This window comes from Mycobacterium sp. 050134, from assembly GCF_036409085.1.
Lineage (GTDB): Bacteria > Actinomycetota > Actinomycetes > Mycobacteriales > Mycobacteriaceae > Mycobacterium.
In genome coordinates this window covers 114,764-230,106 of the sequence record NZ_JAZGLV010000003.1, presented here as the reverse complement: position 1 = coordinate 230,106, position 115,343 = coordinate 114,764, and the positions used below count along the sequence as shown (strand labels likewise).

85 protein-coding genes and 2 pseudogenes (2 of these 87 running past the window's edge) are annotated in these 115,343 nt (G+C 69.6%); 46 read left to right on the top strand and 41 right to left on the bottom strand.

The annotated features are described in order from the left end of the window. On the top strand, positions 1 to 632 hold the 3' portion of the coding sequence (mshB, locus tag SKC42_RS04815) for an N-acetyl-1-D-myo-inositol-2-amino-2-deoxy-alpha-D-glucopyranoside deacetylase (protein WP_330963156.1). 271 nt of this gene lie to the left of the window's left edge; 632 of the gene's 903 nt are visible here — the last part of the coding sequence; the start codon falls outside the window, past its left edge; it ends in the stop codon at positions 630 to 632. Positions 633 to 732: 100 nt separating this feature from the next. Further along, positions 733 to 1,191, top strand: a complete 459-nt coding sequence (locus SKC42_RS04810) for a hypothetical protein (RefSeq protein WP_330963155.1) — start codon at positions 733 to 735, stop codon at positions 1,189 to 1,191. Between the two features lie 43 nt (positions 1,192 to 1,234). Here SKC42_RS04810 and SKC42_RS04805 read toward each other — a convergent pair whose 3' ends face one another. Further along, complete coding sequence (locus tag SKC42_RS04805; RefSeq protein ID WP_330963154.1) at positions 1,235 to 2,170, bottom strand: PE family protein; 936 nt, start codon at positions 2,168 to 2,170, stop codon at positions 1,235 to 1,237. A gap of 330 nt (positions 2,171 to 2,500) precedes the next feature. Here SKC42_RS04805 and SKC42_RS04800 point away from each other — a divergent pair, with 330 nt between their 5' ends. Next, positions 2,501 to 5,029 (top strand): bifunctional FO biosynthesis protein CofGH, encoded by a 2,529-nt coding sequence (locus SKC42_RS04800; RefSeq protein ID WP_330963153.1) that lies wholly within the window; start codon positions 2,501 to 2,503, stop codon positions 5,027 to 5,029. A 48-nt stretch (positions 5,030 to 5,077) separates the two neighbouring features. Continuing rightward, entirely contained in the window at positions 5,078 to 5,842 is a 765-nt protein-coding gene (locus SKC42_RS04795; RefSeq protein ID WP_330963152.1) for a maleylpyruvate isomerase N-terminal domain-containing protein, read from the top strand. Positions 5,843 to 5,849: 7 nt separating this feature from the next. Here SKC42_RS04795 and SKC42_RS04790 read toward each other — a convergent pair whose 3' ends face one another. Continuing rightward, positions 5,850 to 6,182: a hemophore-related protein gene (locus SKC42_RS04790; protein ID WP_085258214.1), complete on the bottom strand. Its 333-nt coding sequence runs from the start codon at positions 6,180 to 6,182 to the stop codon at positions 5,850 to 5,852. A gap of 514 nt (positions 6,183 to 6,696) precedes the next feature. On the opposite strand from SKC42_RS04790, the gene fdxA reads away from it, so the two are divergent. From fdxA to SKC42_RS04760, 6 genes are all read left to right on the top strand, one after another. After that, positions 6,697 to 7,023 carry a ferredoxin gene (gene fdxA, locus SKC42_RS04785; RefSeq protein WP_068132416.1) on the top strand — a complete coding sequence of 109 codons (327 nt, stop codon included), beginning with the start codon at positions 6,697 to 6,699 and terminating at the stop codon, positions 7,021 to 7,023. A 47-nt stretch (positions 7,024 to 7,070) separates the two neighbouring features. Then, positions 7,071 to 8,156: a succinyldiaminopimelate transaminase gene (gene dapC, locus SKC42_RS04780; RefSeq protein ID WP_330963151.1), complete on the top strand. Its 1,086-nt coding sequence runs from the start codon at positions 7,071 to 7,073 to the stop codon at positions 8,154 to 8,156. Positions 8,157 to 8,257: 101 nt separating this feature from the next. Then, positions 8,258 to 10,621, top strand: coding sequence for an APC family permease (locus tag SKC42_RS04775; RefSeq protein WP_330963150.1), 2,364 nt, complete (start codon positions 8,258 to 8,260; stop codon positions 10,619 to 10,621). Between the two features lie 763 nt (positions 10,622 to 11,384). Continuing rightward, positions 11,385 to 17,714 (top strand): sulfolipid-1 biosynthesis phthioceranic/hydroxyphthioceranic acid synthase, encoded by a 6,330-nt coding sequence (gene pks2, locus SKC42_RS04770; protein WP_330963149.1) that lies wholly within the window; start codon positions 11,385 to 11,387, stop codon positions 17,712 to 17,714. Between the two features lie 52 nt (positions 17,715 to 17,766). Next, positions 17,767 to 19,182: a condensation domain-containing protein gene (locus tag SKC42_RS04765; protein ID WP_330963148.1), complete on the top strand. Its 1,416-nt coding sequence runs from the start codon at positions 17,767 to 17,769 to the stop codon at positions 19,180 to 19,182. Between the two features lie 75 nt (positions 19,183 to 19,257). Further along, the gene (locus tag SKC42_RS04760) at positions 19,258 to 22,245 is read left to right on the top strand and encodes an MMPL/RND family transporter (RefSeq protein ID WP_330963147.1); all 2,988 of its coding nucleotides are present in this window, start codon (positions 19,258 to 19,260) and stop codon (positions 22,243 to 22,245) included. A 220-nt stretch (positions 22,246 to 22,465) separates the two neighbouring features. Here SKC42_RS04760 and SKC42_RS04755 read toward each other — a convergent pair whose 3' ends face one another. The 10 genes from SKC42_RS04755 to SKC42_RS04710 form a co-directional block, all read right to left on the bottom strand. Further along, a complete protein-coding gene (locus tag SKC42_RS04755; RefSeq protein ID WP_330963146.1) occupies positions 22,466 to 23,542 on the bottom strand; it encodes a PE-PPE domain-containing protein in 1,077 nt (358 codons plus the stop codon). 155 nt (positions 23,543 to 23,697) lie between these two features. Then, positions 23,698 to 24,348 (bottom strand): GAP family protein, encoded by a 651-nt coding sequence (locus tag SKC42_RS04750; protein ID WP_330963145.1) that lies wholly within the window; start codon positions 24,346 to 24,348, stop codon positions 23,698 to 23,700. 25 nt (positions 24,349 to 24,373) lie between these two features. Further along, positions 24,374 to 26,113: a fatty-acid--AMP ligase FAAL21/FadD21 gene (gene fadD21, locus SKC42_RS04745; protein WP_330963144.1), complete on the bottom strand. Its 1,740-nt coding sequence runs from the start codon at positions 26,111 to 26,113 to the stop codon at positions 24,374 to 24,376. Between the two features lie 72 nt (positions 26,114 to 26,185). Beyond that, entirely contained in the window at positions 26,186 to 27,304 is a 1,119-nt protein-coding gene (locus SKC42_RS04740; protein ID WP_330963143.1) for a YeiH family protein, read from the bottom strand. A 4-nt stretch (positions 27,305 to 27,308) separates the two neighbouring features. Further along, complete coding sequence (locus SKC42_RS04735; protein WP_330963142.1) at positions 27,309 to 27,443, bottom strand: hypothetical protein; 135 nt, start codon at positions 27,441 to 27,443, stop codon at positions 27,309 to 27,311. Between the two features lie 55 nt (positions 27,444 to 27,498). Continuing rightward, positions 27,499 to 29,424 (bottom strand): adenylyl-sulfate kinase, encoded by a 1,926-nt coding sequence (gene cysC / locus SKC42_RS04730; RefSeq protein ID WP_330963141.1) that lies wholly within the window; start codon positions 29,422 to 29,424, stop codon positions 27,499 to 27,501. Further along, positions 29,424 to 30,347: a sulfate adenylyltransferase subunit CysD gene (gene cysD, locus SKC42_RS04725; RefSeq protein ID WP_330963140.1), complete on the bottom strand. Its 924-nt coding sequence runs from the start codon at positions 30,345 to 30,347 to the stop codon at positions 29,424 to 29,426. Before cysD ends, cysC begins: the two co-directional genes overlap by 1 nt. Then, entirely contained in the window at positions 30,344 to 31,147 is an 804-nt protein-coding gene (stf0, locus tag SKC42_RS04720; RefSeq protein WP_330963139.1) for a trehalose 2-sulfotransferase, read from the bottom strand. Before stf0 ends, cysD begins: the two co-directional genes overlap by 4 nt. 100 nt (positions 31,148 to 31,247) lie before the next feature. Beyond that, complete coding sequence (locus tag SKC42_RS04715) at positions 31,248 to 31,592, bottom strand: hypothetical protein (RefSeq protein WP_330963138.1); 345 nt, start codon at positions 31,590 to 31,592, stop codon at positions 31,248 to 31,250. Between the two features lie 236 nt (positions 31,593 to 31,828). After that, positions 31,829 to 33,427 carry a PucR family transcriptional regulator gene (locus SKC42_RS04710; protein ID WP_330963137.1) on the bottom strand — a complete coding sequence of 533 codons (1,599 nt, stop codon included), beginning with the start codon at positions 33,425 to 33,427 and terminating at the stop codon, positions 31,829 to 31,831. Between the two features lie 83 nt (positions 33,428 to 33,510). Between SKC42_RS04710 and pruA the strand changes: the two genes are divergently transcribed. Together pruA and SKC42_RS04700 are read left to right on the top strand one after the other, a co-directional pair. Then, positions 33,511 to 35,142 (top strand): L-glutamate gamma-semialdehyde dehydrogenase, encoded by a 1,632-nt coding sequence (gene pruA, locus SKC42_RS04705; protein WP_330963136.1) that lies wholly within the window; start codon positions 33,511 to 33,513, stop codon positions 35,140 to 35,142. Continuing rightward, on the top strand, positions 35,142 to 36,095 hold the full coding sequence (locus SKC42_RS04700) for a proline dehydrogenase family protein (protein WP_330963135.1): 954 nt from the start codon (positions 35,142 to 35,144) through the stop codon (positions 36,093 to 36,095). Before pruA ends, SKC42_RS04700 begins: the two co-directional genes overlap by 1 nt. A 94-nt stretch (positions 36,096 to 36,189) precedes the next feature. On the opposite strand, the gene SKC42_RS04695 is transcribed toward SKC42_RS04700, so the two are convergent. Beyond that, positions 36,190 to 37,227 carry a PGAP1-like alpha/beta domain-containing protein gene (locus SKC42_RS04695; RefSeq protein WP_330963134.1) on the bottom strand — a complete coding sequence of 346 codons (1,038 nt, stop codon included), beginning with the start codon at positions 37,225 to 37,227 and terminating at the stop codon, positions 36,190 to 36,192. An 11-nt stretch (positions 37,228 to 37,238) separates the two neighbouring features. Then, positions 37,239 to 37,688: pseudogene (locus SKC42_RS04690) on the bottom strand (TetR/AcrR family transcriptional regulator); the annotation flags it as partial. A 94-nt stretch (positions 37,689 to 37,782) separates the two neighbouring features. Here SKC42_RS04690 and SKC42_RS04685 point away from each other — a divergent pair. Together SKC42_RS04685 and SKC42_RS04680 are read left to right on the top strand one after the other, a co-directional pair. Further along, a complete protein-coding gene (locus tag SKC42_RS04685) occupies positions 37,783 to 39,219 on the top strand; it encodes an acyl-CoA synthetase (protein WP_330963133.1) in 1,437 nt (478 codons plus the stop codon). 150 nt (positions 39,220 to 39,369) lie between these two features. Continuing rightward, the gene (locus SKC42_RS04680; RefSeq protein WP_330963279.1) at positions 39,370 to 40,662 is read left to right on the top strand and encodes an MFS transporter; all 1,293 of its coding nucleotides are present in this window, start codon (positions 39,370 to 39,372) and stop codon (positions 40,660 to 40,662) included. 13 nt (positions 40,663 to 40,675) lie between these two features. Here the strand turns inward: SKC42_RS04680 and dapD are convergent, their stop codons facing one another. Beyond that, positions 40,676 to 41,629, bottom strand: a complete 954-nt coding sequence (gene dapD / locus SKC42_RS04675) for a 2,3,4,5-tetrahydropyridine-2,6-dicarboxylate N-succinyltransferase (protein ID WP_442931977.1) — start codon at positions 41,627 to 41,629, stop codon at positions 40,676 to 40,678. 113 nt (positions 41,630 to 41,742) lie between these two features. Here dapD and dapE point away from each other — a divergent pair, with 113 nt between their 5' ends. Beyond that, complete coding sequence (gene dapE, locus SKC42_RS04670) at positions 41,743 to 42,807, top strand: succinyl-diaminopimelate desuccinylase (RefSeq protein WP_330963132.1); 1,065 nt, start codon at positions 41,743 to 41,745, stop codon at positions 42,805 to 42,807. Here dapE and SKC42_RS04665 read toward each other — a convergent pair. Continuing rightward, on the bottom strand, positions 42,804 to 44,933 hold the full coding sequence (locus SKC42_RS04665) for an AAA family ATPase (RefSeq protein WP_330963131.1): 2,130 nt from the start codon (positions 44,931 to 44,933) through the stop codon (positions 42,804 to 42,806). The two genes, dapE and SKC42_RS04665, sit on opposite strands and share 4 nt — an antisense overlap. 60 nt (positions 44,934 to 44,993) lie before the next feature. Here SKC42_RS04665 and SKC42_RS04660 point away from each other — a divergent pair, with 60 nt between their 5' ends. The 7 genes from SKC42_RS04660 (at position 44,994) to SKC42_RS04630 (ending at position 50,842) form a co-directional block, all read left to right on the top strand. Beyond that, positions 44,994 to 45,557: a TIGR00730 family Rossman fold protein gene (locus SKC42_RS04660; RefSeq protein WP_330963130.1), complete on the top strand. Its 564-nt coding sequence runs from the start codon at positions 44,994 to 44,996 to the stop codon at positions 45,555 to 45,557. A gap of 79 nt (positions 45,558 to 45,636) precedes the next feature. Continuing rightward, on the top strand, positions 45,637 to 47,421 hold the full coding sequence (fadD6, locus tag SKC42_RS04655) for a long-chain-acyl-CoA synthetase FadD6 (RefSeq protein ID WP_330963129.1): 1,785 nt from the start codon (positions 45,637 to 45,639) through the stop codon (positions 47,419 to 47,421). Between the two features lie 181 nt (positions 47,422 to 47,602). Next, complete coding sequence (gene folP / locus SKC42_RS04650; protein ID WP_330963128.1) at positions 47,603 to 48,499, top strand: dihydropteroate synthase; 897 nt, start codon at positions 47,603 to 47,605, stop codon at positions 48,497 to 48,499. Beyond that, complete coding sequence (locus SKC42_RS04645) at positions 48,496 to 49,476, top strand: glucosyl-3-phosphoglycerate synthase (protein WP_330963127.1); 981 nt, start codon at positions 48,496 to 48,498, stop codon at positions 49,474 to 49,476. Before folP ends, SKC42_RS04645 begins: the two co-directional genes overlap by 4 nt. 38 nt (positions 49,477 to 49,514) lie before the next feature. Beyond that, on the top strand, positions 49,515 to 49,889 hold the full coding sequence (locus SKC42_RS04640) for a DivIVA domain-containing protein (protein WP_330963126.1): 375 nt from the start codon (positions 49,515 to 49,517) through the stop codon (positions 49,887 to 49,889). Next, a complete protein-coding gene (locus tag SKC42_RS04635; protein ID WP_330963125.1) occupies positions 49,886 to 50,464 on the top strand; it encodes a DNA-3-methyladenine glycosylase I in 579 nt (192 codons plus the stop codon). Before SKC42_RS04640 ends, SKC42_RS04635 begins: the two co-directional genes overlap by 4 nt. 204 nt (positions 50,465 to 50,668) lie before the next feature. Further along, a complete protein-coding gene (locus SKC42_RS04630; protein ID WP_066995255.1) occupies positions 50,669 to 50,842 on the top strand; it encodes a DUF3117 domain-containing protein in 174 nt (57 codons plus the stop codon). Positions 50,843 to 50,861: 19 nt separating this feature from the next. Here the strand turns inward: SKC42_RS04630 and glgA are convergent, their stop codons facing one another. After that, positions 50,862 to 52,025 carry a glycogen synthase gene (gene glgA / locus SKC42_RS04625; protein WP_330963124.1) on the bottom strand — a complete coding sequence of 388 codons (1,164 nt, stop codon included), beginning with the start codon at positions 52,023 to 52,025 and terminating at the stop codon, positions 50,862 to 50,864. Between the two features lie 157 nt (positions 52,026 to 52,182). On the opposite strand from glgA, the gene glgC reads away from it, so the two are divergent. Beyond that, positions 52,183 to 53,397, top strand: a complete 1,215-nt coding sequence (gene glgC / locus SKC42_RS04620) for a glucose-1-phosphate adenylyltransferase (RefSeq protein ID WP_330963123.1) — start codon at positions 52,183 to 52,185, stop codon at positions 53,395 to 53,397. A gap of 29 nt (positions 53,398 to 53,426) precedes the next feature. Here glgC and SKC42_RS04615 read toward each other — a convergent pair whose 3' ends face one another. The 5 genes from SKC42_RS04615 to SKC42_RS04595 form a co-directional block, all read right to left on the bottom strand. Further along, positions 53,427 to 54,101, bottom strand: a complete 675-nt coding sequence (locus tag SKC42_RS04615) for a methyltransferase family protein (protein WP_330963122.1) — start codon at positions 54,099 to 54,101, stop codon at positions 53,427 to 53,429. A gap of 8 nt (positions 54,102 to 54,109) precedes the next feature. Next, positions 54,110 to 55,753, bottom strand: a complete 1,644-nt coding sequence (locus SKC42_RS04610) for an ABC transporter permease (protein WP_330963121.1) — start codon at positions 55,751 to 55,753, stop codon at positions 54,110 to 54,112. Then, positions 55,750 to 56,673 carry an ABC transporter ATP-binding protein gene (locus SKC42_RS04605; RefSeq protein ID WP_330963120.1) on the bottom strand — a complete coding sequence of 308 codons (924 nt, stop codon included), beginning with the start codon at positions 56,671 to 56,673 and terminating at the stop codon, positions 55,750 to 55,752. Before SKC42_RS04605 ends, SKC42_RS04610 begins: the two co-directional genes overlap by 4 nt. Next, positions 56,663 to 57,301 carry a TetR/AcrR family transcriptional regulator gene (locus SKC42_RS04600; protein WP_330963119.1) on the bottom strand — a complete coding sequence of 213 codons (639 nt, stop codon included), beginning with the start codon at positions 57,299 to 57,301 and terminating at the stop codon, positions 56,663 to 56,665. Before SKC42_RS04600 ends, SKC42_RS04605 begins: the two co-directional genes overlap by 11 nt. A 230-nt stretch (positions 57,302 to 57,531) precedes the next feature. Further along, the gene (locus SKC42_RS04595; RefSeq protein WP_330963118.1) at positions 57,532 to 58,200 is read right to left on the bottom strand and encodes an O-methyltransferase; all 669 of its coding nucleotides are present in this window, start codon (positions 58,198 to 58,200) and stop codon (positions 57,532 to 57,534) included. Between the two features lie 198 nt (positions 58,201 to 58,398). On the opposite strand from SKC42_RS04595, the gene sigE reads away from it, so the two are divergent. The 4 genes from sigE to tatB all read left to right on the top strand — a co-directional run bounded on the left by sigE (position 58,399) and on the right by tatB (position 61,805). After that, positions 58,399 to 59,178 carry an RNA polymerase sigma factor SigE gene (gene sigE / locus SKC42_RS04590; protein ID WP_330963117.1) on the top strand — a complete coding sequence of 260 codons (780 nt, stop codon included), beginning with the start codon at positions 58,399 to 58,401 and terminating at the stop codon, positions 59,176 to 59,178. Positions 59,179 to 59,306: 128 nt separating this feature from the next. Then, positions 59,307 to 59,714 (top strand): anti-sigma E factor RseA, encoded by a 408-nt coding sequence (gene rseA, locus SKC42_RS04585; RefSeq protein WP_330963116.1) that lies wholly within the window; start codon positions 59,307 to 59,309, stop codon positions 59,712 to 59,714. Positions 59,715 to 59,874: 160 nt separating this feature from the next. Next, entirely contained in the window at positions 59,875 to 61,410 is a 1,536-nt protein-coding gene (htrA, locus tag SKC42_RS04580) for a serine protease HtrA (RefSeq protein ID WP_442931974.1), read from the top strand. Next, positions 61,410 to 61,805, top strand: coding sequence for a Sec-independent protein translocase protein TatB (tatB, locus tag SKC42_RS04575; RefSeq protein WP_330963115.1), 396 nt, complete (start codon positions 61,410 to 61,412; stop codon positions 61,803 to 61,805). Before htrA ends, tatB begins: the two co-directional genes overlap by 1 nt. Positions 61,806 to 61,883: 78 nt before the next feature. On the opposite strand, the gene SKC42_RS04570 is transcribed toward tatB, so the two are convergent. The 5 genes from SKC42_RS04570 to SKC42_RS04550 form a co-directional block, all read right to left on the bottom strand. Beyond that, positions 61,884 to 63,041: an Mrp/NBP35 family ATP-binding protein gene (locus tag SKC42_RS04570; protein WP_330963114.1), complete on the bottom strand. Its 1,158-nt coding sequence runs from the start codon at positions 63,039 to 63,041 to the stop codon at positions 61,884 to 61,886. Between the two features lie 68 nt (positions 63,042 to 63,109). After that, positions 63,110 to 64,324 (bottom strand): lytic transglycosylase domain-containing protein, encoded by a 1,215-nt coding sequence (locus tag SKC42_RS04565; RefSeq protein ID WP_330963113.1) that lies wholly within the window; start codon positions 64,322 to 64,324, stop codon positions 63,110 to 63,112. A gap of 112 nt (positions 64,325 to 64,436) precedes the next feature. Next, the gene (locus tag SKC42_RS04560; RefSeq protein WP_330963112.1) at positions 64,437 to 64,979 is read right to left on the bottom strand and encodes a DUF1003 domain-containing protein; all 543 of its coding nucleotides are present in this window, start codon (positions 64,977 to 64,979) and stop codon (positions 64,437 to 64,439) included. Next, a complete protein-coding gene (locus tag SKC42_RS04555; protein WP_330963111.1) occupies positions 64,976 to 66,283 on the bottom strand; it encodes a magnesium transporter MgtE N-terminal domain-containing protein in 1,308 nt (435 codons plus the stop codon). The genes SKC42_RS04560 and SKC42_RS04555 overlap by 4 nt, the downstream gene beginning before the upstream one ends. 89 nt (positions 66,284 to 66,372) lie before the next feature. After that, positions 66,373 to 66,912, bottom strand: coding sequence for a DUF4190 domain-containing protein (locus SKC42_RS04550; RefSeq protein WP_330963110.1), 540 nt, complete (start codon positions 66,910 to 66,912; stop codon positions 66,373 to 66,375). 158 nt (positions 66,913 to 67,070) lie between these two features. Between SKC42_RS04550 and SKC42_RS04545 the strand changes: the two genes are divergently transcribed. From SKC42_RS04545 to SKC42_RS04520, 6 genes are all read left to right on the top strand, one after another. Beyond that, on the top strand, positions 67,071 to 67,592 hold the full coding sequence (locus SKC42_RS04545) for a general stress protein (protein WP_330963109.1): 522 nt from the start codon (positions 67,071 to 67,073) through the stop codon (positions 67,590 to 67,592). A 78-nt stretch (positions 67,593 to 67,670) separates the two neighbouring features. Then, entirely contained in the window at positions 67,671 to 69,026 is a 1,356-nt protein-coding gene (locus SKC42_RS04540) for an extracellular solute-binding protein (RefSeq protein ID WP_330963276.1), read from the top strand. A gap of 11 nt (positions 69,027 to 69,037) precedes the next feature. Next, the gene (locus SKC42_RS04535) at positions 69,038 to 69,979 is read left to right on the top strand and encodes a carbohydrate ABC transporter permease (RefSeq protein WP_442931990.1); all 942 of its coding nucleotides are present in this window, start codon (positions 69,038 to 69,040) and stop codon (positions 69,977 to 69,979) included. Between the two features lie 4 nt (positions 69,980 to 69,983). Next, complete coding sequence (locus SKC42_RS04530) at positions 69,984 to 70,808, top strand: carbohydrate ABC transporter permease (RefSeq protein WP_330963274.1); 825 nt, start codon at positions 69,984 to 69,986, stop codon at positions 70,806 to 70,808. A 3-nt stretch (positions 70,809 to 70,811) separates the two neighbouring features. Further along, positions 70,812 to 71,978 carry an ABC transporter ATP-binding protein gene (locus SKC42_RS04525; protein WP_330963108.1) on the top strand — a complete coding sequence of 389 codons (1,167 nt, stop codon included), beginning with the start codon at positions 70,812 to 70,814 and terminating at the stop codon, positions 71,976 to 71,978. Continuing rightward, on the top strand, positions 71,978 to 72,571 hold the full coding sequence (locus SKC42_RS04520) for a suppressor of fused domain protein (RefSeq protein ID WP_330963107.1): 594 nt from the start codon (positions 71,978 to 71,980) through the stop codon (positions 72,569 to 72,571). The genes SKC42_RS04525 and SKC42_RS04520 overlap by 1 nt, the downstream gene beginning before the upstream one ends. Before the next feature lie 110 nt (positions 72,572 to 72,681). On the opposite strand, the gene SKC42_RS04515 is transcribed toward SKC42_RS04520, so the two are convergent. Together SKC42_RS04515 and corA are read right to left on the bottom strand one after the other, a co-directional pair. Beyond that, positions 72,682 to 73,563 carry a hypothetical protein gene (locus tag SKC42_RS04515; RefSeq protein ID WP_330963106.1) on the bottom strand — a complete coding sequence of 294 codons (882 nt, stop codon included), beginning with the start codon at positions 73,561 to 73,563 and terminating at the stop codon, positions 72,682 to 72,684. 149 nt (positions 73,564 to 73,712) lie between these two features. Then, complete coding sequence (gene corA / locus SKC42_RS04510; protein ID WP_330963105.1) at positions 73,713 to 74,825, bottom strand: magnesium/cobalt transporter CorA; 1,113 nt, start codon at positions 74,823 to 74,825, stop codon at positions 73,713 to 73,715. A gap of 206 nt (positions 74,826 to 75,031) precedes the next feature. Here corA and SKC42_RS04505 point away from each other — a divergent pair, with 206 nt between their 5' ends. The 3 genes from SKC42_RS04505 to SKC42_RS04495 are packed head-to-tail and all read left to right on the top strand — an operon-like array spanning position 75,032 to position 78,073. Continuing rightward, positions 75,032 to 76,021, top strand: coding sequence for a malate dehydrogenase (locus SKC42_RS04505; protein WP_330963104.1), 990 nt, complete (start codon positions 75,032 to 75,034; stop codon positions 76,019 to 76,021). Between the two features lie 40 nt (positions 76,022 to 76,061). Further along, positions 76,062 to 77,228, top strand: coding sequence for an NAD(P)-dependent malic enzyme (locus SKC42_RS04500; protein ID WP_330963103.1), 1,167 nt, complete (start codon positions 76,062 to 76,064; stop codon positions 77,226 to 77,228). Next, the gene (locus tag SKC42_RS04495; protein WP_330963102.1) at positions 77,225 to 78,073 is read left to right on the top strand and encodes a glycine betaine ABC transporter substrate-binding protein; all 849 of its coding nucleotides are present in this window, start codon (positions 77,225 to 77,227) and stop codon (positions 78,071 to 78,073) included. The genes SKC42_RS04500 and SKC42_RS04495 overlap by 4 nt, the downstream gene beginning before the upstream one ends. A 98-nt stretch (positions 78,074 to 78,171) precedes the next feature. Here SKC42_RS04495 and SKC42_RS04490 read toward each other — a convergent pair whose 3' ends face one another. From SKC42_RS04490 to SKC42_RS04480, 3 genes are all read right to left on the bottom strand, one after another. After that, a complete protein-coding gene (locus tag SKC42_RS04490; protein WP_330963101.1) occupies positions 78,172 to 79,002 on the bottom strand; it encodes an SDR family NAD(P)-dependent oxidoreductase in 831 nt (276 codons plus the stop codon). A 79-nt stretch (positions 79,003 to 79,081) separates the two neighbouring features. Further along, positions 79,082 to 82,810 carry a multifunctional oxoglutarate decarboxylase/oxoglutarate dehydrogenase thiamine pyrophosphate-binding subunit/dihydrolipoyllysine-residue succinyltransferase subunit gene (locus tag SKC42_RS04485; protein WP_330963100.1) on the bottom strand — a complete coding sequence of 1,243 codons (3,729 nt, stop codon included), beginning with the start codon at positions 82,808 to 82,810 and terminating at the stop codon, positions 79,082 to 79,084. Between the two features lie 180 nt (positions 82,811 to 82,990). Continuing rightward, the gene (locus SKC42_RS04480) at positions 82,991 to 83,755 is read right to left on the bottom strand and encodes a hypothetical protein (RefSeq protein ID WP_330963099.1); all 765 of its coding nucleotides are present in this window, start codon (positions 83,753 to 83,755) and stop codon (positions 82,991 to 82,993) included. Between the two features lie 165 nt (positions 83,756 to 83,920). Here SKC42_RS04480 and SKC42_RS04475 point away from each other — a divergent pair, with 165 nt between their 5' ends. Continuing rightward, on the top strand, positions 83,921 to 85,873 hold the full coding sequence (locus SKC42_RS04475) for an MFS transporter (protein ID WP_330963098.1): 1,953 nt from the start codon (positions 83,921 to 83,923) through the stop codon (positions 85,871 to 85,873). Here SKC42_RS04475 and SKC42_RS04470 read toward each other — a convergent pair. Continuing rightward, entirely contained in the window at positions 85,846 to 89,271 is a 3,426-nt protein-coding gene (locus tag SKC42_RS04470; protein WP_330963097.1) for a TM0106 family RecB-like putative nuclease, read from the bottom strand. The two genes, SKC42_RS04475 and SKC42_RS04470, sit on opposite strands and share 28 nt — an antisense overlap. Positions 89,272 to 90,065: 794 nt before the next feature. Between SKC42_RS04470 and SKC42_RS04465 the strand changes: the two genes are divergently transcribed. Continuing rightward, on the top strand, positions 90,066 to 95,453 hold the full coding sequence (locus SKC42_RS04465) for a PE family protein (protein ID WP_330963096.1): 5,388 nt from the start codon (positions 90,066 to 90,068) through the stop codon (positions 95,451 to 95,453). A gap of 96 nt (positions 95,454 to 95,549) precedes the next feature. On the opposite strand, the gene SKC42_RS04460 is transcribed toward SKC42_RS04465, so the two are convergent. After that, complete coding sequence (locus SKC42_RS04460) at positions 95,550 to 96,359, bottom strand: sulfotransferase family protein (protein ID WP_330963095.1); 810 nt, start codon at positions 96,357 to 96,359, stop codon at positions 95,550 to 95,552. 194 nt (positions 96,360 to 96,553) lie between these two features. On the opposite strand from SKC42_RS04460, the gene SKC42_RS04455 reads away from it, so the two are divergent. Next, positions 96,554 to 96,916, top strand: a complete 363-nt coding sequence (locus SKC42_RS04455; protein WP_330963094.1) for a hypothetical protein — start codon at positions 96,554 to 96,556, stop codon at positions 96,914 to 96,916. Positions 96,917 to 96,927: 11 nt separating this feature from the next. On the opposite strand, the gene SKC42_RS04450 is transcribed toward SKC42_RS04455, so the two are convergent. Next, positions 96,928 to 97,512, bottom strand: coding sequence for an LppP/LprE family lipoprotein (locus SKC42_RS04450; RefSeq protein WP_442931973.1), 585 nt, complete (start codon positions 97,510 to 97,512; stop codon positions 96,928 to 96,930). Positions 97,513 to 97,628: 116 nt separating this feature from the next. Between SKC42_RS04450 and SKC42_RS04445 the strand changes: the two genes are divergently transcribed. Both SKC42_RS04445 and SKC42_RS04440 read left to right on the top strand, forming a co-directional pair. Beyond that, entirely contained in the window at positions 97,629 to 99,341 is a 1,713-nt protein-coding gene (locus SKC42_RS04445) for a DEAD/DEAH box helicase (RefSeq protein ID WP_330963093.1), read from the top strand. Further along, positions 99,338 to 100,477: an acyltransferase family protein gene (locus SKC42_RS04440; protein WP_330963092.1), complete on the top strand. Its 1,140-nt coding sequence runs from the start codon at positions 99,338 to 99,340 to the stop codon at positions 100,475 to 100,477. Before SKC42_RS04445 ends, SKC42_RS04440 begins: the two co-directional genes overlap by 4 nt. A gap of 114 nt (positions 100,478 to 100,591) precedes the next feature. On the opposite strand, the gene SKC42_RS04435 is transcribed toward SKC42_RS04440, so the two are convergent. The 4 genes from SKC42_RS04435 to SKC42_RS04420 form a co-directional block, all read right to left on the bottom strand. Then, complete coding sequence (locus SKC42_RS04435; RefSeq protein ID WP_330963272.1) at positions 100,592 to 101,173, bottom strand: TetR/AcrR family transcriptional regulator; 582 nt, start codon at positions 101,171 to 101,173, stop codon at positions 100,592 to 100,594. Further along, positions 101,170 to 102,411 (bottom strand): cytochrome P450, encoded by a 1,242-nt coding sequence (locus tag SKC42_RS04430; RefSeq protein WP_330963091.1) that lies wholly within the window; start codon positions 102,409 to 102,411, stop codon positions 101,170 to 101,172. Before SKC42_RS04430 ends, SKC42_RS04435 begins: the two co-directional genes overlap by 4 nt. Positions 102,412 to 102,612: 201 nt before the next feature. Further along, positions 102,613 to 103,980: an FAD-binding oxidoreductase gene (locus tag SKC42_RS04425; RefSeq protein ID WP_330963090.1), complete on the bottom strand. Its 1,368-nt coding sequence runs from the start codon at positions 103,978 to 103,980 to the stop codon at positions 102,613 to 102,615. Between the two features lie 9 nt (positions 103,981 to 103,989). Beyond that, positions 103,990 to 105,225 carry an MFS transporter gene (locus tag SKC42_RS04420; RefSeq protein ID WP_330963089.1) on the bottom strand — a complete coding sequence of 412 codons (1,236 nt, stop codon included), beginning with the start codon at positions 105,223 to 105,225 and terminating at the stop codon, positions 103,990 to 103,992. Between the two features lie 87 nt (positions 105,226 to 105,312). Between SKC42_RS04420 and SKC42_RS04415 the strand changes: the two genes are divergently transcribed. The 3 genes from SKC42_RS04415 to SKC42_RS04405 all read left to right on the top strand — a co-directional run bounded on the left by SKC42_RS04415 (position 105,313) and on the right by SKC42_RS04405 (position 108,439). Beyond that, complete coding sequence (locus tag SKC42_RS04415) at positions 105,313 to 106,125, top strand: uracil-DNA glycosylase (protein WP_330963088.1); 813 nt, start codon at positions 105,313 to 105,315, stop codon at positions 106,123 to 106,125. Continuing rightward, entirely contained in the window at positions 106,122 to 107,240 is a 1,119-nt protein-coding gene (locus tag SKC42_RS04410) for an FAD-binding protein (protein ID WP_330963087.1), read from the top strand. The genes SKC42_RS04415 and SKC42_RS04410 overlap by 4 nt, the downstream gene beginning before the upstream one ends. A gap of 167 nt (positions 107,241 to 107,407) precedes the next feature. Further along, complete coding sequence (locus SKC42_RS04405) at positions 107,408 to 108,439, top strand: LLM class flavin-dependent oxidoreductase (protein WP_330963086.1); 1,032 nt, start codon at positions 107,408 to 107,410, stop codon at positions 108,437 to 108,439. A gap of 25 nt (positions 108,440 to 108,464) precedes the next feature. Here the strand turns inward: SKC42_RS04405 and SKC42_RS04400 are convergent. Then, positions 108,465 to 112,372: pseudogene (locus SKC42_RS04400) on the bottom strand (diguanylate cyclase domain-containing protein). A 353-nt stretch (positions 112,373 to 112,725) separates the two neighbouring features. After that, positions 112,726 to 113,160, bottom strand: coding sequence for an HIT family protein (locus tag SKC42_RS04395; RefSeq protein ID WP_330963084.1), 435 nt, complete (start codon positions 113,158 to 113,160; stop codon positions 112,726 to 112,728). Between the two features lie 73 nt (positions 113,161 to 113,233). On the opposite strand from SKC42_RS04395, the gene SKC42_RS04390 reads away from it, so the two are divergent. Both SKC42_RS04390 and SKC42_RS04385 read left to right on the top strand, forming a co-directional pair. Beyond that, positions 113,234 to 114,625 carry an amidase gene (locus SKC42_RS04390; protein ID WP_330963083.1) on the top strand — a complete coding sequence of 464 codons (1,392 nt, stop codon included), beginning with the start codon at positions 113,234 to 113,236 and terminating at the stop codon, positions 114,623 to 114,625. 38 nt (positions 114,626 to 114,663) lie between these two features. Continuing rightward, a protein-coding gene (locus SKC42_RS04385) for an adenylate/guanylate cyclase domain-containing protein (protein ID WP_330963082.1) crosses the window boundary here: on the top strand, positions 114,664 to 115,343 show its 5' portion. It continues 457 nt past the right edge of the window; the window shows 680 of its 1,137 coding nt (coding positions 1-680); its start codon is at positions 114,664 to 114,666; the stop codon falls past the right edge of the window.

The window sequence follows — 115,343 nt, the reverse complement described above, 5'->3', positions numbered from 1 at the left end:
GAGGCGCGGGCCGCTGGCGCGATTCGGGCATGCGCGGCACCCCCGCGCGCGGTCGCGGAAGGTTCATCGACGCCGACGAACGGGAGGCCGTCGCGGCGCTGGTGGACATCATTCGCGCCCGGCGCCCGCATGTCGTCGTCACCTACGACCCCAATGGGGGTTATGGCCATCCCGACCACGTGCACGCCCACACCGTCACGTCCGCGGCGGTGGCCGCCGCCGGCGGCACGGACTTTCCGGGGGAGCCGTGGGCCGTGCCCAAGTTCTACTGGACGGTCTTCGCGCTGAGCGCGTTCGGCGCCGGCATGCGCGAGCTCGGCCCGCAGGACCTGCGCCCGGAGTGGGCGGTGGCTCCGGAGGGCGAGTTCGACTTCGGCTATGCCGACGAAGACATCGATGCCGTCATCGAGCCCGGCCCGCGGGCGCGGGCCGCAAAAACCGCGGCGCTGGCCGCGCACGCCACCCAGGTTGTCGTCGGGCCGACCGGCCGGGCGGCCGCGCTGTCGAACAACATGGCGCTGCCGATCCTCGCGGAGGAACACTACGTCTTGGCCGCGGGCACCGCGGGCGCGCGAGACGAGCGCGGCTGGGAAACAGATTTGCTTGCGGGACTTGGCTTCAACGCGCCCTGAGGCGGTAGGCTTAGCGAACAGGCAGCCACGGAAGGAACCTGATGGACCCTGACATGGACCCTAATATGCAGCACTGGCAGGACCGGCTGGACAGCCTGCAGTGGGTCATCGGCTCGATACTCTCCAACGTCGACAGCGTTCCGACCTGACCGCAACCGAGGCGCGCGCCTCGTCCGTCGAGGACGTGGGCGCGACCGACCCCGCGATCCGGTTTGTCGTCCTGGCGCTGCTGGCCGTCGACGGGGTGCTCTCGGCGTTGGCCGGCGCGCTGCTCCTGCCCTCCTATATCGGTTCCGTCCCGTTTCCCGTCAGCGGTGTGTTCAGCGGGCTGCTCAACGCGGCTCTCGTGTGGGCTGCGGCGCGATGGACTCGGTCCTCGCGCGTGGCGGCCCTGCCGCTGTGGACGTGGCTGTTGACGGTGGCGGTGATCAGCGTGGGCGGCCCCGGCGACGACGTCATCCTGGGCGGCCACGGCCTGATGGCCTACGGAGCGCTGCTGCTGCTGGTCTTCGGGGTCGCGCCGCCGGTCTGGGTGTTGTGGCGCGGCCACACCCACTGAGGCGGGTGCTCATCCGGCGCCGATTGCACGTCGGCTGACGTGGTCAGGCGAGGATCGGCGGCAGCGGAGGCAGCGGCGGCAGGAACCCGAGCACCCAGTAGATCTCGCTGTTGATGAAGTAGTTGATCGACGCCGTGGTGGCTGTATAGAAATTGCTCAGCCCCTGCGCGAACGAGATCTCCCCGGCGAGCCAGTCCAGCGTATTGAACAAGCCGCTCTGCACCATGGGCTCGATCAGGTTGTAGAAGAACATGATCTGCGGAGCCAGGATGCCGACGTAGGGGACCCAGCCGGCGGCATACGTGAGCAGCTCGAACCCGTATTGCACCCACGGCTCGATCTGCAGGTAGGCGTTCTCGATCGAGGCGGCTATCGGTGCGAAGGCGTTCGCCGCGGGGACCACGGCCGCGGCCGTCGCGGCGGCCGGCGACAACAGCGCGCTGGCCGCGCTGAGGGCGCCGACGCCGCCCGTCGGACCCAGTAACAGCGCGCCGGCCTGAGTCGCCGCCGCGGCGCCGCGGGCCAGGAGGCCGCCGCCACCGCCGAAGATGGCGCCCTCGAGTTGTCCCAGGGCGTTCGACAGCATGCCGCCGCCCGCTCCCAGCGAAGCCATGGCGGTGCCGGCGCCGCCGCCGATCAGGGGATGGCCCAGCAACGCTGTCGCGGGCGCGTCAACCGCGCTCGCCAGCGTCTGCGCGGCGTCCGACTCGGCCGCCGCGTACGCGTTCGCGCCCGCCGTCAGGGCCGCGGTGAACTGCCGATGAAACGCCGACACCTGTGCGGTGAGCTGCTGGAAGCCCAGCCCGTGCTCGGAGAACAACGCGGCGATCTGGGTGGAGATCTCGTCTCCGGCCGCGGCCAGGATGCCCGTCGTCGGGGCCGCGGCCGCGACGCGTGCGGTGTCGAGCCCAGATCCGATGCCCACCAGTTCGGAAGCCGCGGTAACCAGCGCTTCCGGGGCCGCCAGCAAGAAAGACATCTCGTACCTCCCGTTGCCTCAGACCAGCACGATTTCGATGTCGGGATCCGCCGATCGCACGGATCGTAACTCGATCCCAGCAAATTAGCGGGAATGTGGGAAAAATGGTCCGTGGGCCGTCGCGCCGGCACCCCGCGCGGTCGACCGCCTGCCGACGCGGCCCTGACGCTACTGTTGCGCTTATGCGACCCGCGAAGGTTGCCGATACGCCGGATATCGGAACCCGCGGATGAAATCCGAGCGTGGGGGAGTTACACCAACGTGCCGCTGACGCCAGACCGGGAGCCCACCGCCCCGCCTAGCCCGCCGCCCAGCCCCTTGCCCAGTCCTATGGTCCCGCCTCCTGGAGCAAGCGCGTCGGCGATGCGGCGGGTGTTGCGGCGGGCGCGCGACGGGGTAGCCCTGAATGTGGACGAGGCGGCCGTCGCTATGACGGCCCGCGGCGCCGACCTTGCGGACCTGTGCATGAGTGCAGCGCGGGTGCGCGATGCGGGCCTGCAGTCGGCGGGACGCCGCGGCGCGGGCGGCAGATTGCCGATCACCTATTCGCCGAAGGTCTTCCTCCCGGTCACCCGTCTGTGTCGCGACAACTGCCACTACTGCACGTTCGTCAGCGTCCCGGGCCGGCTACGCGCCGAGGACACCGGCATGTACATGGAGCCCGACGAGATTCTCGACGTGGCCCGGCGCGGCGCCGAACTGGGTTGCAAGGAGGCGCTATTCACGCTCGGCGACCGGCCCGAGGACCGCTGGGCGGAAGCCCGCGAGTGGCTCGGGCAGCGAGGATACGACTCCACGCTGTCCTACGTGCGGGCGATGGCGATCCGGGTGCTCGAGGAGACGGGCCTGCTGCCGCACCTGAACCCCGGCGTGATGAGCTGGTCGGAGATGTCGCGGCTGAAGCCGGTGGCGCCGTCGATGGGTATGATGCTCGAGACGACGTCGCGGCGACTGTTCGAAACCAAAGGGCTTGCCCACTATGGCAGTCCCGACAAGGACCCGGCGGTCCGATTGCGCGCCCTCACCGACGCCGGCCGGCTGTCGATCCCCTTCACCACCGGACTGCTGGTCGGCATCGGCGAGACCCTGCCCGAACGCGCCGACACCCTGCATGCGATCCGCAAGCTGCACAAGGAGTTCGGTCATGTGCAGGAAGTGATCGTGCAGAACTTCCGAGCTAAGGAACACACCGCGATGGCGGCCGTTCCCGATGCGCACATCGAGGACTACCTGGCGACGGTGGCGGTGGCGCGACTGGTGCTGGGCCCCGGAATGCGCATCCAGGCGCCGCCCAACCTGGTGTCTCGCGAGGAGTGCTTGGCGCTGCTGGGTGCGGGCGTCGACGATTGGGGCGGCGTTTCGCCGCTGACTCCCGACCATGTCAACCCGGAGCGTCCGTGGCCGGCGCTGGACGAGCTGGCCGCCGTGACCGCCGAGGCCGGCTACGAACTGGTACAGCGGTTGACCGCCCAGCCGAAGTACGTGCAGGCCGGGGCGGCGTGGATCGACCCGCGGGTGCGTGGCCACGTCGACGCGCTGGCGGATCCCGCCACCGGCCTCGCCCGGGACGTCAAACCGGTGGGCATGCCGTGGCAGGAGCCCGACGACGTCGAGTCGTCGGGGCGGGTGGACCTCAACGCGGCCATCGACACCGAGGGCCGCAATTCCGAGGCCCGCAGCGACCTCGACAGCGCGTTCGGGAACTGGGAATCGATCCGGGCGCGCGTGCACGAGTTGTCCGCCTACGCCCCGGAGCGCATCGACACCGATGTGTTGGCGGCCCTCCGTTCGGCGGAGCGCAACCCCTCCGGGTGCACCGACGACGAATATCTGGCGCTGGCGACCGCTGACGGGCCCGCGCTGGAAGCGGTTGCGGCCCTGGCGGATTCGCTACGGCGTGACGTCGTCGGCGACGACGTCACGTTCGTCGTGAACCGCAACATCAACTTCACCAACATCTGCTACACGGGCTGCCGGTTCTGCGCTTTCGCGCAGCGAAAGGGCGACGCCGACGCGTACTCGCTGTCCGTCGACGAGGTCGCCGACCGCGCCTGGGAGGCGCACGTGCAGGGCGCCACCGAGGTGTGCATGCAGGGCGGGATCGATCCCGAGCTCCCGGTCACCGGCTACGCCGAGCTGGTCCGCGCGGTAAAGGCCCGGGTGCCGTCGATGCACGTGCATGCGTTCTCGCCGATGGAGATCGCCAACGGAGTCACCAAGAGCGGATTGAGCATTCGCGAGTGGCTGACCGGGCTGCGCGAGGCCGGGCTGGACACCATTCCGGGCACCGCCGCCGAGATCCTCGACGACGAAGTGCGCTGGGTGCTGACCAAGGGCAAGCTGCCCACCTCGATGTGGATCGAGATCGTCACCACCGCGCACGAGGTCGGCCTGCGGTCGTCGTCGACGATGATGTACGGACACGTCGACACCCCGCGACACTGGGTCGGTCACCTCAACGTGCTCCGCGAAATCCAGGACCGCACGGGCGGTTTCACCGAGTTCGTGCCGCTGCCGTTCGTGCACCAGAATTCGCCGCTGTACCTGGCCGGCGCGGCCCGTCCCGGGCCGACCCATCGCGACAACCGCGCGGTGCACGCGCTAGCCCGAATCATGTTGCACGATCGCATTTCCCACATCCAAACCAGCTGGGTCAAGCTCGGCGTCGAACGTACACAGGTGATGCTCAACGGTGGCGCCAACGACCTGGGCGGCACGCTGATGGAGGAGACCATCTCGCGTATGGCCGGTTCGGAGCACGGCTCGTCCAAGACCGTGGGCGAGCTGAGCGCGATCGCGGAGGGCATCGGTCGCCCGGCGCGCCAGCGCACCACCACCTACGCGCCGCTCGCGGCCTGAGCCCGTGCGGGGCGCATCCCCCGCCGCGCGGATGGGTATGGCTACTCCATGACCCGACGCATCGATGACGAGCGATTTCCCGAGTGGCGGCCGTTCCTGGATGCGGCTCGGCGGCGACGACCCGGCGACGGCACGTGGTGTGAGGCATGGACGGTCCGTGACATCGTCGCTCACCAGGCCGGGAACGCCGAGGAGCTCGCGCGAGTGCTGGGAGCGCACCTGGCGGGTGACTCGCTCGACACGCGTGGCTTCGAGGAACGCGAGGGCCCGCTCCGCGATCTCGACGATGCCGGGCTGTGGGACGCACTGCTCGATCGGATGGCCACGCTCAATGAGGTAGCGGAGGCCGCGGAGGCGGCGCCGCCGGACACCGACGTGGGCTGGACCGGCCGGACCATGAAGGTGCCGTGGTTCGCCGAGCACATGCGCGAGGAACTCGTGCTGCACTGCTGGGACATCACCGGCGACAATGCCCAGGTGGGGGAACTGCTGGCTCAGCCGTGGATGACGGCCCACAGCGTCTTCGCGGTGGGCCGACCGTTGCTGGCCACGGGCGCCGGGCTGCTGCGGCCGGGGGAACGAGTCGACGGCCGATTGCGTGTCCCGGACGCCGACGACGTCGTGGTGCGGGCGGATGGCCACGACACCAGCATCGAATTGGCACCCGCCGAGGGCCCGGCGACGATCGAAACCGACGCCGCGGCCCGGGTGCTGTTGCTTTGGGGCCGACGGCCATCGGACCCGTCACGGCTCTACAGCCATGCCGGGTCCGATGCGTTAGGCCTGGTACGCCGCCTGCTCAGCGGCTACTGAGCGTCGCTCAGTAGTTGTTGCAGCTACCCGCCACCGACAGGACGTCGTTGAAGTACGGCGCGGCCTGCGGCATAGCCTGGATCTGCTGCGCCATCTGCGCGCGCTTCGGCGGCGGCGAAGCGAGGAACTGACGCAGGTAGCCCTGAGCCAGCGGCGACGAATTCAGCTGGGCGGCAGCGCCCGGGTCCGTCGCGTTAAGGGCGGCGATCACCTGCCCGTAGTTACAGGTCGTGTTGATCACCGGATCCAGCGGATCGGCCGATGCGATTCCGGCAGCGGCGGTCAATGCGATCGCGGCACCGCCGAACGCGGTAGCCAGTTTGGTCAACGACAGCCTCATGTTGTGGACACCCTTCCCGAACTAATGCACCGTCAAATGAACGGCGACGACATTGCCCAGCGGTTGCCGTCTCTCGTTGAGATTACCAGCCCCCGTGAGGTTTCTCCCTCGAAATCGTTATCGGCAACCCGGCTCCGCGCGTAACAATTCCCAGGTCAAGCGGCTGTTCGCCGTGGGCGAACGGGTCGGGGAATGGGGCCTTCCGGTGGGTTATCGGCCCGAATCGGCCGGCAGTGAAAAGATCGGCGGGCGCCCGCGGCACCGTTCGGCGCCCCGGCCGTCCTCCGGCGGTGCTCCCGGGTCCGCCCGTGCGCCACCGATCGGCTGCGCGAACCGCGCCGCGGGCACCCATATCAGCCGTCGATCCGACCCGCGAGGCAGGTGGTTGACGTGTATGTGCAACGTCTAGTATCAGTAACCAAAGCTTTCTCTGCAGCGGCCGAAACGTCGTGGCCGGCTGAAACGGTGGCCGGCTGAAACAGCCCACAAAGAGCAGTACCTGGAGGAGACGTCTGTGACCTACACAATCGCCGAACCCTGCGTGGACATCAAGGACAAGGCGTGTATTGAGGAGTGCCCGGTCGACTGCATCTACGAAGGCGCCCGGATGCTGTACATCCACCCGGATGAGTGCGTCGACTGCGGCGCCTGCGAGCCGGTCTGCCCCGTCGAGGCGATCTACTACGAAGACGACGTGCCGGAGCAGTGGAGCCAGTACACCCAGATCAATGCCGACTTCTTCGCCGAGCTGGGTTCGCCGGGCGGCGCGGCGAAGGTCGGCCTGACCGAAAACGACCCACAAGTGGTCAAGGACCTGCCGCCGCAGGGCGAAGGCGACTGAGCGGGCCGGTGCCGCACAAGCCCGGGACGCGCGTCCCGCGCGGGCGGGTGTCTGAAACCCTGCCGGAGTTTCCCTGGGACACCCTCGCCGAGGCGAAAGCGTTGGCCCAGGCTCACCCCGGCGGGATCGTCGACCTGTCCGTCGGCACCCCGGTCGACCCGGTGGCGCCGCTGATCCGGGTGGCTTTGTCGGCCGCGAGCTCCGCGCCGGGGTATCCGACGACCGCCGGAACCCCGCGCCTGCGGCAATCGGCGGTCGCGGCGCTGGAGCGCCGCTTCGGGATCACCGGCCTCACCGCGGACGACGTGCTGCCGGTGATCGGCAGCAAGGAGCTGATCGCCTGGCTGCCGACCTTGCTGGGACTGGGCCCGGCCGATGTGGTCGTGGTGCCGGAGCTGGCATACCCCACGTACGACGTCGGCGCGCGGCTGGCGCGGGCCGACGTGCTGCGGGCGGATTCGCTGACACAGCTTGGGCCGCAGGCCCCGGCGCTGGTCTATCTCAACTCGCCGGGCAATCCCACCGGCCGCGTGCTGGGGGTTGACCACCTGCGCAAGGTTGTCGACTGGGCGCGCGACCGCGGCTGCGTCGTCGCATCGGACGAGTGTTACCTGGGCCTGGGCTGGGAGGCCGAGCCGCGGTCGGTGCTGCATCCGTCCGTCTGCGGCGGCGACCATACCGGGTTGCTGGCGATCCACTCGCTGTCGAAGAGCTCCTCGCTGGCGGGGTACCGCGCCGGTTTGGTCGCGGGGGACGCGGATCTGATCGCCGAGCTGCTGGAGGTGCGCAAGCACGCCGGGATGATGGTTCCGGCGCCCATCCAGGCCGCCATGGTGGCCGCGCTCGACGACGACGCCCACGAGCTGGCGCAGCGGGAGCGGTACGAGCGGCGGCGCGCCGCGCTGTTGCCGGCGGTGCGCACCGCCGGCTTCACCGTCGACCATTCGGAGGCCGGCCTCTACCTCTGGGCCACCCGCGACGAGCCCTGCCGTGACACCGTCGCGTGGCTGGCCGCCCGCGGCATCCTGGTGGCGCCCGGCGACTTCTATGGCCCCCGCGGCGGACGGCACGTGCGGGTGGCGCTGACCGCCGACGACGAGCGCATCGCCGCCGCCGTGCAGAGACTCGCCTAAGCCACGCCCGCCTCGCCCGGTGCCCGGGCACCGCGGGCGGCAGAATGCTTCGCAGCGTTAACCCTATTATCCGTGCTCAACCTCGGGTAAGGAATGTGGTCGTGACAACTTCGGCGGGCAAGCCACGCATCCCCCTGGCGTTCGGAGACATCGCCAAGCGCATCCTGCTGGGCAAGCCGCTGATCACCGAGGAGCTCGGCGAGGAGAAGCTGTCCAACCCGGTTGCGCTCGGCGCGCTTTCCCCCGATGCGATCTCCTCCACCGCGTACGGCCCCGAGCAGATCCTCATCGAATTGCTTCCGCACGCCGGACTGGCGGCGTTCCTGTTGTTGCTGCCCGTCACCGGCGTCATCCTCTTGATCCTGGTGCTGGTGACGGCGTCGTATCGGCAGGTCGTCATGGCCTACACCCGGGCGGGCGGTTCCTACATCGTCGCGCGGGACAATTTCGGGCCCCGCGTCGCGCAGGTCGCCGCGGCCGCCCTGTTGATCGACTACGTCGTCACGGTGGCGGTGCAGTCCGCCGCGGGGACCGTCGCGGTCGTGTCCGCCATCCCGGCGCTGGGCCCGCACAGCCTGCAGATCACGGTCGGCGTGGTGCTGTTCATCTGCTATGCGAACCTGCGCGGCCTGCGGGAGGCGGGCTGGCCTTTCGCGTTCGCGACGTACTTCTTCGTCGTCATGGTGGGCCTGACGATCGTCGTCGGTGTCGCGCGGGCGGTGATGGGGGACCTGCCGGTGTACGACGCCGCGCATATGCCCGGGACCGTGCCGGTGCACCGCGCCGACGGGCTGGTGATGGGTGCGACGGTCCTGGTGTTGCTGCGCGCGTTCGCGAACGGTGGTTCGTCGCTGACCGGTGTCGAGGCGATCTCCAACACCGTCGACTATTTCCAGAAACCGCAGGGCCGCAACGCGCGGCTGGTGCTGACCATCATGGCCAGCATCCTCGGCTTCCTGCTGGCAGGGGTCGCATATCTGGCGTACGCCACCCACGCCACCCCGTACCTCAGTGAATATCCGTCCGTCCTGTCGCAGATCTCCCGGGGAGTCTTCGGCGGCGGGGTCATTGGCAACGTCTTCTACATCCTGGTTCAGGCCGCCACCGCCGCGATTCTGTTCACGGGCGCCAACACCAGCTTCAATGGGTTCCCGGCGCTGGCCAGTTTCGTCGCCGAAGACCGCTTCCTGCCGCGGCAACTGACCAAACGCGGCCATCGGCTGGTCTTCTCGAACGGCATCATCACGCTGACCGCGCTGTCCGTGGCCCTCTTGCTAGCCACCGGGGGCTCGGTCAACGCCCTGGTTCCGTTCTATGCGATCGGCGTGTTTACCGGGTTCTCGATGGCCGGCTACGGGATGACCAAGCATCACCTGACGCATCGGGAGGCGGGATGGCGCCGCCGCCTGGCGATCAACCTCTCCGCGGCGATCCTGTCGACGATCGTGGTGGGCATCTTCGCGGTGGCCAAGTTCACCGAGGGCGCGTGGCTCGTCGTCGTCATCTTCCCGCTCCTGGTGTTCGTGCTCACCCGGCTCAACCGCGAATACCGGGCAGAGGCCGCCATTCTCGAGATGTTCCGCACCGACCGTCCGGAGATGGTGAAGTACGCGCGCCACCGCGTGTTTGTCTTCGTCAACTCCCTGGACCTGTCGGTGATTGAAGCGCTGCGGTATGGCCGGGGCCTTCGGGCCGACGAGCTGGTGGCGGTCCATTTCATGGTCGACGCGGCATACGCGGCGCAGCTGCGGAAGCGGTGGGATCACTTCGACCTGGAAACGCCGCTGCGCATCGTCGACTGCCCCGACCGCCGGATCACCCGGGCCGCACAGCTGTTCGTCGCCAAGGCCCGCGACGAGCATCGGGACACCAACGTGACGGTGCTGCTGCCGCGGCGCACGTTCGCGCCGCTGCTGGGCCGGCTGCTGCACGACCGCACCGCGGACAAGATCGCCCGGGCCGTCAGCCTCATCCCCGACGCCGCGGCCACGATCGTCCCCTACGACGTGGAGTCCCGCATCAAGGAGGCCTACCCGAACAGCTTCGAGCAGCGCATCGTCGACGAGATCGACAAGATCAAGGCGTGGGTCTCGAAGGGTGAAGACGACAAAGTGGACGCCTACGAGCACCCGGAACGGCCGCCGTCGGTGATCATGGTGGCGGGCCTGATCTCCGGCCAGCGTGCCACGGTCGAAGGGCGGGTCACCGAGGTCGAGGACGTCGCCGAGGGGAAACGCACCCTTCGACAGGTCACCATCGGCGACAGCAGCGGCGAACTGACGGTCACTTTCCGGCCCAGCCATGGCGGCGCCGACATCCAGCCCGGCCAGCTGCTGCGGATCACCGGCAAGGCGCGCCAAACGGGCAACCGCCCGATGTTCATGGTTGACCCGGCCTATCACGTGATCGAGGACCCCGCGAAGGCGGCCGAGTCCGGGCCGGCGGAGCAGGCCGAGAAGGCCTGACCGTAGCGGAGCTACTCCGCAGCTGACCGTGCATCTCCTCGCAAAGGATCGTTTTCAGCTGCGGTGCAGCGAATCTGCTCGTGCTGCTCATCCCGGCGTGTCGCCGGCGCGACACGGCCACGCAGCGAGCGGCGCCAATTTTTTCGTTGCCGGCCGCTGAATCGGGGCGTATTTTGTGCGGCGTGAGATCGTGCAGGGCACCCGCCGGTGCGGTCATTATCCTCAACGTCGTTGCCCGACATGCATTTTCGGCGTGACGAGGTGGGCGAATGCGACGCGCGGCACCGTGACCGCCGATCCACCCCGGCGGGCGCCGCACGCCAGTTCGGCGTGTCGCTTTCAGTTGTGTTGACAGCAAAGGACTTATCGCCGTTAAGAGATTCCGCCGCCGCGCACGCTTAGGGAACATCCAGCGAACTCGTGGACGGCCCTATCGGCTGGCGTGGATGGCGGCCGCCGGCGGCGTGGCCGACGAGCCGGGCGCCCAGTCGGGTGAAGCGTTTGCCGACGCCGGCGCAGCGGTGTGGAATTCCTCACTCGCAACGCAGTTTTCACGTCACCCTAATCCGCCGGCTCTATGAGTTGCGGTACGTTCGTACCGTCGAGCCGGCGTCTTTGGTCGGTAGGCTGACACCTGCACATCAAACTTCCGAGCCCGGATGCATGCGAGATGGTGCGCGCCGAAGCGCACGGGGCTGCGCTGAGCATTCCCACGGCGGTCGAATGCCCAATACCGTTGGGCGAGAACAGGGGGTCTCCCACATTGCGCGCCGCAAACGCCACACCCGTTGCCGTCATCGGTATGGCCTGCCGACTTCCCGGCGGGATCGATTCCCCGCAACGATTGTGGGAGGCGCTGCTGCGCGGTGACGACTTCGTGGGTGAGATCCCGATCGAGCGGTGGGACGCGGACAAGTTCTACGACCCCGAGCCCGGCGTGCCCGGTCGGTCGGTCACCCGGTGGGGTGCCTTCCTCGACGACGTCGGGGGCTTCGACTGCGACTTCTTCGGCATGACCGAACGTGAGGCGATCGCCATCGACCCGCAGCACCGCCTGTTGCTGGAATCGTCCTGGGACGCCATCGAGCACGCCGGCCTGGATCCGGCCTCGCTGGCCCGGTCGCAGACCGGCGTCTTCGTGGGCCTGACCCATGGCGACTACGAGTTGCTGACCGTCGAGATCGGCGCCGCCGAGGGGCCGTACGGATTCGCCGGAACCAGCCCCAGCCTGGCGTCCGGGCGGGTGGCGTACGCGCTGGGCCTGCACGGTCCGGCCTTCACGGTGGACACGGCCTGCTCGTCGGGGTTGATGGCCGTGCACCAGGCGTGCGGCAGCCTGGACAGCGGCGAGAGCGAGCTGGCCCTGGCCGGCGGCGTCGTCGTGACCCTGGAGCCCCGCAAGTCGATCACCGGCTCGCTGCAGGGCATGCTGTCTCCCACCGGCAAGTGTCACGCCTTCGACGCGGCGGCCGATGGGTTCGTGTCGGGCGAGGGCTGCGTGGTGCTGCTGCTCAAGCGGTTGGCGGACGCGCAACGCGACGGCGATCGCGTCCTTGCGGTCCTGCGCGGCACCGCGGCCAACCAGGACGGGCGCACCGTCAACATCGCGACGCCCTCGGAGACTGCCCAGGTCGCCGTCTACCGGGAGGCGCTCGCGGCCGCGGGTGTGGAGCCCGCGACGGTCGGTCTGGTCGAGGCGCACGGCACCGGCACCCCGGTCGGCGATCCGATCGAGTATGCGAGCCTGGCCGCCGTGTACGGGGCGCAGGGCCCGTGCGCGCTCGGATCGGTGAAGACCAACTTCGGTCACATGCAGTCCACGTCGGGGGCGTTGGGGTTGATGAAGGCCATCCTCGCGCTTCAGCACGGCGTGGTTCCGCAGAACCTGCACTTCACCCGCCTTCCCGACCAGCTGGCCGAGATCAAGACGGAATTGTTTGTGCCACAGGACAACACGCCGTGGCCCACCAACGGCCACCACCCGCGGCGCGCCGCCGTGTCGTCCTACGGGTTGTCCGGCACCAACGTGCACGCCATCCTGGAGCAGGCCCCCGCGGCCGACGAGCCGGCGGCACCGGCCCCCGACGGTCCGTTGCTGTTTCCCGTCTCCGCCACCTCGGCCGAGCAGTTGCGGGTCACCGCCGCTCGGCTCGCGGATTGGGTCGACGGCTTCGACGGCGCCGGTCGCGCGGGCCTAGCCGACCTGGGTTACACGCTGGCGCGGCGCCGCGCGCACCGACCGGTGCGGACGGTCGTGGCGGCGAGTGACGTAGGCGAGCTGAGCAAGGCCCTGCGGGAGGTGGCCGACAGCGACATCCCGTTCGAGCCGGCCGTCGGCCAGGACGACCGTGGACCGGTGTGGGTGTTCTCCGGCCAGGGTTCACAGTGGTCGAAGATGGGCGCCGAGCTGCTGGCCACCGAGCCGGTGTTCGCCGCCACCATCGCCGCGATCGAGCCGGTGGTCGCCAGGGAATCCGGTTTCTCGGTGACCGAGGCGATGTCGGCGCCCGAGACGGTCACCGGGATCGACCGCGTGCAGCCGACCATCTTCGCGATGCAGGTCGCCCTCGCCGAGACGATGAAGTCCTACGGGGTGCGCCCCGGCGCGGTCATCGGGCACTCGCTCGGTGAGTCCGCGGCCGCCGTGGTCGCCGGAGCGCTCTCGCTCGAAGACGGGCTGCGCGTCATCTGCCGGCGGTCCCGGCTGATGAAGCGGATCTCCGGTAGCGGCGCCATGGCGTCGGTGGAACTGCCTGGCCAGCAGGTGCTTTCGGAATTATCCATCCGCGGCGTGTCGGATGTGGTGCTGTCCGTGGTCGCCTCGCCGACATCGACCGTCGTCGGCGGTGACACCCAGATGATCCGGGATCTGGTCGCCGCCTGGCAGGAGCAGGACGTGATGGCCCGCGAGGTGGCCGTGGACGTCGCCTCGCACTCGCCGCAGGTGGACCCCATCCTCGACGAGCTCGTCGAGGCGCTCGCCGACCTCGAGCCCCGGACCCCGGAAGTGCCGTACTACTCGGCGACGCTGTGGAACCCCAAGGAACGGCCCGCGTTCGACGGCGACTACTGGGCGGAAAACCTCCGCTACACCGTGCGATTCGCGGCGGCCGTCCAGGCGGCCCTCAAGGACGGGTTCCGGGTCTTCGGTGAGCTCGCGCCGCGTCCGCTGCTCACCCACGCCGTCGAGCAGAACGCGGCGAGCCTGGACATGCCGATCGCCGCGCTGGCGGCTATGCGGCGCGAACAAGAGCTGCCGGCCGGCCTGCGCGGCTTCGTCGCCGACGTGCACAGCTCCGGGGCCACGGTCGACTTCTCCGTCCAGTACCCCTCCGGTCGCCTGGTGGAGGCGCCGCTGCCCACCTGGACGCACCGCGACCTGTTGCTCAGCCGCGAATCGCTCGACCAGACGCGCGGCGCGGCGGTGCAGACCGTGCACCCCCTGCTCGGTGCCCACGTGCACCTGCACGAGGAACCGGAGCGCCACGTGTGGCAGGGCGAGATCGGCACCGAGGCGCACCCGTGGCTGGCCGATCACCAAATCCACAGCGTTGCCGCCCTTCCCGGCGCCGCGTACTGCGAGATGGCGCTGGCCGCGGCCACCGCGGCCCTCGGCGAACTCTCGGAGGTGCGCGACATCAAGTTCGAGCAGACGCTGCTGCTCGACGACCAGACGCGGGCGTCGTCGGCGGCCACCGTCGCCGCGCCGGGCGTCCTCGACTTCAGCGTCCAGACACACGAGGAGGGCGAACGCATCCGGCGGGCGAGCGCGGTCCTGCACTCCACCGGCCAGGACGACGCGCAGGAGTCGCCGCCGGCGCCGCACGATTTGCAGACGCTGATCGCGGCGCACCCGTCCCGGGTGGACGGCGCGGAACTGCGGAAAGCCTTCGATGCCGTGGGCATTCAGTACGGTCCGGCCTTCTCGGGCCTGGCGGCGACGCGGACGGCCGAGGGCGAGGTCACGACGGTGCTCGCGGAGGTGGCGCTGCCGCCGACGATCCGCTCGCAGCAGATCGCCTACGCCACCCACCCGGCCCTGCTGGACGCGTGCTTCCAGTCGGTCATCGTCCACCCCGAGGTGCAGCGCGCGGGCGCCGGCGGCCTGCTGCTGCCGGTGGGCGTGCGCCGGCTGCGCAACTACCAGTCGACGCGAAACGCGCACTACTGCCTGACCCGGATCACGTCCTCGCGCCCCGGCGAGTGCGTGGCCGACCTGGAGGTGCTGGATCAGGCCGGGACGGTGCTGTTGACCGTCGAGGGTCTGCGCATGGCCGGCGGCGCCTCCGGACACGAGCAGGCGCAGCGGGTGCTCAACGAGCGGCTGCTGACCATCGAATGGGAACCGGGCGACCTGCCGGAAACGCCGGCGAGCGAGCCGGGATCCTGGCTGCTGCTCGACGCGTCCGACGGCGCCGACCCGTTCGCGGCGCGGCTTGTCGAGGCGCTGAAAGCCGTTGGCGCCCAATGCGCGGCGACATCGTTGCCGCCGGGTTCGGTCGACACCGAGCGGCTGCGTTCGCTGCTGTCCGGCGGCGCCGCCGCCGTGAACGGTCACGGCGCGGCCCACGCCGTCTTGAAGGGCCTGACCGGCGTCGCCGTGCTGACGGCGCCACCGGGCGAGGAGGCCGACCGGCTGCGCCGCGGGCGGGACCACGTCTCCCACGTCGTGAGCGTCGCCCGCGAACTCTCCGAGCTGTCCGGCCAGGCGCCTCGGCTCTTCGTCGTGACCAGGGACGCCGCCACGGTCGCCGGCGGCGACATGGCGAACCTGGAGCAGGCCGGCCTGCGCGGCGTGCTCCGGGTGATCGATGCCGAGCATCCGCATTTGGGCGCCACCCAGGTCGACCTCGATACCGCAACCGAAGCCGGTTGTGTCGCCGCGCAATTGGTGAGTGGCTCGGATGAGGACGAGACCGCCTGGCGTGGCGGCGAGTGGTACACGGCTCGGCTGCGGCCCGGCCCGCTGCGGCCGGCCGAACGCCGAACCGCCGTGGTCGCGCACGACCGCGACGGCAGTCGGCTGCGCATCCGGACGCCCGGGGACCTCGAATCCCTCGAATTCACCGCCTTCGACCGGGTGCCGCCCGGGCCGGGGGAGATCGAGGTCGCGGTCACCGCCTCGACCATCAACTTCGCCGACGTCCTCGTCGCCTTCGGCCGGTACCCCACCTTCGAGGGCTTCCAGCAGCAGCTGGGCGGCGACTTCGCCGGCGTGGTGACCGCCGTCGGACCCGACGTCACCGAACACCAGGTCGGCGACCACGTGGGCGGCATGTCCCGGAACGGGTGCTGGGGCACCTTCGTCATCGCCGACGCCCAGCACGCAGCGCCCCTGCCGCCCGGGGTGCCGCTGCGGGACGCGGCCGCGGTGCCGACGGCGTCGGCGACCGCGTGGTACAGCCTGCACGATCTGGCCCGCGTCTCGCCGGACGACAAGGTGCTCGTGCACTCCGGCACCGGCGGCGTCGGGCAGGCCGCGATCGCGATCGCGCGGTCCGCGGGCTGCGAGATCTTCGCCACCGCGGGCAGCCCCGAGCGGCGGCAATTGCTGCGCGACATGGGAATCGAGCGCGTCTACGACTCGCGCAGCACGGACTTCGCCGACGAGATCCGCCGGGACACCGACGGATACGGCGTCGACGTGGTACTCAACTCGCTGCCCGGTGCGGCGCAGCGCGCGGGCATCGACCTCCTGGCCTTCGGTGGGCGCTTCATCGAGCTGGGCAAGCGCGACATCTATCGTGACACCCACCTCGGGCTGTTCCCGTTCCGGCGCAACCTGTCGCTGTTCGCGGTCGACCTGGCTCTACTGACCTACACCCACCCGCGGACCCTGCGGCGCCTGCTGGAAACCGTGTACGAACGCACGGCATCCGGCGAGCTGCCGCTGCCGCAGACGACGCACTACCCGATCCAGGACGCTGCCGCGGCGGTGCGCCTGGTGGCCGGCGCCGGGCACACCGGCAAGGTGGTGCTCGACGTGCCGCAAGCGGGAAGCAGCGTGGCCGTGGTGCCGCCCGAGCAGGTGCGGCCGTTCCGGTCCGACGGCGCCTACATCGTCACCGGCGGCATCGGGGGACTGGGGTTGTTCCTCGCCGGCGAGATGGCCTCGCGCAGCGGCGCGGCCGGCTGTGGGCGGATCGTCCTCAACTCCCGTTCGGCGCCCGATGAGCGCGCGCAGGAGGCCATCGAGCGGTTGCGCGCCGCGGGGGCCGACATCCAGGTGGAGTGCGGTGACATCGCCGACCCGGACACCGCTCGGCGCCTGGTGGAGTGCGCGACCGCTTCGGGGTTGCCGGTGCGCGGAGTGCTGCACGGGGCGGCCGTCGTCGAGGATGCCACGCTCACCAACGTCAGCGACGAGCTGATCGACCGCTGTTGGGCACCAAAGGTTTACGGTGCGTGGAACCTGCACGAGGCCACCGCGGGCCAGCCGCTGGACTGGTTCTGCTCCTTCTCGTCGGCGGCCGCGCTGGTCGGCTCGCCGGGGCAGGGGGCCTACGCCGCGGCGAACAGCTGGCTGGACGGGTTCGCCCACTGGCGGCGGGCGCAGGGGCTGCCGTGCACCGCCATCGCCTGGGGGGCGTGGTCGGAAGTCGGTCGCGCCACCGCCCTGGCCGAAGGCGCCGGCGTGGCGATCAAGCCGGCCGAGGGCTACCGCGCCTTCGAGACGCTGCTGCGCTACGACCGCCCGTATGCCGGCTATGCGCCGATCATGGGGACGCCGTGGCTGACGGCGTTCGCCCAGCGCAGCCGCTTCGCCGAGGGGTTCCGGTCGATGGGTCAGGGCAAACGGGACACGGGCAAGTTCCTCGCCGAACTGAAGGCGCTGCCCCGTGAGGAATGGCCGAGCGCGATCCGCCGGCTGGTGTCCGGTCAGATCAGTCTGCTGTTGCGCCGCTCGATCGATCCGGACCGGCCGCTGTCGGACTACGGGCTGGACTCGCTGGGCAACCTGGAGCTGCGAACGCGCATCGAGACCGAGACGGGTGTGCGCATCAGTCCCACGAAGATCACCACCGTGCGCGGTCTCGCGGACCATTTGTGCGAAGAGTTGGCCGACTTGGAGGCCGCAACGGCGGCGTCCTGATCGCGGCACGCCGTGCTGGCGTGGGGGAATTGGAATTGAGGGAGAGGGACCGTTGCGGGTAGGGCCGTTAGGTGTGGGAACGCTGTTCGATTGGCAACCGGCGGCCGGCAGGACCGTATCGTGGCAACCGACGGCTGCCACGCGCGAGGAGGCGCGTCACGCGCCGGTGAGTTCGGTGCCGGTCAGTTACATGCAGGCACAGCACATTCGGGGGTATGCCGAGCAGAAGGCGAAGGGGCTCGACTACTCCCGCCTGATGATCGTCAGCAGCGACGTGCCCGGACGGTGCGACATTCGCGCGGCGAATTACGTTGTCAACGCTCATGTTCGCCGCCACGACACCTACCGCAGCCGGTTCGAATACACCGGTGACGGGCGGATCATCAGGCGAACGCTGCGAGACGCCGCCGACATCGAGTTCGAACCCGTCGACCACGGCGAGCTGACGCTGGACGAGATCCGGCGGCTCGCGGTGAGCACCCCGGATCCACTGCAGTGGGGGTGCTTTCAATTCGGGATCATCCAGGGCGAGGATCACTTCACGTTTTACGCCAGCGTCGACCACGTCCACGTGGACGCGATGCTGGTCGGCGTGACGCTGATGGAGTTCCACATGATGTACGCCTCGCTGGTCAGCGGTGGGGCGCCGCTGGAATTGCCCGAGGCGGGCAGCTACGACGACTTCTGCGTCCGGCAGCGCGCCTTCACCGACGCGCTGACCGCCGAGTCGCCGCAGGTCCGGTTGTGGCGCCAGTTCGCCGAGGGCAATGGCGGCAGCCTGCCCGAGTTCCCCCTTCCGCTGGGCGACCCGTCGCTGCCGAGCGAATCGGCGATCGTCACCGCGACCATGCTCGACGAGGAGCAGACCGGGCGTTTCGAGTCGGCCTGCACCGCGGCGGGCGCGCGATTCATCGGTGGCGTGCTCGCCTGCTGTGGCCTGGCGGAATACGAACTGACCGGAGCCGCAACGTATTACGGTTTGACGCCGCGCGACACCCGCAAGACGCCGACCGACGCCCTGACCCAGGGTTGGTTCACCGGCCTGATCCCGGTCACGGCGCCCATCGCCGGGTCGTCGTTCGAGGAATCGGCGCGCGCGGCGCAGGCCTCCTTCGACATGGGCGCGGGCCTGGCGGAAGTGCCGTACGACCGGGTGGTGGAATTGGTCCCCACCGTGCACCCGGCGCGGCCGAACTTCCCGGTCGTCAACTTCCTCGACGCGGGTACCGCCCCGCTTTCGGTGTTGCTCACCGCGGAACTGGATGGCCTCAACGTCGGGGTCTACAGCGACAACCGGTACTCCTACCAGCTGTCGATCTACGTGATCCGGGTCGCCCAGGAGACGGCGGTGACGGTGATGTATCCGGATACTCCCGAGGCTCACCAATCGGTTCCGCGGTACCTGTCGGTGCTGCGGTCGGTGTTCCAGAGCGTCGCGGAGAGCGGGCAGTGGCGCAATGTCGCGTAGTCCGGTGCGACCGCCCGAGGCGGAGGTGAACCCATTTTCCGGCGGCTAGGCGAATTCGTCGCGCGTCGGCCGTGGGTGGTGATGGGATGCTGGGCGGCGCTCGCCCTGGTGCTGCCGTTGACCGTGCCGTCGTTGACGGAGATGTCTCAGCGGCACCCCGTGGCCATCCTGCCCGCCGACGCGCCGTCGGCCGTGACGGCGAAGAAGATCAGCCAGGCGTTCCACGAGGCCGGCTCGGAAAACGTCTTGCTGGTGCTGCTTAGCCGCAGCGGGGGAGACAAGCTTCAACCGGGTGACGAGCGGGTGTACCGCACGCTGGTGGACCGGTTGCACCAGGACACCAGGGACGTGGTGATGCTGCAGGACTTCCTGAGCACCCCGCCGCTCAAAGAGCTGCTCGCCAGCAAGGACGGCAAGGCCTGGATCCTGCCGGTCGGCCTGTCCGGCGAGCTGGGCACGCCCCCGTCCTACCGCGCCTACACCGACGTCGCCGGAATCGTGAATCGGACCCTCGGCGGAACGGCCGTGCACGCCAACCTCACCGGGCCCGCGGCCACCGTGGCCGACCTGACCGACGCCGGGACGCACGATCGGGCGTCGATCGAGCTGGCGATCGCCGTCGCGCTGCTGATCATCCTGGCGGTCATCTACCGCAACCCGGTCACGATGTTCCTGCCGCTCATCATGATCGGTGCCTCGCTGTTGACGGCCCAGGCCGTGATCTCCGGCGTTTCCGTGCTGACCGGGATGGCCGTGTCCAACCAGATGATCGTGTTGCTCAGCGCGATGATCGCCGGCGCCGGGACGGACTACGCCGTCTTCCTGATCAGCCGCTACCACGACTACGTCCGCCTCGGCGACGAGCCGGAACGCGCCGTCCGAAAGGCGATGGCGTCCATCGGCAAGGTGATCGCCGCGTCCGCGGGCACGGTGGGAATCACGTTCCTCGGCATGGGTTTCGCCAAGCTCGGCGTGTTCTCCACAGTGGGTTTGTCGCTGGCGATCGCCGTCGGCGTGGCCTTCCTGGCCGCCGTCACCCTGTTGCCCGCCATCCTGATGGTGGCCGGCCCGCGGGGCTGGGTGGGTCCCCGCCGAGACCGCACCGCGGTGTTCTGGCGGCGGACCGCGATCCGGATCGTGCGCCGGCCCGCCACCTACCTGACCGCGAGCCTGGTGGTGTTGCTGGCACTGGCCAGCTGCGCGGCACTGGTCCGCTTCAACTACGACGACCGCAAGCAGTTGCCCGGGTCGGTCGGCAGCTCGGTCGGATACGCCGCCCTGGAACAGCATTTTCCGGTGAACCAAATGATCCCGGAATACCTGCTCGTGCAGTCGCCGCACGACCTGCGCACGCCGCAAGCCCTTGCCGACTTGGAGCAGATGGCGCAGCGGATCAGCCAGGTCCCCGGCATCGCCTCGGTCCGCGGGATCACCCGGCCCACCGGGCAATCGCTCGAGATGGCCAAGGCCACCTATCAGGCCGGTCAGGTCGGCAAGGAGCTCGGCGCGGGCGCCGACCTGATCAACGACCACGACAACGACCTCAACCGGTTGTCTTCGGGCGCAGGCCTGTTGGCCGACAAACTGGGTGACGTGCGGACGCAGGTCAATCAGGCCATCGGGGGCGTGAGCGGTCTGGTCGACGCACTGTCGATGGTCGAGGGCACGTTCGGCGGCGGCAAGACCCTCGGCCAGCTCGACACGGCGGCACAGCTCGTCACCAGCCTGCGGCAGCTCGGCAGTGCAATGCAGCTCTACCTCGGCGGCACCCTGGACCACTTCGACTGGATCGACGACGTGGTCGCCGCGCTGGACACCAGCATGGTCTGCGACAACAGCCAGATGTGCAGCAACGCGCGTGCCCAATTCCACCGGCTGATCACCGCCCGCAACGACGGCACGCTCGCCAAGATCGCCGACCTCTTCAGGCAGCTGCAGTCGGCGCAGTCGACGCAGACCGTGAGCTCGATGGTCAACGGCCTCAACAAGACCCTGCAGAGCGCCGCCGTCTCGCTGCACAACCTGGGGCTCGACAATCCGGGCGCGGCGCGATCGAAGATGGCGATGATGCAAACCGGCGCCAACGACCTCGCCAGCGCCGGCCGCCAGCTGGCCGACGGCGTGCAGCTGCTGGTCGGCCAGGTCAAGAAGATGGGCGTGGGCATGGGCGCGGCGTCATCCTTTCTGATGGCCATGGGCCACGACGCGTCGGCGCCGTCGATGGCCGGATTCAACATCCCGCAGGAGGCGCTGGCCAGCGAGGACTTCAAAAAACTTGCCCAGACGTTCATTTCGCCGGACGGGCACACGGTGCGGTATTTCGTCCAGACCGATCTCAACCCGTTCGGCACCGCGGCGATGGACCAGGTCAACACCGTCCTGAACACCGCCAGGGGGGCGCAACCCAACACGACGCTGGCGGACGCGTCGGTATCGATTTCCGGCTACCCCGCCACCCTGCGCGACACCCGCGACTACTACGACCACGACATCAAGCTGATCGTCGTGGTGACCGTCCTGGTCGTGCTACTGATCCTGACGGTGCTGCTGCGCGCGGTCGTCGCGCCGCTGTACCTGGTGGGATCGGTGATCCTGTCGTTCCTGTCGGCCGTCGGCATCGGGGTGCTGGTGTTCCAGGTGCTCCTCGGACAAGAATTGCATTGGAGCATACCGGGATTGGCGTTCGTCGTGTTGGTTGCCGTTGGTGCGGATTACAACATGCTGCTGGCCTCGCGGCTGCGTGAAGAGTCCCCGTTCGGCGTGCGCTCCGGGGTGATTCGGACCGTGCGTTCCACCGGCGGGGTGATCACGGCGGCCGGCCTGATCTTCGCCGCATCGATGGCCGGTCTGCTGTTCTCCAGCATCGGGACGGTCGTGCAGTCCGGTTTCGTGATCGGTGTGGGGATCCTGGTGGACACCTTCGTGGTACGCAGCATCACGGTGCCCGCCATCGCCGCGTTGCTCGGCCGCGCGAGTTGGTGGCCGGCACGCCCGTGGGAACACCGGCCCGTCGAGGAGCCGGCCGTGAAGCAAACCGTCTTCCAGGCCGTGGCCGACGGCTAGGGCGCGGGGTGTGCTTGTTGGTCGCGGGCGGTTGAGCGTGCCGGGAGTCGGTTTGGCGCAGCCCGCTTCGTGGCCGGGTCGTTGAGTGTGCAGTTACGGCGTTGAGTGCGCATTGAGGGTGCGGTTTCAGCGGTTTTCGCCGCTCTGGATGCACACTGGACGCCGTGGATGCACGCTGAACGGCGGCCGGGCGGCGGCATGGCCGGGAACCGCTGCGAGGTCAGGCGGGCGGTGGCGGCAGAATGGCGCGGATCTTGGCAAAGGCATCCTCGATGGAGTCGCGCATGCCCGGGTCCACGATCGCCAGTGGGTCCATGCCGTTCACCGGGTCGACAGCCGTCGGCCGGTTGAGCGGATTGTCGTTGTGCGAGTAAGCCGCATCGATCTGCGGCTGCAGGAAGGCGTCGATCTGGTCGACCTTCGCGTCGGACCAGCCGAGGTAGCGGAGCGGCAACGTCATCGGGAGGTGGTTGACCGGGATCATGTACGAGGTCTCGGTGGCGCCGCGGGAGTTCACCGTGGTCCGGATGTTCTGCGGGGGCACCTGATCCGGCGTGATGAAGGCAGCCGGGGTGTGCCCGATAGCGGCCCCGAATGCGCAATTGACCAGCGCCAGAAGGTTATCCATCCGATCGGGGAAGTCGGCGAGGCCGTCGTACGCCGCGAACACCCGGTTGGTGTTGTACTGGCTCTCCGGCCGCGCCGGCATCTTGTAGTCGACGATCGGGATGTAGTCGCCGGGCTTGAAGAAGCTCGCGAGGAAGCTCATCCCGAACCCGTTGGTCCCCGACGGGTCGCCAAAGCTGGTGAAGCTCAGCTTGTCCGGCGGCGGCGCGGTCGGGTCGTTGGCGAGCCGGGCGAGTTCGCCGTCGATGCCGAGACCGCCCTGCGACAGCCCCACGGCGGCGGCGGGTTCGGTGCCGTGGCGAACGGCACTGTCCAGGTTGTCGACCGCTATCTTCGCCGCTTTGCCGATGGTGGTCATGTCCCGGGGGCCGGGGGCGATGAAGGTGGGCATCCAGGCGAAGGGCGCTCCCGCGGGATACTCGATCAGCTCGCGCTTGGCGCCCGGGAAGAAGCCCTCACCAGCGCGGTTGGTGTAATAGGTCCAGTTGAACGCGGGCGGTCGCGCGCCGCCGAGGGCGTAGACGACCTTGGCCGTCGAGTCCGCACCCACCGGGGACGGGGGCGCCGGCAGCCAGGGGAAGCCGGGATCACTGGTGGCGACCCTGGGGCCAAACCCGCCTAACGCGCCGACCAGCCACGCGGCGAGGGCTCCCGCGATCAGTCGTTTCACCAAGATCAATCTCTCCGAAGGCTCCGCTGCGGGGCCACGTTGGAACGGTTCGAACTCCACCCTACGGCATGCCGACGACTCCGGCGCGGTGACCGGCGTGGGCCGCAACCTGTGAATGTGCTTGCGGCACTGCGGGCTTCACGGTGGGCAACCATTCACACGGTCGCGACACCCACCGCGAGCAGGGCCGCGCCGACCACCGCCAGCAGCGCGGCAACCTCGAGGCGCCGGCGCGCGCGAATCCACTCGTTGAGCGCCGCCATCGACGAGCGCGTCTTGGCCGGTGCCACCGCGTAGGCGATCAGCGGTATCTCCACGAGGGCGAAGGCCACCACGTTGAACAGCAGCAGCGCGCCGACTTGCGTCATGGCCGCCGCGCCGGACGCCAGGATGACCGCCAGCGCGGCCAGGTAGTCCACCGACGGCAGCGCGATGCCCAGCCCCGCGACGGCGGCCACCCACAGCGACCGCCCGCTCAGCAGGCGCTGAAACAGCGCCGCCAGCCTCCCCGGCCCGCCGTCGCGCACCGCGGAACGGGTGGCCGCCAGGACGGCGGCGACCGCCAGGGCGAGCGCGCCGATCAGCATCTGCACCCTCGGCAGGGTGAAGTAATCGTTGCCCGCCAGCGTGCGGCGGAGACCGAACAGCACCACCAGGCCCACGCTCATGCCCATCGCGAAACCCCCGCACAGAAACGCCGCCAACTGCAGCGACGGCCTGGGCCGGTTGAGCATCAACACCGTCATGCCGATGCGGAACGGTTCCAGGCTCACGGCGATGGCCATCACCAGGATGGTGAGCAACATGGGAGGGACTCTCGCCGGCGGCCCCTCAGGCGTCCAGCCGGGTGAAAGCCCGTCGTCGGTACTGCTCGACGCAGGCGGCACGGCGGATCTTGCCGCTGGTGGTGGTCGGGATGGAACCGGGCGGCACCAGGACGAGGTCGGCGACGTTGAGGCCATGGGACTGGGATATCGCCGCGGTGACGTCGTTCTTCACGGTGGTGAGCTTGTGCCTCGCCTCGTCGTCGGAGTCACCGCGCTTCTTCAATTCGATGATGGTGACCAATTTCTCGGTCTCGTCCACGGGCACCGCGATCGCCGCGACCCGGCCGCCGGTGATTTCCTGCACCGTCGACTCGATGTCCTCCGGATAGTGGTTGCGCCCGTAGACGATCAGCAGATCCTTCATGCGGCCGACGATGAATACCTCGTTCTGCGAGACGAATCCGAGGTCCCCGGTGCGCAACCAGGGGCGGTCCGGTGTGCCCGGCGCGGGATCGGCCAGCACACCGCCAAATGTGCGTTCGGTCTCCTCCGGCTTGCGCCAATAGCCGTCGGCCACGTTCTCCCCGTGGACCCAGATCTCCCCGACTGTCCCGGCCGGGCATTCGACGCGGGTGTCGGGGTCGACGATGCGCACGATCGGCGACGTGGGCATGCCGTAGCTGAGCAACGGCGCACCGGTGCCGGGGGAGGACCGCTCGGCCCGGCCGTCCGACAGCGGTTCGGGCTCGAAATGCACGACCTCGGGCGCCGCATTGACCCTACGGCTCGCCACATAGACGGTCGCCTCCGCCAGACCGTAAGACGGGCGCATCATGTTCGGGCGGAAGTTGTAGGGCCCGAATCGCTTACCGAACCGGTCCAGGGTGGCGGGATGGATCCGCTCCGCGCCGCTGATGATGCCCATCACGTTGCCGAGGTCGACCCCCTCCAGGTCCGCGTCGGTGGTCTTGCGGACGGCCAACTCGAAGGCGAAGTTCGGCGCCGCCGACATCACGGGGGCGCCGACGGCCATCGACCGGATCCACCGCGCCGGGCGCTGCAGGAACGCGACCGGGCTGGTGAGATCGGCGCGGAAGCCGCCCATGATCGGCGCGATGACGCCCAGCACCAGGCCCATGTCGTGGTAGAACGGCAGCCACGACACAATGACCGTCTCCCGCGGCGGAACGCCCTTGACCTCCGCGAAATAGTCGGACATCAGCTGCTGGAAGTTCATGCGCAGGTTCCGGTGGCTGACCATCACGCCGGCCGGCAGGCGGGTCGAACCCGACGTGTACTGCAGGTAGGCGGTGCGCGGGGCGTCGCCGATCCGGATGCTCGGGGTGCTCTGGTCGTCCAGGTTCAGCGCGTCGACGTCGATGACCGCCGGGCCCGGGGTCCCGTCCGGTCGCCGCACGTAGTCGGTGACGGTCGGTGCCGCGTCGGAGGTGGTGAGGACGACCGCGGGTTCGGTGTCCGCCATGACCGCGCTCACCCGCTCGTCGAGGGAACCGACGGCGGGAACCGCCAGCGGCACCGCGATCCGCCCGGCCTGCATCGCCCCCAGGAATGCGACGATGTAGGCCAAGCCCTGTGGCGCCAGGATCACGGCCCGGTCCCCGACGGCGCCGTGCCGCTTGACGGCGTGCGCGACGTTCAGGCTGCGCCGGTACAGCTGCGCCCACGTCAGGTCTTCGGTGACGCCCGCCCAGTCCCGCTCGTAGTCGGTGTACCGGAAGGCCAACTCGTCGGGTTGCAGACCGGCGCGTTCGCGCAGCAGGGAGACAACGGACGAATTCTGCATGCGCGCCAGGTTACCGTCCCCGCGCCGGCCCGCATGATCGCGACGATCGCAGCCGCCCGGTCCCCGGAAGCCCTAGGCGCTTACGCCCCAATGGAACACACGCGAGGTGAGCAGGACGATGCCCAGCGAGACCACCGCGACGACCGTCAGGCCGATGACAGCAACGACGAGCGGTCGCCACCCGGTGCGGGCGATCTGCCGGATGTCGGTGTTGAGCCCCACACCGGCGAACGTGAGCAGGAACGCCCACTTCGACACGTTCGCCAGGTTCGCGATCTGGCCCTTGGTTAGCCACCCCGCGGTCGCGATCGCCGACACGGCCAGGAAGCCCAGCACGAACTTCGGGAACTTCGCCCAAACGAAGGCCGCCTTGGCCTTGAGGCCCGGGGCGATCTCGTCGGCCTGGCCGCGCCCCGCCCAGTACAGCGCGAAGCCCAGGACGACAAACCCGATCAATGCGTTGCGCGTGGACTTGACCAGCACCGCGATCTTGCCCGCGTGATCGGAGAACAGATAGCCCGTGGCCGTGGTCTCCGCGGTGTTGTCGACCGCAAGGCCCGCCCACAATCCGAATTCGCGGTCGGACAGCCCGATCCCGTGCCCCAGCGGGGGCAACACGAACAGAGCCACCGCGCCGAGGGCCAGGATCGCCGCGATGGCGTAGCCGACGTCGGAGTTGCGGGCGCGGATGGCGCCCTTGGCGGCCACGATGGCCGACACCCCGCAGATCGACGTCCCGATCGCCAGCAGGGAACCCAGTTTGCCGGACAGTCCGAACGCCCGGGCCGCGGCGATGATGATCGTCCCGGCGACCGCCATGTCGACCACGATCTGGACCAGGCTCAGCCCGCCGAGTTTGGCGACGTCGCCCAGCACGAATCGGGCACCCAGCACCACGATCCCGACCTTGAGCCAGAATTCGTAGGTCTGCACCCCCGCGCGGAAGATGCGGTGCAAGCCAACGGTGTTGGTGATCAGTAGCCCGATGACGATGGCCCACAGCACGTATTCGATGTCTGGCACCCGCCAGTGCTGATGCTTGGCCAGCGCGTTCCACCAGATCTGCGCGTACTTGCCCAGCAGGCCCACGCCGATCAGCAGCAGTATTCCCGGCACGTAGTCCAGCGGCCGCCGGCTGGTGAAGGCCGGCTCGTCCAGGGCGTCCTCGCGTTCGATGCTCGCGGTGCTCACGCGATCACCACGGAATCTTCGGCAGCGCACCGGCGACGGCCAGGGCGGTGATCACACCGGCGACCAGCGTTGCCCACCAATCCACCGACACCGACCCGGCCCGCTCACGCCACGACGTCGCCCGAACCTGTTCAGTCACGACGACATCGTGGCCCGGCCGGTGCCGCGGACCAAGTGATTGGCTCGCGCTGAATCTAGCCCTGTGGGCGGGGACTGACCTCGTCGAGCAGCGCGATGACCTGCGCGGCCAGCGCATCGATGTCGGCGTCGGTGGTGTCCAGGACGAGGTCGGGGTTTTCGGGCGGCTCGTAAGGCGCGTCGACGCCGGTCAGCCCCTTGAGGTCGCCGCTGCGGGCCCGCGCGTACAAGCCCTTCGGGTCGCGCCGCTCGCATTCCGCTAGTGACGTGGCGACGTGCACCTCGATGAACGGCAGCTTGGCGGCCTCGTTGAGGGCACGGGCGATGCCGCGGTCCGACCGCAGCGGTGACACCAGCGACGCCAGCGCGACGACCCCGGCATCGGCCAGCAGGCGGGTCAAATGTCCTACCCTCCGGATGTTTTCCGCGCGGTCGCCGGGGGAGAAGCCGAGGTCGTCGGACAGGCCGTGGCGCAGGTTGTCGCCGTCCAACAGGTAAGCCACCCGCCCCGATTCGACGAGCGCCCGCTCGACGGCCACCGCGACGGTGGACTTGCCGGACGCCGGCAACCCGGTGAACCAGACCGTGGCCCCCGCCTGGCCGGTCGCCCGCCACCGGTGCTTGCGGTCCAGTGCCGATGGGTGCCAACGGATGTCGGTGCGCGGGTGTGTACCCGGTGTGACCTCGCGCGCCTCGATGATGGTGCCGGCGCCCACGGTGTCGTTGGTGGACTCGTCGATCAGGATGAACGCGCCGCTGTCGCGGTTGTCGGTGTAGGGATCGGCGATGACGATCGAGCTGGTGCGCAGGGTCAGGTTGCCGATGTCGTTGAGCGCCAATCCAACCGGGCCGTCAAGCTCGTCGAGAGTCTCCGGGTCGAGCCGGGTGTGCAGCTCCTGCACGGTCGCCCGCACGGTCTTGGTGGTCTGCTTGAGCGCCAACCGGTCACCCGCGCGCAGCGGCGAGTCGACGAACCAGCACACCGTCGCGTCGAGCTCGCGGGCCTGCACCGGCAGCACCGCATCGTCGGCACCGCTGACCAGCACGTCGCCCCGGCCCACGTCGATGTCGTCAGCCAGCTCGACCGAAACCGACAGCGGCGCAACGCCCGTCGTGCGCTCGTCGTCGAGGGTGTCCAGGGCGGTCACCGTCGAGCGGGTGCCGGCGGGCAGCGAGACCACCGGATCGCCAACGCGCAGGGTCCCCGCCGCGAGCCGCCCGGTGTAGCGGCGGCGCACCTCAGCGGTCGGCCTGGACACCCATTGCACCGGCAACCGCAGGCGTGCGGCCTCGGCCTGCGGTGCGGCGAGCTCGACGCCCTCCAGGTACTCGAGCAGGGTCGGCCCGCCGTACCAGGGCGTGCGGTCGGAGCGGTGCACCACGTTGTCCCCGAGCTTGGCGGCGATCGGGATCACCGTGATGTCGACGTCACCCAGGCGGTCCGCCAGCTGGCGCAGCTGGTCCTGGACGTCGTTGAACTTGGCCTGGTCGAAGTCGATCAGGTCGATCTTGTTGACCGTCGCCACAAAATGTTTGATGCCCAGTAACTTTGCGATCCTGGCGTGCCTGCGGGTCTGGCGCAGCACACCGGCACGCGCGTCGACGAGCAGGATGGCAACGTGGGCGTTGGAGGCGCCGGTGAACATGTTCCGGGTATAGCGCTCGTGCCCGGGAGTGTCGGCGAGGATGTAGCTGCGCGTCTGGGTGGAGAAGAACCGGTAGGCCACGTCGATGGTGATGCCCTGCTCCCGTTCGGCGCGCAGGCCGTCGGACAGCGCCGCCAGGTCGGCGATGCCCTCCTCGTCGGTGACGGCCGCCAGATGGTCCAGCGGCAGGCTGTCGGTATCGTGCAGCAGCCGGCCGATCAGCGTGCTCTTGCCGTCGTCCACCGACCCCGCGGTGGTGATGCGCAGCAGCTGGCGGGTGACGCCCTTGGCGGGCTGGAATGTCTCGGCCGGGTCCGGGTGCTCGGTGTCCGTCATCAGAAGTAACCCTCCCGCTTGCGGTCTTCCATGGCGGCGGCCGAGGTGCGGTCATCGGCGCGGGTCTCGCCGCGCTCGGAAACCGTCGCCGCCGAGATCTCCTCGATGACGCGGGCGATGTCCGTGGCGCGGGAGCGTACCGCGCCGGTGATGGTCAGGTCCCCGACCGTGCGGTATCGCACCCATTCCACGGCGGCGTGCTCGCCGTCCTGCGGCGAGGTGTACTCGGACACGGCCAGCAGGATGCCGTCCCGCTCGAACACCTCGCGCTCGTGCGCGTAGTAGATCGACGGTATTTCAAGGTCTTCCAGCTCGATGTAGCGCCACACGTCGAGCTCGGTCCAGTTGCTCAGCGGGAACACGCGAACCTGCTCGCCCTTCTTGATGCGTCCGTTGTAGAGCGACCAGGGCTCGGGGCGCTGCGCGCGGGGGTCCCACTGGCCGAACTCGTCGCGGAAGCTTAGAATTCGCTCCTTGGCGCGGGCCCGCTCCTCGTCGCGGCGGGCCCCGCCGAAGGCCGCGTCGAAGCCGCCGGCTTCCAGCGCGTCGAGCAGCGTGCGGGTCTGTGCGCGGTTGCGCGAGGCGCCCGGGCCTGGGTCGGGGACGCGGCCGTTGTCGATGGATTCCTGCACCGAGGCGACGATCAACTTGTGTCCGGAGCCGGTGACCCGGCGATCGCGGAATTCGATGACTTCGGGGAAGTTGTGGCCGGTGTCGACGTGCATCACCGGGAACGGCAAGGGCAACGGCCGAAACGCCTTCTCCGCCAATCGGAGCAACACGATCGAGTCCTTGCCCGCGGAGAACAACAGGACTGGGCGCTCCAGCTCGGCGACGACCTCGCGGATGATGTGCACCGCTTCGGCCTCCAACAACCGCAGCTCGTCGACCCGCCGCGTCTCCGCGGGTACCGCGACCGTCATGTCGGTAGCCCCTCTCTCTCGGCATCCGCACGGTAGCGGCCCACCCACTCGTCCGAACGTTGGTCGGCCTGACGCTCCAGCACCGGTTCGGGCGCCAGTCGCCGGTCCAGCCCCAGCTCTTCAAGGATGTTCCCGACCACCTCAGTCAGGTTGCGCCACAACACGGGATAAGAAATCTCCATGGGTTTAACGTCCTCTTCGGCGAACCACGCCCGCCAGCCTTGCTCTTGGGCGCGCAGCATGTTGACGACGTGGGCGATCGCCCCGGCGTGGTAGGTCGCGCGCGCGTCGCGGACCGGATCCGGCCGGCCGCGCCACACCCGCGTCTGGACGGCCCGCCAGAACGACACGGCCTGCGACACGACGTCCGGGCGGTACACGTAGATCAGGAGGGGCTCCTCGCCGATGACGTCGCGGATCGCGGAAAGCAGGCCGTCGCCGGAGCGATCGGGCAGGCCACGCGCGCGCTCCAGCAGCAGCGGTGTCTGATTCCACATCAGCTTGCCGCCCCACACGCCGTTCGGTGTCCTGCCGACCGTGCGGATGTAGTCCCGCCAGATCTCGGGCGGCGCCAGGTCGGGCTTACCTTCATCGAGCGGGTCGAGCAGGTCCAGGATCGACTGGTCCTCGACACCGGCGAACCACTCTCGCGGCTGCGGTGCCTGGCTGGTGGCCGGCAGATACTGGAAGAACTCCTGAGGCTCGCCGGCCACGCCGGTCGCCCGCAGCGATTCGACCAGCAGGGTGCTGCCGCTGCGCTGCGAAGCGAGCACCAAATACGACGACGGCCGTTTTGTCACCAGCAAAGCCTAACCGGCGGCCAACGAGCTGCAAGACGTCGAATTAGCCTCAGGCTGAGGATAACTATTGGCGTCGAAAAGGACTGTTGCTGGCCCCCATTCAGGCGTGGGGGCAGAAAATGCCGAGTATCTGTTGGCAATTGTCCTTGTTGATGAGCCCAGGCGGTGGCGGCGGTGGCGGTGGCGGCGGGTTCTCGCCGTCCCAAATGTTCTGGGCGACATTGCCTTGCCCGAAATAGACGTAGTAGTAGGTGTGGCAGATGTTGTTGTCCCAAATGACCGGGTTGGTGACGTGGTTACCGGTCGGCGGCAGCGGCTCGCCCGGGCACCAGCGGTGTGGACCGCCGTCGGCGTTGGCGGTGCCCACCCCGAGCCCGAGGCCCGCGAGACCCAAACCACCCGCGACCAGCGCCGTGGTCGCCAACCGCTCGATCCGTCGCATCATGGTTGTCCTTTTCCGTCGGGTGGCGGCTCGGGTGGGCCGCCGTTCGAGTGCCAGTGAATGACGCGCCCGCCGCTACCGATCCCAACCCGGCCAGCGGTCGCCGATGGCCGCGGCGCAGATTTGGGTTCGGCCCCGTCATGGTCGCTGCTTTCGCTCGGCATTTGCGGACGCGCCGCCAGCTTGCCGCGGAGGGCTTGCGAATTCCTTGCGGTTCGCGCCGCCGGCTTGCCGCGGACTCAGCGTCCCGGGCGGTCCCCGACGCGCAGGCTCAACGAAAACAGCAGTCGTGCCTCGGGATCCGCCAACGATGCCGACAGTATTTTCTCGATGCGTCGCACCCGGTAGCGAACGGTGTTGGGATGCACGCGCAGCTGCCGCGCGGCGGCGCCGACGTCACCGAGGCTGTCCAGGTACACCCTCAGCGTCTCGGCGAGCGCGGGGTCCGTGTCGCGCAGCGCGAGTATCCGCGGATCGACGAGCCTCTCCTCGGCGCCCACCAGCGCCACGATTTCGTCGAGCAGGACGGTGGTGCGCGCCTCGGCCAGCGATGTCACCCGACCAATCGAAACGGGATGCCGCTCAGCGCTGTCCAGCACCCGATCCACGTCCGTGCGCGCGGACGCCGCCTCGGCCAAACCGGTGACCGGCGCGGCGATGGCGGCACGCAGTTCGACTCCGATCTCCGCGCGCAGGGTGCCGATCGTGCCGCGGACCCATGATGTCACCGACCGCGTCGTCGCCGTCTGGGGCAGCAGGGTGTAAATCCGTGAGCCGTTGGAGGCGACCATGGCGTCGCGGCGAAAGGCGCTGGCGCTCAATGCCAAAACGTCGGCCAGCCGGGGTTGGCGGGTCCCGACGGTGTCCCAGCCGATCAGCGCGGCGGCACCGTCGACGGTGAGCCCGAGCTCGCGGGCGATGGCCTCGACGTCGGGCGCCGCGTCGGTGTCGGTGAGGCCGAGAAGCTGCTGCACCCGTCGCGTATGGGTGGACGGACGGGCCGCCAGCCGGGCCATGATCCGGGCGGCGAGCACCGCCGCGCCCCGCAACACCTCGTCGGCATCGGCGGCCAGCGGCTGTGATCCCTGCTGCACCCAGATGGTGCCCTGAAACACAGCGGGCCGCCGGGCCGCGGTTGGTGGCTGATGGATCCCGACCGCCAGCCGAGGGCGCAAGCCCAGCTCGGGGCGTTCGGCGACGCGCACCACCTCGCCGCCGGCGCGCAGCGCGTCGAAAATGCCCCACTGGCCGATCCATTCGAGGTGCTCGGGGGGCCCGGCCCTGCCCAGGATGGAGAGCCGGCGCAACTCGTCGGCCTCGTCATTGGATGCGGAGTAGGCGAGCACGTGCGATTGAGCATCCTCGATACTGACCATGCCGTGGATGCGGTCGGCCAGCGACTGGGCCAGGCCGAACAGGTCGGTGCCCGAGTCGTCCGCCGGTCCGGCCCGGCCGCCGTGATGCGCCAGGACGCGATTGACCAGTTGGTAGAGGCGTTCCCACCGTGCCCGGGGTTCCACGGCGACCACGGCTGAGCCGGCGGCGGCCGTCAATGTCACCAGCGCATCCGACGGGCGCTTGACGAACACGGCCACCGGGACACGCTTGCGCGCCTGTTTGCCGATCCATCGCAGCGCCTCGTCGTCGGGCACGCCCAATAGAAAGAACACGTCGGCGGAGCCCGCCGCCGCCGCCAGGCCCAACTGGACATCGTCGGAATCGATCAGCGCCGCCGACCGCACCGGAACGTCCAGGCCTCGCGGCGATTCCACGAGGCTGACCAGCGTCGCGTCCAGCGCCAGCAGCAGCTGGCCCAACCCCACGCCCGCCTCGGCCATGTTGTCCAATCGTACTAGCAGTGTGCGGATATCTTGTCCGATCCGCCAAGCAATCCGGTTGTGTCGGCGTGGACCATTCGATGATGGACGCGATCACCCAAGTTCCCTCGCCTGTCAACGAACCGATTCACGACTACGCGCCACATTCCGCCGAACGCAGCCGGTTGCTCGCCGAACTCACCGCGCTGGCGAAGCACCCGGGGGACCTGCCGCATGTCATCGGCGGCCGCCACCGCATGGGGGACGGCGACCGCATCGACGTCGTCCAACCGCACCGCCACGATGCGAAGCTGGGCACCCTGACCAACGCGGTGGCATCGGATGCCACCGCCGCGATCGAAGCGGCGATGGCCGCGAAATCATCTTGGGCAACAACACCGTTCGATGAGCGGGCCGCGGTCTTCCTGCGCGCCGCCGACCTGTTGGCGGGCCCGTGGCGGGAGAAGATCGCCGCCGCCACCATGCTCGGTCAGTCCAAATCCGCCTACCAGGCCGAGATCGACTCGCCCTGCGAGCAGGTCGATTTCTGGCGGTTCAATGTCGCCTTCGCCCGCCAGCTCTTGGCCCAGCAGCCGATCAGCGGGCCGGGCGAATGGAACCGCAGCGATTACCGGCCCCTCGACGGGTTCGTCTACGCGATCACCCCCTTCAACTTCACGTCGATCGCCGGCAACCTGTCGACGGCGCCGGCGCTGATGGGCAACACCGTGGTATGGAAGCCGTCGATCACCCAGACACTGTCGGCCTATCTGACGATGCAGCTGCTCGAGGCGGCGGGCTTGCCGCCCGGGGTGATCAACCTGCTCACCGGCGACGGCCTGGCGGTTTCCGATGTCGCGCTGGCCGATCCGCGGCTGGCGGGCATCCACTTCACCGGATCGACGGCCACCTTCCAGCACCTGTGGCGGCAGGTCGGCGCCAATATCGGCAACTACCAGAGCTACCCGCGGCTGGTCGGCGAGACCGGCGGCAAGGACTTCGTCGTCGCTCACGCCTCAGCGCGGCCGGACGTGTTGACCACAGCGCTGATTCGCGGTGCGTTCGACTATCAGGGCCAGAAATGCTCGGCCGCCTCACGGGCCTTCATCCCGCAGTCGGTCTGGCGACGGATGGGCGACGATCTTCTGGGCGCCGCGGCCGCCCTGACTTACGGCGACGTCACCGACCTCACCAACTTCGGCGGCGCGCTCATCGACCGGCGGGCCTTCGTCAAGAACGTCGATGCGATCGAGCGGGCGAAGAGCGCCGCCCGCATCACTATCGCAGTTGGGGGCGAATACGACGACAGCGAAGGCTATTTCGTGCGGCCCACCGTCCTGCTGTCGGACGACATCGAGGACGAGGCGTTCTCCACCGAGTACTTCGGCCCGCTGCTGTCGGTGCACGTCTACCCCGACGGCGAGTACGAGCGAATTCTGGACGCGATCGACACCGGCTCCCGATACGCGCTGACCGGGGCGGTCATCGCCGACGACCGGGACGCCGTGCTGGCCGCGCAGGACCGGCTGAGGTTCGCGGCGGGCAACTTCTACGTCAACGACAAGCCCACCGGCGCCGTGGTCGGGCGCCAACCGTTCGGGGGATCGCGCGGTTCGGGCACCAACGACAAGGCCGGGTCGGTGTTGAACCTGTTGCGCTGGACGTCGGCGCGCACCATCAAGGAGACCTTCGTCCCGGCTACCGAACACGGCTACCCGCACATGGCGGCCGACTGATGGGCGGCGTGTTCACCAGCACCATTCGCCCGGCCATCATGGCGGCCAGCCGGCGACCGGGGCTGCGCCGGGCCGCCGAAGGGCTGCCGGTCACCCGCCGGGTGGTGCACCGGTTCGTGCCCGGTGAGACCATCGACAGCGCATTGAACAGCATTGCGGCCCTGCGTTCTTCGGGATGTTGCGTCAGTGTCGACTACCTGGGTGAGGACGTCCGAATCGCGGCCGACGCCGCCGCGGCGGTGCGCGTCTACCTGGACCTGATCGAGAATCTGGCCCGGTTCGGCGACCACGCCGAGCCCGGGCCGATCGAGGTATCGCTGAAGTTGTCGGCCTTGGGACAGTCGCTGGATCGCGGCGGCGAGAAGATCGCCCGCGACAATGCGTGGGCGATCTGCGACGCCGCCCAGCGGTCCGGGGTGTGGGTGACGGTGGACGCCGAGGACCACACGACGACGGACTCGACTTTGGCGATCGTGCGCGACCTGCGCACGGACTTCGGTTGGCTGGGCGTCGTCTTGCAGGCCTACCTGCGGCGCACGCTGCACGACTGCGAGGAATTCGCCGCGGCCGGGGCGCGGGTCCGGCTGTGCAAGGGCGCCTACGATGAACCCGCATCGGTAGCCTACCGCGAGCCCGCCGGCGTCAACGCCTCGTACCTGCGATGCCTGCGGGTGCTGATGGCCGGCTCCGGCTATCCGATGGTGGCCTCCCACGACCCGGCGATCATCGAGGAGGTGCCGCGGCTGGCCCGTGAATTCGGCCGCGGGGCTGATCGTTTCGAATACCAGATGCTGTATGGGATCCGCGATGACGAGCAGCGACGGCTGGCCGAGGCCGGCAACCGGGTGCGCGTCTATGTGCCCTTCGGCACCCAGTGGTACGGCTACTTCATGCGGCGCCTGGCCGAGCGGCCCGCGAACCTGACGTTCTTCTTGCGGGCCTTGGCGCATTGAGTGTGCCTGTGGGGTTGCGAAATCGGCGGTTTGTAGCTCTGGATGCACACTCGACGGGCGGGCGGCCCGAGCCGGGCGGCCGATCCGAGGACCGTCAGGGGCAGCCCTGGCGGTTGGCGCCCGCGAGGGCCTTCGGCGCATCCTCGAGTGCGGTGTGCAAGACGTCGAACACCTGCGGGTCCCAGGTGAGCGCCGTCTTCCAGTCCAGGCCGGCCTCGTTGGAGACGTAGATGCTGTGCGTGTCGTCGAACGTGTGGCAACGCCGATGGGGCAACACCGCATCGGCGAGATCGACCGCCAGCGCGCTGCGCAATGCCACGATGCCGTCGTTGGGCCACACGGTCGGGTTCACCTGCCCCGACTTGCCGAACTTCCCGCCGCCGATCAGCACCACGGGGATCTTGTCGAGCACCCCGGCCTGAGCCTGGTTCCAGCCGTCCGTGCCCATCAGGTACGCCTGGTTGACCTCGCGGCCCGAACCCGACATCAGCCGCAGCACCTCGGCTTTGAAGTTCTTCATCGCGCTTTCGCAGAACTGGTCACCGACGCAGTCCGTCAGCGGGGTGATGTCGTTGGCGTAGTCGGACAGGTAAGACCCTTGCCAGGGCGTGCCGACCGTGGTCAGCGACCGGATGTGCACCGGGGAGTCGGTGGTGGTCAGCACGCGTATCGCCGCGCGCGAATACAGCCCGCCCATCGAGTGGCCGATGAGGTCGACCTCGTCGACGCCCCTGTCGGTGTGCAGGTAGGTGAGGAACCGTGCCAGATGCTCGCCGGCGGTGTCGATGCTGCCAGTGGAATTCACCGTCATGTTGTCGGGCAGCATGACTGGGCATCCCCCGAACGGGCCGAAGCCGCCCTGGTCCACCACCTGACCGCGGCCGGCCATGGCCGGTGAGGTGAACACCTTGTAGCCCTGTTTGAGCAGGTACTCGCGGATCGCGGTATCGGTGTTGCCCGCCGCCAACCCGGTGGCGCAGGCTTGGTCCGGCGTGGTGAAGGGGCTCGTGGCATCACCGCCGGAGACGATCACCACCGCCCGCCGGGCGCCTAAGCCCGAGCCGGAGCGACAGCCGGCCACCATCGTCGCCGCAACCAGTATCGCCATGGTGAGCACGAGTATTCGCCGCACAGAGCAGGATGCTACTGAGCGCGGCGCGGTCGCGGGCGATCACCGGCGAACCCGCGCACCACGTGTGCGCGTACGAACCCGGCCGCCACGTCGCGGTCATCCATGTTCAATGTGGACGAGGGCGTGAACAACGAGAACAAAATGCGCGCAAACCATTCCGCCGCGGCGTCGACGTCGAGGTCCTTGCGGACCTCCCCGGTGAGCCGGGCGGCCGAGATGTACGGCATAAATAATTCGACGCACTCGCGCAACAGCACGGCGGCGTCTTTGGTGAGCAGCAGGCTGATCGCATCCTCGTCGAAGTGCTTCTCCGAGGCGATGGCTCTGCGGGCCTGCGTCACGAAGACCGCCGCGCGACTCTGCTTGTCCTCCACTGAGTGGCCGCGATCGATCGCCTTGGACATCTCGCGATAGAACTGGTCGGAGGCGTGCTCGGCGCATGCCTCGACGATCGCGGACTTCCGCAGCGCCCGCCGGTCCAGTGGGCGGACTGGGTCGCGGCGAAGAACCCTGTCCACCCTGATGAAGATCTGGGACGGGCAGTAGCCTGCTCACGTGCTGCTGGCCTCGCTGAACCCCTCGTCCGTCACCACCGCCGACATCGCCGACGCGGTCCGCATCGACGGCGCCGTGCTCAGCCGCAGCGACCTGGTGGGCGCCGCGACCTCGGTCGCCGAGCGGGTCGCGGGCGCGGGCCTGGTCGCGGTGCTGGCCACCCCGAGCGCGGCGACCGTGCTGGCCGTCACCGGCTGCCTGATCGCCGGTGTCCCGTTCGTCCCGGTGCCCGCCGACGTCGGGGCCGCCGAACGGCGCCACATGATCACCGATTCCCGGGCGCAGGCGTGGCTGGGGCCCGCGCCGGACGAGCTGGAGGGGCTCCCGCACATTCCGGTGCGGTTGCATGCCCGGTCCTGGCATCGCTACCCCGAGCCGTCGCCCGACGCGACCGCCATGGTTATCTACACCTCGGGAACCACCGGGCTGCCCAAGGGCGTGGTGCTCAGCCGCCGCGCGATCGCCGCCGACCTCGACGCGCTGGCCGAGGCCTGGCAGTGGACCGCCGACGACGTGCTGGTGCACGGGCTCCCGCTGTTTCACGTGCACGGCCTGGTGTTGGGGCTGCTCGGCTCGCTGCGGATCGGGAATCGCCTCGTGCACACCGGCAAACCGTCCCCCGCCGGTTACGCGCGAGCCGGGTCGGAGGCCGGCGGCACGTTGTACTTCGGGGTGCCCACGGTCTGGTCACGAGTGGTGGCCGACGAGGCGGCCGCTCGGGCGCTGCGCCCCGCCCGGCTCCTGGTGTCCGGAAGCGCGCCGCTGCCGGTGCCGGTGTTCGAGGGGCTGGCGGCCCTCACCGGCCATGAGCCCATCGAACGCTACGGCGCCTCCGAGTCGTTGATCACCGTCTCGACGCGTGCGGACGGCGAGCGGCGCGCGGGCTGGGTGGGCCTGCCGATCGCGGGCGTGCAGACCCGGCTCGTCGACGAAAGCGGCGCCCCCGTCGCGCATGACGGCGAAACCGTTGGGCGGCTTCACGTCCGGGGGCCGACGATGTTCGATGGCTACCTGAACCGGCCGGACGCCACCGCCGAGGTATTCGACGCCGACGGCTGGTATCGCACCGGCGACGTGGCCGTCGTCGACGGCGGCGGGATGCACCGCATCGTGGGGCGAGAGTCGGTGGACCTGATCAAGTCCGGCGGGTACCGCATCGGCGCGGGCGAGATCGAGACCACGCTGCTCGGCCACCCGGGCGTGCGGGAGGCGGCCGTCGTCGGGCTGCCCGACGAAGACCTCGGCCAGCGGATCGTCGCCTATGTCGTCGGCTCGCCCGGCCTGCGCCCCGACGAACTGATCGAATTTGTGGCGCAACAACTTTCCATCCACAAGCGACCCCGCGAAGTGCGCCTCGTCGATGCGCTGCCGCGCAATGCCATGGGAAAGGTCCTCAAGAAGGAGTTGCTGGCCGGCGGCCGAGCCGAAAGCCCTTAACCAACACCCAGCAATTTGCCAGCGTCCGTGCCGAGCGTGACGGCGAACCTTCACCTACCGTCGTAACCGTGAATAGACGCAACCGACCACTGCGCGGCGTCCGTGGGTGAGGCGGCGACGATGGTCGCCGCACCCGGTGACACCACCCCGATGCGGCGGGTCGCCGCAGCCTGCCTGGTCGGCTCGGCGATCGAGTTCTACGACTTCCTCATCTACGGCACCGCCGCGGCGCTGATCTTTCCCACGGTGTTCTATCCGCAGCTGAGCCCGACGATGGCGGCGATCGCCTCGATAGCGACCTTTGCGACCGCCTTTCTATCACGGCCGCTGGGCGCGGCCGTCTTCGGATACTTCGGAGATCGGCTGGGCCGGAAGAAGACCCTCATCGCCACCCTGCTCATCATGGGCGCGTCGACCGTGAGCGTGGGCATGGTGCCCAGCACGGCGTCGATCGGCATTGCGGCGCCGTTGATCCTGATCGTCCTGCGGTTGATGCAGGGATTCGCCGTCGGCGGCGAATGGGCCGGTTCGGTGCTGCTCAGCGCCGAGTACGCCCCGCCCGGCAGGCGCGGCTGGTACGGCATGTTCACCCTGCTGGGCGGGGGCACCGCGGGGGTGCTTGCCAGCCTCACCTTCCTCACCATCAACCTCACGATCGGCGAGAAAAGCCCCGAGTTCATGGACTGGGGCTGGCGCATCCCCTTCCTGATCAGCACCGGGCTGATCGGCATCGCCCTTTATGTGCGGCTCAACATCGACGAGACCCCGGTGTTCGCCGAGGAGAAGGCCCGCCACCTGGTGCCCAGGGCGCCGCTCGCGGAGCTGCTCCGCTACCAGCGCCGCGAGATCGTGCTCGTGGCGGGTTGTTTCCTGGGCGGCATGGGGTTCGTCTACATCGGCAACACGTTCCTCGTCATGTACGCGCATTCCCATCTGGGCTATTCGCGGACGTTCATCTGGAGCATCGGCGCGCTGGGCGGCCTGACGAGCATTGCGTTCGTCTCGCTGTCGGCGTGGCTGTCCGATCGCGTCGGGCGCCGCCGTGTGATGCTGGTCGGGCTGGCGGCGTGCCTGCCGTGGGCGTTCGCCGTCATCCCGCTGATGAACACCCGCAACCCGGTGCTCTATGCCGTCGCGATGCTGGGCATGTTCGCCGCCGCGGCGGTCGCCAACGGGCCCACCGCGGCCTTCATTCCCGAACTGTTCGCCACCCGCTACCGCTACAGCGGCGCGGCGGTGGCGATGAACCTTGCCGGAATCCTCGGCGCCGCGGTCCCGCCGCTGATCGCCGGCACGCTGCTGGCGACCTATGGAAGCTGGGCGATCGGGCTCATGATGGCCGCGCTGATCGTGGCCAGCTTCGTCTCGGTCTACCTTTTGCCCGAAACCAAGGGGACCGCGCTGCGATCCGTACCGCAGGCCGAGGATCTGGCGGCCCTCTAGCTGCGCGGCCCGCTCAGTTGGCGTGCAGCTCCTCGTTGAGGGCGATGCCCTGGCCGTCCCGGGCCACCACTTCGACGGCCCCGGTGACCGAATTGCGGCGGAACAGCAGGTTATTGGAGCCGGACAGCTCGCGGGCCTTGACCGCGGCGCCGCCGGGCAGGGTGACCTTGGTGCCGGCGGTGACGTACAGGCCGGCCTCGACGACGCAGTCGTCGCCGAGCGAGACGCCCAGGCCCGCGTTGGCCCCGAGCAGACACCGCCTGCCTATCGAGATCACCTCGGTGCCACCGCCGGAGAGCGTGCCCATGATGGACGCGCCACCGCCGATGTCCGAGCCGTCGCCGACCACCACACCGGCCGAGATGCGCCCCTCCACCATCGAGGCGCCCAGGGTGCCGGCGTTGTAGTTGACGAATCCCTCGTGCATCACGGTGGTGCCCGGCGCCAGGTGGGCGCCCAGCCGCACCCGGTCGGCGTCGGCGATGCGGACCCCGGTCGGCAGGACGTAGTCGACCATCCGCGGGAACTTGTCGATGCCGTAGACGGTCACGGGCCCCTGGCGGCGCAACCGCGCCCGGACCGCCTCGAAACCCTCGACCGCACACGGCCCGCGATTGGTCCACACCACGTTCGTCAGCACCCCGAACAGCCCGCCCGCGTTCAGCCCGTGCGGCGCCACCAGCCGGTGCGACAACAGGTGCAGCCGCAGGTAGGCGTCGTAGGCGTCGATGGCGACGTCGTCGAGCGACCCGATCACCGTGCGCACGGCGATCGTCTCGGTCCCGCGGTCGTCGTCGCGGCCGACCAGCGCGGCCAGCTCGGCGGGGACGTCGGACAGCGCGAGCCGCGACGTGGCGCCCGTGCCCGACCCGGTCAGTTCCGGGGACGGAAACCACGCGTCGAGGATCGATCCGTCGGCGGCCAACGTCGCCAGCCCAACACCCACCGCGCCTGCAGCTTCAGTCACGGCCGACAGGGTACTTTCCCCGGGCGAGCAGACACAAAAGCCGCCGACACGCCGAGGAAAACGGTGCATATGTGTCTGCTCGCGACGGGAGATGGGCGCACTACCCTGGGGGCATGTTGGACCTCTGCGCTGACCCCGTCGAGCTGACCGCGGCGCTGGTCGACATCCCCAGCGAATCGCGGCACGAGGCCCGCCTCGCCGACGAGGTGGAAGCCGCGCTGCGCGCCCAGATGACCGGTTTCGAGGTGGTCCGCAACGGCAACGCCGTGCTGGCGCGCACCGACCTCGGCCGGCCGTCCCGGGTGCTGCTGGCCGGCCACCTGGACACCGTCCCGGCGGCCGGGAACCTGCCCAGCCATCGGGAGAACGGCGAACTCTACGGCTGCGGAACCGCCGACATGAAATCGGGCGACGCCGTCTTCCTGCATCTGGCCGCCACGGTGGCCGAACCGGCCCACGACCTGACGCTGGTGTTCTACGACTGCGAGGAGATCGAGGCGGCCGCCAATGGTTTGGGCCGCATCGAACGCGAGCTCCCGCACTGGCTGGCCGCCGACGTCGCCATCCTGGGCGAGCCCACCGGCGGTTACATCGAGGCCGGCTGCCAGGGCACGCTGCGCGTGGTGATCGGCGCCACCGGGACCCGCGCGCATTCGGCGCGATCCTGGCTGGGCGACAACGCCATCCACAAGCTCGGCGCGGTCCTGGACCGGCTTGCCGAATACCGCGCCCGCACCGTCGACATCGACGGCTGCGCCTACCGCGAGGGTCTGTCCGCGGTGCGCATCGACGGCGGAGTGGCCGGTAACGTGATCCCCGATGCGGCGTCGGTGACGGTGAACTTCCGGTTCGCTCCCGACCGTTCGGTGCCCGCCGCGCTGCAGCACGTGCACGACGTGTTCGCGGGACTGGACGTGGAGATCGAGCAGACCGACGCCGCGGCGGGCGCGCTGCCCGGCCTGGCGCAGCCGGCCGCCAAGGCCCTGGTCGAGGCCGCGGGCGGCCAGGTTCGGGCCAAGTATGGCTGGACGGACGTGTCGCGGTTCGCCGCGTTAGGAGTGCCGGCGGTCAACTTCGGCCCCGGCGACCCCAACCTGGCCCACACGCGCGACGAACGCGTGCCGGTCGCCAACATCACCGCCGCCGTGGAAATGCTGCGGCGCTACCTGAGCGGTTAGCCCCCGGCACGTTCCGCCTGGGCGGCGGCGTCGGCGGCCGCCGCGCGCATCCCGACCGTCGCCAGCTCGTCGGACACCGCCCGCAACGCCGCGCCGTCGCCCGCCGCCTGCGCGCGCGCATGCGCGAGGGCGAGCCGCCCCGCGGCGCAATCGATCTCGCCGCACAGCCGGGCGAGCGGATCGGCCGCCCGGCCGTCCCCGAGCTGGACGGACTCGTGCCAGGCCCGGATCGCCACCGCCGACTGCCCCCCGCGTTCGGCCATGCGGGCGGCCTCCCGGGCGGCCGCCACCGCGCCGTGCCAGTCGCGCACGCAGGCCAGCCGCCACGCCCGGGCCACCCCCAGCTCCGGGGCGAAGAGCGCCGACTTGGTCCCGTGCCGGGACTCGGCGCGGCTCAATGCCTTTGCCGCGGCGGCGGTGTCTCCCTGCCGGGCCAGCGCGGTGGCCAGCAGCATCAAGGACAGCGGCCCCCACGAGTAGCCGGTGCGCTCCAGGGTGGCGGCCGCCGGGCCGAGCAGCTCGGCCGCCCGGCCGAAGTCGCCGTCGGCGATCAACACGTGCGCCAGCAGGACCTCGCCGATCGCGCGCCCCGGCTGCTGCAATTCGGCGAAATCGGTAAACTGCTGGGCGATCTCGCGTGCAGCGTCGAGCCGGCCGGCCATCAGCAGCGTGCTGCTCTGCCCCAGCCCGATCGTGAAGCGCAACAGCCCGGGATGCTCACCGGCAAGGGCCCGCCGGGCCAGCGGTTCCACCTCGTCGAAACGTCCCTGCCGCGCGGCGCACAGCGCGGCCGCGCTGGCCGCCCACGCCACCGCCTGGTCGTCGGCGGCCGGCGATGCCAGCACCTCGCGGCCGACGCGGACGGCGTGCGCGACGTTGCCGGCGTTCATGGCGAAGGTGGCGCTCAGCGCGTCGAGCGTGGTGCGCGCGGCGGCGTCGGTCACCCGGCCGCGAACCGCCCGCAGGAACGCGGTGGCGCGCTCGGGCTCGCTGAGCATCCAGAACTGATTCGCCGCGCGCAGCAACGCCCAGTCCATGAGCGCCGTTTCGGCCAGGACGTCGGCGTCGACGGCGGCCAGCACCGCGTCGGCCTCGCGGCCGCGGCCGCGCCACGCCAGCGCGTGGGCCAATGCCAGCCGCGCCGCCAGGCCGCCCGACCGCTCCAGCGCCGCCCGGGCCAGCCGTTCACCCAGGGCCAAGTCGCCGAGCCGCAACGCCTGCTGCGCGGCGGCGACCACCTCTGGCACCGGCTGCACGGCGTCGCTGTCCAACGCCAGCGACGCCACCCGCAGCCGATCGCTGAGGTGCTCGGGCGGATGCTGCGAGCGCAGCTTGACCAGCTCGGTTCGCCGCCGCCGCGCCTCGTCGGAACCGAGCGCGGCGCGCGCCCGCTCGGCGAACAGCGGGTGCGCCGTGTACACGACCGGGTCGTCGGAGCGTCCGCCACGGTCGCGCGTCTCCGCCGCGCCCCACTCGACCGCCTCCCGCACCGCCCCGTCGTTCACTAGAACCGCCAGGTCGGCCAGCGACAGCGGCTCCTCGACGGCGAGGTAGTCCAGCACCGAGCGGGCCGCCACCGGCAACCCCGCGATGAACGCGTCCACCTCCGCCGGTGTGGTGGTCCCGCCGGGCGCCTCGATGTCGAGCCGCTCGAGCAGCCCGTCGGTCCACAGCGCGGCGATCGCCTCGGGTGCTAGGTCGGCGCGGGCGGTGACGATCATCCGCCCCGTGCCGGCCAGCGCCAGCTGGTAGACCAGCGTGGCCGACAGGATGTCCAGGTGATGGGCGTCGTCCACGATCAGCAGCGCCTCGCCGTCGCCGGCGTCGCCCAGGGAGGCCCGGGCCGCCCGTAACAGTGCGGCCGGCTTGCCGATCTCGGCGATCTGCACCAGGTGGCTGAAGGCGCCGAACGGGACCGCGCGCTCGGTCGGCGTACCCGTGACCCAGCGGGTCAGCATCCCCGGCTGCCGCCGGGTCAGGCCCTCGGCGGCCAGCAGCGCCAACGTCGACTTGCCGCAGCCGTCGGGTCCCAGCACCACGGCCCCACCCGACCGGCCGCCCGAGAGGGCGGCGTTCAAGCCGTCGAGCGCCGCGGCCTGTTCGGGCACGTTCCATCGAATCGGCATCGCCGGATTTTATTGCGCGCGGTGTGCAGGCCGCACCGGGCTTGGTCTACCTTTCGTTGTATGCGCCCGGAACGCGATGCGATAGGAGAGTGGGCGGTATGCGTGTATTGCGCGTCCGGGCCCCAGCATCCCGAATTGCTCGCTCTCGCTACCGAACTGGGCGAAGCGATCGCCGACCGGGGCTGGACCCTGATCTGGGGCGGTGGCCGGGTGTCGGCCATGGGGGCGGTGGCGGGCGCCGCGCGTGCGCACGGGGGCCGGACGGTCGGCGTCATCCCCGAAGTGCTGATGCGCGCCGAGGTTGCCGACGCGGACGCCGACGAGCTGATCGTCACCGCGACCATGCGGGAGCGTAAGCGGGTCATGGAGGACCGCGCGGACGCCTTCCTCGTGCTGCCGGGCGGGCTCGGCACCCTCGACGAACTGCTGGATGCCTGGACCACGGCCTACCTTGGCCTGCACGGCAAACCCATCGTGTTGCTGGACGCGATGGGCCACTACGAGGGCCTGTGGCTGTGGCTGTCCGGGCTGGTCGGCAGTGGCTACATCTCCCAGACGGCGATGGACCGGTTGGTGCTGGTCGATAAGGTGAGTGCCGCCCTGGAGGCGTGCGCGCCCGCCTGAGCGCGGTGGGCACCGCCTCCTCCCGATTAGGCTGGCTTCACTCGTCAGTTGACGACCATTCGAGGGAACTGAGGGAAACGTGTCCGATCACGACGGCGGAGCGCGCGCCGCGGTCAGCCTGACCGACATCGCATCCCGGGTGCCGGGTCTGCTGGCCGACATGCCGGTGATCATGCGCGGTGCTAGGACCGGGCTGCTCGCCCGGCCCAACTCCAGGAAATCGATCGGCACGGTGTTCGCCGAACGCGCCGCCCGCCACGGCGACCGCGTCTTCCTTCGGTTCGGCGACCAAAAGCTGACGTATCGCGATGCCAACGCGGCCGCCAACCGCTACGCCGCGGTGCTGGCCGCCCGAGGCGTCGGCAACGGCGACGTCGTCGGCATCATGCTGCGCAACTCGCCCAACGCCGTGCTCGCGATGCTGGCCGCGGTCAAGTGCGGCGCGATCGCCGGGATGATCAACTATCACCAGCGCGGCGACGTCCTCGCGCACAGCCTCGGATTGCTGAACGCCAAGGTGCTGGTCGCGGAGACCGACCTGGTCAGCGCCGTCGCCGAGTGCGGCGCGGCGGCCACCACCGAGACGCTCACCATCGAGGACCTGGAGCGGTTCGCCGAGAGCGCGCCGGCCACCAATCCCGCGTCGGCGGCGTCCGTGCAGGCCAGGGACACCGCTTTCTACATCTTCACGTCGGGCACCACCGGCTATCCCAAGGCCAGCAAGATGACGCACCTGCGCTGGCTCAAGGCGCTGGCCGCGTTCGGTGGGATCGGGCTGCGACTGAAGAGCGACGACACCCTCTACAGCTGCCTGCCGCTGTATCACAACAACGCGCTGACGGTGGCGTTGTCCTCGGTGGTCAACTCCGGCGCCACGCTGGCCCTCGGTGCGTCCTTCTCGGCCTCGAAATTCTGGGACGAGGTGATCTCCACCGAGGCAACCGCCTTCATCTACATCGGCGAGGTCTGCCGCTACCTGCTCAACCAGCCGCCCAAGCCCACCGACCGCGCGCACAAGGTGCGGGTCGCCGCGGGCAACGGGCTGCGCCCGGAGATCTGGGACGAGTTCACCGAGCGGTTCGGCATCGCGCGCATCTGCGAGTTCTACGCCTCCAGCGAGGGCAACACCGCATTCATCAACGTCTTCAACGTTCCCCGGACCACCGGCCTGTTCCCCATGCCGCTGGCCTACGTGGAGTACGACCCGGACACGGGCGCCCCGCTACGCGACGACAACGGGCGGGTGCGGCGGGTTCCCGCCGGCGAACCCGGCCTGCTACTGAGCCCGGTCAACCGGCTGCAGCCGTTCGACGGCTACACCGACAAGGAGTCCACCGAGAAGAAGCTGGTGCGCAACGCCTTCCGCGAGGGCGACGTCTGGTTCAACTCCGGCGACGTGATGAGCCCCCAGGGGCTGGGTCACGCCGCGTTCGTCGACCGGCTTGGCGACACCTTCCGGTGGAAGGGCGAGAACGTCGCCACCACCCAGGTCGAGGCCGCGCTGGCCACCGACGACTCGGTCGAGGAGTGCACGGTGTTCGGGGTGGAGATTCCCCACACCGGCGGACGCGCCGGGATGGCCGCCGTCAAGCTGCGCGAGGGCGCGGAGTTCGACGGCAAGTCGTTGGCGAGCGCGGTCTACGGGCAGCTCCCGTCCTACGCGCTGCCGCTGTTCGTGCGGGTCGTCAAGGAGCTGGCGCAGACCACGACGTTCAAGAGCCGCAAGGTGGAGCTGCGCGACGAGGCCTACGGCCCCGACGTCGGAGATCCGCTGTACGTCCTGGCCGGCCGCGCCGAGGGCTACGTGCCGTACTACGACGAGTACCCCGAGGAAGTCGCTTCCGGCAAGCGCCCGAAGGGCTGAGCGGCGGTTTTCGGCGTCACTGCGGCGCGGGCCGCCGCCGAGACTGCGCGGGCTGCGCCGAGGCTGCGCGCATGGCGGGGCCACAGCGCTTCGCCGCGCGCCCGGGCGCAGTCTCGATGACCTGGCCGCGGTCTCGGGGCGTCGACGCCGAGCCGGGCGGCCTGCGGGGGCGCCCGACCCGATGACCGGGCACCATGGATGCGTGCAGCCAACCCTGTGCGGCCGACCGGTCGCGGCCGATCGTGCCCTGATCATGGCGATCGTCAACCGCACCCCGGACTCCTTCTACGACAAGGGCGCGACCTTCAGCGACGAGGCCGCCCGCGACGCCGCGCACCGGGCCATCGCCGAGGGCGCCGACGTTGTCGACGTGGGCGGCGTGAAAGCCGGTCCCGGCGAGACCGTCGACGCCGAGACCGAGCTCACCCGGCTGGTGCCGTTCATCGAATGGCTCCGCGGCGCCTACCCGGACCAGCTGATCAGCGTCGACACCTGGCGCTCCGAGGTGGCCCGAGTGGCCTGCGCGGCGGGCGCGGACCTGATCAACGACACCTGGGGCGGCATCGACGCCGCCCTGCCGGAGGTGGCCGCCGAGTTCGGCGCGGGCCTGGTGTGCTCGCACACCGGGGGTGCGCTGCCGCGCACGCGGCCGTTCCGGGTGAGCTACGGGACCACCACCCGCGGCGTGGTCGACGACGTCATCCGCCGGGTCACCGCCGCCGCCGAGCGGGCGGTCGCCCGCGGGGTGGACCGCGACCGGGTGCTGATCGACCCGGCCCACGATTTCGGGAAGAACACGTTCCACGGGCTGGTTGTGTTGCGTCACGTGAGCGATCTCGTAAACACCGGGTGGCCCGTTCTCATGGCTTTGAGTAACAAGGACTTCGTCGGGGAGACTCTTGGGGTGGGATTGACCGAACGGCTCGAGGGGACGCTGGCGGCCACCGCGCTGGCTGCGGCGGCCGGCGCGCGAATGTTCCGCGTGCACGAGGTCGCCGCCACCCGCCGCGTGTTGGAGATGGTCGCCTCGATCCAGGGAACGCGCCCGCCGGCGCGCACGGTGAGGGGGCTCGCATGACGGCATCGGACCTTATTGCGCTCGCCAGCGACGGCGCCCTGGCCGCCCGGCCCGGGGACATCTGGTTCGGCGACGGCAGCCGCCGCCCGGCCAGGACAATCGGCGAGCTGGAGGAGGCCAAAGCCGGGCGGACGATCTCGGTGGTGCTGCCGGCGCTCAACGAGGAAGAAACCGTCGAGTCGGTGATCGACAGCATCTCGCCGCTGGTGGATGGCCTGGTCGACGAGCTGATCGTGCTGGACTCGGGGTCCACCGACGACACCGAGATCCGCGCCATCGCCGCGGGCGCTCGCGTCGTCAGCCGCGAGCAGGCCCTGCCCGAGGTGCCGACGCGGCCCGGCAAGGGTGAGGCCCTGTGGCGTTCGCTCGCGGTCACGAGCGGTGACATCGTCGTGTTCGTCGACTCCGACCTGATCAATCCGCACCCGATGTTCGTGCCGTGGCTGGTTGCCCCGCTGCTGACGGGCCCGAGCTCCCGCGGCGTTCACCTGGTGAAGAGCTTCTACCGGCGTCCCCTCAACGTCGGTGCGACCGGTGGCGGCGCCGGCGCGACGGGCGGTGGGCGCGTCACCGAGCTGGTGGCGCGGCCGCTGCTCGCGGCGCTGCGGCCGGAGCTAAGCGGCGTGCTGCAGCCGCTCGGCGGCGAGTACGCGGCCACCCGTGAACTGTTGACGTCCCTGCCGTTCGCGCCGGGCTATGGCGTGGAGATCGGGCTGCTGGTGGACACGTTCGACCGGCTCGGCCTGGGGGCGATCGCCCAGGTCAACCTCGGCGTGCGCGCGCACCGCAACCGCCCGCTGCCCGAACTCGGCGCGATGAGCCGCCAGGTGATCGCGACGTTGCTCTCGCGCTGCGGCGTCCCCGACTCCGGGGTCGGCCTGACCCAGTTCGTCCCCGAAGCGCACGGCTACAGCCAGCACACTTCGCCGGTGTCGCTGGACGACCGTCCGCCCATGAAGGTGCTGCGCCCACGCTGATCGCTGAGGTGTCGGCGGTATAGGGCAATATCGATCCCGTGGCGTTGGTGTTGCTGTACCTGGTGGTGCTGGTGCTGGTGGGGATCGTGCTGTTCGGCGCGGCCAGCCTGCTGTTCGGTCGTGGCGAGCAGCTGCCGCCCCTGCCGCGGGGCACCACGGCCACGGTGCTGCCCGCCTTCGGGGTGACGGGCGCCGACGTCGACGCGGTGAAGTTCACCCAGGTGTTTCGCGGCTACAAGACCAGCGAGGTGGACTGGGTGCTCGACCGGCTCGCCCGCGAGCTCGAGGCCCTGCGTGGCCAGCTCGCACAGGCGGAGGCGGCACGGGCGACGCCGACGGGGGAGGACCCGTCCGAGGCCGAGGCGGTTGCGGTGGAACCGGAGGCGGCCGAGGACCGTCAGGACAAGATGTGAACAACGACGAGTTGGTCCGCTGCGCGTGGGCGATCCTCAAACCGGGCCCGGACTTCGAGCTGTACCGCAATTACCACGACGAGGAGTGGGGCCGGCCGCTGCATGACTCCGTCGGCCTGTTCGAGCGGATGAGCCTGGAGGCCTTCCAGAGCGGTCTGTCGTGGCTGATCATCCTGCGCAAGCGGGACAACTTCCGGCGCGCGTTCTCCGGCTTCGACATCGACACCGTCGCCGGTTACACCGGCGCCGATGTGCAACGGCTGATGGCGGATGAGGGCATCGTCCGGAATCGGTCCAAGATCGAGGCCACGATCGCGAACGCGCGCGCCGCCGCCGACCTCGGGTCGTCGACGGAGCTCTCCGACCTGCTGTGGTCGTTCGCGCCGTCCTCGCGACCGCGGCCCGCCGACCCGTCCGAGATCCCGTCGGCCACCGAGGAATCCAAGGCGATGGCCCGCGAGCTCAAGCGGCGCGGGTTCCGCTTCGTCGGGCCGACAACGGCCTATGCCCTGATGCAGGCGACCGGCATGGTGGACGACCACGTCCGCGACTGCTGGGTGCCTTCCCCGCGGTGACGATCGGGTCGGTGAGACCGGCTTGCGGGGGCACGTGCGGGGTCAGAACCGGGTCTTTGTGCAATTGATGACCTTGATAGGGAACAATGGGGGGGTGATTAGGCAGTTCGATGTCGAGTGTGGCTGGGATTTCGTTGGCGGGGCATGCTCGGCGCCGACCAGGTCCGCGAGGGCGGGCCAGCTCGAACCTGGAGGGAGCACTCGATGGCGGCGATGAAGCCCCGGACTGGGGACGGTCCTCTGGAAGCAACGAAGGAGGGGCGCGGCATCGTGATGCGGGTACCACTGGAGGGAGGCGGTCGGCTGGTCGTCGAGCTGACGCCGGACGAAGCCGCCGCTCTGGGTGACGAGCTCAAAGGCGTGACTAGCTCGACCTGACGGCTGCCCAGCGGCGCGGCTAGGCGCAGACCTTGCGATAGATGTCCAGCGTCTGCTCCGCGACGTGGGTCCACGAGAATTCGTCAACGCAGCGCTGGCGTCCCGCCTGGCCGTACCGCGTCGCCTTGTCGGAATCGGCAACCAGTTCATTGATCGCCTCGGCCAGCCCCGTCCGGTAACCCTCCGGGTCGGCATCGTCGTAGTGCACCAAAGACCCGGTGACCCCGTCGGCGACCACCTCGGGGATCCCGCCAACGTCCGACGCCACCACCGCCGTCGCGCAGGCCATCGCCTCCAGGTTGACGATCCCCAGCGGCTCGTACACCGACGGGCAGACGAAAACCGTTGCAGCCGACAATATTTCGCGTAGCTCCCCGATGGGCAGCATCTCGCGGATCCAGAACACGCCGGTGCGGCAGCGGGCCAGCTCGTCGACCGCGGCCCGCACCTCCTCGGCGATCTCAGGGGTGTCGGGGGCGCCGGCGCACAGCACCACCTGGACGTCGGGGCTGAATCGGTGCGCGGCCGCCACGAGGTGGGCCACGCCCTTCTGCCGGGTGATCCGCCCGACGAACGCCACCATGGGCCGGTTCGGATCGACCCCCAACTCGGCCAGCACGGATCCGGATTCCGCTGGCCCGGCCGGGTACCAGACGTCGGTGTCGATCCCGTTACGGATGACGTGCACCGTGCTCGGATCGAGTGCGGGATAGACCTGCAGCACGTCCTCGCGCATCGCGGAACTGACGGCGATGACGGCGTCGGCGGCCAGGACGGCGGTGTGCTCCACCCAGGTTGACACCCGGTACCCGCCGCCGAGCTGTTCTGCCTTCCATGGCCGGCGAGGCTCCAGCGAGTGCGCGGTCAGCACGTGGGGGATGTCGTACAGCGTGGCGGCCAGGTGTCCGGCCAGCGCCGTGTACCACGTGTGCGAATGCACGACTGTGGCTTCGGACGCGGCGTTGGCCATCATGAGGTCGGCGGACAGGGTCGACATCGCCGGGTTGGCATGCTTCAGCCGGGGGTCGGGCTGGTGCACGAAGGCGCCGGGCCGTGGTGCGCCCATGCAGTGCACGTCCACCTCGCACAGTCGGCGCAGTTGGGAGACCAGCTCGGTGACATGCACCCCCGCTCCGCCATACACCTCGGGTGGATACTCCCGAGTCATCATCGCCACCCGCATACCCCGCACGGTAGTTCGCGCGGCGGCGGCGTGCGAGCCGGGCCGGGCTATCGGGGCGGCCCTCCCGGCCCCAAATACCTTGACGGACAGCCCGACAGACGGGCCAATAGGGCGCTCCCCCTGGCAGCGGTTGGGTGGGGCCGATAGGTTTGACCTTATGAGGGAAGCGCCACAAGTGCTGGGCATCGTCCTGGCCGGCGGTGAGGGCAAGCGGCTGTATCCGCTGACGGCGGACCGGGCCAAGCCCGCGGTTCCCTTCGGTGGCGCGTATCGGCTCATCGACTTCGTGCTGTCCAACCTCGTCAACGCCCGCTATTTGCGGATCTGCGTTCTCACTCAGTACAAGTCGCATTCACTCGACCGCCACATTTCGCAGAACTGGCGGCTGTCCGGGCTCGCCGGGGAATACATCACCCCGGTCCCGGCGCAGCAGCGACTCGGCCCGCGCTGGTACACCGGCTCCGCCGACGCGATCTATCAGTCGCTGAACCTCATCTACGACGAAGACCCCGACTACATAGTCGTTTTCGGCGCCGACCACGTGTACCGCATGGACCCGGAGCAGATGGTCCAGTTCCACATCGAAAGCGGGGCGGGCGCAACCGTGGCCGGCATCCGCGTGCCGCGCGGCGAGGCGAGCGCCTTCGGGTGCATCGACGCCGACGAGTCGGGCCGTATCCGCGAGTTCGTCGAAAAGCCCCTGAATCCGCCCGGAACCCCCGACGACCCGGCTACGGCGTTCGTGTCGATGGGGAACTACATCTTCACCACCAAGGTGCTGATCGACGCGATCCGGGCGGACGCCGACGACGATCACTCGGATCACGACATGGGCGGCGACATCATCCCCCGGTTGGTGGACGACGGGATCGCCGCCGTGTACGACTTCAAGGACAACGAGGTGCCCGGCGCTACCGACCGCGACCGGGGCTACTGGCGGGACGTGGGGACGCTCGACGCGTTCTATGACGCGCACATGGACCTGGTGTCGGTGCATCCGGTCTTCAACCTGTACAACAAGCGCTGGCCGATCCGTGGCGAGTCGGAGAACCTGGCGCCCGCCAAGTTCGTCAACGGCGGCTCCGCGCAGGAATCGGTGGTGGGCGCCGGCAGCATCATCTCGGCCGCGTCGGTGCGCAACTCGGTGCTGTCGTCGAACGTCGTCGTCGACGACGGCGCGATCGTCGAGGGCAGCGTCATCATGCCGGGCGCCCGGGTGGGCCGCGGTGCCGTGGTGCGCCACGCGATTCTCGACAAGAACGTCGTCGTGGGGCCCGGCGAGATGGTCGGCGTGGACTTGGAGAGGGACCGCGAGCGCTTCGCGATCAGCACCGGCGGCGTCGTCGCCGTGGGCAAGGGCGTCTGGATCTGACCCGCGCCACCGCTGACGGGGCGATCCTGCTACCAGACGTGGGGAACGAGCCGGTAGCGCACCCGCTGCGTGTATTCGCGGTACCCCGGCAAGTCCTGGATGAGCAGCTTCTCTTCGTCGAGGATTCGGAAGACCAGCACCGCGATTCCCGGGATGACGAAGAGCAGCCCCCAGTAGGACCCCAGCGCCAGCGGCACGCCCACCATCATGATGACGTTCCCGGCATACATCGGGTGCCTGACGAACCGGTAGAGGCCGCCGGTGGCCACCTGTTGTCCCGCCTCCACGGTGATCGTGGCCGCGGCGTAACTGTTTTCGACGATCACCAGCATCGCGACGCCCAATCCGGCGACCACCAGGACGTCACCGAGCAGGCACAGCCAGACCGGCACCACCGACCAGCCCATCCGATGATCGAGTGCACTGAACGCCATCATCGCGAAGAGATCGACGAAGGAACCGGTGATGATGACCTTCTGGACCGTCCGGGTCTCCGCCCTGGGCCCGGCGCGCATGCGCCGCCGCAGCGCCGCCGGATTGGCCCGGGCCAGGTAGCTGGTCGGGATGATCGATGCCCCCGTGAAGGCCGCCATGAATGCCCAGGCCTGCCAATAGCGCAGGGTCCCGGCGGGCAGGAAGAGGACGAGAGCGAGCGCGGCCAGCCCGAAGATCGAGGACGCCGTGAGTCGAACAGCCGTTTTCATGGATCCTCCTAGCAACGCACGTCACGGCGCCGGAAAGCCCCGACGCCCACACCGATCAGCGCCGCGTCGACGGCCAGCAGCCAGAGCAGGGGAGCGGCGGTGAAGCCGGTGCCGACGCGTGGGGTGTGTGCGAACGGCTCCAGATCCAGCAACCACTGCGGGAATCCGGCCAACGAGCCGACGAGATACAGGGCGACGAACCCGACCAGCACGGCCCAGGCCGCGGGGGCGAAACGCGGCGCGAGCCCGAAGATCGCCGCCGTCACGGCGGCGAGCAACCAGACCGCGGGCAGCTGCACCGCGGCGCTGGCGACGACGACGCCGAGCTTGCCGCCGACGTCGCCCGCCGCGGCGCCGTAGACCAGGCCGCCGGTCAGTCCGCTGCCCAGCATGGCGATCGTCGAGCCGGCGCCGGCCAGGGCTAGATGGCTTGCCAGCCAACGGCTTCTGGATACCGCCCCGGCCAAGGTGGCTTCGGCCCGCTGGCCGGATTCCTCATGATGCAGCCGCAGGGTGAGCGAGACGGCGAACGCGGCGGCCGCCATGCCCATCATGGTGAACGCCACCGCGAGGAAAGCCTCCTCCAAGGCTCCCGTCCCGCCCATTCGCGCCACGATGTCGCGCGTCGCGCTGCTGTCGCCCAACTCGCCGCCGATGCCGTGCACCACGCTGCCGATCAGCAGTCCGTACAGGCACAGGCCGACGGTCCACAGCAGCAGCCCGCCGCGGTCGAGCCGCCACGCCAGGCCGAAGACGTTGCCCAGCGTGGGCCCGGCGGTGGCCGGGCCGGGCCGTTCGGCGATGAGGCCGGCCCCGACGTCGCGCGCGGCGAGCAATCGATACGCCACCGCGGTCAGCGCGACCGCGGTCGCCATGTGCGCCAACAGAACCCACCACCGATCGCCCGCATACGGCCTGACTTGAATCGACCAGCCCAGCGGAGAAAACCACGAAAGCCTGCCGTCACCGGCGTCGCCGACGGCGCGCAGGGTGAACGCGACCGCGAGCGCCGCGAACGCGGCACCGCGGGCCACCCGGGCACTCGGCGACAGCTGGGCCGCCACCGCGGCGACCGCGGTGAACACCAGGCCGGAGCCGGCGAGCGCCGCGCCGAAGGCGAGTGAGCCCCCCGCAGGGACGTCGGTCATCAGCAGGCCCGCCGCGCCGATCCCGCCGGTGGCGACCGACGCCCCGAACGACAGCAGCAGTGCCGCGCTCAGGCTGGCGTACCGGCCGACGGCGGTCGAATCGACCAATTCGGTGCGGCCCGTCTCCTCGTCGGCGCGAGTGTGCCGGATCACCGCGAGGATGACGGCGACCGCGATGAGCAAGTGGAACAAGCCGGCCTTCCAAATGCCCACGGCCCCAAGGCTGTCGTTGTAGATCTGCCCGTAAAGCGCGCGTTGGGCCGGGCTGGCGGTGATGGAGGCGGCGAATCCGGCGCGGGCGGCCTGAGTGGGGTAGATCTTCTCGATGCTGCCGACGTACACGGTGGCCAACGGCACCGACAGGAGCAGCACCCACAGCGGCAGGGAGACGCGGTCACGGCGGAGGTAGAGCCGCAGGACGCCCAGCGTGCCCGCGAAGAGCGAACCGGTCCGGTGTTCCGGCTGGGCCGGGCGCGGCCGATGCAATGTCGCGCTGGTGCTCATAGCGCCGGCACCGTGCGGGGCGCGGCTTCGGTGTCGTAGTGCCGCAGGAACAGTTCCTCGAGTGTCGGCGGTTGGCTCACCAGGCTGCGCACTCCGGCGTGGCCAAGGGCCCTGATCAGTTCGCCGAGGCTTTCGCCGTCCACCTGGGCCCGCAGTGTGTTGCCGTCGACGCTGACGTCTTCGACCCCCTTGATTCGGCTGAGATCGCCTATCGCACCGACCACTTCGGCCCTGATCGAGGTGCGGCTCAGGTGGCGCATCGACGCAAGCGAGCCACTCTCGACCGTCCGGCCGGACCGGATGATGGTCACCCGCTCGCACAGTGCCTCGGTCTCGGCCAGGATGTGACTGGACAACAGAACGGTCGTGCCGCGGTCGCGTGACTCGACCACGCATTGTTGAAAGACGTTCTCCATCAACGGGTCCAGACCACTGCTCGGCTCGTCCAAGAGCAGCAGTGCGGCCCGCGACGAGAAGGCCGAGATCAGGGAGACTTTTTGGCGGTTGCCCTTCGAGTAGGTGCGCACCTTCTTGTGGGGATCGAGGTCGAAGCGCTCGATCAGCTCGTCGCGGCGGTTCCGGTCGAGGCCGCCGCGCATCCGGGCCAGCAGGTCGATGGTTTCACCACCGGTCAGGGACGGCCAGAGCGTGACATCGCCCGGCACGTAGGCGATCCGGCGGTGCAGGCCAACGGCGTCGGCCCACGGGTCACCACCCAGCAGCCGTGCGGTCCCGCCGTCGGCTTTCACCAGGCCCAGCAGGATGCGGATGGTGGTCGATTTGCCGGCGCCGTTGGGTCCGAGGAACCCGTGCACCTCCCCTTCGTGCACCGTCAGGTCGAGGCCGTCCAGTGCCCGCACGCGACCGAAAGCCTTGGTGAGGCCGTGGATTTCGATGGGCGATCGGTTGTCAGTCGGCATGCGATTCTCCTTGCTCTTCGGCGGCCAGGAATGCGTCGTACATGGTCCGATCCACCATCAGGCCTTCGGTGTAGACCTCGAGGGCGGGCAGGACCATGTCACGGGCGTAATCGCGCAGCACGGCGCGGAGATCGGTCGGCGTCTCGTGCATCTGCAGATAGAGCAGGAATCCGCCGCCCCCGACGATGCCCAGATACCGCGCCCGGGCGCGGGGATCGCGGCTGGGTTTTATGGTCCCGGCGCGCACGCCCAGATCGAGGTATTCCTCGGTGTTGTCGATCATCCTGCGCCACAACACATTCGCCAGCTCGCCACCGGACTGCATGCTGCGCACCAGATAGGCCATCATCGGGGCGTAAGACTCGATCTCGGCCATCTTCGCGAACCAGGTGGCGGGATCGTTCGACCCGAGCGCTTCGGATTTGGCCTCGCGGATCTCTTCGGCGATGTAGTCGTCGCAGGCCTTGCGCAGGCCGTCCTTCGAGCCGAAGTGGTGGATGACCAGGGCGGCGCTCACGCCCGCCGCTTCGGCGATCGCCCGCAGTCCCACGCCGAAGCCGTGCTCGCCGAACTGCGCGATGGCCGCATCGCGGATCCGGGCGGCGGCGGTCAGGTCAACTGAACGCATGTTCAGGAGATTAAACGCGCGTTCAGCCCCCGTCAAGAGTCGGCGGCCGTCGCGCCTGGTCGACCAAGAGGCATCACGGCGCCTTCAACGCGGGTGACCACAAGGCGTGCTTCATGAACCCCGGCCACGACGGCGATTCCGGCTCGTACAGCCGCGGCCTCGACAACTCGGGCAACGCCGCCACTTGGTCGGCTGCTTCGCCGACGCGGCTAGCGGTCAGTCGGGCGTCGTCAATCCTTGACCGCGGCCAGGATGCCGTCCCCGAGGGGCACCAGCGCCGGCGTGAGTCGCTCGTCTTCGGCGATGAGGCGGGCCGCCTCGCGCACGGCGGTCACCTCCGCGTCGCGGGCCGCGGGGTCGCCCGCGCGGCCGCCCAACGCCGCCCGGTGCACCACGATGACGCCGCCGGACCGCAGTAGCCGCACGCCCTCGACGACATAGGTCGGCTGGTCGGCGGGGTCGGCGTCGATGAAGACCAGGTCATACGACTCGTCGGCGAGCCGGGTGAGCACGTCCTGGGCGCGGCCGCTGATCAGCCGGGTGCGTGACGGCCCGATACCGGCCTCGGAGAACGCCTGCTTGGCCAGGCGCAAATACTCGGGCTCGATGTCGATCGTCGTCAGCACACCGTCGTCGCTCATCCCCGACAGCAACCACAGACCGCTCACTCCGGCGCCGGTCCCGACCTCGGCGACCGCCTTGCCGCCGCTCAGCTTGGTCAGCAGGCTCAGCAGCGCGCCGACCGCCGGCGTCACCGCTCCGGCGCCGATGTCCACGGCCCGCTCGCGGGCGGCGACGAGAAGCGCATCCTCGGAGATCGAACCCTCGGCGTGCGCGGCGAGCGACTCGGCCCGGCTCGGGGCCGTCTGACCGGGGGCGTCTGCGTCGGTGCCGTCCATGCCCGCAGCGTATTCCAACGGTGGGGCGATCGGGCAGGCGCGCCCGTCCGCGGCCCGGTGACACGCCCGGAATCTCGGCAATGCCTAAGCAATCGTCGGCCGCATCCGCCCTGGACAGGCGAGGTAACGATATGGTTTCTCAGCCTCAGCTCAGATTGTTCCTATACCGCACACACCCCGGTGCGCGACGGTAACCGTATGGATCGCGGAGGACACTCGGCCAGGGGTATGGGGAATAGACATTTGCAGCTTCGTGTTTCCGACTGCAGTGAACTGTCAATCCCCGATGGCAGGTCAGAGTCGGAGGAACCCAACATCACTATGCTTTTGAGCCCAACCAGCATGTCGCACCCCCAAGAGCGCCGCGACGACGAATGGGTGGAGACACCCGACGAATTGTCGGGCACCGCGGTGTTCGACGCGACGGGGGATAAGGCGGCGATGCCATCCTGGGACGAATTGGTGCGGCAGCACGCCGACCGGGTGTACCGGCTGGCCTACCGCCTTTCGGGCAACCAGCACGACGCCGAGGACCTCACGCAGGAGACCTTCATCCGGGTCTTCCGCTCGGTGCAGAACTATCAGCCCGGCACGTTCGAGGGCTGGCTGCACCGCATCACGACCAACCTGTTCCTCGACATGGTGCGTCGGCGCGCCCGCATCCGGATGGAGGCGCTGCCAGAGGATTATGACCGGGTTCCGGCCGACGAGCCCAACCCCGAACAGATCTACCACGACTCGCGGTTGGGCCCCGACCTGCAGGCGGCCCTGGACTCGCTGCCGCCCGAGTTTCGCGCGGCGGTCGTCCTGTGTGACATCGAAGGCCTGTCCTACGAGGAAATCGGCGCGACCCTCGGGGTCAAGCTGGGCACCGTGCGCAGCCGCATCCACCGGGGACGCCAGGCCCTGCGCGACTATCTGGCCGCACACCCGGAAGCCGGCGTCCGCCCGGCCGCGCTGCACGCCGAGTCGGCCTAGCGGCTCGAGCGCGGCCGTCTGAACCGGGCCGCCGCGCAACGATCCAGCGTCTTCCCCGGCCGTAGGGGCGCGATCGGGCGCCACCTCGCGCTACATTCGAGGTATAGGCGGCAGGAAAGGAGCTGGTGATGGCCGACCCCGGAAATGTGGGGCATGTGTTCCGGCGGGCGTTCTCCTGGCTGCCATCCCAATTCGCCTCCCAGAGCGACGCACCGGTGGGCGCGCCGCGCCAATTCGGGTCCACCGAGCATCTGTCCGTCGAGGCGATCGCCGCGTTCGTCGACGGTGAGCTGCGGATGAATGCGCACCTGCGGGCCGCGCACCACCTCTCGCTGTGTGCGGACTGCGCGGCCGAGGTCGAGGATCAGAGCCGGGCGCGCGCGGCATTGCGCGACTCCCATCCCATCCGCGTTCCCAGCACCCTGCTCGGGCTCCTTGCCGACATTCCCCGCTGGTCGGACGACGAGACGACCGCGGGGGAGGTTTCGGACCGCTTGGCCGGGCGCGACGTCCGCGGTCAGCGCAAACGCCGCTAGCGCGTCCCGCCGAGGGGAAACGCGCCTCGCCTGTGCGTTCGTGGGCGGCCACTACCAAACCATGGATACTAGGGTGGACACGGACAATAACGGCGCGGTGCGTGGCGCCCCCGTAAAGGCGGTCTCGAGCGCTCGGGATGAGGAATCAAAAGAGGGTGATGTGACCTCCGACGGCAATGACAGTGGCTACGGCCGCGGCACGAACAGTGACAGGGACGTTCGCAGTCGGTTGGCGCCGCGCCCCATCTCACGGCCGCCGGTCGACCCCGCATCCCGTCAAGCGTTCGGCCGTCCCGACGGGCTGAACGGGTCTTTCGTGGCGGAGCGCGTGCGCCCGCCCAAATACCAGGATCAGTCCGAGTTCACGCCGCACGATCGGCCGTCCGACCCGGTGCTGCAGGAGGCGTTCAGCCGGCCCGTCGGGAGCGCGGACACGCTGCAGCGCCACCCCGTCGACGCCGGCGCGCTGGCCGCCGAGCAGAACGGTTCCGGGCCCGAAGAGCCCGACGACCCCTGGCGTGACCCGGCGGCCGGCGCCGCCCTGGGCACCCCGGCAGTCGCCCCGACGGCGCCGCAGTCCGCCGCCGCTTACCGCGGCAAATTGGGCGTGCGCGACGTGCTGTTCGGCGGCAAGGTCTCCTACCTTGCCCTGGCCATACTGCTGTTGATCGCGCTGGTCATCGGTCTGCTGGGCGGCGTGATCGGCCGCAAGACCGCCGAGGTCGTCGAGGCGTTCACCACCTCCAAGGTGACGCTGGCGACGCCCAACAATGCCGAGCAGCCGGCCGGCCGGTTCGCCAAGGTGGCGGCCGCGACCGCCGACTCCGTGGTGACCATCGAGTCGAAGAGTGACCAGGAGGGGTTGCAGGGCTCCGGGGTCATCATCGATGGCCGCGGCTACATCGTCACCAACAACCACGTGATCTCCGAGGCGGCGAACAACCCCAGTCAGTTCAAGACGACCGTGGTGTTCAACGACGGCAAGGAAGTGCCGGCCAACCTCGTGGGCCGCGACCCCAAAACCGACCTGGCCGTGCTGAAAGTCGACAACGTCGACAACCTGACCGTGGCCCGGCTCGGTGACTCCGACAAGGTGCGCGTCGGTGACGAGGTGCTGGCCGCGGGCGCGCCGCTCGGGCTGCGCAGCACCGTCACGCACGGCATCATCAGCGCGCTACACCGCCCCGTGCCGTTGTCGGGAGAGGGCTCCGACACCGACACCGTCATCGACGGCGTCCAGACCGACGCCTCGATCAACCACGGCAACTCCGGCGGGCCGCTGATCGACATGGATTCCCAGGTGATCGGCATCAACACCGCCGGCAAGTCGCTGTCCGACAGCGCCAGCGGGCTGGGCTTCGCGATCCCGATCAACGAGGCGAAGACCGTCGCCCAGACGCTGATCAAGGACGGCAAAATCGTGCACCCGACGCTGGGGGTCAGCACCCGCTCGGTGAGCAACGCGATCGCCTCGGGGGCCCAGGTGGCCAACGTGAAGGCCGGAAGCCCCGCCCAGAAGGGCGGGATCCTGGAGAACGACGTCATAGTGAAGGTCGGCAACCGTAAGGTGGCCGACGCCGACGAGTTCGTCGTCGCCGTGAGACAGCTGACCATCGGCCAGGACGCCCCGGTGGAGGTCGTCCGCGACGGTCGGCACGTCACGCTGACGGTGAAACCAGACCCCGACTCCGGCTAATGTTCGGCAACCTGAGCTGGGAACACATCCTGGTCCTGGTCGTCGTCGGTCTGGTGATCCTCGGCCCGGAGCGGCTTCCCGGTGCCATCCGGTGGACGTCGACGACGCTGCGCCAGGCGCGTGACTATCTCAGCGGCATGACCACCCAGCTGCGCGAGGACCTCGGGCCCGAGTTCGACGACCTGCGGGGACCGCTCAGCGAGCTGCAGAAACTGCGGGGCATGTCGCCGCGGGCGGCCCTGACCAAGCATCTGCTCGACGGCGACGATTCGTTGCTGACCGGGAACTTCGACCGCCCGGTGAACGGGCACCCGCCGGAACCGTCGGCGCCACCGGTCGAGGCCGAACGGCATCCGCCCGGCGCTCCCGCCCCGTTCGACTCCGACGCGACCTAGCGCCTGCGCCGCGAGCGTGCGCGGTTGCACGCCGTTGACGGCGTGTCGGCCTGCAAACACGCACGCTCGCGGATGTAGTTAGTGCCGCGTCGGGTCCAGGCCCAGGGAGATTCCGGCCAGCCCGCGCCGCCGCGACGACAGGCTGTCGGCGACGCTGCGCAGTTCCTTGGCCACCGGGGTGTCGGGGGCGCTCAGCACGACGGGCACGCCCGCATCGCCGGCCGCCACCAGCGCCGGGTCCAGCGGGACCTGACCCAGGAGCGGCACGTCCGCCCCGACCGCCCGCGACAAGCGCTCGGCGACCTGGCGGCCGCCGCCCTCGCCGAAGACCTGCATCGTCGAGCCGTCCGGCAGCACCAGCCCCGACATGTTCTCGACCACGCCGACGAGGCGCTGACGCGTCTGCAGCGCGATGCTGCCGGCCCGCTCCGCGACCTCGGCCGCTGCCAGCTGCGGCGTCGTGACCACCACGATCTCGGCGTTGGGGATCAGCTGGGCCACCGAGATGGCCACGTCGCCCGTTCCCGGCGGCAGATCGAGCAGCAGCACGTCGAGGTCGCCCCAGTACACGTCGGCGAGGAACTGTTGCAGCGCCCGGTGCAGCATCGGTCCGCGCCACACCACCGGGGTGTTGCCCTGCGTGAACTGGGCGATCGAGATGACCTTCACGTCGTGGGCGACGGGCGGCAGGATCATCGACTCGACCTGGGTGGGCCGGTCGGTGGTGCCCATCATCCGCGGGATCGAGTGGCCGTGGATGTCGGCGTCGAGCACACCCACCGATAGGCCGCGGGCGGCCATCGCCGCCGCGAGGTTGACTGTGACGGTGGACTTTCCGACCCCGCCCTTGCCCGATGCGATCGCGTAGACGCGGGTCAGCGAGCCGGGCTGGGCGAAGGGGATGACGGGCTCGGCGGCGTCGCCGCGCAGCTGCTTGCGCAGCTCGGTGCGCTGCTCGTCGCTCATCACGTCCAGGTTGACCCGCACCGCACCGGTGCCGGGAACGTCGGACACCGCGCTCGTGACGCGTTCGCTGATCTCGGTCTTCTTCGGGCACGCGGCGGTGGTCAGATAGATCGCCACGTCGACGCCGCCGTCGGGGCCGATGTCGATGCTCTTGACCATCCCGAGTTCGGTGATGGGACGCCGCAGCTCGGGGTCGATCACCTTCCCCAGGGCGGCGCGGATGGCTGCGTTCAGCTCGGCGTCCGAATCGGACAGGTCATGGCGGGACATCACCGCCGAGTGTAGGCGTGCGCGGGTCGGCCATCTGGCGGCGACCCGCTTCGCCCGGCTTTCGCCGGTCAGCCAGCCGGGGCGGGCGCCGGCGGCGGGCCGACGGGCGGCGCCGGTGGTGCGCCGAACGGAGGCGGCGGTGGTGCGCCGAACGGCGCCGGAGACGGTGCGCCGAACGGCGGCGGGTTCTGGGCGCCGATGCAGATCAGCGTGCAGCCGGGCAGCTGGGTTTGTTGCTGCTGCGGGCCGGCCGGCGCCATCCACGGGAACATCGGCGGCTGGTTGACGGCTTGCGGGCTGAAGTCGATCAGCGGGACGCGCGCCAGCGGGTCATCCATCGGCAGGCCGTTGATGTTCATCGGCAGGTTCGGTCCGAGCCCCTCGGGGTGCTCGAGGTGCGCGTCGCCGAGCGGAGGCGGCGGCCCGGTGATCGGCGGTAGGTCGACCGGGACGACGCCGGTGGCGTACGCCGAGGCCCACCCCAGGACGTTTTGCGCGTACGACATCGAGTTGTTGTAGCGCAGGATGGCGGCCATCACCTGCGACTGGTCGCGCAGGTTGAGGCCACCGCTACACAGGTAGCGGGCGGCCGCCAGCGTGGCGTCGAACAGGTTCTGCGGATCGGCGATGCCGTCGCCGTCGCCGTCGGAGGCGTAGCGCGCCCAGGTGCCGGGCAGGAATTGCATGGGTCCCATCGCGCGGGCATACGTGACGCGATTGCCGGTGCTGCTGGAGATGATGACCTCGTTGCCCGGCAGGGTGCCGTCCAGTGCCGGGCCGTAGATCGGACGGACGGCGGTGCCGCGCGAGTCGACGGCGCCGCCGCCGGCGTGGCCCGACTCGATGCGACCGATGCCGGCCAGCAGGTTCCAGCTGATGCCGCAGCCGGGCGCGGCGACGGCCATCTTCTGTTCGGCGTTCCGGTAGGCGCTCAGCGCGACACTTGGAATGCCAAGCGCGCCAGGGGCATTCACGATCCTCGGCGGGGGCGGCGCCGACAACGCGGGCTCGGCGACGTGGAAAGCGGTGGGGGAACGTTCGATTGCGACGACGACCGGCCCGGACACGTCGGGGAGTGTCGGGGACACTGCGGCCACCGGGCTCACTACCGCACGTACCGCCGGCGCGTTGCCGGCAACTGGGGGAGCGGCCCCGCCCACCGCGCCGGCAAAGATCAACAGGGTGATGATGGCTACGCCGAACGCCGGCGCTTTCTTTACGCGGAGTGCCCGTTGCCGCATCAGTGCGACCGCGCGTGGACCCCAGTGTCCCCCTATGCGCACTCGACCGTCCTTAATAGTGAGGTAGTCGAAAAGTTACGTATCCGTAGCCTCGTGAACTAGATCACCATACATAACCCTTGTGACGGGAGTGGCGCAATGGTCAGGTTTGCTTTCAGCCCGATTTCTTAGCCGCGCGCTCCAGTTCGTCGGCCGTTCGCGCCGCCTCGTCGTCGGGCCGTTCGGGCTGCAGATTGGCAAGCAACTCGCGCAGGTCCTCCAGCTCGTGGCGCAGGTATTCGCGCGTCACCACCTCCCCGATGGCCAGCCGCAGCGCGGCCAGTTCCCGGGCCAGATACTCGGTGTCGGCCTTGGTCTGGGCGGCCCGGCGGCGGTCCTCCTCAAGGGCGACCCGGTCCCGGTTCTCCTGACGATTCTGGGCGAGCAGGATCAGCGGGGCCGCGTAGGCGGCCTGGGTGGAGAAGGCCAGATTGAGGAGGATGAACGGGTAGGGGTCCCAGCGCAGCGTCGCCGCGAACACGTTTGCCAGGATCCATGCCAGCACCACGATCGTCTGGATCAGCAGGTAGCGGCCCGTCCCGAAAAACCGCGCGATCGACTCGGTGATCTGACCGACCGCGTCGGGATCGAGGTGCAGCCCGAAGCCGCGCGATGTCCGCGGCGTGTAGAGGCGCCGCGGGGCCGTGGACTTGCTCACGCGGACCCTCCCGGTCCCTCGAGCCGGCCGGCGGCGTCGAACTCCTGCGCGTCGACGCGCCAGTCGTGCGGCAACAGGTGGTCGAGCAGGTCGTCGACGGTGACCGCCCCCAGCAGGTGCTTCTGATCGTCGATGACCGGTCCGCACATCAGGTTGTACGCGGCGAGGTAGCGGGTCACCGCGGCCAGCGGAGTCTCTGGCGTCAGGGTGAGTAGGTCGCTGTCGACGATGCCGCCGACCAGTTCGGCCGGCGCTTCGCGGAGCAGTCGCTGCAGCGGCACGCAGCCCAGGTACCGCCCGGTGGGTGTGGCCGTCGGTGGGCGCGCCACGAACACCATCGACGACAGGGCGGCGGTGAGGTCGGCGTCGCGCACTCGGGCCAGAGCCTCCGCGACCGACGTGTCGGGCGTCAACACCACCGGGTTGGAGGTCATCAGGCCGCCCGCGGTGTCGGGGGAATGGGTCAACAGACGCCGCACGGGTTCTGAATCGTCGGGGTCCATGCGCGTCAGCAGCATCTCTGCGTCCGTCGGGTTCAGCACGCCGAGCAGGTCGGCGGCGTCGTCGGGATCCATCTCCTCGAGCACGTCGGCCGACCGTTCGGTGCCCAGCTGGGACAGCACGTCGGCCTGGTCCAGCTCCGGCAGTTCCTGCAGGATGTCCGCCAGCCGATCGTCGTTGAGCGCCTTGAGCACCTCGTACCGCCGTTTGGTCGGCAGGCCCCGGATGGCGTCTGCCACGTCGACCGCCTTGCGCCCCTCGAACTGGCCGAGCAGCTGGGCGACCCCCTGATCGGGCATCGCCAGCGCCGACGGGGTCAGGCCCTGCACGTTGTGCCAGTCCACGACGTGCACCGGCCCGCGCCGGCCCAGGCGCCGGGGAACGCGGACCGCGATCCGGCTCACCAGCCAGTCCCGCGTCCGGGTTTGTTCGATCCCGAGGTCGGTGATGACCACGTCGAGGCCGGCCAGCTCCGGCAGCGCGGGGTCGTTGACCTTGACCTGGGTGTCGAGCACCTGGCCCATCGCCAGCACCTCGCCCGGACGCTGCTCGAAATGGCGCAGCGACACGTTGCCCGTGTTCAGCGTCACCGCGTCGGGCTCGATCGCCGCGACCCGCAGGATCGGGATGAAGATGCTGCGGCGGGTCGCCAGGTCGACGACCAGCCCCAGGACGCGCGGCTGCTGGCGCACGATGCTGATGCCGATGACGACATCGCGGACCCGCCCGAACGATTCGCCGAACGGCCCCAGCACCAACATCCGAGCGAGGCGCGCGACGTACACCCGATTGACCGATGCCATGCCAGAGAGCCTATTCAGCCGCCGACCGGATGGGGGATGCGCCGCGGTCGCGTCGTTAATGGGACCTCATCGTTAATGGGACCTCATCGTTAATGGGACCTCATCGCGAACACCACGACGACGAACATCACCGCCAGCGTCGCGATGCCGATGACGATGCCCGCGACCGCCAGGCCGTAGCCGTCCTGCCGGTTCCGCTTGACCTGGTCGAGCGCGATGGTGCCCAGGACGATGCCGGCGATCGAGCCGATGCAGCAGAACACCCCCGCCACCGACGAGATCAGCGAGGCGATCGCCAGCCCGTTCATCCCGGCGGGCGCGTCGGGATGCGGGCCGTCCGGGATTCCGTAGCCGCCCGAATGCGGCGGCGGCCCGTAGCCGGCCGGTGGGCCGCCGTAACCAGGCGGTTGGCCGTAACCGGCGGGCGGGGGCATCGGCGGCGGGTAGTCGGTCGGGTAGCCGCCGGGGTACGGGGGCGGGTAGGCCGGGGGTGGATAGTCCGCGATCGGCGGCGGATAGTCGGCGACCGGCGGCGCCCAGGGCGCCTCCCACGGCGGTTGGTGGGGATTGGGGCCGCTGGTGGCGGGCGGATGGGCCTGATCGTCGGGGTCGCCGCCCGGAGCCGTCATGGTGTTCAACCTAGCCTAAGGAACGGGCGGCCAGCGCCGCGGCGAACCCGGCGGAGCCCGTTTGCTCGCGGTCCCGGACGGTTCCCTCGATAGGGTGAAACACCGGAAGATGAAACCCGAGATGAGTTCCGGGCCGAGGCGGAGGAGAATCAGTACGCATGACTAGCCCGTTTCAGCCCGGCCAGGTTCCCGGCGCGGCTCCTTCCGGCGCGGCCCGTCGGGGCGCCCCGGGATTACCGACGCCGCCCAAGGGCTGGCCGGTGGGGTCCTACCCCACCTACGCCGAGGCGCAGCGCGCCGTCGACTACCTTTCCGACCAGGACTTTCCGGTTCAGCAGGTCACCATCGTCGGGGTCGATCTGATGCAGGTGGAACGGGTCACCGGCCGGCTGTCGTGGGCGAAGGTGATCGGCGGGGGAATCCTCAGCGGGGCGTGGTTGGGCCTGTTCATCGGCCTGGTGCTCGGCTTCTTCAGCCCCAGCCCGTGGGCGGCGCTGGTCACCGGCCTGGTCGCCGGGGTGTTCTTCGGCTTGATCACTTCCACCGTCCCGTACGCAATGGCCCGGGGCACAAGGGATTTCAGCTCGACCATGCAGCTCGTCGCGGGCCGCTACGACGTGCTCTGCGATCCGCAAAACGCGGAGAAGGCGCGGGACCTGTTGGCGCGCCTGGCGATCTGAGGCTTCGACGAGACGAAAGAGGCTTCATAGGTGGTGAGTCGTGGCCGGCGCATAGCCGGCATCGCGCTCGCCGCGGTCATGATCGGCTGGGCGGTCGCGGGCTGCGGCCCCGCGAGCAACGCGTTGGTGATCAGCTTCTACACCCCGTCCACCGACGAGGCGACGTTCGCCGCGATCGCCCGGGACTGCACCAGGCAACTGGGCGGCCGGTTCGCCGTCGAACACATCAGCCTGGGCCGGGCCCCCGGCGAACAGCGACTGCAGCTTGCCCGGCGCCTGACCAGCCACGACCGCACGCTGGACGTAATGGCGCTGGACGTCGTGTGGACCGCCGAGTTCGCCGAGGCGGGCTGGGCGCTGCCGTTGTCCGACGACCCGGCGGGGCAGGCCGAATCCGACGCCACCGTCGATACCCTGCCCGGCCCGCTCGCGACGGCGGCCTGGCGGCGCCGGTTGTACGGCTCGCCCATCACCACCAACACCGAATTGCTTTGGTATCGAGCCGATTTGGTGGACCAACCGCCGCGAACCTGGGACGGCATGGTGGCCGAGGCCGGCAGGCTGGGGGCCGCCGGCGGCCCGGGCTGGATCGCGGTGCAGGCCAACGAGGGCGAGGGCCTGGTGGTGTGGTTCAACACGCTGCTCGCCAGTGGCGGCGGCCAGGTGCTGTCCGACGACGGCCGTCAGGTCACACTCACCGACACGCCCGCGCACCGGGCCGCCACGGTCGGTGCGCTGCGCATCCTCAGGGCGGTGGCCACCGCGCCCGGGGCCGATCCCTCCATCACCAGGACCGACGAGGGCACCGCGCGGTTGGCTCTCGAGCAGGGCAAGGCCGCGCTGGAAGTGAATTGGCCCTTCGTGCTGGCCTCCATGCTCGAGAACGCGGTGAAGGGCGGCGTGCCGTTCCTGCCGCTCAACCGGGACCCGAGCCTGGCCGGCAGCATCAACGACGTCGGCACCTTCGTGCCCAGCGCCGAGCAGCGGCGCGTCGCGTACGCGGCCAGCCAGAGGGTGTTCGGGTTCGCGCCGTACCCGGGCGTCGCGCCCGGCCGGCCGGCGAGGGTGACGATCGGCGGACTGAACCTCGCGGTCGCCAGCACCACCCGCCACCGCGCGGAGGCGTTCGAGGCCGTCCGCTGCCTTCGTAGCCTGCAGCATCAGAAGTATGTATCGATCGAGGGCGGCCTGCCGGCCGTCCGCTCCTCGCTGTATTCCGACCCCGAATTCCAGGCCACCTATCCGATGTACACGGTCATTCGCCGGCAGCTGACCGACGCGGCGGTCCGCCCGGCGACGCCGGTGTATCAGTCGGTGGCCATCCGGATCGCGTCGACCCTGAGCCCGATCACCGAAATCGACCCGGAGCGAACGGCCGACGAGCTCACCAGGCAGGTGCAGAAGGCGATCGACGGGAAGGGGCTGTTGCCGTGACCGCCACGGTGCTGGAGCCGGACAGCGCTGCCGTCGAGTCCCGCGCCCGAAGCCGAACCCGGCGGCCGGAGCGGCGACTGGCCTTCCTCCTCGTCGCCCCGGCGACGGTTCTGATGCTGGGCGTGACGGCCTATCCGATCGGGTATGCCGTGTGGCTCAGCCTGCAGCGCAACAACCTTGCCACGCCCGACGACACCGCGTTCGTCGGCCTGGGCAATTACCTGACGATCCTGAGCGACCGGTACTGGTGGACGGCGCTCGCCGTCACGCTGGCGATCACCGTGGTCTCGGTGTCGATCGAGTTTGCGCTGGGTCTGTCGTTGGCCCTGGTGATGCACCGCACCATCGTCGGCAAGGGCGTGGTGCGCACCGCCGTCCTCATCCCGTACGGCATCGTGACGGTGGTCGCCTCCTACAGTTGGTACTACGCCTGGACGCCGGGGACCGGCTATCTGGCCAACCTGCTGCCGCAGGGCCTCTCATTCACCCAAGCCCCGCTGACGCAACAGATTCCGTCGCTCGGCATCGTCGTGCTGGCCGAGGTCTGGAAGACCACGCCGTTCATGTCGCTGCTGCTGCTGGCGGGCCTGGCGGTGGTACCCGAGGACCTGCTGAAGGCCGCGCAGGTCGACGGCGCCGGTGCGTGGCGGCGGCTGACCCGGGTCACGTTACCCATCATCAAACCTGCGGTCGTGGTCGCGCTGCTGTTCCGGACGCTGGACGCCTTCCGCATCTTCGACAACATCTACGTGCTGACCAACGGCGCCAACGGTACCGGCTCGGTGTCAATGCTGGGCTACGACAACCTTTTCAAGGGCTTCAACGTGGGCCTCGGCTCGGCGATCAGCGTGCTGATCTTCCTGTGCGTGGGCCTCATCGCGCTAGTCTTCATCAAGGTGTTCGGCGCTTCCCAGAGCACCGCCTCGCCCGGAGGTGCCGGCGATGGCCAGTAACGGGGTGGGCGCGCGCCGCGCCACGGCCTGGGCCGTCATCGACACGCTCGTAGTGGTGTACGCGCTGCTCCCCGTGCTGTGGATCCTCAGCCTTTCGCTGAAGCCCACCTCGACGGTCAAGGACGGCAGGCTGATTCCGTCGCGGGTCACGTTTGACAACTACCGGGGCATCTTCCGCGGTGACTTCTTCAGCTCCGCGTTGATCAACTCCGTCGGGATCGGGCTGCTCACCACCGTCATCGCCGTCGTGCTGGGGGCCATGGCCGCCTATGCCATCGCGCGGCTGGACTTCCCCGGCAAACGGCTGCTCGTCGGTGCGACCCTGATGATCAGCATGTTCCCCGGGATATCGCTCGTCACACCGTTGTTCGACATCGAGCGCTTCGTCGGCCTGTTCGACACCTGGCCGGGCCTGATCCTGCCCTACATCGCCTTCGCGCTACCACTCGCCATCTACACGCTGTCGGCGTTCTTCCGGGACATCCCATGGGATTTGGAGAAGGCGGCCAAGATGGACGGCGCGACGGCCGGGCAGGCCTTCCGCAAGGTGATTGTCCCCCTGGCGGCGCCCGGGCTGGTGACCGCGGCGATCCTGGTGTTCATCTTCGCCTGGAACGACCTGCTGCTCGCGCTGTCGCTGACCGCGACCAAGGCGGCGATGACCGCCCCCGTCGCGATCGTGAACTTCAGCGGCACTTCCCAATTCGAGGAGCCGACGGGGTCGATCGCCGCGGGTGCGATCGTGATCACGGTGCCCGTCGTCGTTTTCGTTCTCATCTTTCAACGGCGGATCGTCGCCGGCCTGACCTCCGGTGCGGTGAAGGGATAGCAGATGGCCGAGATCGAGTTGACGCACGTGTGCAAGAGCTACCCCGACGGTGCGACGGCGGTGAAAGACCTGAACATCACCATCGCCGACGGCGAGTTCGTCATCCTGGTGGGGCCGTCGGGCTGCGGAAAGACCACCACGCTGAACATGATCGCCGGACTGGAGGACATCTCGTCGGGCGAGCTGCGCATCGGCGGCGAACGCGTGAACGAGAAGGCGCCCAAGGACCGCGACATCGCGATGGTGTTCCAGTCCTACGCGCTCTACCCCCACATGACCGTGCGGCAAAACATCGCGTTCCCGCTGACCCTGGCGAAGATGAAGAAGGCGGAGATCGCTCGAAAGGTGGAGGAGACGGCGAAAACCCTTGACCTGACCGAACTCCTGGATCGCAAGCCGTCGCAGCTGTCGGGCGGCCAGCGTCAGCGGGTGGCGATGGGGCGGGCGATCGTGCGCCACCCTAAGGCCTTCCTCATGGACGAGCCGTTGTCCAACCTGGACGCCAAGCTGCGGGTGCAGATGCGGGGCGAGATCGCCCGGCTGCAGAAGCGGCTGGGCACCACGACCGTCTACGTCACCCACGACCAGACCGAGGCCATGACGCTGGGCGACCGGGTGGTGGTGATGCATGGCGGCGTGGTGCAGCAGATCGGTGCCCCCGACGAGCTCTACGAGCGCCCAGCGAACCTGTTCGTCGCGGGGTTCATTGGCTCTCCGGCGATGAACTTCTTTCCCGCCACGCTGACGTCCGTCGGGCTGCAGCTGCCGTTCGGCGAGGTGACGCTGGCGCCCGTGACGCGGGAGGCGATCGCGCGGCGCCCCCAACCGCAGAACGTGATCGTCGGGGTGCGGCCTGAGCACCTGGCCGACGCCGCGCTGATCGATGGCTATCAGCGGATCAGGGCGCTGACCTTCGAGGCGAAGGTCGACCTGGTGGAGTCTCTGGGCGCCGACAAGTACGTGTATTTCACGATGTCCGGGCCGGCTGTGCACTCGGCCCAGCTCGACGATCTCGAGGAGATCCACGAAAACCAGTTCGTAGCAAGGGTTCCGGCCGAGTCGAGGGCGGCCGCCGGGCAGCCGATGGAGTTGGCCGTCGACACCGCCAGGGTCGTCGTCTTCGACGCCGACACCGGTGCGAACCTGACCATCGCCGAGTCGTCGCCGTGATGCGGCCGATCCTGGACGATGTGCGCGCGCACCTGCGCACACAGTTCGCCGATCCGGATCCGGCGTCGGCGAGCGTGACCTTCCTGGGTGCCGAGACCGTCGAGGTGCTGCGTTTCCGTGAGGCCGACGGGCTGGTGCACTACGCGTCGTTGGGCTGCTCGCGCCACCCGATGACCGACCCGACGCAGGTGGCCGCCGACCCAGAGCGCGGCCCGCGCGCGGAAGTCGTTCTGCGCCTGCGCGATCCGGGGCCGGCGACCGGCATGGCCCGCAGCCTGGCCGTGCTGGCGGCGACGCCGGCGGTCGAGGGCGTGGTGCTCGTGGCCGACGCGCTGATCGACCTCGGCACCCCACTGTGGGCGTGGCCGTCGCGGCGGGTGCCGTTCACCGCGGTGCTCCTCGGCGCCAGCGACATCCCGGACCTGTTGCTCACCGCCCCCCGCGACCCGGTCACCTTCCTGCGGGCAACTCCCATCACCGCGACGGAGGCCGCGTGGGTGCGGCTCAAGGGCGCCGAGGCGATGCGCCAGGCATGGCGCAACGACGGCGTCGACGTGCTGGACCCGAATCGTCCCGCGGCCCAGCCCCGATAGCGCGAGCAGACGCAAAAGTCCGCGACACGCCGGAGTTCTGCGGTCTTTTGCGTCTGCTCGCGAGGGGAGCGCGAGGGGAGCGCCAGGGCTCGTGAGGGGAGCGTGAGCTCTCAGCCGGCGATGCGCGGTCTTATCAGATGGCCGTTGATCCGGGCTATGAGGCCGAGCGGATCTCGCCGGATGTCGTCGACAGTCACCGGAACGACCATCCACCCGCATTCCTGCAGCCGGGCGGTCTTGAGGCGGTCATGCAACAGGGCGTCGCGACCCAGGTGCCATTCCACGCTGTCGTATTCGGCGACGACCATGGCATCCGGCCACGCGAAGTCCACGCGCCAGCGTCGACCGTGACGATCGAGGATGCCGAATTGAAGCTCCGGCATCGGCAGTCCGCTGTCGACGAAGAGCAGTCGCACCTCACTCTCCATTGGCGATTCGGCGCGGCCGTCCGCATGGTGCATGAGCTCTCGGACCTTGACGATGCCGCGGCGGCCCCGCTGCTCGGCGATCGCCGCGCGCAGCTCAGCTCCACTACATGCGCCGACACGCAGGGCGGCATCGAGGGTCGCCAACGCGCGCGGACGACGCAGGGTCCTCGCTATCTCAATCGCGGTCCACGCCGGTGCCGTCGCCAGGCGGCCGTTCACGCGCCGCAGTGGTGCCCCAACGCGCTGATGCACCATCAGCTTCGGCGAAGGGCGCATCCGCACTCCCGGATCGAGCACATGCAGCCTACCGGTGCGCTCGGTATCGAAGCCGTACAGCGCCGCCGCGGTACCCATACACGCGACCACCGGCTGGCCGGCCATCAGCTGCACCGCGGCGAGCGCGCCCATCACGTCGGGATCGCTCGCCGCGTAGACGCCGTGACACACGCGGACAAGCGCGCCGCACCCTAGGAGTCCGGCCAACCGTGCGCGCGAGATTACGGCAAGGAGCTGGGACGTGGTTGCCAGCCCGCCCCCTTTCAGGAGCACGCTTTCGATGTCCACAGCGGCAAAGGATGCTGCGAGCTCGGCGACCTGGCCAGCCGATTACCGCCGCCCTGTGGACAAGCCCCCGCCGCTGCCTGCCCACCAGACGCAAAAGTCCGCGACACGCCGGGCGGAAGGGTGCTTTTGCGTCTGCTCGCGGGGAAACGCTAGAGCCAGTCGACCTTCCGGAAGCTGAAGTACAGGACCAGGCAGGCGGTCGCCATGATCCCGACCACCACCGGGTAACTCCAGTGCCACTTCAGTTCGGGCATGAACTCGAAGTTCATGCCGTAGATGCCCGCGATCATGGTTGGCACCGCGACGATGCCGGCCCAGGCCGATATCTTGCGCATGTCGCTGTTCTGCTGCATCCCGACGCGGGCCAGCGCCGCCTGGATCAGCGAGTTGAGCATGTCGTCGTAGCTGTTGATGTGGTCCGCGGCCTCGGATTGGTGGTCGGCGACGTCGCGCAGATAGCGCCGGACCTCCTTGGAGATCAGATCCTTGTTCTCGATCTGCATTCGATGAAACGCACCCGATAGCGGGTTGACGCACCGGCGGAGTTCGACGACCTCGCGTTTGAGCAGATAAATCGGCTCGACGTCGAGCTTGCGGCCCGGCGCGAACGCCACCTCCTCGATGCTGTCGATGTCGGCTTCGACCAGGGCGCTCACCTCGAGGTAGTGGTCGACGACGTCGTCGGCGATGGCGTGCATCACGGCATAGGGGCCCAGGCGCATCTGTTGGGAGTCGGCTTCCATCCGCTTGCGCACCTCGGACAGGCCGCCGTGCTCGCCGTGGCGGACGGTGACCACAAAGTCGGCCCCGACGAAGATCATGATTTCGCCGGTTTCGACGATCTGGCGGGCCGCTACCACCGACTCGTGCGGGACGTAGTTGACGGTCTTCAGGACCAGGAACAGGGTGTCGTCGTAGCGTTCCAGCTTCGGTCGCTGGTGCGCGCAAACGGCGTCTTCGACGGCCAACGGGTGCAGACCGAAGATGTCGGCCACTTCCTGCATCTGGTTGGTGTCCGGCTCGCGCAGGCCGACCCAGACGAATGACTCGTGGCCCAGCGTTTCGATCTCGCGGACCTTGTTGAGTGCGGCGGCGTAGCTGAACCGTCCCGGGAGCCGGTGGCCTTCTGCGTAGACCGCGCAGTCGACCAGTGCGTCGTGCCGCACCTCCCGGGCGGGAAGCGAGGTCGGTTTCTGCGCGTCGTGCGATTCGCGCACGAGTGGTCGGAGCACTTCGGGTAATGCGTCAGGCCCGGGAAACACCTTCACCTCCGATGGCAGCGCAGGTCCGCAAAGCGGTGCTCAATGCTACGCGTCCTGGCGAAACGCGACGTGAAATCTCCGGTTGGCGCGCGGCTCCCAGGGAATTGCCAGGTGTTGGACCGGCGATTTCGGCCCGGCGACGGTGCGATAGTTTCGTCCCCGACGGAACGTCTTAGATCCCGAGTCTCCTTAAGGAGTAAACCGACGTGAGCGCAAGTCCTGTCAAGGTCGCCGTCACCGGCGCCGCCGGTCAGATCGGCTACAGCCTGTTGTTCCGCCTGGCGAGCGGCGCGCTGCTGGGCGCTGACCGCCCGATCGAGCTGCGTCTGCTCGAGATCGAGCCGGCGCTCAAGGCGCTCGAGGGTGTCGTGATGGAGCTCGACGACTGCGCGTTCCCACAGTTGGCGGGCGTTGAGATCGGCGCCGACCCGAACAAGATCTTCGACGGCGTGAACCTCGCCCTGCTGGTCGGCGCCCGCCCGCGCACCAAGGGCATGGAGCGCGGTGACCTGCTGGAGGCCAACGGCGCGATCTTCACCGCGCAGGGCAAGGCCCTCAACGCGGTCGCCGCCCAGGACGTCCGGATCGGAGTGACCGGCAACCCGGCCAACACCAACGCGCTGATCGCCATGAGCAACGCGCCCGACATCCCCCGGGAGCGGTTCACCGCGCTGACCCGCCTCGACCACAACCGGGCAATCTCGCAGCTGGCCAAGAAGACGGGCGCCGCGGTCACCGACATCAAGAAGATGACGATCTGGGGCAACCACTCGGCGACCCAGTACCCCGACGTGTTCCACGCCGAGGTGGGCGGGAAGAACGCCGCCGAGGTCATCGGCGACCAGGCGTGGATCGAGAACGACTTCATTCCGACCGTGGCGAAGCGCGGCGCGGCGATCATCGACGCGCGCGGCGCCTCGTCGGCCGCGTCGGCCGCGTCGGCGACCATCGACGCGGCCCGTGACTGGCTGCTGGGCAGCCCGGAGGGCAACTGGGTGTCCATGGCCGTCGTGTCCGACGGCTCGTACGGCGTGCCGGAGGGCCTGATCTCCTCGTTCCCGGTGACCACCAAGGGTGGTGACTGGACGATCGTGCAGGGGCTCGAGATCGACGACTTCTCCCGCGGCAAGATCGACGCGTCGACCGCGGAACTGGCCGATGAGCGCAGCGCGGTGACGGAGCTGGGGCTCATTTAGCGGATTGGGCGTACCGATCGGTAGTCATTACCCTGATGCCGTGCCAGACATCGCGCAGCCACAGGTCCACATCGGTGACGACGAGATCTTTGACGCGCACGTAGGTGGCAAGCTCTCGGTCGCGCTGACGGCACCGTTGGACACCCAGCGCGCGCTCTCGGTCGCCTACACCCCCGGGGTGGCACAGGTCAGCCGCGCGATCGCCGCCGATCCCTCCCTGGCTGCGAGCTACACGTGGGCCAACCGGCTGGTGGCGGTGGTCAGCGATGGCAGCGCCGTGCTCGGTCTCGGCGACATCGGCCCGTCGGCGTCGCTGCCCGTGATGGAGGGCAAATGCGGCCTGTTCAAGCAGTTCGGGGGCCTCGACGCGATCCCGCTCGTGCTGGACACCAAGGACCCCGACGAGATCGTCGAGACGCTCGTGCGCCTGCGGCCGACGTTCGGCGCCGTGAACCTGGAAGATATCTCCGCGCCGCGCTGCTTCGAGATCGAGCGGCGGCTCATCGAGGCGCTGGACTGCCCGGTGATGCACGACGACCAGCACGGCACGGCCATCGTCGTGTTGGCCGCGCTGATGGGGGCGAGCAAGCTGCTCGGCCGGGATATGACATCGCTGCGGGTGGCGGTGTCCGGTGCCGGGGCGGCCGGGGTGGCCTGCACGAAACTCCTCCTGGCGATGGGTGTCTCGGAGATCATAGTGCTGGACTCGCGGGGCATCCTGCACACCGGCCGCGACGACATGAACGAGGTCAAGCGCGACCTCGCTCGCCGCACCAACCCGATGGGTCTCACCGGCGGGCCGGCCGAGGCGCTGGACGGGGCGGACGTGTTCCTCGGGGTGTCGGCGGGCGCGATGCCCGAGGAGTTGGTCGCCACGATGGCGCCCGGGGGGATCGTGTTCGCGCTGTCCAACCCCGACCCGGAGGTCGATCCCGAGGTGGCGGCCAGGTACGCGGCGGTGGTGGCCACCGGCCGCAGCGACTACCCGAACCAGATCAACAACGTGCTGGCGTTCCCCGGGGTGTTCCGCGGCGCGCTGGACGTCGGGGCGCGCCGGATCACCGAGAAGATGATGGTTGCCGCGGCCGAGGCGATCTTTTCCGTGGTCAGCGACGACCTCGCGCCCGACCGGATCGTCCCCAGCCCGCTGGACATGCGCGTCGGGGATGCGGTGGCCAGAGCGGTGACGCTGGCCGCCGAAGGGTGAGAGCCGGCAGGCCGGCTGCGCTGCTCGTCGCGGCCCTGCTCGTCGTGGCCGGCTGCGCGACCCGCGGCGGCGGCCGCCCGGAACTGGTCGTGGGGTCGCGTCCCGATCCCGACTCGGCGCTGCTGGCCGGCATCTACGTGGCGGCGCTGCGGTCGTATGGTTTCGCGGCGCACCCCGGGACCGCCACCGATCCGATGGCGAAGCTCGACTCCGGCGAGTTCACCATCGTTCCCGGCTTCACCGGGCGGACGCTGCAGCGGCTGCAGCCCGGGGCGTCCGCGCTGTCGGACACCCAGGTCTACCGCGCGATGATCGCGGCCCTGCCGGAGGGGGTGTTGGCCGGCGACTATGCCACCGCGGCCGAGGACAAGCCGGTGCTGTTGGTCACGCAATCCACGGTGACGGCGTGGGGCGGCCAGGAGCTCGGCGAGTTGCCCGGGCACTGCGACGGGCTGGTGACGGGCGCCGCGGTGGGCTTCGCCGGGCCGCCGGCGGTGGGGACGTGCCGGCTCGCTCCGCCGCGCGAGTTCCCATCTAGTTCAGCGCTTTTCGATGCGCTGCGGGCCGGTCAGCTGACCGCGGCCTGGTCGACCGCCGCCGACCCCGGCATCCCCGCCGACGTCATCGCACTGGCCGACGGCAAGCCGGCGCTGATCCGCGCGGAGAACGTGGTGCCGCTGTATCGCCGCAACGCGCTGGCGGACCGGCAGCTGCTGGCCATCAACGAGGTGGCCGGCGTGCTCGACACCGCGGCGCTGGCCGACATGCGCCGCCAGGTGGCCGGCGGCGCCGACCCGCAGGCGGTGGCCGGCGGGTGGCTGGCCGAACACCCGCTGGGGCGCTGACTGCATTCCTGCGCGAGCAGACGCAAACGCACCCCTCCGCCCGGCGTGTCGCGGACTTTTGCGTCTGCTGGGCGGGAAAGCGGCGGCCAAAAGCCAGGTCAGTACTTGGGGGTGAGCATCCGGCGCATCATCGGGGTGAACAGGCGCTGATAGCCCGACCCGGTCAGGCGCACCAGGGCGTCCATAACCTTGGCGTCCGGCCCGACGAGCACGCGGGCCTTGTTCTTGCGCACCGCGTCGAGGATCACCAGGGCCGCCCGATGCGGACTGGTCTTGGCCAGCCGCTTGTCGAACACCTTGGCCAGCTCATCGCGGTCGAGCCCCTCGGCGGCGCCGGCGTTGCGGGCGATCGCGGTCTTGATGCCGCCGGGGTGTACCGTCGTCACCCCGACCGGGTGGCCCGCCAGGATCATCTCCTGGCGCAGCGCCTCGGTGAAGCCGCGGACGGCGAACTTGGCCGAGTTGTACGCCGCCTGTCCCGGCACGGAGAACAACCCGAACACGCTCGAGATGTTGATGACGTGCCCGTCGCCGGAGGCGATCAGGTGCGGAAGGAAGGCCTTGGTGCCATTCACCACGCCCCAGTAGTCGACGTCCATCACCCGTTCGATGTCCTTGAACTGGCTGACCTCGATGTCGCCGCTGAACGCGATGCCTGCGTTGTTGTACACCTGGTTGACCTTGCCGAAGTGCTCGGCGACGGCGTCGGCGTAGGCGAGGAACGCCTCGCGCTCGGTGACGTCGAGCCGGTCGGCTTTGACCGGAGCGCCGAGCGCCTTCAGCTCCCGCTCGGTCGCCGCCAGGCCCTCGACGTCGACGTCGCTGATCGCGACCTTGGCGCCCGAGCGGCCCAGCTCTATCGCCAGCGCCTGACCGATGCCCGACCCGGCGCCCGTGACGACGGCGACCTTCCCGGCGAACCCTTGCATGAGCGCCCTTCCTGTCGGCGTAACCGTGTCGAGGCTAGCCGGTACCGGCGGTCCCCGGTATCGGTGGGTGGGTCGGCGATCAGCCGAACGCCGTGTCGAGAATCTCCTGCTGCTCGACGGCGTGCACCTTGGACGACCCCGACGACGGCGCCGACATCGCCCGCCGCGAGATGCGCTTGACGCGCGCCAGCTTCTCGGGGAGCAGCTCGGGCAGTTCCAGGCCGAAGCGCGGCCACGCGCCCTGGTTGGCGGGCTCCTCCTGGACCCAGAAGAATTCGCTCGCGTTCGGGTAGCGGTCCAGCGTCTCGCTGAGCCGGCGCTTCGGCAGCGGCGCCAACTGCTCGATGCGCACGATGGCGACGTCGTCCCTGCTCTCCTTGGCCTTGCGGGCGACGAGCTCGTAATAGATCTTCCCGCTGGTCAGCAGGACGCGCCTGACCGCGCCGCGATCGCCGATGCCGTCCTCGTAGGTGGGCTCCTCGAGCACCGAGCGGAACTTGAGCTCGGTGAAATCCCTCACGTCGCTGACCGCGGCCTTGTTGCGCAGCATCGACTTCGGTGTGAACACGATCAGCGGCCGCTGCACGCCGTCGAGGGCGTGCCGGCGCAGCAGGTGGAAGTAGTTCGACGGCGTCGACGGCATCGCGATCGTCATCGACCCCTCCGCCCACAGCTGCAGGAACCGCTCGATGCGCCCGGACGTATGGTCGGGGCCCTGGCCCTCGTGGCCGTGCGGCAGCAGCAGCACCACGTTGGACAGCTGGCCCCACTTGGCCTCACCGGAGCTGATGAACTCGTCGATGATCGACTGCGCGCCGTTGACGAAGTCGCCGAACTGCGCCTCCCATAGCACGAGGGCGTCGGGGTTGCCGACGGTGTAGCCGTACTCGAACCCGACCGCGGCGTACTCCGACAACGGCGAGTCGTAGACCAGGAACCTGCCGCCCGTCGGGGTGCCGTCGGGGTTGGTCGCCAGCAACTGCAGCGGGGTGAACTCCTCCCCGGTGGCACGGTCGATGATCACCGAATGCCGCTGCGAGAACGTGCCACGCCGGGTGTCCTGCCCCGACAGCCGCACCAACTTGCCTTGGGCCACCAGCGTGCCCAGCGCCAGCAGCTCGCCGAAGGCCCAGTCGATCTTGCCCTCGTAGGCCATCTCGCGCCGCTTCTCCAGGACGGGCTGCACGCGGGCATGCGCGGTGAACCCGTCCGGCAGCGCGAGGAACGCGTCGCCGATCCGGGCCAGCAGCGCCTTGTCCACCGCGGTGGACAGGCCGGCGGGAACGATCTGGAGTGACTCCACCGACTCGCTGGGGGCCGCGCCGTGTTTCTCCAGCTCGCGGACCTCGTTGAACACCCGCTCGAGCTGGCCCTGGTAGTCGCGCAGGGCGTCCTCGGCCTCCTTGAGCGAGATGTCGCCGCGGCCGATCAGGGCTTCGGTGTAGCTCTTGCGGACCCCGCGCTTGACGTCGACGACGTCGTACATCGAGGGATTGGTCATCGACGGGTCGTCGCCCTCGTTGTGCCCGCGCCGGCGGTAGCACAGCATGTCGATGATGACGTCCTTGTGGAACCGCTGGCGGAAGTCCACGGCGAGCTTCGCCACCCACACGCAGGCTTCGGGGTCGTCGCCGTTCACGTGGAAGATCGGCGCCCCCACCATCTTGGCGACGTCGGTGCAGTACTCGCTGGATCGCGAGTACTCCGGCGCGGTGGTGAACCCGATCTGGTTGTTGACGATGATGTGGATGGTGCCGCCGACGCGGTAGCCCGGCAGGTGCGCCAGGTTCAGCGTTTCGGCGACGATGCCCTGACCCGCGAAGGCCGCGTCGCCGTGCAGCATCATCGGCACCACGGCGAACGGCCGCTGGTTCTCGCCGTCGCCCGCCTGCGCTTCCAGCAGGTCCTGCTTGGCGCGCACCAGGCCCTCGAGCACCGGGTCGACGGCCTCCAGGTGTGACGGGTTGGCCGTCAGCGACACCTTGATGTCGTTGTCGCCGAACATCTGCAGGTAGACGCCGGTGGCGCCCAGGTGGTATTTGACGTCGCCGGAGCCGTGGGCCTGGGACGGGTTGAGGTTGCCCTCGAACTCGCTGAAGATCTGCGTGTACGGCTTGCCGACGATGTTCGCCAGCACGTTGAGCCGGCCGCGGTGCGGCATCCCGATGACCACCTCTTCGAGGGCGTGCTCGGCACACTGGTCGATGGCCGCGTCCATCATGGGAATCACGCTTTCGGCACCCTCGAGCGAGAACCGTTTCTGACCAACGTATTTCGTTTGCAGGAAGGTCTCGAACGCCTCGGCCGCGTTGAGCCGGCTCAGGATGTACTTCTGCTCGGCCACGCTCGGTTTGACGTGCTTGGTCTCGATTCGCTCCTGCAGCCACTGCTGCTGCTCGGGCTCGAGGATGTGGGTGTATTCCACCCCGATGTGCCGGCAGTAGGCGTCGCGCAGCAGGCCCAGCACGTCGCGCAGCTTCTTGTACTCGCGACCGGCGAAGCCGGCGACCTTGAACACCCGGTCGAGGTCCCACAGCGTCAGGCCGTGGGTGAGCACCTCGAGGTCGGGGTGGCTGCGGAATCGGGTCCCGTCCAGCCGCAGCGGATCGATGTCGGCCATTAGGTGGCCGCGGTTGCGGTACGCCGCGATCAGCTCCATGACCCGGGCGTTCTTGTCGACGATCGAGTCCGGGTTGTCGGTGCTCCAACGCACCGGCAGGTACGGGATGGACAGCTCGCGGAAGATCTCGTCCCAGAAGTCGTCCGAGAGCAGCATCTCGTGGATGGTGCGCAGGAAGTCGCCGGACTCCGCGCCCTGGATGATCCGGTGGTCGTAGGTCGACGTGAGGGTGATCAGTTTGCCGATGCCCAGCTCGGCGATGCGCTCCGCGCTGGCGCCCTGGAACTCCGCCGGGTACTCCATCGCGCCGACGCCGATGATCGCGCCCTGGCCCGCCATCAACCGGGGGACGGAGTGCACGGTGCCGATGGTGCCCGGGTTGGTCAGCGAAATCGTCACTCCGCCAAAGTCTTCCGCCGTCAGCTTGCCGTCGCGGGCGCGGCGCACGATGTCCTCGTACGCGGTGACGAACTGGGCGAACCGCATGGTCTCGCACCGCTTGATGCCCGCCACCACCAGGGCCCGTTTGCCGTCCTTGCCCTGCAGGTCGATCGCCAGGCCCAGGTTGGTGTGCGCCGGTGTGACCGCGGTCGGTTTGCCGTCGACCTCAGCGTAGTGCCGGTTCATGTTGGGGAACGCCTGGATCGCCTGCACCAGCGCGTAGCCCAGGATGTGGGTGAACGAGATCTTGCCGCCGCGGGTGCGCTTGAGCTGGTTGTTGATGACGATGCGGTTGTCGATCAACAGCTTGGCCGGGATGGCCCGCACGCTGGTCGCCGTCGGCACGTCCAGCGACGCCGACATGTTTTTCACGACGGCCGCCGCGGCGCCGCGCAGTACCTGCACCTCGTCGCCCTCGGCCGGCGGCGGAGCGGGGGCCTTCGACGCGGCTGGAGCCGGGGCCGCCGGGGCCTTCGCGGGCGCCGCGCCGTTGGCCGCGGAATCGGCCGGCTGCTTCGGCTCGGCGGTGGCGACGGCCGGTCGCTGCGCCGGCGCCGCGGCTTGCGCCTGGGGGCGGTTGTGCCCGTCGGCGTTGCTCGTCGCCGGCTCGGCGCTCGGCTCCGGGTTGTAGTCGACCAGGAACTCGTGCCAGCTCGGATCGACCGACGAGGGGTCATTGCGGAACTTGCGGTACATCTCCTCGACGAGCCATTCGTTTTGCCCGAATGGCGAACTGATGTTGCTCACGGCCGCTGTTCGCCTCAATTCCTCTGCTCTGCAAGCCCATTCACTACCACTGTGCGGTGCCTGCGACTTCCTACGGCTCGGCTGATGGGGTACCTCGCGCGCGCGGCGGTGATCACGGTTCTCCGCCGCATCAAGGCTAACCTCTCGCCAGTCTTTCGCCAGGCAGAGGTCGGTCGGACGCTAGCCGGCTTCCTGAACCGGCGGCACCAGATGCAGGCTGCGCGGCCACCGGGCGGGTGGGGCGCCGAACGCATGCCGTGCGTTGCGGGCGATCTTCCTGCCCGCCAGGTAATTGCCGATGGCGCCGACGATGACGCCGATGCCGACCGGCAGCATCTTGCCGAACATCAGCGCGCTGCGTCGCACCGTGTAGCGCTTCACCCAGGTCTTGAGCAGCCGTGAGTTCAACAGTGACATCGACGACAGGGGGAGCGCGGAGACGCTTTCCGAGATCCATGCGCCGTTGGTGCGGCCGGGACCGATCAGGTCGGCGACGGCCCTCTTGCTGTTGTCCCCGACCAGCACCGAGAGCACCAGCGCGCGGCGTCGCTCGTGGTGGTCGGCCGGGATGCCGTAGACCACGGCCAGCGCCAGCACGAAGAAGGCGGTGGCCTCGAGGAACGCGACGGTCTCCGCGGCGGCCGCGGACAGGGCGCTGACCGTGCCGATGCCCGGGATGGTGGCCGCGGCGCCCACCGCCATGCCGCTGAGCGTCACCATGGTCACGTACCGCTTCTCGAGCTTGGCGACGATCTCGGACGGGCTGGCGCCGTGGTGCGCGTCACGCAGCCGGGTGACGTATGCCTCGGCCGCCGGGCCCTGGATTCGGTAGCTGCGCTCGATGACCTGTGCCAGGGCGCGCGCCGAGGACTTGGGCCGTCCGCCGCCGGCGGGCGCCTCGTCCTGGCTGGCCAGGTCCGGTTTTCGGTTGCGTCGGATCCGCATATTGCCTCTCCTGCGAATGGCGTCCTTCCAGGTTAACCCGCATTACGTCCTTGGCTGCGCGTCCGGTTGTGATACCCGGAATAATGCAGCCTGAACGCCGGTGACCGATCCGGTCGCTATACCCGTCCGCGACGGACGGCACGGTGGGAGCGAAACGAGGTGGGGATGACCACGGCGATGCCTCGGCCGACCGGGGGAGCCCGGCGCGCGGGTCACGCCGGCTTCGCGACGCGCTGGACCTCGGCGCTGACGCGCGGCACCGGGGACCCCTGGTATGCGCTATGGGCGATGATGATCGGCTTCTTCATGATCATGGTCGACTCGACCATCGTCGCGATCGCCAATCCCACCATCATGGCGGACCTGCGGATCGGCTACGACGCCGTGGTGTGGGTGACGAGCGCCTACCTGCTGGGCTACGCGGTGGTGCTGCTGGTCGCCGGCCGCCTCGGTGATCGCTACGGCCCCAAGAACCTCTACCTGGTCGGTCTGCTCGTGTTCACCGCGGCGTCGGTGTGGTGCGGCCTGTCCGGCAGCGCCGCGATGCTGATCACCGCCCGGGTCGTGCAGGGCGTCGGCGCCGGGCTGCTGACCCCGCAGACCCTGTCGACCATCACGCGGATCTTCCCGTCGGAGCGCCGCGGCGTTGCCGTCAGCCTGTGGGGCGCGACCGCGGGCGTCGCCAGCCTGGTGGGGCCGCTGGCGGGCGGCACGCTGGTCGACGGGCTGGGCTGGCAGTGGATCTTCTTCGTCAACGTGCCGATCGGCATCGTCGGGCTCGGTCTGGCGGTGTGGTTGGTCCCGGTGCTGCCCACGCAGTCGCACCGCTTCGACCTGATCGGCGTCGCGCTGTCGGGGGCCGGGATGTTCCTCGTTGTCTTCGGGCTGCAGCAGGGCCAGGAGGCGCACTGGCAGCCCTGGATCTGGGCCACGATCGTGGCCGGTATCGGCTTGATGAGCGCCTTCGTCTACTGGCAGTCCGTCAACGCCCACGAGCCGTTGATTCCGCTCGCCATCTTCCGCGACCGCGACTTCGGGCTGTGCAGCGCCGGGGTGGCCATCATCTCGTTTGCGGCGACGGGGATGATGCTGCCGGTCACCTTTTATGCACAGGACGTGTGCGGGCTCTCGCCGACGCGGTCGGCGCTGTTGATCGCGCCGATGGCGATCTGCAACGGGGTGCTCGCGCCCTTCGTCGGCCGGATGGTCGACCGCTACCACCCGCTGCCGGTGCTCGGGTTCGGCTTCTCGCTGCTGGCGGTCGGGCTCACGTGGCTGTCCTTCGAGATGTCGCCGGACACGCCGATCTGGCGGCTGGTGCTCCCGTTCGCCGCGGTGGGCGCCGGGATGGCCTTCGTGTGGTCCCCGCTGACGGCGACCGCGACCCGCAATTTGCCGCCGCACCTCGCCGGCGCGGGTTCGGCGGTATACAACTCGGTTCGCCAGCTGGGGGCGGTGCTCGGCAGCGCGGGAATGGCGGCGTTCATGACCTTCCGGCTCGGCGCCGAGATGCCGCCGAGCCCGTCCGCCGCCGAGGGCGACGCGGGCCTGCAGCTGCCCGAGTTCCTGCGCGACCCCTTCGCGGCCGCGATGTCCCAGTCGGTGCGGCTGCCCGCCCTCGTCGCGTTACTCGGGATCGTCACCGCGCTCTTCCTGCTGGGCTTCGGCCCGTCGGGGAACGACCGTCAGTCGGTGCAGGACGACGATTTCGAGGACTATGACGACGACGACTACGCCGAGTTCATTCTGCTCCGCGAGCCGGACAGCGTGACGCCGGCGCGTCAGCCGGCCCGGCCGCCGCACGCGCCGGTCGGTCATCCGGCACCCCCGCTCCGGTACCGCGAGCCCGTGCCGGCGAGCCGCCCCCCGCTTCCGGCGCCGTCGATGGGTTCCGGGCAGAACGGCTTGCACGCCGACGCCGGCCTTCGCATGCGCCCGATCGCCGAGCTGTCGGCGCGGGCCTTTGGGGGCGGGTCACCGGAAGATCGGCCGTCGCGACGCCGGCTCAACGGCTCCGCGGGTCGGCACTTTCCCGCGGAGGGGGGCGGGGTCGCGGGACAGCATTCGCGCCCCGACGACGATCCTCCCGGCTACGGGCGGCATTCGTCCGGCCGGTAGGGCCGGTCGGTGAGCGCCAGGAAGGCGCCCAGGTCGATCAGGCCCGCGGGTGTGGCGGGCAGATACTCGGTCAACAGCTGCGAGCGGACGATCACCGCCGCGTATTGCGCTCGGCTCACGGCGACGTTGAGCCGGTTCCTGTTGAGCAGGAACGAGATCCCCCGCGGCACCGCGTCCGCGGACGAGACGGTCATCGAGATGAACGCGAGCGGCGCCTGCGCGCCCTGAAACTTGTCCACGGTCCCCACGCGGATTCCGCCGAGCCCGGCCGCGCTCAGCCGCTGACGCAACCGCGCGACCTGGGCGTTGTACGGCGCGAGGACCAGCACATCGGCTTCGGCGAGCGGCCGGGTGCCCTTCTCGTCGGTCCACTCGCCACCGAGGAGCCCCTTGATCGCGCTGACTATCGCGTCGGCCTCTTGCGGGCTCTCGATCGAATTGCCCTGATGCGCAACGGATACCACGTGCACACCCGGCCGGAACCCGGCCAGCCGGCGCGCCGCGGTGCAGTCGTCGGACCGCAGCCTGCCCTCATAGGACAGCGTGGACACCGCGGCGCACACCGCCGGATGCATGCGGTACGAGCGGTCCAGGAAGTAGCCACGCTCCGTCGGCAGCGTCTGGTGGCCCTCGACCAGCCAGTCCAGCGCCGACGCGTCGACCGGCTCGGGGTGGGTGCCCTGGCTCACCTGTGGCAGTTGTTGCGGGTCGCCGAGCAGCATGAGATTGGCGGCCGCCGGCGCGACGGCGATGGTGTTCGCCAAGCAGAACTGGCCCGCCTCGTCGATCACCAGCAGGTCCAGGCTGCCCGGAGTGATCCGGTTGGCGTTGGCGAAATCCCATGCGGTGCCGCCGATCACACACCCCGCCGCGTCGGCGAGAAAAGCGGCGTAGCCAGTCCCGTCGATCTGCTGCCACGGCTTGGGGTCGTCGTCATAGGGTTTCTTCGCCACCCGCGCCGGGTCCAGCCCGGACTCGATCACGCAGCCCAGCAGGTTTTCAACCGTGGCATGCGATTGGGCGACGATGCCGACGCGCCAGCCGTGTGCCGTCACCAGTCGGTTGATCACGCGGGCGGCGGTGTGTGTCTTGCCGGTGCCCGGTGGGCCGTGCACCGCCAGGTATGAAGAGTCCAAATCCAGTGTCGCGGCAGTGATGTCGGCGACGGCGTCGGCACCGCGGGGAAGCGGGTCGCCGCTGCGCGTGCGGGGAGCGCGGCGCAGCAGAACGTCGAGCACGGCGGTGCCGGGCAGGCGGGGCAACCCGGCGGCCACGGCAGCGGCGGTCGCTTCGATGGACTCGCGCAGCGCCGTGGTCGAAATGGGCGGTCCCGGGGTGAGCGCGACGGGCAGTTGGTCGAACCTGTTGCCGTCGTTGTCGATTCGCTCGACGATGACGACCTCGGTGGGCATCGAGGGGTCGTCGGCTTCGACAATCTGTGCGCGGGCGGCCGCCCGCCGGTCGGGACTGTCGGTCATGGTGGCAGGAGCCGGCGGGTCGTACAGCGCGAACACGTTCGTCATCAGGTCGCCACGCGCCAGTTGGCCGCGTAATCGAACCCGGCGCTGTGGCTTGCGCGCGCGGGGCGGCAGGTGCCAGTCGACGTCGACCGATGCTTCGGTCGCGATGAAGACGTCGGTGTCGTCGGACCACTCGTCGACGGGGAAGTTCAGCCGGTCGAAATGCGCCCACCAGAACGGCTTGTCCTCGCGGCGGTGATAGCCCCGTGCGGCCGCGAGCAACGCCACCGCCGTCTGCTGGGGCGCGCGGTCACCGAGGCCGGCGTCACCGCTGAATTTCGACAACGCCACCGCCAGTTCGTCGCGGTCTTCGACGGTGTTGCCCTGCGGAACCGGCTGGGCGCCAATGGGAACGACGCCGGACTCGTAGGCACGCAGCATCAGCCAGTTGCGCAGTTCGCGGGTGGACCGGCAGTCGTAGTGGTTGTACTCCTCGATCTCCTTGAGCACGGACGCGGCCTCGTCGTCGCTGCCGGCGGCCCGCAGTTCGCAATACTCGGCGTAGGAGTTGATCGATCCGGTGGCCGTGGTGACGTCACCGGCACGTAGCTGCGTGCCCATGTAGAGCGGCTCGAGCGCCTTGAGGCTGAACGACTCGGCGCCGACGCGAATGCTTTTGCGCACCAGGGGATAAAGGTCGACCAGCGTTCCGCTGCGCAGCAGCCCGTCGACCTCGTCCTCGCCGACCCCATAGCGTCCCGCCAGGCGCAGCAACGCCGTTTTCTCGTACGGCGCGTAGTGGTAGATGTGCATGTGGGGGCGGCGCTTGCGGCGTTTGGCCACCATCGCCAGGAAGTCGGTGAGCGCCTTCCGTTCCTGCGCCCGATCGTGCGCCCACAGCGAGCGGAAGCCGCCGGTGGCGTCCATGACCCCGAACAGGTACTCCAGGCCCCACTCGTGGCCGTCGGCGGTCCACAGCGGGTCGCCCTCGAAGTCGAAGAACAGGTCGCCGGGGTCCGGCTCGGGCAGCAGCGCGAGCGGTTGCGGGTCGACGACGTCGAACTGCGGCCTTCCCGTCTCGCGCTGGCGTACTTGCAGTTTGGCCTGCTCGGTGAGCTTGCGCAGCGCACTCGGCGCCAACTCGGGCACCGGGCCGGTGTGTTCGGCCAGACCGGCGACCGTGGTGATTCCGGTGTCGACGAGCCGCTCGCGCTGGGTGACCCGCATGCCGGCGACGAGCAACAGGTCATCGGTCGCGCGCAGCTGTTCGATGCACAATTCGCACCGAAAGCATGCCGCTACTTCGTGGTCGTCCCAGCGCACGGCGGCGCCTGCGGCTTTGTGCCGGTCGAGACGGTTCTGCAACAGTGCGCGTTGAGAGCGGTATACGGGCACGAGGTCGCAGACCCGATACCGCACGGCCGTTCCGTTTCCGAGGCGCAGCTCCGCTTCCGGGGCGATGGGCACGCCGGAGGCGGCCAGCGCGTCGGCGTACGCCGCCAACTGCAGCAGGGCGGTGACCTTGGGAGAGCGGGCCAGTTTGGTGTCGATCACGCGATAGCGGTCGCCGTCGAGGATCAGAAAGTCGGCGAAACCGACGAAACGCCCGTCGAAAATCGCCGGTTGGTACACGACCGGCGCGTACCGGGCGACGGCCCGCTGGGTGGCCTCGGCGGCCGCAGTCAACCCGGCGAGCGTGTAGGCCGGGCGGCCGATGACCGCGAGGCCGTCACCAAACTCGTCGTGCAGCCGGTCGAGTTCGCGGCGCTCGTGTTCATTACCCAGGGTGACGGTCCGCGTGAACAGCTCGTCTTCGACGGGTACCGCCGGCCCCCATCCCAGCTTGCTGTCGAAGTCCCGCAGGAGCGCGTATTCGCAGCGGGCGGCGGCGGCCAGGTCCGACGCGCTGTAGACGGTTTTGTCTCCCGCGACGAACACAGCCCCACTGTAGGGGAGGGGCCGGACAGGCCGGGGGTCTCGCGTGTCTTTCCGCCCCGCCCTGCTCGGCGGGTGACCCGCCCCGAACGCACGGCCAGATTGCGCGTGAGTTGTTAACTATGGCCTCGGGCGGTCGTTCAGCCGTTGTGGTAATGATCTTTAAAAATCTGTAATAACTCGCGGACGTGACGAAATCTTTCTCCGCAAATTGTAAATAAGCAGAATTGCCGCGGGGCTTTATGGGATAATGACCACTGGTCACATTAGATTTGACATTCCGTGTACATACATATGACGTGCATATAGGCCTCGGACTGCTCTCGATCAAGCGCACCGCACGGGGGCATGCCGGCCTCGGCGGCTGGCCGAACCGGGGTCCTTCACGGCGCTCATAGCTAGGCGGCACGTGCAACGCAATCGTCGTGATGAAGTTTGCTGTTTACGTGCAGCGGGACTGTTATTGGGTGAGTTTCACCGCAGTACGTCACAGCCGAAGCACGAATGGAACGGCTGGGCACAGCTCGAAGAGTTGCCGGCGCGACGGCTCGCTAAACCTGCGCTCGCAGTCCATTTGGCGCTGATCCCGGGATCAGCCGGTCGGTCGAGGTCTAACCAGGTCCCCCGTTACGGCTGTCTGTAACGCCCTGTTACGCGGTTAATCCACGCCAAAATGGAATCATCCAAGTTTGCTGGTTGGACACGCAAAACTTTTTGGAGCGGGTGTAAGTTGCGTCTGTCATGGATGCGGGACTCCTCGACGCTAAAACCGTTCGTGCGCCTGATAAGGACTGAAAATGTCGACTTTCGTTTTCGCATCCCCTGACCTTCTCGCTTCCGCGGCCGAGAACTTGGATGGAATTGGGACGGCGCTGAAATCGGCGACATCGGCGGCCGCGCCCGCGACGACGCAGATTTTGGCCGCGGCGCAGGACGAGGTATCGGCGGCGATTTCGTCGCTGTTCGGTGGCTATGCCCAGGAGTTTCAGGCGCTCGCCGCGCAGGCGTCGGTGTTCCACTCCCAGTTCCTGCAGGCGATCACGTCGGGGGCGGGCTTGTACGCGGCCACCGAGGCCGCCAACGCCAATCCGCTGCAGACGCTCGAGGACGACTTCTTCGGCTTGATCAACGCGCCGGCCAACACGTTATTCGGGCGCCCGCTGATCGCCAACGGCACCGACGGTGCCGCGGGCACCGGGCAGAATGGCGGGCCCGCCGGCATCTTGATCGGCAACGGCGGCAACGGTGGGTCCGGCGCTCCCGGCCAGAACGGTGGTAACGGTGGGGCGGCCGCCATGTTCGGCAACGGTGGTGCCGGTGGTGCGGGTGGCGTCGGAGCGAACGGCGGAAACGGTGGCGCGGCCGGCTTGTTCGGCAACGGCGGTGTCGGTGGTGCCGGCGGTATCGGATCGTGGGCTACCACCGGCGGCCTCGGTGGTAACGGCGGTGCTGGCGGTGCCGGCGGGACCGTGGCCGGATTCGGTGGCGCCGGTGGTGTCGGCGGTGCGGGAGCCGACGGCGTGGCCGGCCACATCGTCGGCGGCACCGGCGGAAACGGTGGCATCGGTGGGGCCGACCGGGCGGCCGTTGGTTGGTCCGCCGGCGCCGGTGGCGCCGGCGGGACCGGCGGTGCGGGTCTTGGGGGTGGTACAGCTGCCAATGGGAACGGTCTGATGGGCGCCACGGGCGGCCTCGGTGGTGACGGAGGTGCCGGGGGTACCGCCAATGGCCTTCTGAGCTTGGGCGGCACCGGTGGCGCCGGTGGCCATGGCGGCATCGGTGGTGACGGAGGTGCCGGGGGAACCATCCTAAATTCTGTCGGCGGTACGGGTGGTACCGGCGGTACCGGCGGCGGCGCAGGCCACGCCGGGGCCGGTGGTGTTTCGCTGCTCGGGTTCAACGGCGCCGCGGGCGCGGACGGCGTCGGCGGCACCGGCGGCACCGGCGGCGCCGGTGGTGCCGGCAACGGGATCAACTCCACCACCGGATTCGCGCAGGCCGGCGGTACCGGTGGCACGGGCGGTACGGGCGGAAGCAACTCCGGCGACCAAGCCTTCGGCGCCGGCGGAACCGGTGGCGCCGGCGGCAGCGGCGAACACATCGGTGCCGGTGCCACGGCCGGCACAGGCGGGGCGGGCGGTGTCGGTGGCGCGGCCTCGAGCACCGCGGCCGGCCTTGGTGGCGGTGGCGGTGGCGGTGGCGGTGGCGCACTCGTCCAAGGCACCAACGGCGGCAGCGCTTCTGGTGTTGCGACCGGCGGTAGCGGCGGCGCCGGCGGCGCCGGCAGTTCCACCGCGGCCGGTGGGGTCGGTGGCGTCGGTGGCGCCGGCAACCTCATTGCCGACGGGGCCGGCAGCTCCGTCATTGGTGCGAACTCCGCAACGGGCGGCACCGGCGGGGCCGGCGGGACGGCCGGCGGTGCCGGTGGCGCCGGCGGCTACGCCACCGTGACGGCGACCGCCGGTGGTCATGTGACCGGCGGTACCGCGACCGGTGGGACCGGCGGTGCGGGTACGACCGGTGGCACCGGTGGGGCCGGTGGTTATGGCTATGTGGGTGCTCACGGTACGACCAACACGGCGTCGGGCACGGCGACCGGCGGCATCGGTGGTGCGGGCAGCAACAGTGGTACCGGTGGGGTCGGCGGTAACGCGGAGATTCTCGGCGGCTTCTACAACGGCAACACCGGGCAGACCGCGACCGGCACCGCGATCGGTGGCGCCGGTGGGGCCGGCTCGGGTGTCGGCGGCACCGGTGGTGCCGGTGGCCACGGTGTGGTGGAAGCCCTCGGCGATAACAGCACGGCCAACGGTAGCGCGACCGGTGGTGCCGGTGGTGCGGGCAACAGCGGTGGCCATGGTGGTGATGGTGGTTGGGCCGAGATCGACGGTGGCTTCGGCAATCTTGGTGCCACGACTGGGCACGCGTCGGGTACGGCGACCGGTGGGGCGGGCGGAATCGGTTTTGACGGACACAGCGGTGGGGATGGTGGTGAGGCTGCGATCGTCGCGCAGAACCCGACGGCTCCTGGTGACGTCCCGACGGCGAGCGGTACGGCCACCGGTGGGGCCGGCGGTAACAGCGGCACCGGGGCGCTGGGCGGTGACGGTGGTAGTAACGCCGCCCAGACGAGCACTCCGGCAGGCAACGCGGGTATGGGCTGGATCCAGGCCCAGGGGAACGCGAACGTGTCGGGCACCGCGGTCGGCGGTGCGGCAGGTAACGGTGGCAACGGTGGCGGCTTCGCCGGCGGCGCCGGCGCCGCAGGTGGTTTCGGCCACGTGTCGGGCGTGGATAGCAGCTCGATCGTGAACGGTAGCGCCACCGGTGGGGCCGGCGGCGCGGGCGGCGCGGGCATGGGCACCTCGGCCGGCGGTGGCGGTGGTCTCGGCGCTGACGGCACGGTTTCTGCCGCGGGCGCGGGTAGCACCGCGTCGGGCAGTGCCACCGGTGGTAGTGGTGGGTCCGGCGGGACCAACGGCGGAACCGGTGGGGCCGGTGGCACCGGTTCGATCAGTGCCACCGCGGGCAGCGCTGCCGCCGGTGTGAACACCGGCGCGACTGGTGGTGCCGGCGGTGCGGGCAGCTCCGGCGGGCATGGTGGTGCCGGTGCTGCCGGCAGCATCACCGCCGGCGGTGCGGGCAGCGCCGTGACCGGTACCGCCACCGGTGGGGCCGGCGGGGCGGCGACCGATGCCGGAAGTGTTGGTGGCGCTGGGGCTTACGGGACCGTTGAGGCCACCCTTGGTGGCCACGTCAACGGTGGCACGGCCACCGGTGGTGCCGGTGGCGCGGCCACGACCGGTGGCACCGGTGGCGCCGGTGGTTACGGCTACGTGGGCGCCCTTGGCGCGACCAACACGGCGTCGGGGACGGCGACCGGCGGGATCGGTGGTGCCGGTAGCAGCGGTGGCACCGGCGGGGTAGGCGGCAACGCCGAAATTCTGGGCGGGGCCTTCGCCAACAACACCGGTCAGTCCGCGACGGGTACGGCGATCGGTGGCGCCGGCGGGGCCGGCTCGGGTGTGGGCGGCACCGGCGGTGGCGGCGGCCACGGGATCGTCGAAGCTATCGGTAACAACAGCACCGCGAACGGAACCGCGACCGGCGGTGTGGGTGGTGCCGGTAACAGCGGCGGCCACGGCGGTCAGGGCGGTTGGGCCGAGATCGACGGCGGCTTCGGCAATCTCGGCGCCAGCACCGGGCATGCGTCGGGCACCGCGACCGGTGGCGCCGGTGGCGCCGGCTTTGACGGCCACAACGGCGGTAACGGCGGCGAGGCCGCGATCGTCGCGGAAAACCCGACGACGCCAGGTGTCGACAATCCCAGCGCGAGTGGCACGGCCATCGGTGGGGCCGGTGGTAACAGCGGCACCGGCGCGCTGGGCGGCGACGGTGGCAGCAACGCGTACAAGACCGGCACCCCGGCGGGAACCGCCGGCATGGGCTGGGTCCAGGCCCAGGGTGATGGCGACATCGCGAACGGCACCGCGGTCGGCGGTGCGGCTGGGGCCGGCGGCAACGGCGGCAACGGTGTGGCCGGGGGTGCCGGCGCCGCAGGTGGCTTCGGCCATGTGTCCGCGACCGACACCAGCTCGATTTCGTTTGGTAATGCTACCGGCGGTGCCGGTGGGGCCGGCGGCGCGGGCACGGGAACGACTGCCGGTGGGACAGGTGGCATCGGCGCAGACGGCACGGTTGCTGCCTCTGGTGACAGCGTCGCCGTCGGCAGCGCCACCGGCGGCGCCGGTGGCAACGGCGGCGCCAACGGCGGGACCGGAGGCGCCGGTGGCGTTGGTTCGATCTCCGCTACGAACGGCGGCCTCGCCGGCGGCACCGGTACCGGCGCAACCGGTGGTGCGGGCGGTGCGGGCACCGATGGCGGGCACGGCGGTCTGGGTGCCACGGGCACCATCACCGCAGACGGAACGGGCAGTACCGCGATCGGCACGGCGACCGGTGGCGCGGGCGGCGCCGCCAGCGGCACCGGCAGCGTCGGCGGCGCCGGCAATTACGCGAACGTGGGCGCCACGGGCGGTGGCACGGTCGACGGTGGCACCGCCACTGGCGGCGCCGGCGGAGCGGGCAGCACCGGCGGCACCGGCGGGGTCGGCGGTTATGCGACGGTCAACGCCAACGGTGCGACCAACGCGGCGGGCGGCACGGCGACCGGTGGCGTCGGCGGGGCCGGCAGCAACAGCGGTACCGGTGGTGTCGGCGGGAACGCGGAGATTCTCGGCGGCTACTTCGCGGGCAACACCGGGCAGACCGCGACCGGCACGGCGACCGGCGGGGCCGGCGGGGCCGGCTCGGGTGTGGGCGGCACCGGCGGTGCGGGCGGCCACGGGATCGTCGAAGCCCTGGGTGACAACAGCACGGCTAACGGAACCGCGACCGGTGGTGTTGGTGGTGCCGGTAACAGCGGTGGCCACGGTGGCCACGGCGGCTGGGCCGAGATCGATGGCGGCTACGGCAACCTCGGTGCCACCACCGGGCACGCGTCGGGAACGGCGACCGGTGGCGCCGGTGGCATCGGATCCGACGGCCACACCGGTGGTGACGGCGGCGAGGCCGCGATCGTCGCCCAAAACCCGACTACTCCGGGTGTCGACAACCCGACCGCGACCGGCACGGCCGTCGGCGGGGCCGGCGGTAATAGTGGCACCGGCACGTTCGGCGCTGACGGCGGCAGCAACGCCTACAAGACCGGCACCCCGGCGGGCACCGCCGGCATGGGCTGGGTCCAGGCCCTGGGTGACGCGAACGTCAGCGGCAACGCGATCGGCGGGGCGGCCGGGGCCGGCGGCAGCGGGACCGTTGCGGGTGCGGGCGGCGGTGCCGGCGCGGCCGGCGGCTTCGGCCACGTCGACGCATCAACCGGCACGGTTGTTGCCAACGGCACGGGCGGCGCCGGCGGGTCCGGCGGGGCCGGCGGATCTCAGGCCGGCGCCTTCGGCGGGGCCGGCGGCCACGGCGGCGACGGCACCAACGCCGGCAACAACGCCGGGGTCGGTGGCCACGGCGGGTCGGGCGGCGCGGGCAGCACCACCGGCACCGGCCACGGCGGCGCGGGCGGCACCGGCGGCAACGGCACCGGCGCCACCGGCGGCAACGGCACCAACGGGGGCCCCGGGACCGGCAACACCAACGGAACCGACGGCACCAACGGGCCCAACGTCCCGTGATGATCCACTAACGATGAGCGCGGCCCGGTCGAAAGGCCGGGCCGCGCTTGCGAGTGCTGGCTCCTGATGCCGTGGCTGAGTCGGAGCCCGCGAGGCTCAGACGACGTGCAGCCCGGCGGGAACCCGCTCCGGATCACGCCAAAAGGCGTCCCGGACAAAGCGATTGAACAGGTCCGGTGGCAGCAGCGTTTCGCGTGGCTCCGCCTTGACGGTCCCGCGCACCGTATGCAGCCCGGGCGTACCGGCCCGCTCGTCGAAATCCGTCACGTCGTAGTCAACGCGGTCGAAGTCGTGCTCGAACACCGGATCGTCGATGAATCGATAGATGGCCTGCATCGCCTTGGCCGGGTCGGTGGTCAACGTCTCGTACTGCAGCAACAGCAGCCGATCCCGTTGTGCGCCATAGCACGCCTGCTTCAGCGCATCATAGGGGCCGCCCACCATGCCGTCGGGCGCCACCACCTGCTGGGCGCGACTGTAGACCGTTCCGCCGGCGCTGTAGTTGAAGATCGACGAGGGGCTGAAGACGTTGCGTTGGATCAACCGCTCGATGCTGTCCACCACCCACGGCAATTCACGCACGCAGGCAATCACTTTCGCGTTCGGAAACAATCGGGCGATCGCCGGCATCCATCCGCACCAGCCGCGGTTGGTGTCGAAGACCACGTCCGCGGCGCAGTCGCCGTAGAAGTCGTCGAACAGGCCGCGCAGGATTCGTTCGCGTTTGGCGTCGTCGATGAATACCGAAAACTCGTTCCGCCCGCTCATTTCGCCCAGCAAGGCGCCGAACAGGCCGGCCAACGGGCCCGACATCCCCGCCTCGAACCGCGGATTCTGGCGCAGTAACGCGGCCAGCAGCGTCGACCCGGACCGCGGCAGGCCCGAGATGAAATGGATGGCTGCCATGGAACCCCTCGACCTACCGTCCGCGTCGTGAAATTGCTTGCCGAAACAGCGCTTTGATGTCGTCATCCTAACCGAACTCCTGTGGCTGGCTGCGCGAACTCTCCGTTCGGATCAGGCGGGGGACGCCGGTGGTAGGCGTATCGATCGGGCCGACGATTCTGGCGCGAGATTCGCGACGCGGTACGTTCGGCGAGATGAACGTGACGGGTGCTTTCCTCGCGGAGACGGCCTCGGCCGTCGACAACAAGCTCGACGTGCGGGGCGGCGTGCTGTCCCGATTCGTCGTAGGCCCCGACCGTGTGGCCCGGTTTGTGCTCGTCGTACTGACTCAGGCCGAGACGGGTGACAGTGATCGGGGGATCGAGATCGAGATTCGGCCGCCCACGGACGACGAACCGTCGCGTCTCACGTTCGAAGTGGCCGAAGCCGCCGTCGCGGCGGAGATCGGATTCGCTTTCTTCGACGTCAACGTGCTTCTGCCCGTCAACGGCCGCTGGGTGATCGTCGTGACCGGTGAGTCGGGCGCGATCTCCCTGCCGCTCACGGTGATGGGCTGACGGCTTGGGGCCTACCGTCCCGGTGTGTTGCCGATCAACTCGACGGCGTTGCCGTTCCAATGGAACCTCACATCGGTGTTGAGGCCGTTGAGACCGCTGGGGTAGGTCAGCGCCACGGTGTCGCCAGTGGTTTGCGATGCGTCAATGCCATTGAATCCGTAGGTGTCCGGCACGCCCTGCGGGATGAACTGGCCAAGGTGGAACAGGACCGCCCGCGTGCTCGGGTTGATCGCGTTGGTGTTGGCCTTGATGATCACCGCCGACAGCTGCGCGCACTCGTTGTAGTTGCCGGCCAGCGGCTCGGGATTCCAGGGCTGCTGGCTGCGCGGGTCGCGGGGCAGCTCGGAGACCACCTTGGCAATGGTCGGCGAGGCGAGATTGACCGCGCACGGGTCCGACGGCGCGGCGCCGGGCGCGGCCGTTCCCGAGGTGGGGATCGGGGTCGCGGGCGCGGTGATCGACGCGGCTGAGGTGGTCGTCGTCGCCTGCGGCGTCTTTGCGACGGTGGAATCTCCGGACCCGCAGGCGCTCACCGCCCCGCAGATCGAAACGACACCGGCCAGACCTATAAGCGCACGGCTCGCTCGCAACCCCACATCGACGCACCGTACCGTTATCCGGCCCGCGATCGCATCAGGGGCCGACCGCGTGCCGCCGACCCGCGGCACTCAGCTCCGCTGAGTTTGCGGTCACCACTACACTCCATGGTGCGATGACCCCTCCCGACAGCTCACCCGAGGCTGCCTCTCCGACGTTCGCCGACCTGCATATTCATCCCGCGGTCCTGCGGGCGGTCGGCGATGTGGGCTACGAGTCGCCCACCGCCATCCAGGCTGCGACGATCCCCGCGCTGATGGGGGGCTCGGACGTGGTGGGTCTGGCGCAAACGGGGACGGGCAAGACGGCGGCGTTCGCGATCCCGATCCTGTCCAAGATCGACGTCACCAGCAAGGCGACGCAGGCCCTGGTCTTGGCGCCCACCCGTGAGCTGGCCCTGCAGGTGGCCGAGGCCTTCAGCCGGTACGGAACCCATCTGCCGGAAATCCAGGTGCTGCCGATCTACGGCGGGTCGTCCTACACCGTGCAGCTGGCGGGGCTGCGGCGCGGCGCACAGGTGGTGGTCGGCACGCCCGGCCGGGTGATCGACCACCTGGAGCGCGGGACGCTGGACCTGTCTCATGTGGACTACCTGGTGCTCGACGAAGCCGACGAGATGCTCACCATGGGGTTCGCCGAAGACGTCGAACGCATCCTCTCCGAAACGCCGGAGTACAAGCAGGTCGCCCTGTTCTCGGCGACCATGCCGCCCGCGATCCGCAAGCTCACCACCAAGTACCTGCACGACCCGTTCGAGGTCACGTTCAAGGCCAAATCCGCTACCGCCGAGAACATTTCGCAGCGCTACATTCAGGTCGCGGGCCCCCGCAAGATGGACGCGCTGACCCGCGTCCTCGAGGTCGAACCCTTCGAGGCGATGATCGTGTTCGTCCGGACCAAGCAGGCGACCGAGGAGGTCGCCGAAAAACTGCGGGCCCGCGGCTTTTCCGCGGCGGCCATCAACGGCGACATCCCGCAGGCGCAGCGCGAGCGGACCATCGCCGCGCTCAAAGACGGTGGCGCGAAGGGAATCGACATCCTGGTCGCCACGGATGTGGCCGCGCGCGGGCTCGACGTCGACCGCATCTCGCACGTGCTCAATTACGACATCCCCCACGACACCGAGTCCTACGTCCACCGCATCGGGCGTACCGGCCGGGCGGGACGGTCGGGCACCGCGCTGCTGTTCGTCTCTCCGCGGGAGCGGCACCTGCTCAAGGCGATCGAAAGAGCGACGAAGCAGACGCTCACCGAAGCCGAGTTGCCGACCGTCGAGGACGTCAACGCGCAGCGCGTCGCGAAATTCGCCGATTCCATCACCGACGCCCTCGGCGCCCCAGGCATCGAGTTGTTCCGGAAACTGGTCCAGGATTACGAGCGCGAGCACGACGTGCCGATGGCCGATATCGCCGCGGCGCTGGCCGTGCAGTCCCGCGATGGGGAGGCGTTCCTGCTGGCGCCCGAGCCCCCGCCCGAGCGGCGCGAACGGCGCGAGCGTCACGAACGTCCGGAACGGCCCCGGGAGCCGAGGTCGTTCAGCACCTACCGCATCGCGGTGGGCAAGCGGCACAAGATCGGCCCGGGCGCGATCGTGGGTGCCATCGCGAACGAGGGCGGCCTGCACCGCAGCGACTTCGGCCACATCGCGATCGGCCCGGACTTCTCCCTGGTGGAACTGCCGGCCAAACTTTCCCGGGCGACGCTGAAAAAGCTCGAAAACACCCGCATCTCGGGGGTGCTGATCAACCTGCAGCCGGAGAGGTCGTCGGACAGGCGCCGCACCACGCAATCCGGGGGCGGAAAGCCACGCAAAAGAAACGCCGGATGACCCTGTCGGAAGAGCAAGACGCCCAGGGCGGGCTCGAGCAGACCTCCCGCGTCGACCGGGTCGCCGCCCTGACCGGGATCCGCGCCGTCGCGGCCCTCCTCGTCGTCGGCACGCACGCCGCCTACACCACCGGCAAGTACACCCACGGCTACTGGGGGCTGGTCGGCGCCCGGCTGGAGATCGGCGTCCCGATCTTCTTCGTGCTGTCCGGGTTTCTCCTGTTCCGCCCCTGGGTGAAGTCATCGGCCACCGGCGGGCCGCCGCCGTCGCTGCGCCGCTACGCGTGGCACCGGGTTCGGCGCATCATGCCCGCGTACGTCATCACCGTGCTGTTCGCCTACGTGCTGTACCACTTCCGTGATGCGGGCCCCAACCCCGGCCACACGTGGTTGGGCCTGGTCCGCAACCTCACGTTGACGCAGATCTACTGCAACGGCTACCTGGGCAAGTACCTGCACCAGGGGCTGACCCAGATGTGGAGCCTGGCGGTCGAGGCGTCCTTCTATGTGGCGCTGCCCCTGCTCGCCTACCTGCTGCTGGTGCTGATCTGCCGGCGCCGGTGGCAGCCGCGGCTGATGCTGGCCGCCCTGGCGGCGATGACGCTCGTCAGCCCGGGCTGGCTGGTCTTGGTGCACGCCGACCACCTGTTCCCCGACGGGGCCCGGCTCTGGCTGCCCACCTATCTGGCGTGGTTCCTCGGCGGCATGATGCTAGCGGTGCTGCAGGGCATGGGGGTGCGCGGCTACGCGTTCGTCGCCATCCCGCTGGCGGTGATCTGTTACTTCATCGCCTCGACGCCGATCGCCGGCGCGCCCACCACCTCACCGGCCGCGCTCAGCGAGGCGCTGTACAAGACCTGCTTCTACGCCGTGATCGCCTCGCTCGCGGTGGCGCCGCTGGCCCTCGGTGACCGCGGTTGGTACTACCAGCTGCTCGCCACCCGGCCGATGGTGTGGCTGGGCGAAATCTCCTACGAGATCTTCCTCGTCCACCTGATCACGATGGAATTCGCGATGGTCTACGTGGTTCGCGCGCACGTCTACACCGGCTCGATGCTCTACCTGTTCGTGGCGACGATGGTGCTGACGATCCCCGTCGCATGGGTGCTGCACCGCTTCACCCGCGTGCGCGAATAAGCCGCGCGAGTCGGTCCACGATGTGCCCACCTCAGCGCGACGACCCGCTTCGATCCGCGCGCCCAGAACCGTTGTCGCGCTGAGGCGGGCACATCGGACGCCGTCCACACCGGCTCAACGGCGGGCGGCCAACGGGCTCACGACCGGGGCGACGAACTCCTCGATCATCGCCCTCTCGTCGGCCTCATCGCGGCCGGGAAACAGCAACAGCGACGCGATGACCCGGACCACCCAACGAGCCCGGCGTTCCACGCTGGCCGGATCGTCGGGACCCAGCGAATCCAGAAAGGCGGCGGCCAGCGCGGCGATCACCTCGGACTGTCCGGCCATCTCGCCGCCGATCGGCGGCCGCGTGGTGTCGAACCACGACGCCAATGCCGGCGTCCGGCGGACGATCCGCAGCGTGGCTGTGATGCTGACGATCAACCGCTGACGGGGGTCGCGAACACCAGAGACCTGCTTCTTGATCTCGTCGCTGAGGCGGTAGGTCTCGCGGTGCACGTACGCGGTCCGCAGCGCCTCCCGGTTCTCGAAATACCGGTATAGCGTCGCGCGGGAACAGCCCGCCGACCTGGCGATCTCGTTCATCCCGATCGAGGCGTGATCCCGCTCGGTGTAGAGCCGTTCGGCCGCGTCGAGTATCCGGTCGGCGGCCGCCTCGACACGTTGCGCGCCCAGCCAGTCGGTTGCCATCAGGCGTTCACCCGGATCGGCACCGACAGCGGCCGTCGCACGTAGCTGCCACCCGACCAGACGATCGCGGACTCGTCGACCTCGAAATCCGGGCACCGGGCCAGCAATTCGGTGAGGGCGACCCGGGACTGCATCCGGGCCGCCGCGGCGCCCAGGCAGTGGTGCGCGCCGTGGCTGAACGTCATGATGTTGCGCGGGCACCGGGTCACGTCGAGTTCGGCCGCGTCTGAACCGTATTGGCGTTCGTCGCGGTTGGCCGACCCGTATAGCAGCAGCACCTTCCGTCCGGCTGGGATGGTCGTGCCGTGCAGCGTGACGTCGCGGGTGGTGGTGCGGGCCAGCCCCTGCACGGGCGTGGTGAGGCGCAGCAGTTCCTCGACCGCGTCGGGGATGAGGCCCGGGTCGGCGGCCAGGCGCCGCCGCTGGTCGGGTCGCTCGTGCAGTAAGGGCATCGAGCCGCCGAGCATTCCGGTGGTGGTGTCGTTGCCGCCGGTCACCATCGTGAAGGTGAATGCCAGCACCGACAGGGTGCCGGCGATGTCGCCGTCGGCGCCGACCCCGGCGGCCACCAGGTGCGAGATGGTGTCGTCCCCGGGTTCGGTCCGGCGGCGCTCGATCAGCGCGGTGAAGTAGGCCATCATCGAGCCGACGGCGTCCGCGACCGTTCCCAGGGCCCCGGCGACGCCGCCGTCCGCGGTGTTGGCGGCGACGATGACGTCCGTCCAACCGTCGAACTGCGCCCGATCCTCCTCGGGCACACCGAGATAATGGGCGACCACCATCGAGGGCAGGGGTTTGAACAACTCGGTGACGATGTCCCCGCCGCCGTCGGCGCGCAGCCTCTCGATCCGCTCGACGACGAACTCGCGCACCTTCGGCTCGACGGCCTCGACTTGCCGCGGGGTGAAGCCGCGCGACACCAGCTTGCGAAACTCGGTGTGCACCGGGGGATCCTGCATCACGAACGGCGGATTATCCTGCAAACCAATCATTTCCAGGTCACCGTAGTTGACGGTCAAGCCCTGCGCCGAGGAGAACGTCTCATGGTCGCGGGCCGCCCACCACACGTCGGCGTGGCGGGAGAGCACGAAGTAGTCGTGGTCCGGCCGGCCACGCGGCACCACGCGATGCACCGGATCGTGGTCGCGCAGCGCGCGGTACATCGGCCATGGCTCCGGCCAGGTGTCGGCCGTGGCGAGCTCGAACCGGACCGGCACGTCGTGAGACATAGTTACCGACATGTCTCATTCGTACGACGATGCTATCGATATGTCAACCGCCCTGGCGCGCTCGGTCGAGCGCCCGACGAGCGCAAAAACTAGATGAGGAGGGCGGCCGACCGCCGGGTCGCCGAACGCCCGGCCAGCCGGGCACCCGCTGGGGAGCGCCCGGCCAGCCGGGCACTCAACCGCCCGGACCGCCCGGCGCATTCGGGCCGCGGATCAAATCGCCGCGCCCGGGTTGAGGATGCCCAGCGGGTCGAGGGCCTGCTTGATGCGCTGGTTCAGCGCCATCACGTCCGGGCCCAAATAGCCGGCAAGCCAGGGCCGCTTCAACCGGCCGACGCCGTGCTCGCCGGTGATCGTGCCGCCCAGACCGACGGCCAGGTCCATGATCTCGCCGAAGGCGATATGCGCCCGTTCGGTCATCGCGGCGTCGGCGGGGTCGTAGACGATGAGCGGGTGGGTGTTGCCGTCGCCCGCGTGGGCGATCACCGAGATCATCAGGTCGCGTTCGGCGGCGATGCGCTCGATTCCGGTGACCAGTTGGCCCAGCGCCGGCAGCGGCACGCCGACGTCCTCGAGCAGCAGCGATCCCTTGGCCTCGACCGCCGGGATGCAGAACCGGCGGGCGGCGATGAAGGCTTCGCCCTCGTCTGGGTCGTGGGTCGAGAAGACTTCCGTCGCACCGCTTTCCGTGAAAACCTCCGCGATGAGCGTGGCATCCTCGCTGCCGGCCCGCCCGCGCTCGTCGGACCCGGCGACCAGCATGGCCGCCGCCTCGCGGTCCAGGTCCATCCGCAGGCTGTCCTCGACAGCGTTGATCGCCACCGAGTCCATGAATTCGAGCATGGAGGGGCGCAGCCGCGCGGTGACGCCGAGCACCGCGTCGACGGCGGCGGCCACTGAGGAGAAGCTGGCCACCACGATGCTGGACGGGTTCTGGGCGGGCACCAGCCGCAGCGTCACCTCGGTGATGACGCCGAGCGTGCCCTCGCTCCCGACGAACAGCTTCGTCAGCGACAGCCCCGCGACGTCCTTCAGCCGTGGACCGCCGAGCCGCACGGCGGTGCCGTCGGCCAGCACCACCTGCATGCCCAGCACGTAGTCCGTGGTCACGCCGTACTTCACACAGCACAGGCCGCCGGCGTTGGTGGCGATGTTGCCGCCGATGCTGCAGATCTCGTACGACGACGGGTCCGGCGGATACCACAGATCGTATTCGGCGACGGCCTTCTTCACCTCGGCGTTGAACAGGCCCGGCTGGCAGACCGCGGTGCGGGTGACGGGGTCGACGGTGATGTCGCGCATCTTCTCCGTCGACAGCACGATGCCGCCATCCAGGGCGGTCGCGCCGCCGGACAGCCCGCTGCCGGCGCCCCGGGTCACCACCGGGACCCGGTTGGCGGTCGCCCATCGCATGACGGTCTGCACCTCTTCGGTGCGCTGCGGCCGCACCACGGCCAGCGGCTTGCCAGCCGACGGGTCGAACGCACGATCCTGGCGGTAGCCCTCGGTGATGGTCGGATCGGTGACGACCAACCCGTCGGGCAGGCCGGCGATCAGGTCCGCCAGCGCATCGGAACTCACCCGGCGATCCTACGTTCGGGCCGCGGCCTCCGGGGCGTGGTCTAGCTCTCGCAGCGAGGGCAACCGGGTGGCGACGAGGCCGACCACCACGATCGGCAGCGCCAGCGCCAGGAACGTCGCTGTGAGCCCCGCCGCGTCGGTCAGCGGGCCGGCCACCAGCAGGCCCAGCGGGCCCGCGGCGAAGGTCAGCCCCGTCATCACCCCGAGGACCCGGCCGCGCAGGTGGTGCGGGGCCCGGGTCTGCATGACGTAGTTGTAGATCGGCTGGATCGGCCCGTACACCAGGCCCGTGATCGCGCACAGCAGAAGGATCACCGGCAGCGGGGGCAGGAAGGCGACGCCGGTCGTCGCCGCGCCGAGGGTGAGGGTCGCGGTCAGCACCGCGGTGCGTCGCCGCAGTCTCCTCGACAGCACGGCGTAACCGAGGGCGCCCACGACGCCACCGACCCCCAGCGCCATCAGCGCCCAGCCCAGTTGTTCGGGTTGGTGCCGGTCGCTGAAGTATTTGGGAAACAAGACGCTTTCCATCGGCAGGTACAGCGCGGTGACCACCAGGTCGATCAGGCCGAGCGCCCGCAGCACCCGCAGGTTCCAGACGAACCGCATCCCCTCTACGACGCCGGACACCAGGCCGTCGGGCCGGGCGGTGTGGTGCGGCCGCCCGACGCCCTCGAGGCGCAGCGCCGCGATGGCGAGGAAGGACAACCCGAAAAAGGCTGCCGTGACCCACATCGTGTTGATGCCGCCCACCGCGGCGATCATCAAGCCCCCAATCCCCGGGCCGACGATGTAGGCGAGGTTGATGATCGCCTCGTAGACGCTGTTGGTGCGGTCCAGCGACCAGCCGGCGCGGGCCGCCGCCTCCGGCAGCATCGACTGGCGCGCGGTCATCCCGGCCGGGTCGAAAGCGGCCGCCAGCAGCGCCAGGACCGCCAGCACCGCCAAGTCCAGCGCGCCGCGGCCGCCGGACCAGGCGATCAGCGGAACGGCCGCCACCGCCGCGCCGGACAGTGCGTCGGAAACCACCGATACCCGGCGGCGCCCGAAGAAGTCGACCGCTGTACCGGCGACCAACGTGGACAGCACCAGCGGCAGGGTCATCGCAGCCGCGACGATCGACGCTTCCCCTGCCCTGCCTTGGTGCTGCAGCGCCAGCCATGGGAACGCGACGACCGAGACGCCGGTGCCCGCCGTGGCCATCAGCGAGGCGAAGAGGATCAAAAACGCTGGGACGCTGCTTTTCATAAGATATCGCGGGTGAATGTAGCGGTAGAGCGCCGGCGCCCGCCACCGATTTAACGCTCGTGGGGCGGTCAGTGCTTCGATGTTCGTGTGCTCGTTCACCCGCGTACTGGCCAGGAGTTCGATTCCCCGGTCGTCCCCGGCACCGGCTGGCCGGGCGACCCGGCGACGCCGCAGACCCCGGTGGCGGCGAACGCCGGTCAGGTCGTCGCCCTGGGCGCCCGCGCCGGTTCGATAGCGGAGCTCGACGCGATGGTCAGCGTTTGCCGGGCCTGCTCGCGGCTGGTCAGCTGGCGCGAGGACGTCGCGGTGGCGAAGCGCCGGGCGTTCGCCGACCAGCCGTACTGGGGGCGGCCGGTGCCGAGCTTCGGTTCGGAGCGGCCCCGGCTGTTGATCGTCGGGCTGGCGCCCGCCGCGCACGGAGCCAACCGGACGGGGCGCATGTTCACCGGCGACCGCTCCGGTGACCAGCTGTACGCCGCCCTGCACCGCGCCGGCCTGGTGAACCAGCCGACCAGCGTCGATGCTGCGGATGGATTGCGGGCCAAGGGGTTTCGCATCGTGGCACCGGTGCGGTGCGCGCCGCCGGCCAACGCCCCGACCCCGGCGGAGCGGGACACCTGCTGGCCGTGGCTGAACGCCGAGTGGCGGTTGGTCGCCGAACATGTCAGGGTCATCGTGGCGCTGGGGGGATTCGCCTGGCAGGTGGCACTGCGTCTGCCGGCCGCCTCCGGGATGCCCAAGCCCCGGTTCGGTCACGGCGTCGTCGCCGAACTCGGCTCCGGCGTGCGATTGCTGGGCTGCTACCACCCGAGCCAGCAAAATATGTTCACCGGTAGGTTGACTCCGGGAATGCTCGACGACATCTTCGCCCAAGCAAAGAAGTTGGCAGGGATCAATTGACTGACGTTCTGGTTTCCGGCGCCAGCGTGGCCGGTACGACGGTCGCGTACTGGCTTGCCCGGCACGGCTATTCGGTCACCGTGGTAGAACGCCACCCCGGGCTGCGGCCCGGTGGCCAGGCGATCGACGTGCGGGGCCCCGCGCTGACGGTGCTGGAACGCATGCAGCTGCGGGCCGCCGCCGACCACGTGCGGACGCGAATCCGAGGCGCGTCGGTCGTCGACGCCGACGGCAACGAGCTATCCCAAGACGTCGAATCGACGCCTACCGGCGGGCTCATCGCCAATCCCGACATCGAGCTGCTCCGCGACGACCTCGTCGAATTGCTCTACGACTCAACCAAACTCAACGTCGAATTCCTCTTCGACGACAGCATCGTCGCGCTGGAGGACGACGGCACATCCGTCGCCGTCACCTTCCAGCACGCCGACCCCCGCCGCTTCGACCTGGTCATCGGCGCCGACGGCCTGCACTCCACCGTGCGCCGGCTGGTCTTCGGCCCCGAGGAGCAGTTCATCGACCGGCTGGGCACCTTCGCGGCGATCTTCACCGTCCCGAACTTCCTCGACCTGGACTACTGGCAGACCTGGCACTACGGGGACTCGACCATGGCCGGCGTCTACAGCGCCCGCAACAACAAAGAGGCCCGGGCGATGATCGGGTTCATGGACCCGGAGCTGCAGATCGACTACCGGGACACCGAGGCCCAGCTCGTCGAGCTGGAGAAGCGGATGGCCGACGACGGCTGGGTGCGACCGCAGCTGCTGGAGTACATGCGCACCGCGCCGGACTTCTACTTCGACGAGATGTCGCAGATCAAGATGGATCGCTGGTCGCGGGGGCGTGTCGCGCTGGTCGGTGACGCCGCGTATTGCTGTTCGCCGCTGTCGGGCCAGGGCACCAGCGTCGCCCTGCTGGGCGCCTACGTCCTGGCCGGTGAGCTCAAGGCGGCCGGCGACGACTACGAGCTCGGGTTCGCCAATTACCACAAGGAGTTCAGCGACTACGTCAAGCGCAACCAATGGCTGGTCGTGGACAACATCCCGGGCGGTGCCCCGATCCCACAGGACGTGTTCGAGCGCATCGTCAACTCGATCACCCTGAAGGACTACTGACCGCCCGCTGCCCGAGGCTTCGCTGCCGGGCTTCTTTGCCGAGCAGACGCAAAAGCCCGCGACACGCCGAGGATGCGGGGCCTTTTGCGTCTGCTCGCGCGGGTCGAGAACGCGGGTCGGGAGCGCGGGGTGGGAACGTTCGCAGCGCCCATGGCGTTGACGCCATCGTGCGCCTTTCCGTCCTAGATCTCGTCCCGGTGCGCAGCGGCCAGTCGACCGGGGACGCGCTGGCGGCCACGGTTCAGCTGGCACAGGCCGCCGACCGGCTGGGCTTCACCCGCTATTGGGTCGCCGAGCACCACAACATGCCGTCGGTGGGCGCGACCAGCCCGCCGGTCCTGATCGCCTACCTGGCCGCGCAGACCACGCACGTGAGGCTGGGATCGGGCGGCGTGATGCTGCCCAACCACGCGCCACTGGCCGTGGCCGAGCAATTCGCGCTGCTGGAGGCCGCCGCCCCCGGCCGCATCGACCTGGGCATCGGGCGGGCGCCCGGATCCGACCCGGTGACGTCGTACGCCCTGCGCGGCGGCCGGGACGACCGCGACATCGAGAACTTCCCGGACTACCTCGACGACGTGGCCGCGCTGATGGGCGGGCGCGGCGTGGTGGTGCCGCTGCGGTCAGGGGAGTACCGGTTCAAGGCCACCCCCGCGGCGGCGAGCGAGCCGCGGCTGTGGCTGCTGGGTTCGTCGATGTACTCTGCGCACCTGGCGGCGGCCAAGGGTCTGCCGTATGTGTTCGCGCACCACTTCTCCGGGCAGGGAACCGAGGAGGCGCTCGAGGTCTACCGCTCCCGCTTCAAGCCCAGCGCCCTGACGCCCGAGCCGCTGACGTTCCTGACGGTCAACGCCGCGGTGGCCGAAACACGGGACGAGGCAATGGCTTTGATACTCCCCAATCTGCAGGTGATGGCGCGGCTGCGCACCGGACAGCCGCTGGGGCCAGTGCCGTTGGTCGAGGAGGCCGAAGTGGCCCAGCTCAGCCCGGAACAGCAGCACATCGTTGACAGTGGGTTGCGGCGCGCGGTCGTCGGCACGCCGGGGGAGGCCGCCGAGCAGGTGCGGGTTCTGGCCGCGCGGTTCGGCGTCGACGAGGTGATGGTGCACCCGGTCGCGTCCGCGCATCTCGGCACCGATCCGGCCACCGCGCCCGCGCGGGTCAACACGCTGGAGCTGTTGGCCAAAGAGCTGTTCTAGTGCTGTCGTTGCCGGGCACGCCGCCTCAGTCGCCGACGGCCGCCTGGTCGGGCGTGTGGCTGCTGATCCAGCGGTGCAGCTCTTCCGGCGGCAACGGCGGGCTGTGGATGAAGCCCTGGGTGATCGTGCACCCGTATCGCCGCAGCGCGTCCAGGGTCACTTCGTCCTCGACGCCCTCGGCGACCAGGTCGGCGCCGAGGCTGTGTGCGAGGGCGACCGTGGAGCGCACGATTGCCACCGATCTGGGGTCGTGCGCCAGCCGCGAGACGAATATCCGGTCGAGTTTGAGCTCGTCGACCGACACGTCCTGCAGGCGGGCCAGCGAGGAGTACCCGGTGCCGTAGTCGTCCAGGGAGATGCGCACGCCGAGCAACTGCAGGGCGGCGACCGTGTTTCGGGATCGCTCGGAATCGGCGAGGGCGCTCTCGGTGATCTCGACGATCAGCGCCTGCGCGGGGAGTCGGTAGGTCTGCAACAACCGCTCGATCGTGACCGCGAGGTCGAGGTCGAGCAGGTTGGTCGTCGAGAAGTTCACCGCGACGGCCAGCGAAAGTCCCCGGTCGCGCCAGCAACGAATCTGCTCGAGGGCGAGGTTGATCGCGAAGTTGCCGATCTTGCGATTGAGGCCGGCCCGCTCGGCGACGGGCAGGAACTTTTCCGGGAGGAGCAAACCGCGCGTCGGATGCCGCCAGCGCAGCAGCGCCTCCACGCTGTGGACGCTGCCGTCTTCCGCGTTGACCTTCGGCTGGTAGTAAAGGGTCAGCTCGTCGCCGCCGCGCAGGGCGGTACGCAGCTCGCCGATGAGCTCGGGGTCGTCGTCGCCGTACAGTTCGAACGCCGGGTCGTACACCGCGATCTTGCCGGCGGCCGACTTCGCATGGAGGATGGTCGTTTCCGCGCGAGTGAGCAACTCCTGGGGATGCTCGCAGTGGTCGGGGTACAGCGCGATGGCGATGCGGGCATCGATGTGGACGGTGATCGCATCCAGCTCGAACGGCTGGCTGACGGCGTCGAGCAGACGGCCCGCACCGTTCCGCGCGGTGAAGAGGTCGGATCGCACGGGGGCCAGCAGGATGGCGAATGAATCCTCGCTGACGCGTGCCAGCATGTCCTCCCGACGCACGATGCCCGCAAGCCTTCTCGCGATGTGCCCCAGCAGCTCGTCGGCGAACTGGCGGCCGATCGAACTGCTGATCTGCTGCAGCTGGCACACCTGCAACAACAACAGTGCTCGGCGCGAAGAAAGCCCGGTCAGCGTGGGACGCTCGGTCGACGCGGACGCCGACAGCGCCGTTAGGGCGGTCGCGAGGGACCGCCGATTGGGGAGCGCGGTCAGCTGGTCCGTCATCGCGTGCGCGTGGCTTTCGGCGACCATGGTGACCTGCCGGAACGTCACCGAAAACCGGATCGCGACGGCGATCAGGCTCAGCGCGGCGAGGGTCCACGCGACCGTTGAGTCGCGGCCCAGAGCGGCCACGCCGAGTGCCAGGACGGTGCAGGTGACCGGCACGCTGTACGAGCCGAGTCGTCGTCGGGGCATGGGCGCCACGGAGGACCACCTCACCCAGCTGGCCGTCGCGATCAGCAGCGACGAGGCGGGCCAAAGGGCGTCGAGCACGGTGCCCACCCGGAACGACCCCGCCGCGGTCTGGAAGAGATACGCGGTGTCGGCGACCGCGAACCCCACGAATCCGACCACCAGAAGCGCCCAGCGCGCCCCGTTGCGCCAACCGACTATCGGCAGCATGCTGACGGCCAGCGCCAGCAGGATCAGGTCACCGCACGGATACATCAGGCCGACCAACACGGTGGCCGGCGCGCGACCCGCGGCCGCCCGGGTGGGCCCGGTCATCAGCGCGGCCGCCAACGCGGCGATGGCCAGCGCGCACACCACCGAGTCGAGCCGGATGGGAATCGGCACGCCCTTCAACCGTGCCCGCATCAGCAGGAAAAGCCCGGCGTAGACGAAGGGGTAGAAAGCCAGGTAGGCCGGATCGGCGACCGACGGGGACTGCCCGTCCGGCACCCACAGCGCGTAGACGACGTCGCCTATGGCCAACAGTGCCATGCCGGCCGCGATCAACGACCAGGCAAACCGGTCGGCGCTCAGGCGGTAGGCCCGCGCGGCGATCAGCATGGCCCCCAGCACGTTGAGTGCCGAGTACAGGGTCTTGGTGAACAACACGTTGTGGCTGGCGCCGGGTTGCGCGATGGTCGACACGGTGAAGACGACCACGCCGATCGCCATGGCCAGCATCGCGAAACGGACCGGGATGGGTGGCCAGCGGACGACGTCGCGCCTGCGGTGGTGTCGATCGACGGTCGATGTCGCCGCGTCGGCGATCGGCCGCAGCGCCGGTGTCACCATCGTCCTGTTCCCGAACGCGGATCGCCAGGAGTCCTCCGGACCGGCAACGGATTCGTAGGCCGCGGAGATCGAAGTCGGCTCGGCGGCCGGGGCCGGCCTCGCGGTGTCGGGCGGCGCGGAATTCAGCGCCGCTTCGGGGATCAGGCTTCGGACGCATTCTCCGCCATCGCGTTTGGCGGTGTACATCGCCAGGTCGGCGTTCCGGAGAAGCTGCTCGACCGTGCAGGCGGATCCCGCCACCCCGACCGTGTAACCGATGCTCGGCCGGACCGGTAGGGGCACTCCGTCGATCACCATCACGGGGCTGAACGCCTCCAGCACCCGATGGGCCGCCGCGCGCGAATCGTCGAGCGAACCGACGAGCAGCACCGCGAATTCGTCACCGCCCAGGCGGGCGATGATGCCCTCCTCGCCCAGCGCGGCCGTGAGCCGCCCGGCGACCTGGACCAGCAGTTCGTCGCCGGCGGGGTGGCCGAGCGCATCGTTGACCGCTTTGAAGTTGTCGAGGTCCAGGCACAAGACGGCGATGGGTGTGGCGTCGTAATCCTGCCGGATGACCGCCTGTTCGAGCCGGTGCAAGAAGTAGGCGCGGTTGGCCAGGCCGGTGAGGCTGTCGCGGAACGCCTCCCGGGCGACCTCGGACAGCAGGCGCTGATTCTCGGTGAGGACCAGGAACTGGCGCCCGAGCACCGCGGCGACGAGGATCGCGACGGCGGCGAGCATCGGTCCGTGCGCCATCAGGCCCACCGCGTTGCGCAACCCGACCGCGGCCGCCATCAGCAGCGGCAGGTAGGGCACCCACAGCCGGGTTCTCGACAGCTTCTCGATGTCCCGCGACTCGGTGGCGGGGGGTTCGTTGACGCTGCTCAGCGCGGCTAGGGCAAGCAGCCCCAGCCCGGTGATCCTGGCGAGGTCGGCCACTTCGCCGACGTGATAGGTGCCGATCCCGGTCTTGAACACCATGGCGATGTCGGAGACGCTGATGATCGCCACCCCGCCGGCCAGTAGGTTGCGGCTCGGCAGGTCCCCGAGGCGTCGCCGCGACAGCATCAAGAGTGCCGTGGTCAGCAGGACGATGTCGTTGAAGACCTCGGCGACGGTCGTCACCCGAGACCCGCTGTCCTCGCGCAACTGTTTGTCCAGGACCAACACCCATGACACCACGAACAGCGACGTGGCCACGATGAGGCCGTCCAGTACCAACCGCCGGGGGCTGTGGCGGGAGACCCGGGACAACGGCACCAACGACGCCATGGCGCCGATCGGCCACAGGAGCAGCACGATCTCGGCGGCGGCCGGGTTCGTGGCGTGTGCCATATCCGGGCGGACGTCGTAGACCGCCCAGATGACCTCGCCCACCGCCCAGCCCAGCAGGGCGATCATCAGCCCGACCCATCCGAACCTCTGGCGGCCGGTGGTCGACGCGCGGGCCGCGTGAGCGGCGCACGCCGCCGCGAACAACAGGCAGACCATGATCACGATCACGTCGGCCGGCCGCGTGGCGTATTGGCCGTGCCAGCCCCACAGCGACGCGAAGACGACCGCCGCCCCGCAACGCCGTACACCCCGACGACAAGCCAGCCGACGGCCGCACGCAGGCCGAATCGCCGCCACGGATTGCCCGCCCAGCGCTTCATTAACCGCTCCAGCCGATTCGCGCCTCACGGTCAGCAAATAGGGAGATGCACCGCGCGCTAGTGGAGATTAAACCCGCTGCGGCGGGTTGAGGGGTCAACCCCGCGCAAGAACGAAGATCGGGAGCGGCCACGGCGTCCGCTTCCGGTAGCCGTTCGCACCGCTCTCGTTCACCAGCCGCCACCGGCGCGGGTTTTCGGCGGCGTCGCGGTCCACCTGGCGGGTGATCACCGCAGATCGCGGCGGGCGGACGTTGAGATCGCACCAGGAGGCGCCCAGGGTCTCACTCCGGCCGGTTCACGTCGACCCGGGCGAGGGCCTCGCGCAGGATCCGCCCGGTACCCTCTCGGTCGGGATCCCGGCGCAGCAGCAGCCCCTTGGCCATCGAGAGCTTGTCGCCCTCGCGGCGCGGCAACACGTGCAGGTGGATGTGAAAGACCGTCTGGAAGGCGGCCCTGCCGTCGTTGATCGCCAGGTTCGTCGCGTCGGCCAGTTCCGTCGCGCGCGCGGCCCGGGCGATCCGCTGGCCGACGCCCACCATTCCGGCCAGCGTCTCCGGCGGGGTGTCGGTGAGGTCGACGCTGTGGCGTTTGGGCAACACCAGGGTGTGGCCGCGGGTGAACGGGCGGATGTCGAGAATGGCGAGGTAGTCGTCGTCTTCGTGGATTCGGATGGCCGGGGCCTCCCCGGCCACGATCGCGCAGAACACGCAGGACATGCCGCCCACGGTACTGGTCGAGCCGGCCGGGGTACCCCGGGACCGGCCCCGGTCAGCGGGATACGCTGCGGCAGTGGACGCTCGCGACGTGGCCTTCGCCGGCGCGGCCGCACAGGCCCAGATGCTTGCCGACGGTGAACTGACCGCACCGGATCTGCTCGAGATCTACCTCGAACGAATCGCACGGCTGGACGACCAGCTGCGCTGCTATCGCGTGGTGCTTGCCGACGGCGCACGTTACGAGGCCGAAGTCGCGCAGGACCGCCTCGACGCGGGCGAGCGGCTGCCGCTGCTCGGAGTGCCCATCGCGATCAAGGACGACACCGACGTCGCGGGGGAGGTGACGACCTGTGGCAGCGGCGGCCATGGCCCCGCCGTGACCGCCGATTCCGAGGTGGTCCGCCGGTTGCGCGCCGCGGGCGCGGTCATCATCGGCAAGACGAACGTGCCGGAGCTGATGATGATGCCGTACACCGAGTCGCTGACGTTCGGGGCCACCCGCAACCCGTGGGACCTGCGGCGCACGCCCGGCGGCAGCAGCGGGGGCAGTGCCGCGGCGGTGGCGGCGGGCCTCGCACCCCTTGCGCTGGGATCCGACGGCGGCGGTTCGATTCGCATCCCCGCGACATGGTGTGGACTGTTCGGCCTCAAGCCGCAACGCGATCGGGTGTCCCTCGAACCGCACGACAATGCGTGGTACGGGCTGAGCGTCAACGGTCCGCTGGCGAGATCGGTGCGCGACGCCGCGGTGTTCCTGGACGCGACGTCGACGGTGCCCGGGCCCGAGGGCGAGTTCGTCGACGCGGCGGCGCGGGACCCCGGCCCGCTGCGAATCGCCCTGAGCACCAAGTCGCCGACTCCGCTGCCCGTGCGGGTGGGCAAGGCGGAGCTGACGGCGCTCGAGCAGGCCGGCGCGCTGTTTCGCGATCTCGGTCATGAGGTCGTCGTGGCCGATCCCGACTATCCGGCCACGGCGATTCCCGCGAACTACCTGCCCCGGTACCTGCGCGGGATCAGCGACGAGGCCGATGCGCAGGCCCATCCCGAGCGTCTCGAGCCCCGCACCCGCAACATCGCGCGCCTCGGTTCCTACTTCTCCGACCGGCGAATGGAAGCGATCGTGGCCGCGGAGACGGCGCTGAACGCGCGCATCCAATCGATCTTCGACGACGTCGACGTCGTGGTGACGCCGGGCACCGCGGCGGGGCCCTCCCGCGTCGGCGCCTATCACCGCCGGGGCGCGGTGTCGACGCTGCTGCTGGTGGCTCAGCGGGTGCCATATCAACAGATCTGGAACCTGACCGGCCAGCCGGTGGCGTCCGTGCCCTGGGACCTTGACGGTGCCGGTCTCCCGATGTCGGTGCAGCTCGTCGGCCGTCCGTACGACGAGGCGACGCTGTTGTCGCTGTCGGCGCAGATCGAAACCGCCCGGCCGTGGGCCCACCGCCGGCCCGCGTTCTCCTGAGCGCGGCTCATCGCCGGCCGGCGTTGTACCTTCACGTCGTGGAGGAAGAGGGGCAGCAGCAGCAAATCGACGGCCTGCTCGAGGGGCTCGAGGGCGCCGCGCGCGCCGAGCGGGCCGAGCTCGTGGAGTGGCTTTTCGAGCAGGGCGTCACCGCCGACGAAATCCGTGCGACCAGCCCGCCGCTCCTGCTGGCCACCCGGCACCTGATCGGCGACGACGGCACCTACGTGTCGACCCGGGAGATCAGCGAGACCCACGGCGTCGAGCTTGGTTTCTTGCAACGGCTGCAGCGCGCCATCGGGCTCGTCACCGTCGAGGACCCGGACGCGGTCGTCCACATGCGCGCCGACGGCGAAGCCGCCGCCTATGCGCAGCGGTTCGTGGACCTGGGCCTCGACACCGACGCGGTGGTGCTCGTGGTGCGGGTGCTGGCCGAGGGCCTGTCCCGGGCCGCCGAGGTGATGCGTTACTCCGCGCTGTCGGCGATCATGCGCCCGGGGGCTTCCGAGGTCGAAATCGCCAAGGGATCAAAGGAATTGGTGGGTCAGCTCGCGCCGATGCTGGGGCCCATGATCCAGGACATGCTGTTCATGCAACTGCGGCACATGATGGAGACCGAGGCCGTCAACGCCGCCGAGCGGGCCGCCGGCCAACCGCTGCCCGGGGCGCGCGAGGTGACCATCGGCTTCGCCGACCTCGTCGGGTTCACCCGGATAGG

Excerpts from the sequence above, each read along its gene's own strand:
- SKC42_RS04525 (WP_330963108.1), top strand. The coding sequence starts at position 70,812 with ATGGCCGAGATCGAGTTGACGCACGTGTGCAAGAGCTACCCCGACGGT.
- SKC42_RS04595 (WP_330963118.1), bottom strand. The coding sequence starts at position 58,200 with ATGGACGGCACCGACGCAGACGCCCCCGGTCAGACGGCCCCGAGCCGG.
- SKC42_RS04610 (WP_330963121.1), bottom strand. The coding sequence starts at position 55,753 with ATGAGCACCAGCGCGACATTGCATCGGCCGCGCCCGGCCCAGCCGGAA.
- SKC42_RS04465 (WP_330963096.1), top strand. The coding sequence starts at position 90,066 with ATGTCGACTTTCGTTTTCGCATCCCCTGACCTTCTCGCTTCCGCGGCC.
- SKC42_RS04430 (WP_330963091.1), bottom strand. The coding sequence starts at position 102,411 with ATGTCGGTAACTATGTCTCACGACGTGCCGGTCCGGTTCGAGCTCGCC.
- SKC42_RS04545 (WP_330963109.1), top strand. The coding sequence starts at position 67,071 with ATGACTAGCCCGTTTCAGCCCGGCCAGGTTCCCGGCGCGGCTCCTTCC.
- SKC42_RS04805 (WP_330963154.1), bottom strand. The coding sequence starts at position 2,170 with ATGTCTTTCTTGCTGGCGGCCCCGGAAGCGCTGGTTACCGCGGCTTCC.
- SKC42_RS04395 (WP_330963084.1), bottom strand. The coding sequence starts at position 113,160 with ATGTCCTGCGTGTTCTGCGCGATCGTGGCCGGGGAGGCCCCGGCCATC.
- SKC42_RS04715 (WP_330963138.1), bottom strand. The coding sequence starts at position 31,592 with ATGATGCGACGGATCGAGCGGTTGGCGACCACGGCGCTGGTCGCGGGT.
- glgA (WP_330963124.1), bottom strand. The coding sequence starts at position 52,025 with ATGCGGGTGGCGATGATGACTCGGGAGTATCCACCCGAGGTGTATGGC.
- SKC42_RS04480 (WP_330963099.1), bottom strand. The coding sequence starts at position 83,755 with ATGCGGATCCGACGCAACCGAAAACCGGACCTGGCCAGCCAGGACGAG.
- dapE (WP_330963132.1), top strand. The coding sequence starts at position 41,743 with ATGTTGGACCTCTGCGCTGACCCCGTCGAGCTGACCGCGGCGCTGGTC.
- glgC (WP_330963123.1), top strand. The coding sequence starts at position 52,183 with ATGAGGGAAGCGCCACAAGTGCTGGGCATCGTCCTGGCCGGCGGTGAG.
- SKC42_RS04455 (WP_330963094.1), top strand. The coding sequence starts at position 96,554 with ATGAACGTGACGGGTGCTTTCCTCGCGGAGACGGCCTCGGCCGTCGAC.
- SKC42_RS04710 (WP_330963137.1), bottom strand. The coding sequence starts at position 33,427 with ATGGCCGAGGCGGGCGTGGGGTTGGGCCAGCTGCTGCTGGCGCTGGAC.
- SKC42_RS04680 (WP_330963279.1), top strand. The coding sequence starts at position 39,370 with ATGCGGCGGGTCGCCGCAGCCTGCCTGGTCGGCTCGGCGATCGAGTTC.
- SKC42_RS04665 (WP_330963131.1), bottom strand. The coding sequence starts at position 44,933 with ATGCCGATTCGATGGAACGTGCCCGAACAGGCCGCGGCGCTCGACGGC.
- SKC42_RS04630 (WP_066995255.1), top strand. The coding sequence starts at position 50,669 with ATGGCGGCGATGAAGCCCCGGACTGGGGACGGTCCTCTGGAAGCAACG.
- SKC42_RS04490 (WP_330963101.1), bottom strand. The coding sequence starts at position 79,002 with ATGCAAGGGTTCGCCGGGAAGGTCGCCGTCGTCACGGGCGCCGGGTCG.
- rseA (WP_330963116.1), top strand. The coding sequence starts at position 59,307 with ATGGCCGACCCCGGAAATGTGGGGCATGTGTTCCGGCGGGCGTTCTCC.
- SKC42_RS04540 (WP_330963276.1), top strand. The coding sequence starts at position 67,671 with ATGATCGGCTGGGCGGTCGCGGGCTGCGGCCCCGCGAGCAACGCGTTG.
- SKC42_RS04700 (WP_330963135.1), top strand. The coding sequence starts at position 35,142 with ATGGGCGGCGTGTTCACCAGCACCATTCGCCCGGCCATCATGGCGGCC.
- folP (WP_330963128.1), top strand. The coding sequence starts at position 47,603 with ATGACCGGGCACCATGGATGCGTGCAGCCAACCCTGTGCGGCCGACCG.
- SKC42_RS04475 (WP_330963098.1), top strand. The coding sequence starts at position 83,921 with ATGACCACGGCGATGCCTCGGCCGACCGGGGGAGCCCGGCGCGCGGGT.
- SKC42_RS04460 (WP_330963095.1), bottom strand. The coding sequence starts at position 96,359 with ATGGCAGCCATCCATTTCATCTCGGGCCTGCCGCGGTCCGGGTCGACG.
- SKC42_RS04555 (WP_330963111.1), bottom strand. The coding sequence starts at position 66,283 with ATGGCATCGGTCAATCGGGTGTACGTCGCGCGCCTCGCTCGGATGTTG.
- SKC42_RS04750 (WP_330963145.1), bottom strand. The coding sequence starts at position 24,348 with ATGTTGCTCACCATCCTGGTGATGGCCATCGCCGTGAGCCTGGAACCG.
- SKC42_RS04795 (WP_330963152.1), top strand. The coding sequence starts at position 5,078 with ATGACCCGACGCATCGATGACGAGCGATTTCCCGAGTGGCGGCCGTTC.
- cysC (WP_330963141.1), bottom strand. The coding sequence starts at position 29,424 with ATGACGGACACCGAGCACCCGGACCCGGCCGAGACATTCCAGCCCGCC.
- fadD21 (WP_330963144.1), bottom strand. The coding sequence starts at position 26,113 with ATGCAGAATTCGTCCGTTGTCTCCCTGCTGCGCGAACGCGCCGGTCTG.
- SKC42_RS04440 (WP_330963092.1), top strand. The coding sequence starts at position 99,338 with ATGACCCTGTCGGAAGAGCAAGACGCCCAGGGCGGGCTCGAGCAGACC.
- SKC42_RS04800 (WP_330963153.1), top strand. The coding sequence starts at position 2,501 with ATGGTCCCGCCTCCTGGAGCAAGCGCGTCGGCGATGCGGCGGGTGTTG.
- cysD (WP_330963140.1), bottom strand. The coding sequence starts at position 30,347 with ATGACGGTCGCGGTACCCGCGGAGACGCGGCGGGTCGACGAGCTGCGG.
- SKC42_RS04605 (WP_330963120.1), bottom strand. The coding sequence starts at position 56,673 with ATGCCGACTGACAACCGATCGCCCATCGAAATCCACGGCCTCACCAAG.
- SKC42_RS04570 (WP_330963114.1), bottom strand. The coding sequence starts at position 63,041 with ATGTCCCGCCATGACCTGTCCGATTCGGACGCCGAGCTGAACGCAGCC.
- SKC42_RS04420 (WP_330963089.1), bottom strand. The coding sequence starts at position 105,225 with ATGAAAAGCAGCGTCCCAGCGTTTTTGATCCTCTTCGCCTCGCTGATG.
- SKC42_RS04645 (WP_330963127.1), top strand. The coding sequence starts at position 48,496 with ATGACGGCATCGGACCTTATTGCGCTCGCCAGCGACGGCGCCCTGGCC.
- tatB (WP_330963115.1), top strand. The coding sequence starts at position 61,410 with ATGTTCGGCAACCTGAGCTGGGAACACATCCTGGTCCTGGTCGTCGTC.
- SKC42_RS04615 (WP_330963122.1), bottom strand. The coding sequence starts at position 54,101 with ATGAAAACGGCTGTTCGACTCACGGCGTCCTCGATCTTCGGGCTGGCC.
- SKC42_RS04600 (WP_330963119.1), bottom strand. The coding sequence starts at position 57,301 with ATGCGTTCAGTTGACCTGACCGCCGCCGCCCGGATCCGCGATGCGGCC.
- SKC42_RS04445 (WP_330963093.1), top strand. The coding sequence starts at position 97,629 with ATGACCCCTCCCGACAGCTCACCCGAGGCTGCCTCTCCGACGTTCGCC.
- SKC42_RS04520 (WP_330963107.1), top strand. The coding sequence starts at position 71,978 with ATGCGGCCGATCCTGGACGATGTGCGCGCGCACCTGCGCACACAGTTC.
- pruA (WP_330963136.1), top strand. The coding sequence starts at position 33,511 with ATGGACGCGATCACCCAAGTTCCCTCGCCTGTCAACGAACCGATTCAC.
- SKC42_RS04790 (WP_085258214.1), bottom strand. The coding sequence starts at position 6,182 with ATGAGGCTGTCGTTGACCAAACTGGCTACCGCGTTCGGCGGTGCCGCG.
- SKC42_RS04550 (WP_330963110.1), bottom strand. The coding sequence starts at position 66,912 with ATGACGGCTCCGGGCGGCGACCCCGACGATCAGGCCCATCCGCCCGCC.
- SKC42_RS04660 (WP_330963130.1), top strand. The coding sequence starts at position 44,994 with ATGCGCCCGGAACGCGATGCGATAGGAGAGTGGGCGGTATGCGTGTAT.
- sigE (WP_330963117.1), top strand. The coding sequence starts at position 58,399 with ATGGATCGCGGAGGACACTCGGCCAGGGGTATGGGGAATAGACATTTG.